Here is a 114,016-nt window from a genome sequence, read left to right on the forward strand (position 1 = left end):
GATCTCCTCGAACCCGCACCAGGTGCCGTTGTGGTCGAACAGCGACGGCCGGCCGTGCCACTCCCCGGCGATGCGTTTCTGCCAGACGGACGGTTCAGTCATTGCTCACCAGGGCCAGGCGTACGGATTCGCTCTGCTCCTCGCCGAGGAGGCGGACCGTCTGCTTCCACACCGGGTCGATCTCCGGGCTGAACAGCAGCTCCCGGTGGGCGGCATCCCGCGCGGCGGTGCCCTCCGCCTTGACGCCGCTCTCCACCAGCGCGGCCCAGTGAGTGAGGTAGCCGTCGACCGCGTCGCCGATCCCTTCGAAAGCTTCGGCGTTCGCCCGGTTCACCAGCATCCACGGCGACATGAGGGCATATTGCCGGGGCGTCAGGTGGGCGGCGGTGAGGCCGTCGCGGGCGCTGACTTCCTGATACAGGGCGGTCAGCGGCTCGTACACGGAATCCAGGTAGTCCAGCGACGTCGCCAGGTCGATCCGGGGGATCAGGTCGAGGTGGAACGCGTAGTTCTCCCCGTTGGCCACCGAGTCCAGCGTGAAGTGCGGCACGCCGGACTCCGGGGCGGTGAACGCGAAGATCATGTGACTGTCCAAACCGATCATCGGTACGACCAGCGACACGTTCACGATTTTCACGACGGTGCCCGTACCCCGCCAGATTCTGATCTTGCCGACCGGGGCCGGGCTCATCGGCGACGTGAGCGCGCGCTCGACGTCGAGCGAGACCGCGAAGCGGGCGAGGATCTTGTCGAGCGTGGTGTCGGAGAGTGCTTCGGGCAGGCTCACTTGTCCTCTTCCTCCGGGTTGGTACCCATCAGGCGGGCGGCGGCGACGGTCGGGTGCTCGCCACGGGCCTTGTGGACCCAGGCGCGGGACAGCTCCGGGCTCTCCCGGCGGGCCGGCGAGGGGATCACCGTGGCGGTGCGTCTCGGCACGTCACCGGTGATGAAATCGTCCTCGTGCAGCAGCCAGCCCTTGTCGGCCAGTTCCTGGCGCCGGCGGCGGTACTCGACGGCGATGATGTCGCTCTTGATGTGCAGTTCGGCGCCGAGGTCGAAGGGCAGCAGCTCGGGCCGCACCTTGTCGACCACCGCCGCGTCCTCGTAGAAGATCCGCATGGTCCGATTGATGGCGTCCTTGTTGGCCCATTTCCCGGTGAAGAAGGTGCGCAGCGCGACCCACTTGACCAGCGTGGTCGTCTCGTCGATCGGGATGTTGGTGTCGTAAATGATCATGTCGCCGATCGGCAGCCGCACATGCAGCTTGATCAGGTTCGGCAGCATCCAGCCGGCCGACGTGGTAACCGGCGGCCGCTTCTTCAGGTCGTTGCCGATCAGCCGGCCGAACTTGCCCCACAGCCCGCTCGGCTTCGGCGGGTGCAGATCCACCGTCGCGAACGCCGACCACTCGTCCGGATGCTCGACCTCGTAGTCCGGCACCTGCGGCATGTCCGGGTTACCGAAACGTCCGGCGTGCACGAACGGCGCGTGCGCGATGTCGCAGCCGTTCTCCAGGATCCGCTCGTAGTTGGCCTTCCACAGGAACTCGCCGGTCACCGTGCGGAACTTGCCGCCGTTCTCCACCAGGTCGTCGAACTCCGGCCACACCGGCATCGGCGGGCGCTCCTCCTCCGGGAGATCGCCCATGAAGACCCAGACAAAACCATATTTCTCCTGCGTGGGGTACGAGTCCACCCGCGCCTTCTTCGGAATGCCCCGTCCCGGCAGGTTCGCCGGGATCTTCACGCAGGCGCCGTCCGGCTCGTACTCCCAACCGTGGTACGGGCACACGATCTTGTCGTCGTTGAGCCACCCGCCGGAGAGCGCGGCCCCCCGGTGCACACACAGATCGCTCAGTGCGACGACCCGTCCCTGCTTGGGCGTCCGGTAGATCACCAGGTACTGCCCGAGGACCGTGATCCGCTCCGGCTTGGTGGTCACCTTGTCGGAGAACTCCACCGCGTACCAGAAGTTCTTGAGCATGGCTGTTACCTCCGCCGGATGCCGGCGATGTCGGGATTCTGGAGGGCCTTGTCGAGCGCGTCACCGGAGGCGCCGCGCAGGTGGATGTCGAGGAACGCCGCGGTGATGTCCACCAGGGCGGCGCGGGTGGCCGCCGGATCGGTGGTGGCCTCGGCGTCGAGGAACGCCCGGGCGGCCGTGTCGTCGACCGGGTGCACGATCCCGAAATGGTTCGCCCCGCCGAAGGTGACCTGCACGTTCGCGCCGGACGCCGCGGGCAGCGCCTCGTCGAAGGTGCGGCTGATCGGATCCCGCCTGGTCGCGGCATCCTCGCCGTACCGGTCCGCGGAGCCGTTGATGACGCCGTCGTTCTCGCCGTTCATCAGCAGCACCGGGCAGTCCACCTGGGCGGGGAGAACCGTGCCGGCCGGCCAGCCGAGCATCGTCGCCACCATGGTGTGGGTGCCGTAGGCGGCGACCGCCCTGACCTCGGGGAAGAACCGGGCGCTCTGCAGGATGACCGTGCCGCCGGCGGAGTGCCCGATCAGCGCCACGTTGTCCAGGTCCAGCAGGCCCTCCACCGGCCCGGTCATCGTCCGCAGGGCGGCGATCACCGCGGGAACCGACGGGGTGGTGGCCCGGGTTCCGTAGGCGTCCGGTTTCGCGGCGGCCAGCTCGACGCCCGGCGTGATGCCCTTCAGGCCGCCGAACAGCTCACCCACCCAGTCGTAGGTGACGGCCACGAAACCGCGCGCCGCGAGTTCGACCGCCAGCCAGCGATAGGCCTCCTGGCCCACGTTCACCCCGGAGACGATCAACACCACGGGGTGCGGGGCGTGTGCGGGATCGGCGGGGAAGACGCCCGACAGCCGTTCCGCGTCCGAGCCGGTCGGCTTCGACGGGTAGAAGACCCGCAGGTGCGCGGTGTCGAACGGCTTGTCCGCGCCGGGGATCGTGGCGGCCCACCAGACCGAACGAACGCTCATCACCCGGCCGCCGATTCCGTGGTCGCCTGCTCCGTGGCCGCCTGCTCTGTGGTCGCCTGCTCTGTGGCCGCCGGTTTTGTGGCCGTCGGCTTCTCGGCCGCCGGTTCCGTCGCCCCGGGGCGCGGCAGCTCGCGGTCGCCGCCCCAGAGGGCGCGGACCAGCTTGTTCGTGGTCTCTTCGCCGAAGAAGCGGACCCCCATCACGTTCGCCGGGTCCCGTTCGGCGATGTTGCGGCGGATCGTCTCGTCGGTCGCGGCCAGTGCCGCTCGCTCCTCCGCCGGCACCGGCTCGGCCTCGTCGACCCAGCGCAGCCAGCGGTCCACGTGCGCGTGCGCCCGGGCCGCCACGATGTCGAGGTTGCGCTGCGAACGCTCGAACGAGAAGCAGTACGCGGTCGGCGACAGGCTCGCCCGGATGAACCCGGCCCGGCTCACGAAGTAGTCGAACTCCGGGTCGCCCCGCAGTTCCAGCCACTCCTCGTTGACCGGTTCGTAGTACTTGTCGTAGTACTCGCCGTCCTCGACCAGGTTGGTCCGCGGCACCGAGTCGAAGTAGAACCAGCCGCCCGGCCACACCAGCAGCGCGATGCCCAGGTGCGGCACCTTGACCTGCGGGCCGAGCCAGGCGGTCAGGTGCAGGTTGGCGAAGCTGGCGCCCGGGTTGCCGATCCACGAGTGGACCAGCCAGTCGATCTCCGGACCGGAGTACGCCTCCAGGGAGCCGCCGGGGCCGTCCGGGTAGCTGCCGTACGTCTGGAGACCCAGGGTGGACGGGTCACGCGTCAACTCGAACCGGGCGTCGATCTTCGCCTTCAAGTCGGCGAGGAGTTGCCGGTAGAAGTTGAACGTGTCGTGCACGTCGATGGCCGGCGAGTTGTCGACCATGTCCTCTACGTGCTGGATCGTCTCGGCCACTATGTGCACCCTTCGCTATCGAATCAATGCGTTGTGTCAAGTCAATGCGTGGATGAAGTCAAGTCAATGCGTCGTTTAGCGGGTCAATGCGTCGACGAGGCGCCATGGGCGGCCGTCGACGAGATCGGTGTTCCGTGAGACCAGGCGATTCGCGGCCTGCGCCGGAGCGACCTCGGCGGCGCCGCTCGCCTCACCGGCCGGGATGTCGGTGCGGACCGGGGTGGAGATGCGGCCGGTGAACGGCCCCTCCCACCTGGTCCAGAGAGTGAAGTCGGGGGTCATCGCGAGGATCGCGGCGGGCTGGTCGATCGGGGTGGCGACGACCAGGTTGAGCCGGTTCTCGGCGGCGCGCTCCGGTAGGCCGAGGGCCAGCTCCCAGTCCTCCTGCGCGTCATAGGGCACCGCCACCACGTCGGTGTCCAGCAACGCGGCCAGCCGGAACGTCTCCGGATAGAGCGCGTCGTCACCGGCGATGATCGCCAGACGGCCCCACTCCAGGTCGATCGGGACGATCCCCGCGCCGGACGCGCCGGTTTCGCTGGGCGTGCCGGACGCGCCGGACGTGCCGGTTTCGCCGGACGTGCCGGTTTCGCTGGGCGTGCCGGTTTCGCTGGGCGTGCCGGTTTCGCTGGGCGTGCCGGTTTCGCTGGACCGGCCGATGTCCCCGGGCCGGCCGTGCAGGCGGGGCTGCCGCGCTACGATGCCGTCCCGAGAGATCAGCAGGCCGGTCGGGACACCGCTCTCCAGCGCGGTGGTGACGACGTGGGCGTCCGTTCCGTCGAGGGCCGCCGCGAGCGCCGCCGGGTCGCCGGCCGATTCCGGCATCACCACCAGCTGGGCGCCCTTGTCGACGGCGTCGCGCAGGAGGGCCGGGTCGCGGACCACCGCGCTGCGCAGCACCGGCGCCCCGGGCGGGCGGCGGCGTCCGGTGGGCGGCTCGCCGATCGGCCCGTACAACTCGGGGCGCCGGGTCGCGAAGATGTCCGTCCCGTCCGGACGCCGCTTGTCGTCGGCCAGCGTGGGGTCGATGTCGGCGACCACCACGGCCTCGCCGGTGCGTGGCGCCTTCGCGACCACTGTGCCGTCCGGTGCGACGATCTGCGACTCGCCGGCCCCGTGCAGCCACTCCGGCGGCACCCCGAGGCGTTCGGCGATCGCGGGCAGCTCGTCACGCGGCAGCAGCGGCCCGACCTTGTTGGCGGCGACCACCCACACCTTGTTCTCCGCGGCGCGGACCGGGATGTGCAGGTCGGCCTCGTCGAGAGCGAAGCTGTTCAGGCTGTTGAGCAGCACCTGCGCGCCGCGCAGGGCCAGTCCGCGGGCGACCTCGTTGATGACGCCCTCCATGCAGGCGTACATCCCGATCCGCCCGAGCGGCGTCTCCATCACCGGCCCGACGGTGGCGCCCGGCTCCAGGAAGTCGTTCTCGGCGCCCATCAGGGTCTGCTTGTCGCAGGTGCCGACGACCTCGCCGGCCGGGTCGAACAGGAAGTTGGTGCCGCCGGTGGTCCCGTCCGGGTGGGCGTGCGTGAGGTTGATCTTGATCCAGATGCCGTGCCGGCGGGCTCGTTCGGCGATGGCGGTCAGGAACTCGCCGCCGGGCCGGGTGGCCCGCTCGTGCGCCTGGGCGCGAGACGCGTACCAGGAGAGATGGTTGCAGAACTCGGGCAGGACCACGAGTTGTGCCCGCTGCTCGGCCGCGGCGTCGATGACCCGCAGACAGGCGGCGAGATTCTCGGTGACGTCCTGGCCGGCCTCGATCTGGGCGGCGGCGACACGAACAGAACCGGGCATCCGGGTTCCCCCTAGCGAAACGGCGTTTCCCAAAACTACACTTGGGTGCCACCTTCGCAACAGGTGTTTCTCTTGATGACAAAGATATTTTGGGGGCGCGCGGTGCTGGTGCATGTCGTACTGATGAGGTTTGCCGATCCCGGGGATGCTGCCAAGGCGAAGTTGCGTTTGGAAGACCTTGGCGATGCCGTTCCGGAAATCCGTTCCCTGGAGGCCCACGTCGACGAGCTCCGCACCGAGGTCTCCTGGGATCTGCACCTGCGCACCACGCACCGCGACACCGACGATCTGCGCGCCTACCAGGCACATCCGGCCCATCTCGAGCTCGGCGCGTGGTTGCGCCCGCTGCTCACCTCACGCGCCGTCGTCGACTACACCCAACCCTGATCCGTACGCGGAAAGCCGCAGCTCGCGCACGATTCCCGCGCTGACGGCCCGGTGGTGAACGGCGACGCGGGTCAGCTGTTCAGGATCTCGTAGATCCGGTCCTCGTCCGCGTCGCCCCGCTCGTCGGCCGGGGGCTCCTTCGGGGTCGGGGCCTTGCCGTAGTCGTCCAGCGCGATCCGGCACGTGCCCCCGGCCTGCCCGCCCACCGCCGGGATGTCGGCGGTCAGCGCGCTGAGCCGGCCCGCCGCGTCGACGCTCGCCGTGAACGGCACCGCCGCGGCCGCGTCCCCCAGCTTCCTGATCTTCTCGGCGGACAGCAGCAGGGTGCCGGTCGCCTTCGTCAGGTCGAGCGTTCCGGAATATCTGCGGTGCCCGGCCCGGGCCACCCCGTTCGACGCTTCGAGGAGTTTCGTGAGCTGGATCGGGTCGTGGTCGCCGCTGTCACCGACCGTGTTCCCGGACTCGGCGAAGTCATCGACCCGGGACGGGTCGAAGGCGATCCAGCCCGACGGCATGTCCAGCACCGGGCCGATCTCGGCCGGGGAGGTGACGACCCGGAACCAGGAGGACTCCGGCAGCAGCAGGACCCGCAGCGAGATGCTGGTCCCGGCCTCGGGGCCGGCTCCGGTGATCGCCATCGACATCGCCTGGCCCGCCCAGTCGACCACCCCTTCGGCCGAGTCGCAGGCGCTGCCCCCGAACGAGAACCGGTAGGCGGGCGTGCCCGGCCCCGGAATCGCCCCGACCAGTTCCTCGCCGGGCCCGAGCACCGGGTCGGCGATGTCGGACGCGTCGACCGGCGGTTCCAGCCAGGTGCAGCCGGCGAGACAGAACGTCGCCGCCGCGACGGCGAACCCGCGGACCAGTTTCATGAACGGCTCCTGGAAAGCGCAGGACTGTTGTCGGTGACCGGTCCGGCGGGTGGGACCGACGACCCCGCCGGACCGGTGCCGGGACCGCGAACCGTGACCCACGCCCGGCGACCGCCCTCTCTTCGGCGCCCGGCACCGGGCCACGGTTCGCGGCGTCTCGGTGTTCCGTCATGCGGGCCCTCGCATGACGGACTTCACCCCGCGGGGTACGCCGACGGCCCGCCCCCGGTCACCGCGGCGCCCGGCCGGAACGCGGCCGGGGCGTGGATGACGCAGGTCTGGACGTATTCGGCGAGCCCCTCGTGGGCGTACTCGCGGCCCCAGCCGGAGCGCTTCACCCCGCCGAACGGGGCGCGCAGGCTCATGCCGGTGCGGTTGTGCGTGTTGACGAACGTGAACCCGGCCTCGAACCGCCGCGCGAACGCGAACGCCCGCTCCTCGTCGGCGCTCCACACCGACGCGCCCAGCCCCAGCTCCCCGGCGTTCGCGGCGGCCAGCACCGACTCCTCGTCGGCATAGCCGAGAACCGGCACCACCGGCGCGAACTGTTCCGCGACGACCAGCGGCGACCCCGGGTCCGGTTCCACGACGAGCGCCGGCCGTACGAAGTAGCCGCTCGCCGGATCCCCGTCGAACCGCCCGAGATCGTGCACGGTTCCGGAGTCGCGCAGGGCGAGCGCGGCCCGCTGGGCGGCACCCGAGATCACCGGGCCCATGGTCACGCCGTCGGCGAGCGGATCGCCGGTGACCAGAACCCGGTCGGCGGCGGCCAGGTAGGCGCCGACGAACGCGGACAGCCGCGACGACGGCACGTAGAGCCGCTTCGCCGCCATGCAGACCTGCCCGCTGGTCGCGAAGGTGGCCATCACGAGCCGGTCCATCGCGTCGTCGGTGAACGGCGCGTCGTCCAGGAAGACGGCCGGATCGTTGCCGCCGAGCTCCAGGACGCTCGGGGTGAGCCGGTCGCCGGCCAGTGTCGCCACCGCCCGCCCGCCGGCCGCGCCGCCGGTGAACGCCACCTTCCGCACCAGTTCGTGCCCGACCAGTGCGGCGCCCGTCTCCGCCCCGCCATGCACCACCCGGACCGGCGCGTCGAAGAGGTCCACCACCCGCGAAATGGTCAGCGGCGCGAGCGGCGACGGTTTCACCACGATCGCGTTCCCGGCCGCCAGCGCCGGCGCGATCTTGAGCATGGCCAGGATGACCGGCGCGTTCCAGGGCGTGACGGCGGCCACGACACCGTACGGTTTCCGCTGCTCGACGATCCTGCCCAGGTCGTCGTCGAGCACGCGGTCCGCGTACGCCGAAGGGGCATGCTCGACCACCCACCGCAGATAGCGGACCGCGAAGCCCAGCTCACCGCGGCAGTCGCCGACCACCTTGCCGGACTCGCGCGCCAGAAGCGTGGCCAGCCCGGGCGTCGCGTCCTCGATCGCGGCGGCGACGCGCGCCAGCGCGGCCAGCCGGTCCGGCAATCCGCGTGCCGCCCATCCGCGCTGGTCCGCGTCCGCTTCGCGGACGATCAGGTCGACCGCTTCCGGCGCCGTTTCCCGAACCACCCCGACGATCTCATCGGTACGGGCGGGATTCTCCCGGGCGATCGTCCCCGCCCCGCTCATCTGGTCACCCCCCGGGCCGGCCGTTGTGTGAGGAGAGCTCGGGTGAGCGGCCGTGGCGATGTGGGGAGGGCTCGGGGAACTGGGCGGGGTCATGCGGCGACCGGGCGCAGGGAGGCGATCATGGAGCTGCGCAGCAGGGACTCGCGGGCGCGGGCCGGGTCGGCGGCGATGGCGCGCAGGCCGTCGAGGTGGGCGGCGCGGGCGTCCGGGTCGGTGGCGCGCAGGCGCTCGTAGTTCTGGTGGGAGACGCTCTGCACGTATTCCAGGGCGATCCGCCGCCGGTCGGTGGCGGCCGCCCAGATCGCCGCGTCGTCGCCGGTCGCGATGGCGGCGGCATAGGCGACGGCGTCGTGGATGCCGGAGTTCATGCCGAGCCCGCCGAGCGGGTTGTTGACGTGCGCCGCGTCGCCGGCGAGCAGGACCCGCCCGGTACGGAAGGACGTGGCGACCCGCTGGTGGACGCGGTACATGCTGGCGTGCGCCACCCGCCACGGCCGGCCCGGGTCGTGGACGCCGCGCAGGCGGGCGCCGAGACGCTCGTACTCCTGCTCGTCGGGCGTCTCGGACGGGGTGGGCAGCAGCACCCGCCAGTGGTCGGGGGTTCGCAGCAACACGCACCACTCGACTGGATCGAATACATAGTTGACGGAGGCAAGGTCGTCGAGCCAGTCAATGAGTTCCTCGTCGACCGATGCGACGAGAAAACGCTCGGGATAGGTGATGCCGTCGAAGGTGACGCCGGTGGCCCGCCGGGTCGACGAGTGCGCGCCGTCCGCCCCGATCAGCCAGTCACCGTGGACGGTGCGGCCGTCGGCGGAGGTGACGGTGACCCCGCTGTCCTGGGCCACTTCGGTTACGTGGAAACCGAACTCGATCCCGAAGTTCTCGTACCGCAGCAGGTGGTCGAGCAGGATCGGGGTGAGCTTCGACTGCTCGCACTGCAACCGGTACGGAAAACGGGTGTCGTCACCGAGAACCGCCAGGTCCAGCATGGCGATCAGTCCCTCGCGCCGGTCCCGGTAGGCGAACGTGGGCGACAGCAGCCCCCGCTCGTGCAGTTCGGCGCCGACGCCGAGATCGTCGAGCATCTCCAGGGTGGGCGGATGGAACGTGGACGCGCGGGACTCGGCGGCCAGCGCGTCCCCGGACTCGAGGACGGTCACGGCGAAGCCGCGCCGCGCCAGGGCCAGGGCCGCGGTGAGACCGACCGGCCCGGCGCCGGCGACCAGGATGCGGTTCACGTCTGCAAACCTTTCGGTACGTAGCGGGCGTCGAGGTCGAGCGCCTCGTCCTGGCCGACCAGCGCGGTGAACGCGGCCCACGGCATCCGGTCGACCGGTTCGGCGGTGCCGTGGTCGGCGATCGCCCGGTAGGTCAGCGACGCCGCCCGCATGGCGGCGAGCAGCGCGGACACCGGGTGCAGGACGAGACGGACACCGGCCGCGGCGAGCTCGGCGTCGGTCAGGGCCGGGCGTTCGCCGCCGGCCTCGCTGCGGTTGACGACGATCGGTACGCCGGGGATCGCGGCACCGATGCGGGCGAGGTCGGCCAGGCTGTCCACACCTTCGGGGAACACCGCGTCGGCACCGGCCTCGGCGTACGCCCGGCAGCGCACGATCGTCTCGTCCAGGCCGAGGATCGAGTACGCGTCGGTGCGGGCGATCACCACGATCTGCGGCGCCTGATCGGCCAGGGCGGTGATCTTCGCGGCCGCCTCGCCGATCGGGATCACCTCCTTGCCGGCCAGGTGCCCACACCGTTTCGGGCTGACCTGATCCTCCAGGTGCAGCCCGGCGATCCCGGCCCGGGCGTACGAGAGCGCGGTCCACACCGCGTGCAGCGGGTTGCCGTACCCGGTGTCGGCGTCGGCGATCAGCGGAATGCCGCCCAGAGCCGGGACCAGGGTGGATGCCCGGTCGGCGATCTGGGTGGCGTGCACGAACCCGAGGTCGGGCCGGCCCAGCATGATCGCCGAGACGGCCGCGCCGGACAGGTGCACGGCCCGGTGGCCGGCCGCCACGGCGAGCGCCGCGGTGACCGGGTCGTAGACGCCGGGCACGTGGGTGACCCGGCCGGACGCGAGAATCGCGCGCAGTGCGGTGGCAGTCATGACTGGATCTTCCTCGCCTGAAAGAAACCGGTCACGACCGGCTGTGCAGCGCGAAGCCGTTCTCCACACCGACCACGCGCGGGTTGGTGAAGAACAGCAGGGTCTCGGCGGTGCCCTCCTCCGAGTAGCCGGAGATCCCCCAGGCCGGACGGGGCGTGAACAGGTGCAGGCTCATGATCGAGGAACCGTTGACCTTCACCTCGCCGGCCCGGACCCGTTTCGCGACGGCCAGGGCGGCCTCCTCGTCGGCGCCGAAGACGTAGCCCTCCAGGCCGTACCGGGTGCCGTTGGCCAGCGCCACCGCCTCGTCGACCGTCTGATAGCCGTGCACCGCGGCGACCGGGCCGAAGATCTCGTCGGTGGTGCGGGCCGGGTCGGCGCCGACCACCAGCGACGGCGCCAGGGTGTTGCCCGGGCCGGTCAGGGCGGATTCGAACAGGGTGCCACGCAGGTCGTCGCGGGCCTTCACCACGGTGGCCCGGTGTCCGGAATGGATCAACGGCCCGTAGTCGGTGGCCTCGTCGGCCGGGTCGCCGGTCCGCAGCCCGTCGATCCGGGCCAGCACCGCGGCGGCGACGGCCTCCTCCCGGCCGGCCGGGACGATCAGGCGGCCCAGCGCCCGGCACCACTGCCCGTTCAGGGTGGTGAGCAGGTCGGCGGCGGCGCGGGCCACGGCGTCCTCGTCGGCGTCCGGTAGGGCGATCAGCGCGTTGTTGCCGCCGAGTTCCAGCTGCACCGGCTTGATGTCGTAGGCGCAGGCGGCCGCGACCGCCCGGCCGCCGCCGAGGCCGCCGGTGAACGAGACGGCCCGGATCCGCGGATCCGAGACGATCTGCGAGCCGACCGCGGCGCCGCCGTGCAGCAGCTGGAACAGCGCGGCCGGGGCGCCGGCCTCGCGCAGGACGGTGTCGATCACCTCGGCCAGGCGCTCGGTGCCGTACGGCGCGTACTCACTCGGTTTGAGGATGGTCGGGCAGCCGGCGGCCAGCGCGTTGGCGACCTTGTGGGCGGCCATCGGGGCCGGTGCGTTCCACGGGACCAGGCAGGCGGCCGGGCCCCAGGGGAGGCGTTCGACCAGCACCTCGCGGCCGTCCTCGCGGGTCGCCGTCGAGGTCAGGATGCCGGCCCGGAGCTGCCCGGCCGCCAGTGCGAACGCCCCGGCCAGGATCATGCCGAGCGGGGTGGTCTGCCGGATCGGGACGCCGGTGGCCCGCGACTCCAGCGCCACGATCTCCGGTGCGGCGGCGCCGACCGCGGCGGCGATCCGGTCCAGGACGTCGGCACGGTCGGCGGCGGGCAGGTCCCAGGAGCCGAGGGCGTCCGCCGCGGCGAGCGCCTCCTTGACCCCGGCCCGGGACGAGCCGAGCGCCGGGCCGGTCACCTCTCCGGTGGCCGGGTTCTCCAGATCCACTCCTACCGGAATCGTGCACGCTCTCCACGTACCGTTGATGAGGTCTTTGGTCATTTGGCCACGCTCGCGAAGAGATCGTTCGCCCGGTTGCTGGTGATCACCGACGCGGCCTCCAGGCGCCCGCGCTCCGGCGGGAACGTCATGACCAGGCCCATCGCCAGGTCACGCAGGGCGCGGCCGACGGTGCCGTTCATTGTCGCGTTGGAGGTGCCGGACGCCTTGAGGGCGCCGATCGCCACGTCGAACGCGGCCTGGCAGATGCTGCCCTTGGCGATGCGCCACTGCGCGTACACCTCGGATTTGGTGGCGATCGGCGGCTCGCACGTCTCCAGCAGCAGCTGGCGGCGCAGCCACAGGTAGGCCCGTTCCAGGTTCTCGGTCATGTCGCCGATGATCACCTGATGCATGGGCGACTCGGCGATCGGACGGCCCGTGTCGGCGAACGTCTTGCGGGTCAGCCGCTCCAGGGTGTCGTCGTAGACGCCCTGCGCCGCGCCCACGTAGACCGCCGTGATGGCCAGCTGGTTGCCGACGAAGCTGCCGCGGCTGCACTGCAACATCTTCACGAACGCCCCCGGTACGGTGAGCGCGTCCTCCTGCGGGATGAACACACCGTCGAGCCGGATGCCGTGGTTGGCGCTGCCGCGCATGCCGAGCCCGTTCCAGAACGGCCGCTCGGTCACCCCCTCGGCGTCGCGCGGAACCAGGAACATGACCAGCCCGTCGGCCGTCTCGTAGCCGTCCAGCCGGGCCGTGACCAGGTAGTAGTCGGCGATGCCGGTGGCGCAGCCGAACGACTTCTCGCCGGTCAGCTCCCAGCCCTTCACGCCATCCTTGACAAAGGGGACGGCGGTCGTGGCGATCGCGATGTTGGCGCCGCTCGACTTGACCGACTCGCTGGCGAAGTTGGCGAGCCAGGTGCCGCCGGACATCAGCCGCAGCACCTTCTCGGCGAACGCCTTCACGACCGGCGTCTCCTCCTCGGAGAACAGCCCGGACTCGATCGCCTCCAGCGGCAGCAGGCCGCGCGACGCCGACGTGTTGTGGAAGAAGAAGGCCAGCGCCGTGGACGGGCAGGCGCTGCCCATCGCGTACGTGGCGGCGGCCAGGTCCCGCAGGGTGCCGCCGAGCCCGCCGTACTCCCGGGGGACGATCAGGCCCATCAGGCCGGCGTCGCGCAGCAGCTCGATGTGCTCGCGCGGGAAGGCGCCGTCGGCGTCGGCCTGGTCGGCCTTGGCCCGCAGCGCCGGCAACACCTGCTCGACGAGGGCGGCCCGGGCCTTCTCCTCGACGGTCATGTCGTCGACGAGCTTCTCGCCGATGAGTCGGTCGGCCATGGTGTCACTCCCTGATGTGGGCGAGGTCGGGCGGGCCGGCGACCTCGAGTTGGCGGGACAGGTGGAGCAGGTCGCCCAGCGGCAGCCCGGACGATCCGGAGCCGGGGGCGACGACGTCGAAGTGCGAGACCCCGCTCTTCATCGCGACCAGTGCGTTGACCAGGGCGAGGCGGTTGTCGCCGGAGAGGCGGACGCGCAGGACGGCCGGGCGGGCCCGGACCGCGGCGTCCTGGAGCACCCGGCGGACCTGCAACGGCGAGGCCGGCACGACCAGCGACTCGGCGCAACCGATCTCGTCGCAGCCGAGTGCGGTGAGGGCGGAGACCTCGGCGAGGACCTCGTCCTCACGGCCGGGGCCGAAGGCGTCGGTCACGTACCCGATGACGGTGGCGCCGGACTCCTTGGCGGCCCGGATGGCCGCCGGCGGGGGCGGGGCGTCGGCGGAGAACTCGAAGCAGTGCCCGTCGGCGCGGACCCGGGCCCCGGCCTTCCGCAGCGCGCCGGCCAGTGGGTCGTCGGCGGCCACGTCGACGGTGAGGTTCACCGAGGACGGCAGCGGGTCGGCGATCTGGCCCCAGTTGCGTGAGTGGAACAGCAGCGGCGAGGTGATCCGGGGCAGGGCCGCGTCGGTCACCGCGCCGACGAAGATGGTGTGGTCGCCGCCCGGGTACGCGTGCGCGACCGTGCAGTCCAGCCATGCCACCGCGTCACTGAGCACCGGGCACCCGTTCGCGGTGGTGGTCCAGTCCAGGCCGGCGAACCGGTTCTTGACGTCGCGCTCCTGCCCGGCGAACCGGCGGCCGATGTCCGCCTGGTCCTTGCCGAGGAAGCTGATCGCGAACTTGCCCGCCTCGCCGAGCAGCGCCCGGCTGGGCAGATGGTTGCCCAGGCAGACCGACACGAGCGGCGGATCGAGGCTGACGGAGGAGAATGAACTGGCGGTCATCCCGTGCACGCCGTGCGGGCCCACCGTGGTCACCACGCAGACGCCACTCGGCCACTGTCCGAGCACGGATCGGAAGGTCGTGCTGTCGACCGGCACTCGTACGCTCCGTTCCTGCGGACTGTTTCGCTCTAGGAAACGTCGTTACGCTGAACGTAACGACGCTCAAGGATCGTGTCAACCGCGGAACGGTACGGCGTTTCGCACCGCGAAATGGCAGGCTAGAGTTCGGCAAAGTTTGTTCCGTACCTGTTCCGTGGGGGTTTCGCAGTGGCAGTGAGTGAGGACGAGGGCCAGTCCCGGTCCATCGCCGCGGTCGAGCGCGCGATGGACGTGCTGCTCTACTTCGGCCGCACCGATCAGCCCGATCTCGGGGTGACCGAGATCGCGACCGCGCTCGGTCTCACCAAGGCGGCCGTGCACCGCATCCTCACCGCGCTGCGCAGCCGAGAGCTGATCACCGTCGACCCGGCCACCCGGCGGTACGCGCTGGGCCACGCCGCAGTCGCCCTCGGCCGGGCGTACCTGGCCCGCACCGACGTTCGCGCGATGGCCGCGCCCGAGCTCAAGCGCCTCTCCGAGCGCACCCACGAGACCGCCACCCTGTCGCTGCGCCGCGGCGACACCCGGCTCTACGTGGACCAGGTCGTCCCCGACCAGGAGCTGCGCCTCGAGGTGAGCCTCGGCATCCCGTTCCCGCTCAACGCCGGCGCCTCGTCCAAGGCGTTCCTGGCGTTCCTGCCGGACTTCGAGGTCGACGCCTACCTCGCCCGGCACCCGCTCGAGGCGGTGACCGACAAGACCATCACCGACCCGGCCAAGCTCCGCAAGGACCTGGCCGCGATCCGCAAGCGGGGGTATTCCACCTCGCTCGGTGAGCGCCAGGCCGGGGCCGCGTCGATCGCCGCCCCGATCTTCGACCACGACGCCCGGGTGGTGGCCGTGATCAGCCTGGCCGGGCCGGCGCTGCGCTTCAAGGCGGACACCGAGGAGGCCGTCGCCGACCTCCTGGCCTCCGCGTCCCGGATCTCCGCGCAGCTGGGTTACCGGCCCTAAAGGTTCGCGAAGGGCTTGGCCACGCCGAGAAGGCCGGCCAGCAGGACCGAACCCCAGATCACCCAGACGTACGGGAGGCAGCCGTTGACACTCTTCTTGACGGTTGCCTCGTCGTCGTCCCCGGCCGTGCCCGCCATCACCCTGCCGAAGAAGGCCGGGCCGAACGGTTTGAGCTGCCGCCGGATGCCCAGCCCCGCCGCGATCGCGAGGGCGTAGAGGATGACCTTGCCGCCCAGCCACTTCGGATTCGTGGTGACCCCGAACGGCTCGGCGGCCACCAGCGTGAAGACGCCCATGCCGAACATGCCGGCCACCACGGCGATCCGGATCGCCCAGTCGGCGCGCTTCACGGTCGGGTGCTTCCCCGGCTCGTGGTGGTCGGTCCACATCAGCCAGACCCAGACGAACGATCCGATCCATACCGGTACGAGCAGCCACCACGGCAGCAACCGGATCCCCCACAGCTCACCGCCGTGCGCGTCCAGTGAGATCAGTGTCAGGCCGCTGGGCAGGAAGAGGATGAGACAGATCTTCGGCCCGAGGTCCAGCCCCAGCATGATCTTCAAGGCGGTGAGCCGGGCGGCCGGGGTCAGCGAGGAGTCGATCACGTACCGGCTGGAGTAGAAGACTCCCAGGTCCCCGCCGAGCCAGAAGACCATGAGCACGATGTGCAGGTAGAGGAACGCTTCGAGCATGGGGTAGATGGAAACACCTTTCCACTGTACGAAACAAGTGCTAGCTTCGCCGCATGCTCGGCCGCTATTACGAAGACTTCACCGTCGGTGACACGTACCGCCACCCGTTCGGCCGCACCATCTCCGAAGCGGACAACACGTGGTTCACGCTCCTGACGCTGAACACCAACCAGAGCCACTTCAACGCCGACTACGCAGCGCGTACGCCGTACCGGAAACTGCTGGTCAACTCCACCCTCACGGTCGCCATCGTGACCGGCCTGTCGGTGCCGGACGTCAGCCAGCACGCCTTCGCCAACCTCGGCTGGGAACAGATCAACATGCCCAGCCCGGTCTTCGTCGGCGACACCATCTACGCCAAGTCCACGGTCCTCGACCTGCGCGAATCAAAATCGCGGCCGTACGCGGGCATCGTCAAGGTCTTCACCACCGGCTTCAACCAGGACGGCGTCGACGTCATCACCTGGACCCGCACCATGCTCACCTACAAGCGCGGCCACGGCCCCTCCTCCGAGGTCTCGTAGATGCGCCTCGACGTGCAGCCCTGGGGCGAGACGATGGCCGAGCTGGTCAGCGCCGCCCGGGCCGCCGAGACCGCCGGCGCCGGCGTCGTCTGGGCCCCCGAGCTGCACCGCAGCGCCTTCGTAACAGCCTCCGCACTCGCCGCCGGAACCGGCAAGGACGCCGGTGGTCACTCTCGCATCGGCATCGGTACGGGCATCGCGCTCGCCTTCGCCCGAAGCGCCATGCTGACCGCGCTCGCCGCCGCCGACCTCGACGAACTGTCCGAAGGCCGGTTCCGGCTCGGCCTCGGCACCGGGGTGGCCCGGCTCAACCAGGACTGGCACGGCGTCTCCTTCGACCGGCCGCTGCCCCGGCTGCGTGACACGGTCGCCATCGTCCGCGCGGTCCTGGCCGGCGGCGACCCGATCGTCCACAAGGGGCTCCGCTCGATCCGGGTGCGCGGCTGGCGGCGGCCCTATCCGGCGGTCCGCCCGCACCTTCCGATCTATCTGGCCGGGGTCGGGCCCGGCATGGTCGCGCTCGCCGGTGAGGTCGCCGACGGGTGGATCGCCCACGAGCTGTGCCCGCCCGCTGAACTGCGTGAACGCATCTGGCCGGCGCTGCGTTCCGGCCTCGCCCGTTCCTTCTCTGCGGGCTTGCCGGCCGCGGGCTCCTCCTCTGCGGGCTCCAGTTCGGCTGCGGCCCGTCTGGTGCCTGGCTTCGACGTGGTCGCCGCCGCCTGCTGCTCGGTCGACAACGACGCGGCCGCCGCCCGCCGGCGCGCCGCCAACGTGGTCGGCTTCTACGCCTCGGTCCGCTCCTACGCCGACATGTTCGGCGCCGCCGGATTCGCCGACGTCTGCGAGGCCGCCTCCGAAGCCCTGCGCTCCGGCCGCCCCGCCGACTCCCTCGGCGACCTGATCCCCGACGCGATGGTCGACGCCTTCACCATCGCCGGAACCCCCGCACACTGCGCCGCCCGGATCCTCGAATACGACGGCCTGGCCGACGCGATCAAGCTCTCCCCGCCCTCCTACGGCCTGCCCGCCGACGAGGTACGGCACGCCCAGAACCGCCTGCTCGAACTCGTCGGGAGCATGTGATGAGGCCACTCGAGGACATCCGCATCGTCGCCGTCGAACAGTACGGCGCCGGCCCGTTCGGCTCGGTCCACCTCGCCGACCTGGGCGCCGACGTCATCAAGATCGAAGAACCGGGCACCGGCGGCGACGTCGGCCGCTACGTGCCGCCCTACCAGCACGGCGAGGACTCGCTGTTCTTCGAGACGTTCAACCGCGGCAAACGCTCGCTCTCCCTCGACCTGGCGTCCCCCGCCGGCCGCGAGGTCTTCGAAGACCTGGTACGCCACTCCGACGCCGTCTACTCCAACCTCCGCGGCGACGTGCCCGCGAAGATCGGCATCACCTACGACCAGCTCAAACACATCAACCCGAGCATCGTCTGCTGCTCGCTGACCGGCTTCGGCATGACCGGCCCGCGCGCCGCCCAGCCCGGCTACGACTACATTCTCCAGGGCCTCGCCGGCTGGATGGAGCTCACCGGCGAACCGGGCGGCCCACCCACCAAGTCCGGCCTGTCCATCGTCGACTACTCCGGCGGTTTCGTCGCCGCCATCGCCCTGCTGGCCGGAGTCCACGCGGCCCGCCGCGACGGCCACGGCATGGACTGCGACCTGAGCCTCTTCGACACCGCGGTCGGCATGCTCACCTACCCCGCGGCCTGGCACCTGAACGCCGGCTTCGAACCCGCCCGGACCCGCTACTCCGCCCACCCGTCCCTGGTCCCGTTCCAGCTGTTCCCCTCGGCCGACGGCTGGGTCGTGGTCGGTTGCGCCAAGGAGAAGTTCTGGCACCGCCTGGTCGCCGTCCTCGAAAGCGCACCTACCCCGGACACCCCCGCCGGACCATCGAATTCCGCCGGTTCGGGTGGCGCCGACCCGAGCGTCTCCGCTGGGTGGAGTTCCGCCGGTTCGGGTGGCGCCGACCCGAGCGTCTCCACTGGGTGGAGTTCCGCCGGTTCGGGTGGCGCCGACCCGAGCGTCTCCACTGGGTGGAGTACCGCCGGTTCGGGTGGCGCCGACCCGAGCGTCTCCACTGGGTGGAGTACCGCCGGTTCGGGTGGCGTCGCGCTGAGCGATCCGCGGTTCGCCACGTTCGCGGATCGGCGCACGCACGCCGACGTGCTGCTTCCGCTGCTGGAGGAGATCTTCGCGACGCGGGCGACCGCCGAGTGGCTGGCCCTGCTCGAACCGGCCGGCATCCCGTGCGGGCCGGTCAACGACGTGGCGGCCGCGTTGCGTGATCCGCACACCCTGGCGCGCGGGCTCGTCGTGGAGACCGAACATCCGCATTACGGCACCGTGCGCCAGGTCGCGTCGCCGGTCCGGGTGGGCGACGCGCCGCCGGCCTACCGCCGCGCTCCGCGCCGGGGAGAAGACCTGGGGTACGTCGCCGAACTCCTCGGCTACTCCGACACCCGCTTGACTGAACTACGTTCCTCCGGCGCCTTCGGCAAGGCCCCCGAGTGACACGCGCGGATCGTTCTGACGGCGTCAATGTTGAGCGAGTCAATGTGGATCCCGTCAATGCGGGAGCGATCAATGTTGACTCGACTGGACTGGATTCAGTCAGGATTGATTCGGCCGTGGTTGATTCGGCCGTGGTTGATTCGGCCGTGGTTGATTCGGCCGTGGTTGATTCGGCTGTGGTTGATTCGGCTGTGGTTGATTCAGTCGGGATTGATTCGGCTGTGGTTGATTCGGGTGGACTTGACCTCGGTGGAGTTGAGCCGGCGGCGGTGGTGCTGGCTCGATGGGTTGCCGGGCTTGACTGCACGGCGCTGCCGGACGCGGTTGTCGAGGCGGCCCGCGAGCATCTGATCGACGCTGTCGGCTGTGCGGTCGCCGGCATCGGACGCGGCGCCGCCGAACCCGCGCTCACCGTCGCGCGCGGGCTCGGCGGCCCGCCCGAGGCCCGGCTGTTCAGCGGGGAGCGGGTCGGCGCGGTCGCGGCCGCGTTCGGGAACGCCGTCGCCGTACACGCGCTCGACTTCGACGACACCCACGCCGGCGGATTGGTGCACGCGAGCGCGGTGACCGTACCGGTGGCTCTTGCCGTGGGAGAACAGACCGGGGCGCGCGGCAGTGAGATGATCACCGCGCTGGTCGCGGGTCTCGAAGTCGTGTGCCGCCTCGGCGCGTCGGCGCCGCACGGATTCCACGCGCGCGGGCTGCACGCCACCTCGATGTGCGGGGTCGTCGGCGCGGCCGTCACCGCCGGGAAGCTGATCGGCCTCGACGAGACGCGGCTGGCGCACGCCATCGGGATCGCGGCCAGCGGGGCCAGCGGACTGCTGGAGTTCCTGCACAGCCCGGCCAGCACCAAGCAACTGCATCCGGGCACCGCCGCCGCGAACGGCATCCTCGCCGCCCGCCTCGCCGCCGCCGGCGCGACCGGTCCGGCCGGGGCGCTCGACGGCGAGTACGGCCTGTTCCGGACCATGACGACCCGCGATCCCGACCCGGCCGTCCTGCTGGGAGAACTCGGTGAGCGGTGGGAGACGACCCGGATCGGGATCAAGCCGTACCCGGCCTGCCAGCTCACGCACGCCTCGATCGACGCGGCCGGCGAGTTCACCGGGAGCGCGCCGCCGGCGCTGACCGTGACACTGCACCCGGACGCCGTACCGATCGTCGGTGGTCCGGAGAAGCGGCGGCCGCGCAGCGCCTACGAGGCCAAGTTCAGCGTCTACTGGTGTGTCGCCGCGATGGTCGTCGACGGCTGGGTGGACCTGGACACGTTCGAGGACCTGGACCGGCCGGAGATCCTGGACCTGGCCGCCCGGATCACCGTGCGGGCCGGCGCCGCCGACGTGGTCGCCGCGGACGCGCCCGGCATGGTCGAGGGCGACGGCCGGACCGCCCGGGTGGAGCGGCCCACCGGCGGTGGAGCGCGCACGAAGGCCGCCGCGAACCTCGGACCCGGCGCGGAGGAGGTCTTCGCCGCCGCCGACGCGCTGACGACAGCGGCTGGCGACAAAGCGGCCGGCGGCCCGAAAGCGGCCGGTGGCCCGAAAGCGGCCACACCGGCTGCCGATGTCGCGGAACTGCTCGACCGGATCGAAGGGTGTCTCCAGTGACCGTGTATCTGCCGGCCGTGCCCGGCTACGACCAGCTCGACGTGCCGATCGGCGACGTGGTCCACGTGACCGAGTACGTCACCGCCGCCGCCCTGGCCGACCCGGCGGCACTCGACGCCGCGCGGAAGACGGTGTTCGGGGAGCACCGCGCGCCGGTGTCGCGGGTTCCGGTCGAGTCGATCGTCGGCTCCGGCGCACCCTACGCCGTCGCGGTCGTCACCCACCCGGGCGGCGGGACGCTGTTCACCGACGGCGACGACGTGATCCGGGTGGCGGGCGGCGTCACCTACCTGCCGAGCGTGCACACCACCGATGGCGACTTCCGCGACCAGTACCGCTGGTGCCTGGAACGGATCGCCGCCCTGCTGGCGGTGGCCGGCTCGGGCACCGGCGCGCTGGTCCGGACGGTCGACTACACGGCGACCGCGACCCGCGCCGAATACCCCCGATGTGGACGGCCCCGCCGGGAGGTCCTCGGCGCCGGGCCGGTCCATCCGGGCGCCGCCGGCATCCTCGTCGACGTCCCGGTCGAGCCGGGCGCCCAGGTGTCGCTCGATGCGCTCGCCGCGTCCCCGCCGCTCGAAGCGCTCAACCCCGGCTGGGCCCGCTACGACACGCTCACCTACAAACCGGCCGTACGGGCGGCGAACACCGTCTACCTGGCCGGGTTCGGGGCGCTCGACCCGGTCAGCCAGCAGGCGATCCACGCCGGCGACCTGGTCGCCCAGGCCGAGTACGTCTACCGCAGCATCGAGACGGTCCTGGCCGAGGCCGGCGGCACCGGCGAGAACGTGGTCCACCTGGTCGAATACCTGACCCCGGACGCGGTCGCCGACTATCCGCGCACGGTCGCCCTGCGGGAGAAGCACTTCCCGAACGCGGTCGTCACCGCGGTCGTCTGCTCGGCCCTGCTGCGCCCGGAGTTCCTGCTGGAGACGGTGCCGACGGCGGTGCTGCCGTGACGCTGCTGACTCCGGAACTGGCGGCGCGGATCGGGGAGGAGCGGGTCTACACCGCGCCGGAACCGCTGGGCCGGGCCGCGATCCGCTACTTCGCGCTGGCCACCGGCGACACCGACCCGGCGCACCTGGCCGGCGACGTGGCCCCGCCGACGCTGATCTGCGAGACCAACCAGTACGCCGGCCTGCCCCGTGACGCCGACGGCTACGCCGGTCACGGGTGGCATCTGGACGTACCGGGCACCCGGTTGGTCCGTGGCGGAAACGCCTACCGTTTCGAGCGCCCGGTCGGCCCGGACGACGTGATCACCGCCCGCTGGAAGCTGGCCGACATGACCGAGCGGGTCACCGGCGGTGGCAAGACGATGCTGATCGTCACCTCGGTCGCCACCTACACCGACCAGGCCGGCCGCGTCCTGGCCGTCAACGAGGAGACGCTGATCTATGTCGCTCGTTAGAGAGCAGAAGATCGAACTGCCCGACATGATCGCGTACGCCGGCGCGACCTGGGACTGGCACAAACTCCACTACGACGCCGACTACCTGCGCGAACGCGGCCTCGACAAGCCGGTCGTCGACGGTCAGGTGTTCGGCGCCCACCTGGCGATCGCCCTGCGTGAATGGTTCGGCCCGGACGCGGTGATCACCGCCCTGTCGTTCCGGTTCAAGAGCCTGGTCTTCGCCGGCGAGACGATCCGCTGCGTCGGCACGGTCGTCCGTGAGGAGGCCGGCACGGTCGAGGTCGACCTGCGCGTCGAGGTCGTCGAGGGTGGCCGGATCGCGGTGGCCCCCGCCTCCGCGACACTGACCCTGCCATGACCGGGGTCGCCATCGCCGGCGCCGCCGAATGCGACCTCGGCGCCACCGGGAAGTCGATCCTGGAGTTGCAGACCCAGGCGGTCACCCGGGCGCTCGACGATGCCGGGCTCACCCTGGCCGATGTGGACGGGATCGCCACCAACGGCATCGCACGCTTCTCGGCCACCCAGCTCGCCGACTGGCTGGGCCTGAAACCGTCCTGGTGCGACTCCACTTTCGCCGGGGGCGCGGTCTTCGAGATGTATGTGGCCCGCGCCGCCCAGGCCATCGCCGCGGGTCAGTGCAGCACCGTGGTGATCTCCTACGCTTCGGACCAGCGCTCGGCCCGCAGCCGCAAACTGACCGCCGTCCACGACGACGGCACCCCCGAGGCCGAGTGGGAGGCCCCCTACCAGCCGCTCTACCCGATCTCCTACTACGCCATGGTCGCCCAGCGCTACCTGCACGTTCACGGCCTGACCCGGGCGGACCTCGCGTCGGTCGCCGTCGCCGCGCGGGCGCGGGCCCAGATCAACCCCAAGGCATGGACGTACGGGAGAGGCGCGCTCACCGTCGACGACGTCCTGGCCGCCCCGCAGATCTCCAGCCCGCTCGGCAGGCTGGACTGCTGCCTGGTCACCGACGGCGGCGGCGCGATCGTCCTGACCTCCCTGGAACGCGCCCGGGACCTGCCGAAACGCCCGGTCGAGGTGCTCGGCTACGGCGAGGCGCTGACCCACACCGGCATGGCGAGCGAACCGGACCTGCTGCGCACCGGGGCGATCGACTCGGGCCGGCGCGCCTTCGCCCGGGCCGGGCTGACCCCGGCCGACATCGACGTGGTGCAGCTGTACGACGCGTTCACCGTCTCGGTGCCGCTCGGCCTCGAGGCGCTCGGATTCGCGGCGCCCGGCGAGGGGCTGGCCGTCACCACGCCGCACAACACCACCGGCGGCGGCCTGGCCTACTGCCATCCCGGCCAGTTCGGGGTGCTGCTGCTGGTCGAGGCGGTCCGGCAACTGCGCGGCGAATGCGGCGACCGGCAGGTGCCGGGCGCGTCGACGGCCCTCGCACACGGCACCGGCGGCATCTTCTCCAGCCACGCCACGGTGATCCTGGGAGCGGACCGGTGAAAATCCAGCACTGTACGACCTGCGGGTCCTATCAGCACTATCCACGCCCGATCTGTGTCACGTGCGGCGGCGACCGGCCGGACGAGGTGGACGCGGCCGGCACCGGAACCGTGGACAGCTTCACCGTCGTCCACCGCGCCGACGAACCGTTCGTGCTCGCGCGGGTCCGCCTCACCGAGGGCCCGGTCGTGCTCACCCACCTCACCGGCATCCCCGACCCGCGATGCGACCAGCCCGTCCGCCTCGTCGAGGGCTCCGAACCACCGGTCTTCACAGGGAGTGACGATGGACTTTGACCTGAACGACGAGCAGCGGATGTTCCGCGACGTGCTCCGGGACTTCGTGGACCGTGAGATCCGGCCGGTGGCGCAGGAGTGGGAGGCGTCCGGACGGTACCCCACCGAGATCGTCGAGACCATGCGTGAGCTGGGCCTGTTCGGTCTCACCGTCCCCGAGGAGTACGGCGGGCTCGGCGCCGACATGGTCAGTTTCGCGCTCACCTTCGAGGAGATCGCCAAGGGCTGGATGGGCATCGCCGGCATCCTCGGCAGCCACTCGCTGTCCTGCTGGCTGATCGCCCGGCACGGCACCGACGACCAGAAGTCGCGCTACCTGCCTGATCTGGCCAGCGGCGTACGGCGTACCGGAATCGCTCTGACCGAACCGGATGCCGGAACCGACCTGCAGGGAATCGCCACGACGGCCGTTCGCGACGGCGACCACTACGTCCTCAACGGTCGCAAGACCTGGATCACCAACGCCCGGTACGCCGACCCGCTGCCCGTTCTCTGCAAGACCGACCCGGCCGCGGCCCCCGCGCACAAGGGCATGTCGGTGATCCTCGTCGAGGCCGGCACCCCCGGTTTCACCGTCGAACGTGACCTGCCGAAACTCGGCTACAAGGGCACCGAGTCGTGCGAGGTGCTGCTGGAGGACGTCCGCGTCCCGGCGACCCAGCTGCTCGGCGGCGTCGAGGGCCGCGGCATGCAGCAGGTGCTCTCCGGCCTGGAGACCGGCCGGATCAACGTGGCCGCCCGCGCCCTCGGCATCGCCCAGGCCGCCTACGACGAGGCCCTCAAGTACGCCGGCCAGCGCAAAGCCTTCGGCAAGGCGATCGGCGACTTCCAGGCGGTCCAGCTGAAAATCGCCGAGATGGCTGCCCAGGTGCAGGCCGCCCGGCTGCTCGTCTACTGGGCCGCGTCCCGGTCCGACGGCGGCCACCGCGTCGACATGGAGGCCGGCATGGCCAAGGCGTTCGCCTCCGAGGCCGCCGTGTTCTGTGCACTCAACTCGATGCAGGTGCACGGCGGCTACGGCTACTCCAAGGAATTCGTGGTGGAACGCCTCTACCGGGACGCCCCGCTCATGATGATCGGCGAGGGCACCAACGACATCCAGCGCGTCGTCATCGCCCGCGCGCTGCTGTCCGGGACGGCGACGATCGGATGAGATCCTTCCTGTACGTCCCCGGCAACCAGCCGAAGATGCTGGCCGCCGCCCTGACCCGGGGCGCCGACGCGCTCATCGTCGACCTGGAGGACGCGGTCCCGCCCGGCGAGAAGCAGGCGGCCCGCCACACGGTCGCCGAGTGGCTGCGGTCGCTGCCGGCCGGCGCGCCGGTCTGGGTACGGGTCAACTCCGGGCCGGACGGGCTCGACGACGCCCGCGCCGTCATCGCCCCCGCACCGCGCGGCGATGCCCATGCCGTCCCCACTCCCGCACTGCGCGGCGATGCCCATGCCGTCCCCACTCCCGCGCTGCGCGGCGACGCCCATGCCGTCCCCACTCCCGCGCTGCGCGGCCTGGTCGTGGCGAAAGCCTCCCTGGACCAGCTCACCGGCCTGGGCGGGCTGCTCGACGAGCACGATCCGGCGGGGGCGGTCGGCCTCGTACCCCTCCTGGAGACCCCGCAGGCGATCCTCGCCGCAGCGGCCATCGCGTCGGCGCCTCGCGTCACCCGGTTGCAGATCGGCGAGGCCGACCTCAGCGCCGAGCTGGGCATCACCCCCGGAGATCAAGATCAAGAGCTTCTTTTCGTACGATCGAGCGTCGTCCTCGCCTCGGCGGCCGCCGGAATCGAGCCACCCGCCGCCGCGGTGACCACCGACTTCCGTGACCTGGACGCGCTGCGCCGCTCGACGCTCGCCTTGAAGCGCCTCGGCTTCCGCGGTCGCGCCTGCATCCACCCGGCCCAGATCCCGGTCGTCCACGACGTCTTCACCCCGACCGCCGAGGAGATCGCCACCGCCCGCGACCTGATCACCCGCTTCGAATCCGCCGGCGGTGGCGTCTGCCTGGACGCCCGCGGCCGCATGGTCGACCTGGCCGTGATCCGGGAAGCCCGCCGAACCCTCTCCCTGGCCCCCGCCGTCCCCTGACGCCCCCGGCCCTGCCCTCCCGGTTTCGCCCCGGCCCGTTTCCAGCCTTGTCCTTGCGGGTTTGCCCCGCCCCGTTCCCAGCCCTGACCTTCCTTCCTGGTCCCAGCCCCGTCCCCAGCCCCAGTCCTGAGTCCGCCCTCGCACTCGCACTCGCACTCGCCCCGCCTCCGCCCGTGCCCCCGCCTCCGCCCTCCCCCCGCCTCCGCCCTTGCCCCGCCTCGCCCCCGCCCTCGCACTCGCACTCGCCCCGCCTCCGCCCGTGCCCCCGCCTCCGCCCTCCCCCCGCCTCCGCCCTTGCCCCGCCTCCGCCCTTGCCCCGCCTCCGCCCTTGCCCCGCCTCGCCCCCGCCCTTGGCCCGCCTCGCCCCCGCCCTTGGCCCTGGCCGGGCCCCGTCCCTGGCCGGGCCCGGGCCTGGCCTTTGGCCTCGCTCCTGGCGGCAGGCATCGTGCGCATGATTACTCACGGTGATCGGGTGCGGGATTTTCAGTTGTGGTGTGGAATATCGGGGCTTTCGGGGCGCCACGAATCCTCCACGAGGACGGCCGAGCGAACGCACCGAGTGATGTCCCGGATCCGCCACACCGCAGGTTGTCCACATCGGCGTCCTGTCCACAGGCACGAAAGCGTGCAGGGCGCGGATCGGCGAACCTGATCGGGTGGATCGCGGAGACATCGGACGAGAGCAGCGCGGCGTCGTGACCCGGGCCCAGGCCTTACGGGCGGGCATGACGCTGGCAGAGATCACGCACCGGGTGCGGTCCGGGCGGTGGCAGCGGCTGTTCGCGGGCGTCTATGCAACCTTCACCGGCCCGGTTTCGAGGGAGGTGTGGCGCTGGGCGGCGGTGCTGCGAGCCGGAGAGGGCGCCGTGCTCTCGCACCGGTCCGCGGCGGAGGAGGTGGGCCTGTGCCGGGCGTCGCAGGGGCCGCTGCACGTCACCGTGCCGGCCGCCCGTCGGGTCACCGCCCCGGGTGGGGTGGTCGTGCACCGCTGCCGGCACGTCCGGGAGCGGCGGCATCCGAGCCGACAGCCACCACAGACCAGGATCGAGGAGACGATCCTCGACCTGGCTGTCGGTGTGCCGCCGGAGGAGGCCATGGGCTGGATCGCGGCCGCCTGCGGGGCGCGGCTGACGACCGCCGACCGTCTTCGCCGGGCCTTGCGGCGGCGTGGCTTTGTTCCCGGCCGTCCGGTGTTGACATCCTTGCTCGACGACGCGGCCGAGGGCTGCGCCTCTGTCTTGGAGTGGCGCTATCTCCGGGAGGTCGAGAGGGCCCACAGCCTGCCCGCCCCGGCGCGGCAGTGGCGCCGCCCGCGTTCCGGCGGCTACTGGTATGACGATCTCTACTACCCGGGCGAGCGGCTCAGGATCGAGCTCGACGGGCAGGCGGCGCACCCGGCGGAGACGCGATGGCGCGACTACCGGCGTGACAACGCGGCGGTTCAGTCGGGCGACACCGTTCTGCGATACAGCACCGGCGACATCTTCGATGACCCATGCCGGGTGGCCGGGCAGGTCGCCGACGTGCTCCAGCGGGGTGGATGGCCCGAACCGGCACAGCCGTGCGGCCCCGGCTGTGGTCTCCTTCCCGCCGACCCCGGTCGCGACTGGATCGTTGAGGGGGCGTCCCTGCCTGTGCTGTGAGATGGTGGCCGCGCGGGGCGCTGACGTGCTCCAGCGGTGGATGGCCTGGCTCGGCGGTGCCGTGCGGGTTGGGCCCTGGCCTTCTTGCCGATCCCGGTCGCGCCCGGACCGTTGAGGGTCTGTGCGCCTCCGGCCAGGGCCGTGGGTCGGCCGGGGTGGTGGGCCGGCCAGGGCCGTGGGTCGGCCGGGGTGGTGGGCCGGGTCTGTGGGTCGGCCGGGGTCGGCTGGACCGGGCATGTAACGCGACCTTGCTGAGGATCAACCGGTGAGCCGGCACACCGCCTTGGTGCCCCCGGCGTCCTGACGCGGGCCGGCCGGCGGCGTGAACGTTGATCGATGGAGATGATCGTTGAAACGCCGGTGCGGGGGATGACCCTAACGGTATGGTGAATCAACCTGATAGATCATTGCGCATGCGTCAGCGCTCCGGAGAGGGTCGGGGAACCCCAACGGAGGTGCTTTGTGGACTTGTCACGAACCCTGACCGGATTCGGTGCCGCGTTGCTCGCCATCGCCCTGCTCGCCAACCCGGCGACAGGCGCGCCAGGCGACACCCCGTCGACTCGCGACTTCGGCAACGGGCCGGAACGCAACGAGATCGCCGCCGTCGACCCGGCCGCCGGATGGTCGGCGCGGACGCTGCTTGCGGAGGAGCCCGCGTCCGCGTGGAGCCTCCGGAGCCGCAAGGGCTACCCACGGCAGAACACTTTGCCGGTGTGGCCGGACAATCCCGAGGACCGGTCGATCAAGCTGGGCCTCATCCCGTACCACGAGATGGCCCCGAAGCTGAACGCGCTGCAGCAGGCCTCGGACCGGGTGTCCGCGGAGATCATCGGGAAGTCGGCCGGAGGCCGCGACCTCTACCTGGTGACGGTGACCGCCCCCGAGTCGGTGGGCGAGGCGGCCCGGCAGGACCGCTGGCGTGAGCTGATCGAGGAGAATCCGGCCGCCGCAAAGCGGGATCGCGCTCTCCAAAAAGGTTACAAAACGCCGGTCTGGATCAACGCGAACATCCACGGCAACGAGTGGGAGGGCACCGACGGCGCGCTGCGTGTCATCGAGCGCCTGGCCACCGCCACCGATGCCGCGACCGAAGACTTCCTGGACCGCAGCCGGGTCTACCTGACCGTCACCAACAACCCGGACGGCCGCATCGCCGGGACCAGGGCGAACGGCGCCGGGTTCGACATCAACCGGGACCACGCGACCGGTTCGCAGCCGGAGTCCCGGGCGGTACGCGACGTGGTCATCGGGACGCAGCCGTTCGTCATGCTCGACGAGCACGGCTACACCGGCACCACGCTGATCGAGCCGGCCACCCCGCCGCACGGGCAGAACTACGAGTACGACCTGTACATCAAGCACGCGCTGCCCAACGCGCTCGGCATGGAGAAGGCGATCCAGCGGCTCGGCTACCCGGAGACGGCCGCCGCCGACATCCCGTTCCGGGACTACACTCCCGGCGACTGGGACGACTGGCCGCCGATCTTCACCCCGATGTACGCGATGTACCAGGGCGCGATCGGCCACACCGTGGAGATCCCGCTGCGGGTCAACAACGCCGACTACACCAACCTGCCGGTCGAAGAGTTGCGGCGCCGCGCCGGCATCAACACCGACGTGGTGGCCGCGACCATCGAGGCGGCGCTCACCTACGCCGACACCAACCGGGCCACCCTGCTCGCCGACCAGATCGAGCAGTTCCGCCGCGGCTGGGCGGGCGAGGCGTCACCGGAGATCCCGGACGGTTTCGTGCCCGGTTTCGGCCCCGAGGACCGGTACTCGACGACGTTCCCGCGCGCCTACGTCATCCCGGCGGGCACCCCGGCGGCCGCCCGCCTCGTCGACCACCTGATCGCCAACGACGTCCGCGTCACCCGCGCCCGCCACGACTTCACCGTGAACGGGAATCGTTACCGGGACGGCACCTACATCGTCGACATGCACCAGCCGAAGCGCGGCCTCGCGAACGTGCTCCTCGAAGCCGGCCGCGACATCTCCGAACTGGTGCCGCAGATGTACGACATCTCCGGCTGGAGCCACGGCCTGCTCTGGGGCGCAGGCGTCGACGCCAGCCTCCGCACCCTGCCGCGCGTCCACACGTCGCCGGTCACCCGGGCCGCGCCCACCGGCTCGGTCGACGCGCCCCGCGGGCGGGACCTCAGCCTGTCGCTGCGCGACGGCAACGATGTGCGCGCGGTCAACGAGCTGCTCACGCGGGGGATCAAACTGCGGCGTACGGACGCGGGCACCGTCGTGGTCCCGGCCGAGGCGCGCTCCGAGGCCACCGCGCTCGCCAAGACCTTGGGCGTACGATTCAGCGCCGCCCCTCGTGGCACCAAGGGTGAGGTGTTCGACCAGCCGGTGATCGCCGCCGCCGTCTCCGCGGACGAACTGTTCGCCCTCCGCGAGATGGGCTTCGGAGTGCGGACGGTGTCGACGGCGGTCCTGAACGCCGGGGCCGACCTCTCCGGCGTGGACACCCTGATCGTCTCGTCCGGCCTGTCGTACACCGCCCTGAACCCCACGGCCCGCGCCACCGTCGATGCCTTCCTGGCCCGTGGCGGCGGCGTGCTCACCCGGGGCGCCACCGGGGCCGCCTTCAACGCCGCCGCGAAGGTCCTGCCGGCGACCGCGGTGGCCGGCCGCAGCGACGCCAACGGCGTGGTCACCGTGACGAACGAGGGCGGAGTCGTGGGCGCGGGCTCCCCGCCGCACTCGTTCGTCTACTCGCCGCTCTGGTTCACCGGCACCGGCTTCACCGTGGAACAGCGCTACGGCGCCGACCCGCTGGTCGCCGGCCACTGGCTGCCCACCGGGGCCGGCGCCAACGGCCCGGCCCAGGCCGCCGGCCAGGCCGCCGTCGTCTCCGGCGCCACACCCGGCGGCGGCAACGCGGTCCTGTTCGGCACCGAGCCGCTGTTCCGGGCCCACCCGAAGGGCCTGTACGCCGGCTACGCCCGAGCCCTGTTCTGGACCGCCGGCTAGCGCATCGATCCGGGCCCGCGGGCGGTTCTCCGCCGTCCGCGGGCTCTGCCGTCCGCGGGCTCTGCCGTAGCGTGCGGGTGTGGCGGGGCTGCTGGAGGACTTTGTCCGGGCGGATCGGGAGCGAGGGCTCGGCACCTACGGGATCCATGTGCACTCGGACGGGCGGCCACCGGTGGAGCATCGGTTCCGGCCGGATGAGCGGGTCGATCTGCGCTCGGTGGCGAAGACGTTCACGGCCGTGGCGCTGGGGATGGCGGAGGCCGAGGGGCGGCTCGGGCTGGACGACCGGCTGCTCGACCACCTGCCGGAGCTGCGGGGGCTCGCGGCGGACGGGTTCGAGGCGGTCACGCTGCGGCAGCTGACGACGATGACCAGCGGGACCGGGCATCAGTGGTTCGCCCATCAGCGGATCGACGCCCCCGACCTGCTGGCCGAGATCGTCGCCGCGCGGATGGAGGCGGCCCCGGGGACGCGGTTCCGGTACACCGGGTCGGGCCCGTACGCGGTCGGACGGGTCATCGCCCGGGTGTCCGGCGCCGACCTGCGGGAGTTCCTGACGCCGCGCCTGTTCCGGCCGCTCGGCCTGCACGATCCGGCCTGGCACGCCTGCCCGCTGGGATTCCCGTTCGGCGAGAGCGGGCTCCACCTCACGACCGGGGAACTGGCCCGGTTCGCCCGGCTGCTGCTGGACGACGGCGAGTGGGCGGGGCGCCGGATCCTGCCGGACGGCTGGGTGGGGCGGATGACCGGGGAGAGCGTCGGCACCGGCGGGATCGGGCACGGGCCCGCCTACGAGCACGGGTACGGGCTGGGCGTCTGGCTGGAGCGGGACGGCGCCTACCGGATGGACGGCGCCTACGGCCAGTACGCGATCGTCGACCCACGGCGGCGGGCGGCCGTCACCGTGACCGCCCATTCCGAGCGGGACGGCGACCTTTTGACCGCGGTGCACGATCTGGTGCTCGCCCGGCTCGACTGATTAGTCTCGGTCACAAGGATCGCTGTTGATTCGCGATCGGGTGCCAGGCATAGTGTGTGCTCGTTCACACATTTGCGCCGTGATGGAGGCCTTCCACAGATGAGAAAGACGGCGTTCCGGGAGGGCGGATTCCGGGAAGGCCTGGAGGAGTCGCTGCCCTGGCTGCCGATCATCGTCGCAGTCGGCCTGTTGCTGTTCATGGTCCTGCTGACCGGGCTCCGGCTGTTGTCGCCGGACCCGGACGACGTCACCGTCGAGGCCGTGCCGGGGTTCACCCTGCCCGCGCCGTTGCGGCCCGCAGCGGTCACCTCGTCGGCCGCGCCCGCACCCTCGGTGACGGGGAGCCGGTCGCCGGCGGTTCGGCCGTCCTTCACCCGGCTCCCGGTGCGGACGCCGTCGACCAGGCCGTCGACCAGGCCGCCGGCCGTCGGGCGCCCGTCGAGCCCCGCGCCCACGCCCACGGTCACCGGCGTGTACCGGGTGATGGCGCCCTACGACCGGGAGTTCATCGGCGAGGTCCTGGTGACCAACTCCGGCGCGGCGCCCGCCGACTGGGTGGTCGAACTGGTCTTCCCGGACGAGGTCGGCGAACTGCGCACGTCGTGGGTCGAGTCCGCGCCGCAGGCCACTCTGAGCCGGTCGGGCGACCGCTACATCTGGCGCTCCGGCGCGCCGGTCGCCGCCGGGTCGAGCGCCCCGCTGCGTTTCCAGTACGCCCACACGGGCACGGGCGGCCAACCCTCCTCCTGCACCGTCAACGGAGCCCCCTGCTTCTACAGTTGACGGGCACGGCCACCGGCCCCGGCTGTCATCCCATCAACTCTCGTCACCCGACCTTGGCAGCCCGTCAACCTGGCCCGTCGTCAGCGTGGATGCCGTCAACGTGGCTCGTCGTCGGCGTGGATGCTGTCAACGTGGCGTGTCGTCAGCGTGGATGCCGTCAACGTGGCTCGTCGTCGGCGTGGATGCTGTCAACGTGGCGTGTCGTCAGCGTGGATGCCGTCAACGTGGCTCGTCGTCGGCGTGGATGCTGTCAACGTGGCGTGTCGTCAGCGTGGATGCCGTCAACGTGGCCTGTCGTCAACGTGGATGCCGTCAACATGGATGCGCGTTCGTGTGGATGCCGTCAACCTGGTTCGTTGTCAACGTGTCGTGCAGGTGGATGCCGTTGTTCATGTGGGGGTGGACGGTTTTGGGGGTGACCGGCCGGTCAACGCCCGGCGGTCGCGGCACGGGGCGTCAATGGGCAGGTGATCGCGGGTGCGCCGCGGGACGGGGTCGATTGCGGTCGGGGACGGCGACGTCCGTACCGGAAATGGTGTGTGATTCCCAGGTCGAGTACATGGCCGCGTAGCGGCCCCCGGCCGTGAGCAGATCGTCGTGCGTGCCCGATTCCACGATGCCGCCGTCGTCGACGACGATCACCCGGTCGGCGCGCCGCGCCGTGGAGAGCCGATGGGCCACCAGGATCGCGGTCCGGCCGTCGAGGAGCCGCTGGATCGCCGCCTCCACCCGCAGTTCGGAGCGCAGATCGAGGCTGGAGGTCGCCTCGTCGAGCACCACCACTCTCGGCTCGGCGACGAAGACCCGGGCCAGCGCGATCAGCTGGCGCTCACCGGACGACACCGACTGGCCGCGCTCGTGCAGGACCGTGTTCAGGCCGCCGGGGGAGCGGTCGACCAGATCCCGCAGGCCGACCGCGTCGACCGCCGCCCACACCACCTCGTCGGGCACCGACGGCCGGGCGAAGGCGATGTTGTCGCGCAGTGTCCCGGCGAACAGGAACGGCTCCTGCGGAACCACGCCGACCTGCCGGTGCAGCGAGTCGAGGGTGACGTCGCGCAGGTCGTGGCCGTCGATGAGGACGGCGCCCGCGTCCGGGTCGTAGAGCCGGGCGACCAGTTTGGCCAGGGTGGACTTGCCGGCGCCGGTCGGGCCGACGCACGCGATCGTCTCGCCGGGGGCGATCCGCAGGCTGACGTCGCGCAGCACCGGGCGGTCCGGGTCGTAGCCGAAGGTGACGCCGCGCAGTTCGATGGCGCCGTCGGCCGGGGGCAACGGGATCGCGCCGGGCGCCTCGCGGACGGCCGGTACGGTCCCGAGCAGCCCGCGGAGCTTGCCGAGCGCGGCGCGCGCCTGCTGGTAGTTGGTGTAGAGCTGGACGAGCTGCTGGACCGGCTGGAAGAACGCGTTCAGGTAGAGCACGAACGCGGTCAGCTCGCCGATGGTGAGGGTGCCGTCGAGCACCATGTGGCCGCCGATCAGCAGCAGCGCGGCCAGCCCGAGCAGGCCGATCACCGAGGTGCCGGGGCCGTAGAGGGCGCTGATCCGTCCGGTGTGGTCGTTCGCGTCACGGTAGTCGCCGACCACCTCGCGGTGCCCGGTGACGCTGCGGTCCTGCTGGTTGTGGGCGGTGATGACGCGTACGCCGTACAGGCTCTCGGAGAGGTGGGTGAAGAGGGCCGCGATGGTGTCGCGCTGCCGCCGGTAGCCGACGTCGGCGGCCCCGCGGAACCAGAGCGTGAGCAGCAGCAGCGGCGGCACCACCAGGACCAGGGTGATCACCGCGAGCGTGGCGTCGTAGTGCACCAGGATCGTGGTGACCACGACCATGGTGAGCCCGTGGATGAGGAACTGGGCGAACCCTTCGGACAGCAGGTGCTGCAACGCCTCCACGTCCGAGGTCATCCGGGTGAGCGTGACCCCGGCCTTCTCGCTGGTGTAGTGGTCCAGGCTCAGCCGCTGCAACTGGGCGAAGACGCGGACCCGCAGGTCACGGGTGGCGTAGGCGGCGAGCCGGCCGCTCTGCCGGATCCGGACGGACGAGGCCACCGCGGTGAGGGCGACCGAGGCGAGGAACGCCACGGCCGCCAGGATCAGGACCGGTACGTCGCGGGCCACGATGCCGTGGTCGATGCCGACCTGGACCAGGTACGGACCGGACTGCAGCAGCAGCGCCTCCACCAGCACCGCGAAGGCGGCCGCCACGAGCAGCGCCGGCCGGCCGGACAGCAGCGACCAGAGGCTGAGCCGGCCGCCGTCGGGGGCCTGGGTGAACGGCTCGTCCGGCGCCGGGTGGACGGGTTCGCGGGCCTCCAGCGCGGTCACCCCGGCGGCCAGTTCCGGTGGGATCCCGGCGAACGCGCCCGGGCCACCCTGCCGCCGGTCGCGGCCGCCCGCGCCGGTGCCGCTGAGGCCACCGACCGGCCCGGATCCGGGCCCGCCGCCCGGCCCGCCGAACCCGCCACCAAACATGCTCATGCCGTCACCTCCGCTTCGCTCCGGCGCCGCCATGAGTTCAAGACTGAGCTGAATGATTCGCTCGCAAGCTCGCTCATGTCGTCACCTCCGCTTCGCTCCGGCGCCGCCATGAGTTTCAAGACTGAGCCCGATGATTCGCTCGCAAGCTCGCTCATGCCGGTACCTCCGAGACGCTCGTGGCCAGAACGCGGCGGTAGCGGGGCTCGTTCGCCAGCAGTTCCGTGTGGGTGCCGGACGCGACGGCGCGACCGTTCTCGATCAGGACGACCCGGTCCGCCAGCCCGATCGTGGCGAGCCGGTGGGCGACGACGATCGTGGTGCGGTCGTGCATCAGGTCGCGCAGCGCCTCGTGGATCTCGTGCTCGACGCGGACGTCGATCGCGCTCGTGGCGTCGTCCAGGATCAGCACCGGCGGGTTGACCAGCAGCGCGCGGGCGATCGCGACCCGCTGCCGCTGCCCGCCGGAGAGGGTGTAGCCGCGTTCGCCGACGACCGTGTCGTACCCCTCGGGGAGCCTCTCGATGAACGCGTGCGCGCCCGCGGCGATCGCGGCGGTCACCACCTGCTCGCGTGTCGCCCCTGGATGTCCGAAAGCGATGTTGTCGTGCAGCGACACGGAGAACAGGAACGGCTCGTCCGGCACGATCCCGACCCGGTCGCGCAGCGTGTCGAGGGGATAGTCGCGGACGTCGGCGCCGTCGATCAGCACCCGCCCCGCCGTCACGTCGTAGAAGCGCGCGGCGAGCCGCGCCACCGTCGACTTGCCGCTGCCGGTCGCGCCGACCAGGGCCACCGTCTCACCCGGCCGGACGTGCAGGTCCAGGCCGTCCAGGGCCACGGTCCCGTCGGGGTACGCGAACCGCGCGCCCTCGAAGCGAACGTCCCCCCGGGGTTCCGGCGCCACCGGGGTCACCGGGTCGAGGACGTCGGCGGGCGTGTCCAGGATCTCGTAGATGCGCTGGGCCGACGCGGCCGCCCGCTGCCCCATCATGATGATCATGCCGAGCATCCGGAACGGCGGCTGGAGCATCAGCACGTAGGAGTTGAACGCCACGATCGTGCCGACGGTCGCGTTCCCGTCGAGCACCATCAGGCCGCCGATCAGCAGGACCATGGCCAGGCCGAGCCGGGGCAGGTTGTCCATCACCGGTAGCCAGCGGCCGCGGATCCGCGAGTCGGTGGTGTAGGCCCAGCGGACCCGGTCGGCGGCCCGGGCCAGCGTGTCGACCTGCCGCTGCTCGGCCGCGAACGCCTTGACGATCCGCACGCCCTGCACGTTCTCGTCGACCACGGTGGCGACGCCGGCCAGCCGGGACTGGATCAGCCAGGAGACCGGGAAGATCGCTTTGCGCATGCGTACGCCGAGGACCGCGATCACCGGCATGGTCAGCATCGCCACCACGGCCAGCGGGGCGTTGATCGACAGCATCAGGGCGAAGGCGACGCCCGCGATCGTGCACTGGACCAGGATCGACGGGCCGAACGCCAGGTACATCTGCACGGCCCGGATGTCGCTGGTGGCCCGGGACATCAGCTCGCCGGACTGGGCGCGGTCGTAGAAGGCGTACGACATCCGCATCAGGTGGGTGAAGACGATGTTGCGCAGGTCGTACTCCATCTCGTACGCGGTGCGCAGCAGATAGAGCCGGGCCAGGAAGTTGATCACGCCCTGCGTGACGGCCAGCACGGCGATCAGGCCGACGTACACGGTCAGGTCGCCGGTGCGGTCCACCAGCGCCTCGTCGATGCCGACCCGGACCAGGTCGGGGATCCACACCTGGACGACGAGGCCGGCGAACGAGCACGTCAGCGACGTGGCGAGCAGGGCGCGGTGGGCGCGGACGATCGGCCAGGCGCGCCGTAGCCAGGTCTTCGACGGATCCGGATGAATGCCGCCTCTGGGGGCGCGGCGTGGTGTCGGCGGCATGTTGCTTAGCCTAGCTAACTATCTGGCCCGAGAAGAAGCCCCCGGTTGCCGGAGGGTTGCGGCCGGGCCGTTCTCCTCAACGGGGCCGTGGCCGTACCCGATGGGCGCGGCATGCTCCGCCGCCTCACCGCCCTCGCGGCCACCGCCACACTGGCCGCGGCCGGTATCGCCACCCCGGCCTCCGCCGCGTACGCCGCCTGCCGCCCGGCCGCGGGCAGCCCACGCTGCGTGGTCTGGACCGGCAAGGTCGTCTGGGTCGCCGACGGTGACACCCTCAAGGTGGACATCGCCGGGGACGGCACCGCCGAGGCCAGGTCGGTGCGGCTCATCGGCGTGCAGGCCATGGAGCAGACCGCCTATTCGCCGCGGCCCGAGCGCCGGCGCGGCGAATGCCACAGCCTGACCGCGACCGCGGCGGTCGAGAGGCTGGTCAAGGCCGGTGGAGGCAGGGTACGGATGACCGCGCAGGTCCCGTCCAGCAGCAGCCGGGACCGTCCGCTGCGGTCGGTGGCCGTGCGGATCGGCGGACAGTGGCGCGACCTCGGGCACGAGCTGGTCCGCGCCGGGCACGCCCTGTGGCTGCCGTTCGCCGACGAGTGGGCGTGGGACGCCGACTACCAGTTCGCGGCCCAGAAGGCGGCGGTCGAGCACCGGCAGATCTACGACACCGCCGGCTGCGGGGTGGGCCCGGCCCAGGACGCCGGCCTCACCGTGTGGGTCAACGGCGACGCCGACGGCCCCGACGAGGCGAACCTCAACGGCGAGTGGATCCGGATCGGCAACCCGTCCGCCCGCGACGTGCCGCTCGGCGGCTGGTGGGTCCGTGACTCCGGACTGCGGCGCTACACCTTCGCGGCCGGCACCGTGGCGCCCGCCGGCGGCGCCGTCTACGTGCACGTCGGCAAGGGGACGGACACCGCCACCCACAAGTACTGGGGCCTGACCGCGCCGGTGTTCTCCAACATCCTTCCGGCGCTGCACGTCAACGGGGACGGTGGCTATCTCTTCGACCCGCAGGGCGACCTGCGGTCCTGGATGATCTACCCCTGCCGTACCGCCTGCGGCAGCCCGCTGACCGGCCGGGTCGCGCTGCGGGTGCGGCCCACCGGATCGGAGCTGGTCGAACTGGTCAACACCGGGAGCGAGCCGGTCGACCTGTTCGGCCACGTGGTGACGGGCAGGTCGTGGGCGTACCGGTTCGAGGAGCGCACCGTGCTCGCGGCGGGGGAGGCGTTCACCGTCCCGCTCGGCGACGGCCGCCACGTCCTCGCCGACGACGGCGGTGTGGTCACGCTGCTGACCGCCGACCAGTGGACGGTCACGTGTGCGGCGTGGGGCTCGGGCCAATGCTGACGATCAGCGCGCCGCCGTACCGCTGATGCAGTGCCCGGACGACCGGCGGCGCGATGTCGCCGGTCAGCCGGACCGCGCACGCCGTGGCCTCCATGTCCACCGTGTAGCCGGTGGCGTGCAGCGACGCGGTGGCGCTCACCTCGGCCCGGATCCGTTCCAGGTCGGCGTGGGTCACCGGGCAGACGACGGTACGGAAGCGCCGGTTCAGCAAGGTCGTGCCCAGGGCCGCCACGGCCGCGGCCCGGTCGGCGCCGGCCGCCACGGCGATCACCAGTGTGCCGTCCGGGTCGGTGCCGAGGCCGACGAAGTGCTCCCGGTCCGCGGTGATCCGCTCGTCCAGCGAGGCCCCCGGCGCACCGGCCACCTCGACCGTGATGCTGGTGCCGCGCTCGACCGTGGTGCCCGGCGTAGGGGCCACCGCGATCACCGTGCGCGGGGCGGCCGTCGAGTCCCACCGGTAGCGCAGGATCGGCTTCACCCCGGCCTGGGCGCTCTGCTCACCGATCGCGTCGGCCTCCGCGCCGATCAGGTCCGGCACGGTGACCCGGGCGGCGCCCACGGCGGCCGGGCCGCTCGCGCAGGAGGCCGGTAACAGGGTGCCCATCAGCAGGATGAGCAGCGGCCCGAGGCCCGCGCGAGGCATGACAACCCTCCACGTTGGATGATCAAAAGCGGGGCACACCATAGAGGAATGCCCCGCCGTCGACCTCCCGGCGTATCGAGAATGTCGGGACTTGGCGCTAGAAGTTCGTTTCCGCGGTCACTGAATCGGGCCCGGCCACCCCGTCGCGCCAGTGCCGCCGGCACAGCACCCGGTACGTCACCTCGGCCGCGTCGGACGTGTCACCGACCGCCACCTGCGCGCCCGAGCGGGCCACCCGGCCGTCCTCGATCCGCGCGTTCTGCCGGCCCGGGCGCCCGCACCAGCAGGTCACCTCCACCTGGAGCGACACGATGTTGTCGGCCAGCTCCAGCAGCCGCCGCGCGCCCGGGAACAGCCGGGACATGAAGTCGGTGGAGATGGCGTAGGCGTCCACGTCCACGCACAGCTCGTCGACCACCCAGGCCAGCTGCTCCACCTGCTCCGGCCGCAGGAACTGGGCCTCGTCGACGATCACGAAACCACCGGCCGGCACCTCGCGGGCGATCAGCGCGGTCAGCTCGGTGCCGTCGGTCACCTCGATGGCGTCCGCCGCCACCCCGAGCCGCGACGACATCACCCCGGCGCCGGCCCGGTCCATGCTGGTGAGCAGGATCCCGGGCCGGCCCGCCTGCCGCCGGTTGTACGCGTTCTGCAGCGCCAGCGTCGACTTGCCGGCGCCCATGCTCCCGTGGAACAGGGTCAGCTCGTGAAAGACCGGTGCCAGGGTCCGGACTCGCGACACCACGGGCGTTGACACTGTGACCGGGACCAATGGTGAGCCTTCCTCGGGATTGCTGCGGGCCGCTACACGCTACCCGACCTCGGCATCCGCACTGGAGGCCCGGCGGAACGGATCACCGTAGGCCCGGATCGCCTGGCGCGCGAACGCCTGCTGCTGGGTCGCCACCCGCTCCGACCGGCCCCGGCCCAGGAAACTGACGAACCAGTGCAGCACCGCGGTCACCCGGTTCTTGAAGCCGACCAGGTAGAACAGGTGCACCGCCACCCACACCACCCAGGCCGGGAAGCCGGACAACCGCAACTTCCAGATGCTCGCCACCGCCGAGAAGCGGGAGATCGTCGCCAGGCTGCCCTTGTCGAAATAGCGGAACGGCTGACCGCTCTCCCGGCCGGCGAGCCGCCGTTTGATCTGGTCGGCCGCGTGCCGGCCGCTCTGGATGGCCACCTGCGCCACCCCGGGCAGCGGCCGCCCGTCCTCGCCGGCCAGGCTCATCATGTCGCCGAGCACGAAGATCTCCGGGTGCGCGGGCAGGGTGGTGTCCGGCTCGACCAGGATCCGGCCGGCCCGGTCGGTCTTCGCCCCGGTCCCCTCCGCCAGCCGGGCGGCCAGCGGCGGGGCCGCCACCCCGGCCGCCCACACCTTCGTCATCGCCGGGATCCGCTCGCGGTGCCCGCCGGACTCCACCTCGATGCCGGTCGCGTCGACCGCCACCACCCTGGTGTCCGTCCGCACCTCGACGCCCAGCTTCGCCAGCTGCCGCTCGGCCTTGGAGGAGAGCTGGTCGCCGAACGTGCTGAGCACCGAGCCGACCGCGTCGACCAGCAGGATCCGCGCCTTGCGGGAGTCGATGTGCCGGAACTGGCCGCGCAGGTTGCGGTGCGCCAGCTCGGCGATCTGGCCGGCCATCTCGGTGCCGGTCGGGCCCGCCCCGACCACCACGAACGTCAGCCACCGCTCGATCGTCTCGGGGTCGGTGTGCAGGTCGGCCACCTCGAACGCGCCGAAGATCCGGGCCCGCAGCTCCAGGGCGTCGTCGACGCTCTTCATGCCCGGCGCGTGGTCGGCGAACTCGTCGTTGCCGAAATACGACTGGGAGGCGCCGGCCGCCACGATCAGCGTGTCGTACCCCACCGTGTAGTCGATGCCCGGCCCGGCCACCGAGACCACCCTCGCCTCGACGTCCACGTCCCGCACCCACCCGAGGCGGACGTCCACGTTCCGCTGGCGGCGCAGCACCTCGCGGATCGGCGGGGCCACCTCGCCCTCCGACAGGATGCCGGTGGCCACCTGGTAGAGCAGCGGCTGGAAGAGGTGGTACGTCGTACCGTTGATCAGGGTGATCTCGACGTCCGCCCGGCGCAGTGCCTTGATCGCGAAGAGGCCGCCGAACCCGGCCCCCACGACTACCACTCGATGACGCATCAGCTCTCCCTCGGCTCAGGGCACCCACTCATCACCTTGGTATGCCCCGGGCGTCAGCGGAAGTACCGCTCAACTCAGGCGCTGTGTTGTTCGTCCCAGCCAGCGGGCGACCACGTCGAGTTCGACCGCCGTGAATCCCTCGGTCAGCTCCGCGTTCAGCTCGGTCACCACCTCGCGGGCCGCGCCGACCGCCTGCCGGCCCAGCGGGGTCAGGGCCAGCCGCACCGCCCGGCCGTCGCCGGAATCCGGCGCCTTGGTCACGAAGCCGCCCTTCTCCAGGCGGCTGACCAGCCCGCTCATCCCGGACGGCGACGCGCCCAGGGCCGCGCCCACGTCGCCGATCAGCGCGTCACCGTGGGCGGCCAGGTGGAACAGCACCCCGGCCCCGGCCGCTCCGATGCCGCTGTCGCCGGACCGGGAGTCGATCCAGCGACGGACCGAGCGCTCGGCCGTCATCAGATCGAACACCAGCCGGTGGGCCATCAGGCCACGTCCGCCATCCGCTTCTGGAACCATGTCAGCAGGTCGGGCCAGAGGGTGTCACGAACGGTGCGCCGCATGAACCCATGGTGACCGACGCGCGGAACGCCCGCGTCGGCCGGGGTCCAGGCACGGCGCTCCACCTGGGCGCCGGTCAGCCGGACGGCGAGCGCGTCGACCTGGCCCGGCGTCGCCCACGGGTCGTCGCTCATCCCGATCACCAGCACCGGCTGCGTCACCGCGGCGGCCCGCTCCGCCGCCCGCATCGCCGGGTCGTCGAACAGATAATCCGGCAGGCGGCCCCAACCGCCCCACTGCCGGACCGCCGCCACCGTGATGTCCTCGCCCAGACCCAGCCGGCGGGCCGGGACATAACCGAACACGGCGCCGAGCGCCGGACCGAGAAGATTCAACACCAGGCGTACGCGCATCCGCTCGACCCGGCCGGGAATCGCCCGGATGGCGGCCACATGCGAGGCGACCAGCGCGAACGCGGTCAACTCCGGTCCACCGTGCCCGAGTGCCAGGGCGTGCCCGCCGATGCTGTGCCCGACCGCGAGCTGCGGCAGCCCCGGGAACCGCTCCCGCACCCAGGCGGTCACCGTCGGCACGTCGTGCTCGATCCAGTCACGCATGCCCAGATGCCGGTGCTCGCGCGGCGACCCGGACCGCCCGGTGCCCCGGTAGTCGTAGGTGACCACGGCGATCCGGTTCTCCACCAGGAACTCCGCGAACGCCCGGTAGAACCCGGCCGGCGTCGCCGTGGCCGGATGCACCACCAGCACCGCCGCGGGCTCGGAGTCCGGCTCCCACAACGTACCGGTGATCTCCCCGATCCTGACGTCGTTATTTCGCATGCGAAATAAAGTAGCAGCTATGGTTCGCGGGAAGCTGAGGAGGAGCGATGGCGGAATCACCGCGGATCGAGTCGGTCTCGTGGGGAGCGATGACGGTCGAGGGCCTGCCGCCCGGCAAGGACTTCAAGCTCTACCCCGGCGGTGGCCGCCCCTGGGACTGGACCGAGACCGGAACCCGGCACAGCCCCGGCATCCAGCCCGCCGACGTCGAGGAACTGCTGGCGAACGGCGCCACCACGGTGGTGCTCTCCCGCGGCATGCAGATGCGGCTCGAGGTCGACCCGGCCACCCTGGAGCTGCTACGGAACCGGGGCGTCACCGTGCACGTGGCCGAGACCGGCGAGGCCGTGCGCCTCTACAACGACCTGGCCGGGTCGCAGCCGGTGGGAGGGCTGTTCCACTCCACGTGCTGAGCGGCGATGATGACGGGCGAGCCATGATCCGAAGGAGCCCTCCGATGACGCACGTCTGCTTCACCCTCCAGGTCGACCCGGCGAGGCTCGACGAATACCGCGCCGCCCACGCCGAGGTCTGGCCGGAGATGCTGCGGGCGCTCGCCGCCACCGGCTGGCGCGACTACCGGCTCTTCCTTCGTCCCGACGGCCTGCTCGTCGGCACCCTCCGGACCGACGACTTCGCCGCGGCCCAGGAGGCGATGGCGAAGACCGAGGTCAACGCCCGCTGGCAGGCGGCCATGGCCGGGTTCTTCCCGTCGCTCGGCGAGGCCCGCCCCGACGAGGGCATGCTCGTCCTCGACCAGGTCTTCCACCTGGAGGAGCAGCTCGACCGGCTCTGACCGGGATCAGCGTCCGGGCTTGTGCTTCGACCGGAGGGCGACCGGCCGCTGCGGTGCGGCCGGCCGGCGCCGGGGCCGCGGCCGGGCGCGCACCAGCTTCACCGACCAGCTGATCCCGGCGATCAGCAGGAACAACCCGATCACGCCGAGGACACCCTGCGTTTCGCCGCGATGCCCGCTGAGCTGCCCGAAGTCCGTCACGAAGTCGGCCGGGTCGGCCGCGCTCACCCGGATCGGCACGGTCGCGCCGACCGGCAGGCACACCTCGAAGCAGGCGACCTCCGCCTCGTGGAGCCGGCCGTCCAGCTCGTACCGGACGTACATGGTGGTGTCGTCGCTCGACCGGTTGCCGCCCTCCCGGGTGATCCGGTCCCGCACGGTGGCCGTGGCGGGCGTCCCGGTCGTCCACAACTCGGCCGCCCAGTCGTCGAGTTCGGACTGGGTGTGCAGCGGCAGCCACGCCAGGGCGGCGCCGGCCACGGCGAGCAGGGCGGCGGCGACAGCGCGCCGTGGGCTGTTCATAGATGCCGCACGATACCGGCAACGGACAGAAAACGCACAGCTCAGGGCTGGAACGGGGCGCCTACCCTGTAGACACAGGACCGGCGGGGCGCCGGCCCGGCAGGCAGAGGAGACGGTGCGGTGAGCGGCTTCATCAAGCGGTTCGTGCTCTCGATGGTCGCGTCGAAGCTTCAGCGGATGTCCCACGGCCGGCACAACCCGGCGGTCGACGGGCTGCTGCGGGAGGTCAACCACCGGATCCAGCGCAGCCAGGGGTACGGCTACCACCACCCGGGCGCCTATGGGCATCACGGCCACTACCGGCATCACGGGCACTACCGTCACCACGGCCACTACCGGCGCCGGCGCTGGTTCTGAGCCGATGTCCGCCGCGCTGCTCGTTCACGGCCTGCGCCGGGAGCGGGCCGTGCTGCCCTGGTGGATCGCCGGCGCCGGGGCGCTGTTCCTGGTCCAGTCGACCCAGAGCCAGGAGCTGTACGGCGACCCCGCCGCCCTGGCCAAGCTGCGCGAGACGGTCGGCGCCAACACCGCGGTGATCGCCATGAGCGGCCCGCCCGAGCTGCTCACCTCGATCGGCGGCGAGATCGTCTTCGAGATCTTCGGGTTCGCGGCCGTCGTCGTCGCGCTGATGAACATGTTCCTGATCGGCCGGCACACCCGCGGCGACGAGGAGACCGGCCGGGCCGAGCTGCTGCGGTCCACCCCGATCGGCCGCCGCACCCCGGTCTTCGCGGCGCTGCGGCTGGCCGTGCTCGCCGACCTGGTCACCGGGGCCGTGGTGTTCGCGGTGCTCGCCGGGACCGGGCTGCCGGTGGGCGGATCCCTGCTGGTGGCGGCCGCGACCGCCGCCCTGGGGTGGCTGTTCGCGGCGCTGACCGTGCTGGCCGCGCAGGTGTTCGAGCACACCCGCGGCGTCTACGCGGCGGTCGGCTCGGTGATCGGCGCGGCGTGGGCGCTGCGGGCGGTCGGCGACACCGGTGCGGTGGCCGTGGCGTGGGCGTCACCGATCGGGTGGGGCCAGCGCACGTGGGCGTTCGGCGCGGACCGCTGGTGGCCGCTGGCGATCACCCTGGGCGTGGCCGCGGTCCTGGTCGTGGCGGCGCTCGCGGCGCTGGACCGGCGCGACGTCGGGGCCGGCCTGCTGCGGTCCCGGCCCGGCCGGCCGCACGCCTCCCGGGCGCTGGGCACCCCGTCGGGGCTGGCCTGGCGCCTGCAACGCGGCCTGATCCTCGGCTGGACGGTGGGGGTGGGGCTGCTCGGGGTGGCGTACGGGTCGATCGCCGACAGCATCGAGCAGTGGGTGGCCGACAACCCGGAGACGGCCGAGTTCCTGCCGGGCGGCGCGGGGGACGTCGTCGACGGGTTCCTGGCGCTCAGCGTGACCCTGTGCGCTCTGCTCGCGGCGGCGGCCGGGGTGGCGGCGGTGCTGCGGGCGCGGGCCGAGGAGCTCGCCGGGCGGGCCGAGCCGGTCCTGGCCACCGCCACGAGCCGCGGCGCCTGGCTGGGCGGCCATCTCGGGGTGGCGCTGGCCGGCAGCGCGCTGGTGCTGCTCGCCGGCGGGGCCGGGGAGGGCCTGGCGTACGGGCTGACCGTCGGCGATCCGGGTCAGGCGCCGCGGATGGCCGGGGCGGCGCTGGCCGTGCTGCCCGCGGTGTGGGCCGTGGTGGCCGTGGCGGTGTTCGGTCTGGGCTGGGCGGCGCGGGCCGCGGCGGCGGCCGCCTGGTCGGTGCTCGCCTACTGCGCGGTGGTGCAGCTGTTCGCCGCCTCGTTCGGGTTGCCGCCGTGGGCCCAGCGGCTGTCCCCGTTCACCCATCTGCCGCGGGCCCCGCTGGAGGCGGTGACGGCCGGTCCGGTGCTGGCGGTCGGCGCTGTCGCGGCCGTGCTGATCGCGGCCGGGTTCGCCGGGTTCCGGCGGCGGGACGTGGGCTACTGAGCCCGGCCGGTCAGGGGTGCCGCCCGGTTGCCGATAGGGAGTAGGTGGGGACGGACACCGAACGGCGGCGCGCCGGGGAGCTCGACGAGTACCACCTCATGGACATGCCGCCGGCCGCCGAGCTGGACGCTGTCGTGCGCGTCGCGGCCGCCGTGGCCGGGGTGCCCAACGCCACCCTGAACCTGCTCGACGACTCCCGCCAGTACCAGCACACCACGGTCGGGTTCACCGGCCAGGACTGCGGCCGCGACGACTCGATGTGCGCGGTGCGGCTGGAGCGGGGCGAGTTCGTGCACGTGCCGGACGCCCGTGAGGAGCCGGACTACCGGGACAACCCGTGGGTCACCGGGGAGCTGGGCCACATCCGCTTCTACGCGTCCGCGCCGCTGATCAGCCCGGGCGGGTACGTGATGGGCACGCTCTGCGTCTTCGACAACGAACCGGGCCGGCTCGACGGCGAGCAGATCGGCCGCCTCACCGACCTGGCCGGGATCATCGTGGCGTTCTTCGAACGGCGCCGGCACGCCCGGCTGTCCGCCGGCCTGCGGACCGACCTCACGGCCCGCGAGGAGTGGACCCGTACGGTGCTGGACAGCATCGACGAGGCGGTGTTCGCGGTCGCCCCGTCCGGGCAGTTGCTCCTCTACAACCGGGCGGCCCGGGAGCTGCACCACCCGGGGATCGACCCGGACGCCGGGCCGGTGCGGATCGCGAGCCGCTATCAGCTGTACGAACCCGACGGCCGCACCCTGCTGCGGGAGGAGGACGTGCCGTTGGTGCGGGTGCTGCGCACCGGGGAGCCGGTGCAGGGCCGGGAGCTGATGGTCAGGACGCCGGGCATGGAGGCCCGGCGGGTACGGGCGAACGCGCGGGCGCTGCGGGGCCCGGACGGCGTCATCATCGGGGCGGCGGTCGCGTTGCAGGACGTCACCGCGGAGCTGACCCGGCTGCGGCTTCTCGAGGAGGCCCGCCGGCGGCTGGCTCTCGCGAACGCCGAGCTGCGCCGGTCGAACGCGGACCTGACCGACTTCGCCGGGGCGGTCAGCCACGACCTGGTGGCCCCGCTCGCGGCGGTCGGCGGCTACCTCGACCTGCTGGACGATCTGCGCGACGAGGACGGCCCGGAACGGGTGACCGCCTGGGTGGAGGAGGCCGCGCGGGCGGTCGGCCGGATGCGGGATCTGATCGACTCCCTGCTCGGCTACGCGCGGGCCGGAAGTGCGCCGGTGCGCACCGTACACGTACCGGTGAAGGAGGTGCTGGACCACGTCCTGACGGACCTGAACGCGGAGATCGTGGCGGCCGGGGCGCGCGTCAGCGTGCCCGGCCCGTTGCCGACGGTGTGCGGCGACCCGGTGCTGATCCGGTTGCTGTTGCAGAACCTGCTCGGCAACGCGCTGAAGCACCGGCGCCCGGACCGGCCGTGCCGGATCGAGGTGAGCGCCGACGGGCCGTCGCTGCGGATCGCCGACAACGGGCCCGGCATCCCGCCGCCGCGGCGCGCCGTGGCGTTCGGCATGTTCTCCCGGCCGGGACACGGGATCGGGCTGCCCAGCTGCAAGCGGATCGTGGACCGGCACGGCGGGACGATCACCCTCGATGACACGCCGGGCGGCGGGCTCACCGTCACCGTCGCCCTGCCCGTCACCGATGGGCCAACGAGTCAGTTCAGCGGGCCCGCTGCCGATTAGACCCACGTGGACCTGGCGGAACGGTTGCCGGAACAGGAGCGGTCGCGTCTCGCCGCGCTGCACGAATACCGGCTGCTCGACTCTCCGGCGGGCAACGAGCTGGAGGCGGTGGTGCGGGTGGCGGCGGCGGTCGCCGGGGTGCCGCACGCCTCGCTCAACCTGATCGACGAGAACCGGCAGTGCCAGCTCACCACGGTCGGCTTCGAGGGCGGCGACTCGGACCGCGCCGACTCGATGTGCGCCATCCGCTTCGAGACCGGCCGGTTCATCTACGTCCGGGACGCCAGTGCCGATCCGGTCTACCGAAACAACCCGTGGGTGACGGGCGCCCGGTCCGGCATGCGCTTCTACGCCTCCGCGCCGCTGGTGACACCGGAGGGGTACGCGCTGGGCTCGCTCTGTGTCTTCGACCTGGTGCCGCGGGACCTGAGCGACGAGCAGATCGCCCGGCTCAAGGACCTGGCCCAGATCGTCCTGGCGCTGTTCGAACGGCGCCGCCAGGCCCGGATCAACGCCGAGCTGGCCACCCTGGCCGAGGAACGGCAGCGGTGGACCGACACCCTGCTGGACACCATCGACGTGGCGGTGGTCGCGGCCGACCCGGCCGGACGGCTCACCCTCTTCAACCGGGCCGCCCGTGAGTGGCACGGCACCGACGCCGACCCGGACGTCGACCCGGACGATTTCCCGAACCGGTACCAGCTGTTCGAGACCGACGGGCACACCCTGCTGCCGGCGGGACGGGTGCCGTTGATCCGGGCGCTGCGCGACGGCGCCGTCAAGGACGCCGAGCTGATCATCAAGCGGTCCGGGGCGGATCCGCTGCACGTCAGCGTCAGCGGCCGGGCGCTGACCGGCGTGGACGGCGCCCGGCTCGGCGCGGTGGTCGCGATGCACGACGTCACCGGCGCCCGGGCGCAGCAGCGCGCCATCGAGGAGGCCCGCCGCGAGCTGGCCGCGGCCAACACCGAGCTGCGCCGCTCCAACGCCGACCTGGCCAACTTCGCCGGGGCGGTCAGCCGCGACCTGGTCGCCCCGCTCGCCGCGGTCGGCGGCTACCTGGAGCTGATCGGCGACGAGGTGGAGGGGCGCCCGCGCAAGTGGGTGGAGGCGGCCACCCGGGCGGTGAGCCGGATGCGGGAACTGATCCGGTCGCTGCTCGACTACGCGCAGGCCGGCAGCGCGCCGGTGCGGCTGGGCGAAGCCGATCTGGCCGACCTCTTCGAACAGGTCCAGGGCGACCTGCGGCCGGCCGCCGAGGCGGCCGGCGCGGTGGTCGAGGCGCCCTGTCCGCTGCCGGTGGCGACCGGCGACCCGGTGCTGATCCGTCAGCTGTTGCAGAACCTGGTCGGCAACTCGATCAAGTACCGGGACCCGCAACGGCCGTGCCGGGTGACGGTCACCGCCGAGCGGGCCGAACCCGGCTGGACGGTCCGGGTCGCCGACAACGGCCTCGGCATCCCCCCGGACCAGCGGGAACGCGTCTTCGACATGTTCACCCGGCTCGGCAACGGCACGGCGGGCGGCCACGGCATCGGCCTCTCCACGTGCTGGCGCATCGTGGAGAGGCACGGCGGGGCCATCCGTGTGGACGAGACCCCCGGCGGTGGCACGACCGTGTCGTTCACCCTGCCCGGGTCAGAACAGGGGTGAACGGCTCTGGTACCCGGTGGACAGGCGCAGCCCGGCGGTGAGCGCCTTGCCGGTGCCGCGGTAGAGCATCAGGTAGCCGGTCGACGACTGCACCGCGGCCAGGTCGGTGAAGCCGTCCCGGTCGAAGTCGCCGATGCCGTACAGGTCGCGCAGTCCGGCGGCCGAGCCGATCCGCAGCGCGGTCTGCAGGCCACCCGACTTCCCGCGGTACAGGTAGATGCCGTTGTTGCTGTTCAGCTTCACGACCAGGTCCGGGAAACCGTCCCGGTCGAAGTCGCCGACGCCGGCGAACTCGCTGCGGGTGTTCCAGTCGCCGTACGCGATCGCCTTCCGCTTGCCGAACTTGGCGCCCTTGACCCCCGGGTAGAGGTAGAGGTTGCCGTTGCTGGTCTGCGCGGCCAGCATGTCGGGGTAGCCGTCCCGGTTGAGGTCGCCGATCGCGGTCAGCTCCCGCAGGTGGCTCAGGTTCTTGTAGAGCTGCTTGCGAGTGCCGAACTTCCCGTTGCTCAGGCCCGGGTAGAAGTACACGGCCCCGGCCCGGTTCCGGGCGATCAGGTCGACGTAGCCGTCCCGGTTCAGGTCCATCCGCAGCAGCGCGTTCGCCGAGGCGTACGAGCCGACCTTCGAGCGGTAGCCCTCGGAGATGTAGACGCCGTTGCCGGGGTAGGCGAACAGGTTGCCGGTCGACGTGGTCCGGGCCATCACGTCCGACCAGCCGTTGCGGTTCCAGTCGGACAGCTTGGCGCCCGGCAGGCGGGCGAAGTCCAGATAGTCGTTGTCGATGTTGATGGTGACGCCGCCCCAGGTCTCCTGGTGGCCGCCCCGGTACTGCTTCATCCGGCGCTTCGGCGCCCAGTACGACGCCGGGACCACCTTGTCGGAGACGGTGACGACCTGGTCCCAGCGGGCGAAGTCGATGTAGTCGGGTCGCACGTACCACGGCCTGTTGTAGACCGCGACCATGTCGGCGATGCCGGACGCGGCACTGCTGTAGTAGCCGGAGAAGTAGCCGTAGTCGTGCAGCCGGTTGGTCCACGCGTTCATGAACGCCAGCACGCCCTCGCGGCACACGGTGTTCTTGCTGTCGTACGACTCCATGTCGTAGATCAGCACGCTCTCCTTGGCGAGCCCGAGCGCGGTGGCCTGCCGGACCGCGTCCTCGGCGGTGGCCCGGCCCTGCGCTGCGGCCTGGGTGTTGTCGATCAGGTTCTTCTTGGTGACCGACGTGCAGCTGGCCTGCGGGCCGACGTACAGCGGGATCAGCCGCCACCCCGCGGTGACCTGCTCGCGGACCCACTCGGCGGTGAGGTTCTTCTGCGTGCAGCCACGGTTGTTGCCGCCGAAGTAGATGCCGGCCGCGCGGTACGGCGACGACTTCAGCCAGGCCGCCATCGTCTCGCTGGACGGGGCCGTACAGGCGTCGAAGCCGTACCCGGTGAAGTCGCCCGGTTGCGGGGCGAGGGCGGTGGCCGCGGTGGCGTTGCCGTTGACGAACGCCAGCGGGGCGACCGACAGTGTCACGACGAGGGCGGTGAGTAATCGCTTCCGGTACCTGACGAGTCGGCGGGGATTCAACCGGTGACGCCCTCGGCTGGGCGCAGCGTTCATAAATGGACCTACTTCGTCATCTCGAAAGGCCCATCGAGACAAGCAGGCATCGGTCGATTCGGATACGTCCGTTCGGTCCAGGATGATCATCTGTTCGGTCATTGCTCACATCGATGAGCTGTTCACCGGATGGTCATGTGCCGTTGGCGACCCGTCTCCCCTCCGCGACCTAGGGTGGGCGGCCAGATGAACGCTGGGTAGCGAGAGGTAGTCCGATGCGTAGCTCGGTACTCGAGGTGAGCACCAGCCCGGACGGCAGTGTGGTCATCCAGCCACATGGATCGGTCGGCCCCGATGTGGCGGTGGAGTTGCGGCAGCTCCTGGTGCACACCGTGCGCCGCGTCCGGCCGTTGCGGCTGATCGTCGACCTGGCCGACGTGCCCGAGCTGGACCCGATCAACCTGGGTTCGGTGGCCGCCGCGTGCGGGCTCGGCGACGACCTCCAGGTCGCCGTCTTCGTCGACAATCCCAACGGGCGGCTCGCCGAGCAGCTCGCGGCGGCCGGTGTGCCCGCTCAGCGGGTCCGGGGACACTGACCTTTTCGGTCACCGGCCATCGGCCGTCCATCCGCCGTTAACCCGCCCCGGCATAGCATCCGCCCATGACCGATGTGCTGCTCCGATCGCGCGCCGACACGGCCCGGCTGGTGGCCGAGTCATTGATCGGTGACAGCGGCAACCGCTGGAAGCACACCGCCGGGGTGGCCCACCGCGCCGCCGAGCTGTCCGCCCGGCTCGGCCTCGATCCCGACGTTCTGGTCGCGGCCGCCTGGCTGCACGACATCGGCTATGCCGAGCCGATCGCGCTGACCGGTTTCCACCCGCTGGACGGCGCCGTGCACCTGAGCGGCGAGGGCTGGCCGGCCCGGATCGCCGGTCTGGTGGCCTACCACTCGGGCGCCCGTTTCGTGGGCGCCGCCCGTGGTCTGGCCGGTCAGCTCGCCGCCTTCCCGGACGAGCGCAGCCTGATGGCCGACGCCCTCACCTACGCCGACCAGACGGTGGGCCCGACCGGTCTGCGGGTCGACCCGGAGGCCCGCTACACGGAGATGCTGCACCGGCAGGGCCCCTGCTCGTGGAACGCGGCCGTCGACGCCGACCGCCGCCCCCACCTGCGGGGCACGGCCGCCCGCGTCGAGCACCTGCTAGCCGCCTAGACCTTTCAGAAAACCTTCGAGCGCTTTCCGGTACGGCGGGAGCGTTCGCAGATCGATGAACTCCTCCGGGCCGTGCTGCCCGTCGCCGCCCGGCCCGAAGATCACCGCGTCCACGCCCACCGCCGAGTAGAACCGGCCGTCGGCCGCCCCGTGCTTGCGCAGCAGCGAGCCGTCGTACCCCGCCTCTTGCGCGGCCGCTCGCAGCAGTCGCACCTCGGCGCTCTCCGGATCGGCGTGGTGCGGCGCGCCCAGCGCCTCGACGGTGACCGTGGCACCGGCCACCGCTGTCAGGTGGGCCGCGATCTCGCCGGCCGACCGGCCGGCCAGATCCTCGTCGGACGGCGGGAACCGGATGTCGAGCAGCGCCGACGCGTCCGCCGGAACCACGTTGGCGGCCTCGTTGGAGGTGTCGATCCGGGCCACGTTGACCGTCGTGGTCCACTCCTCGGCGGCCGGGACCGGATGCCGGTCGAGCAGCCGCCGGATCGCCGCGGTCACCGTGAGCAGCGCGTTCGACCCCAGCCACGGGTAGGCGGCGTGGGCGGTGCGGCCGGTCGCGCTGAGCCGGGCCCGGATGATGCCCTTCGACTCGGTGACGATCCGCAAGCCGCTCTGCTCGCCGATGATCACGAAGCCGGCCCGGACGCCCTGTGCCACCTGGTGCCCGGTGCCGTCGAAACCGCCCACCTCCTCGTCGGTGACCAGCTGCAGGGCCACCGGGTACGGCAGGGTGGGCGCCACCTCCCGGAACACCGTGGCCATCACCAGGGCGGCGGCCTTCATGTCGTGGGCGCCGCGACCGTACAGCCGGTGGCCGTCGGCGCGGGCGGTGAACTGCCCGGTCGCCCCGGGGACCACGTCCAGGTGGGCGTTGAGGATCACCCGGGGCGGGCCCGGGGTGGACACCAGGGCGCTCGGCTTCCCGCGGGACTCGAACCGGCGGACCTCGAACCCCGGGCCGACCACGCCGAGCACCATGTCGAGTGCCCGCCGCAGGTCGGCCGGCCGGTCGGCGGTGGACCGGATCCCGATCAGTTCGGCGAGTTCATCCATCGATGAAAACTACCGCGGAAGCCGTTCTCCCGCCTCGATCGCGACCGGCAGCCGGTTCCCGGCCGGCGGCAGCGGGCAGGTCGCGAACGCGGTGTAGGCGCACGGCAGGTTCGTGGCCCGGTTGAAGTCGAGCACCACCGACCCGTCCTCCTCCGGCGGGGCGATGAACAGGCTGCGGTTCGCGGCGTAGGTGGTCAGCCCCGAGGTGGCGTCGGTGAACAGCGCGAACAGGGATCCCGGCGCGCCGCCGTTGAAGACGGTCAGCGACTGCGGCTCCCCGCCCACCGTGAACTCGACCCGGCCGGGCGACTCGTAGACGTGCTCGACGCCCTCGGCCACCGACCCGACGGTGACCGGCTCCGGCTCGGCGAACGCCGTGAACCGGCCGCCGATCACCCACTTCTCCTCGGCCGGGTAGGCGGGCGTGCCGGTGTAGGCGGTCAGCACCGGGTTGTCCGGATGCCGCGGCCGGATCACGTCGACGCCGCCCCGCCGGGCGACCTCGATCACCGCGCCGCCGTGGCCGACGGTGACACCGGCGTTCTCCGCCAGGGGCGGGAACCGGTGCGTCCCGGTCAGCTCCCGCCCGTCGACGGTGAGCGTCTCGCCGGCGCCGAGCGCCACGGTCACCCCGTCCGGGCCGCTGCTCCACTCACCGGGCGCGCCGTCGAAGCGCTGCGGGGTGGCGTCCAGCCAGTGCAGGCCGGTGATCGCGAGGAAGCCGTGCGGGTCGGCGCGCCGTTTCTCGTGGTCGGCGTGCCATTGGTCCCACTCCTGCTGGAACAAGGTCGTCATGCCATAGGACCTTAATCTCTACTTGTTGCATGGGTTATTGGCCGGGGTCGTGACATCTGCTAACTTCCTCGGCAGGTCATGAGTGCCAGCGCGAAGCCCCGGCTCGCTGGCCGGCAACCCTCCAGTTCGCGACGGGGTGCCCCGGGTGAGGACCGGGCCGGTGTCGTCCGACGCCGGCAAACGGCGAATCCGTGGAGGCGCGGTCATGCCATCTCTGGACATTCTCGGCGACGATCTCAAGGTTGCCCTCCCCTCCGGCGAACTGGTGCGTTTCGCCCACCTCGACTACGCGGCGTCGGCGCCGTGCGTGCGGGCCGCGGCCGACGCGGTCCAGGACCTTCTGCCACGCTACGGCTCGGTGCACCGCGGCACCGGCGTACGCTCCCGCGGCTCCACGCTGGCGTACGAGCTGGCCCGCGACGTGGTCGCCGAGTTCGTGGGCGCCCGCCCCGGCGACGCGGTGATCTTCACCCGGAACACCACCGACGCGCTCAACCTGCTGGCCCGCGCGCTGCCGCCGGGCACCACCACGATCCAGTTCGAGGGCGAGCACCACGCCAACCTGCTGCCCTGGCCGAACCCGCTGCGCCTGCCGCTGCCGGCGTCGTCCGGGGACGCCGTCACCGCGCTGCGGCAGGCGTGCGAGGGCCTGGACGGGCCGGCCGTGCTGACCGTCACCGGCGCGAGCAACGTCACCGGCGAGGTGTGGCCGGTCCGCGAGCTCGCCGAGGTGGCCCGCGCGCACGGCGTACGGGTGATCGTCGACGCCGCCCAGCTGGCCCCGCACGCCCCCGTACGCCTCGACGACCTGGGCGCCGACTACCTGGCGTTCTCCGGCCACAAGCTGTACGCCCCGTTCGGCGCCGGGGTGCTGGCCGGCCGCTCGGACTGGCTGGACGCGGCGGAGCCGTACCTCGCCGGTGGCGGCGCGAGCGCCGTGGTGGGCGACCGTCCCGGCGACCTGACCTGGGCCACCGGCCCGGCCCGGCACGAGGGCGGCACCCCGAACCTGCCCGGCGCGGTGGCGCTGGCCGCGGTCTGCGAGGCGCTGGACGCCGCCGACCGGGCCGCCCTGCACGCCCACGAGCAGGAACTGCTGGCCGGGTTGCGCGACGGTCTCGCCGGTCTGCCGGGAGCCACCGAGGTCAGCGTCTTCGGGCCGGACCACCCCCGGGTCGGGATCGTCTCGCTGGCCCTGGCGGATCACGATCCGGCGGCCGTGGCCCGGCGGCTGGACGCCGAGCACGGCATCGGCGTACGGGCCGGGCAGTTCTGCGCCCACCCGCTGGTCCGCCGGCTCACCCGTGACGGCCGCGCCGGGAGCTGCGGGGACGGCCCGCCCGGACTGCTGCGGATCAGCTTCGGCCTGGGCAGCACCGCCGAGGACACCGACCGGCTGCTCGACGGGCTCCGCGCGGTGCTCGGCACCTGATTCGCAACCGGAAGGGTTCTGAGACCCGGGCACCGGGAAGCCGATCGTTCCCACCGTGGCGACGTGGATGACGCGGCTCCGTGACCGGCTCCCGGCCGGCGGCGGCCTCCGGGACGAGGACTGGGAGGGCCGGCACCGGCTTCTGACGGTGCTGCTCGCCGTCTGCATGGTGCTGCTGACGGTGTTCGGCGTGTTCCGCGCCGAGCACCCCGCCGACCTGCTGATCATCGACGGCCTGTTGCTGCCCGGCCTGGTCGCGGCCGCGCGGTTGCGGAACCGGCGGGCCCGGTCGATCGCCGTGGCGCTCGGCTTCGCGGTGTCGTGCGCCGGGTTCGTATCGCTGTGTCACGGTCTCACCGAGGCGCACTTCACGTTCTTCATCGTGATCGGGGCGCTCGCCCTCTACCGGGACTGGGCGCCGTTCGGTGGCTTCCTGGCCGTCACCGTGGTGCACCACGCCGGCTTCGGGGCGGCCGATGCCGGCCACACCTTCGGCCACGGCCAGGCGCAGGCGAACCCGCTGGTCTGGGCGCTGCTGCACGGCATCGCGGTGCTGGCCGCCGCCGGATTCCACGTGGTCGCCTGGCGGCTGACCGAGACCGAGGAGCGGCGCGCCCAGGACAACCTGGACGAGAGCCAGGCCCAGCTCGGTGTCGCCTTCGACGAGACGCCGGTGCCGATGGCCATGTTCGGCCCGGACGGGCGGATCCTGCGCATCAACCCGGCGTACCGGGACTGGCTGCGCCTGCCCGACCGGCTGCCGGACGGGTTCCGCGTCGCCGACCTGCCGCTCGTCCAGGTCGACGAGAGCGAGCCGAGCCTGATGCGGCTGGCCACCGAGTCCCGCGAGCCGACGAACGTGACCCGGCAGTACCGGCGTACCGACGACGGCTCGCTGATCTGGGTGCAGACCCACGCCACCGGCCTGCGCGACCGCGCCGGCCGGCTGCGGCTGGTCCTGGCACACTGCATCGACGTCACCGCGACCCGCGACCACGAGGCCGAGCTGCGCCACCAGGTGCGGCACGACTCGCTCACCGGCCTGCTGTCCCGCAAGGCGTTCGAGGAGGACCTGGAGCTGCTGCTGGCGAGCAGCGCCGAACCGGTCAGCGTCATCTACCTGGACGTCGACCGCTTCAAGTCGATCAACGACGAGGCCGGGCACGGCACCGGCGACGCCGTGCTGCGCGCCCTGGCCGCACGTCTCACCCAGGTCGTCCCGGACGGCGCCCTGCTCGCCCGGCTCGCCGGCGACGAGTTCATCGCGGCGCTGCCCGGCCCGTCCGGCACCGGCCTGCGGATCGGTAAAGGCATCCTCGCGTCGCTCGCCGGGCCGCTCGCCGTCGGTGGCTCCGAGCTGCCCGTGTCGGTCAGCGTCGGCGTCACCACGGCCTTCGGCGGGGTGTCCGCCGAGGAGGTCGTGCTCGCCGCGGACACCGCCATGTACGCGGCCAAGCGCGCCGGCGGCAACCGGCTCCAGGTGTTCACCGAGCAGCTGCGGGTGCCCGTGCAGGAGCGGATCGCCGCGGAGGGCCGGTTGCGCCGCGCCCTGTCCGGCGACCTCCGGATCACCCTGCCGCTCTGGTTCCAGCCGGTGGTCTCCACCGCCACCGGGCGGATCGCCGGGGCCGAGGCCCTGGTCCGGATGCGCACCCCGGACGGGGAGATCCTCACCCCGTACCACTTCGTCGGCGTGGCCGAGGAGACCGGCCTGATCGTGCCGCTCGGCGAGCACGTGCTCCGTTCCGCCGTCGACCACCTGCTGCACTGGTCGGACCGGCTCGGCTACGTGTCGGTCAACGTCAGCCCGCGGCAGCTCGCCGAGCCGGACTTCGTGCCGATGGTGGCCGGGGTGCTGGCCGGCGCTCCCGGGCTGGACCCGTCCCGGATCGTCCTGGAGATCACCGAGACCGCGCTGCTGGACTCGGCGGTCGACGTCAGTGAGCGGCTCGCCTCGCTCAAGCACCTCGGCGTACGCATCGCCCTGGACGATTTCGGCACCGGATACAGCTCGCTGACCTGGCTCAAGTCGCTGCCCGCCGACATCGTCAAGCTGGACCGCTCGTTCGTGGCCGGTCTCGCCGAGGACCCGCGCAAGGCGTCGATCATCCAGGCCGTGCTGTGGCTGGCCCACTCGCTGGGCATGTCCACGATCGCCGAGGGCGTCGAGGAGCTGTCCGACTGGGAGGCGCTCAAGGCCGCCGGTTGCCCGGCCGTACAGGGCTATCTGTTCAGCAAGCCGCTGCCCGCCCCGGCGTTCGACCGGATGCTTCTGGCATCCCACGAAAGGGCCACCTCGGGTGGAGTTCACTTGAACGAAACCACCGGGACGGTTCTGGCCGGTTAGAGTCCGGCCATCCTGGACAACGTTGATCCCTTCATCGGCACAGCGGCCACCGATCTGCCTCGGGCACACGGTCTCGCCGCTACCTGGTGGTGGCCGAAACCTCAGGTGGGCAACACCCACCCGGGGGCCACCTCCCCCTTCGGCATGGTCTCGGCCTGTGCCTACTCGGGGGCCTACCCGACCGGCTACGGCCGGTACGCCAAGAACACCGAGGGCGTGCCGGAGGACATGTTCGGCCGGATGCAGGCGTCCGGCTTCACCCACTTCCAGCAGTCCGGCACCGGCGCCATCCGCAAGTACTACAACTATGTGCGGGTCACGCCGATGGTGCAGCCGCTCGACGACCTGGGCCAGTCCTGGGCGCTGGAGGACGAGCGCGCCGAAGCCGGCTACTACGCCGCCAACCTCGCGACCGGCATCCGCTCCGAGGTCACCGTCGGCGAGAAGGTGGCGGTGCACCGCTACACCTTCCCCGACCACCACAGCGCCCGGCTCGTCATCGACCTGTCCTGCGGCGGCCTCGCCATCGACCTCGGCCGGACCGTGCCGCTGCGCGCCCAGATCGAGAGCATGGGCCACGGCCGGGCACAGGGCACCGTGGTCATGGAGGGCGTGCCGCTGTCGGTGTACGTCGAGGTGGACAGTCCCGGCTGGCGGCAGATGCTCTGGTACGACCGGCGGCTCATCCCCGGCGGCACCCGGCTCGACTTCGACAGCATCCGGCACACCACGCTGCGCCCGTTCGGCATGCTCTTCATGGGCGCCGCCCGGGCCGGGCAGACCATAGAGGTCCGGCTGGGCTTTTCGCTGCGCGGCTGCGACCAGGCCCGGCGCAACCTGGAACGCGAGTGCGGCGCGGGGCAGAGCGCCTTCGAGACGGTCCGCGCCCGGACCCGCTCCCGCTGGCGCGACCACCTGGGCCGGGTGCAGGTCGAAGGTGGTACGGACGCGCGCCGCACGGTGATGGCGACCGCCCTCTACCACTCGCTGATCAAGCCGTGCATCGCCGAGGACGAGAGCCCGAACTGGCCCGACCCCGGCCCGTACGCGTTCGACGTCTGCACCATGTGGGACATCTACAAGACGCAGATCCCACTGCTGTCGGCGATCGTCCCGGACCGGGCCGGCGACGTGCTGGAGTCGCTGATCCGGGTGTGCGAGGAGGAGGGCAACTTCCCGATCGGCTACCGGATGGCCCGCGGCGCCGACCGGTTCTTCCGGCAGGCCAGCGCGCTCGCGCACACCGCCCTGGCCGACGTGCACGCGCTGCGGCGGCCGGGCATCGACTGGAGCTGGGCGCTCGTGCACATGGTCGACGACCTGCGCCGGCTCTACGGGGAGGACTTCTGGGAGCACGGCGTGGTGCACCCGATCACGCACACCCTCGATCTCTCGTACGCCCATCACTGCACCGCGCAGGTGGCCCGCGCCCTGAACGACCACCGCCTGGCCGATGATCTGGAGCGGCGCAGCCGCGACTGGATCAACGCCTTCGACCCGGCCACCGGCCTGCTGCGCGACTCGGAGTTCTACGAGGGTGGCAAGTGGAACTACTCGTTCCGGCTGCTGCACGACATGGCCGGGCGGATCCGGATGGCCGGCGGCGACACCGCGTTCACCGCGATGCTGGACCGGTTCTTCGGCTACGGCGCCGAGCCGGTCAAGCAGCCCGGCCGCTGCCCGGATCCGATCGAGATGACCGCCGGGTACGCGCTCAACCGTTTCGAGGGCCTGAACAACGAGCCGGACATGGAAGTGCCCTGGGCCTACCACTACGCGGGCCGCCCGGACCGTACCGCCGAGATCGTCAACTCAGGCCTGACGTGGCAGTTCGGCACCGGACCGGGCGGGCTTCCGGGCAACGACGACTCCGGCGGCCTGAGCTCCTGGTACGTCTGGGCGTCACTGGGCCTGTTCCCGGTGGCCGGACAGAACCTCTTCCTGGTCAACGCACCCGCCTTCGCCCGCGCCTCGCTCCAGGTCGAGGGCGGCGAGTTCGTCATCGAGACCAGCGGGCATCGAGATTCACCGATCGGTGTCGACGGCATCGACCGCGACCCGCCACCCCAGTACGTGCAATCCGCGACCCTCAACGGGAGGCCCCTGCACGCCACCCACCTGAACGCGGCCGACGTCCATCACGGCGGACGGCTGCATCTGCGGCTCGGGCCCGAGCCCTCCACCTGGGGGCAACGGATCCGGCCGCCTTCCCTCTCCGATCCGCACCCTAAGGAACGCCGATGAGCCGACCGACCCGCCGCCTCGTGATCGCGGTCCGAGCCGATCCGGTCATCTGTGGACACTCCGGCGAGGCCCGCAACCTCGCCGAAGTGGCCCTCACCCGTGGTTTCGACGATGTACGGCTGCTCACCTGGCCGATCCCCGCCCTGCAATCGGCCGGGCTGCCGCTCAAGCCGCTCGACCGGCTGCTGCCGTACAGCCCCGGCATCACCGTGGAACGGCCCGAGGCGGTGGGCGACTACCGGGTCCCGGACGGCCGCCACCTGGCCGGGCTCACCGGCCGCCTGGTCGAGCTGCTCGCCGAACCGGTGCCCACCGTCTGCCTGTCGATGTACCTGGTACCCCACACCCAGGTGATCAACGACGCGGTCACCGCGGCCCGGGCCGCCGGGTTCGCCCCCGACGTGCACACCATCGCCAAGGCGGTCGGCTCCGACGTCACCAACGTCATCCGCTCCTGCCTGCGCGAGGGCCGGTTCGGGGCGGCCACCGTGCTGCTCACCACCTTCCTGGCCAGCGACGAGGTGGTGGCGGTCTCCGAGTACACCCGCGACGAGATCATCGCCGCGGCCGAGGAGGTCGACGCCCACTGCGGCACCGGCTTCGCCGAACAGTGCCGGGACCGGGTCACCGTCAGCTACCCGCCGATCGACGCGGCCGCCTTCGTGGACCCCGACCCGGTCGCCGTCGACGCCGCCCTGGCCAACCGCGGCCTGAAACGCGGGAAGTACATCCTGTTCCTCTCCCGGGTGGCCCGCGCCAAGGGCATCTACGACCTGGTCATCGCGTACGGCCAGATGCGCTGCCGGGACGACGTGACACTCGTCGTGGCGGGCACCGGGCCGGCCCTCGAACACGTGCGGGCGATGGCCAAGGAGGACGACCGGATCATCTTCCTCACCGATGTGGACGACGACGAGAAGCCGCTGCTCATGGCCGGATGCGCGGCGTACGCCCTGCCCACCAAACCGGAGCCGGACTTCGTCGAGACCTTCGGCATCGCGCTCGCCGAGAAGGCCCTCGCCGGCGGCGGGCCGATCATCACGACCACGACCGGGGGAGTGGGCGAGGCGGTCGGCGACACCGCGGTCATCGTCGAGGCGGGCGACATCGGCGGGCTCGCCGACGCGGTCGACCGGGTGGTGCTCGACATGTCCGCCGAGGAACGCCGGGACCTGGAGGTGCGCGCGCGGGCACACGCCATGACCTTCGACCGCGGCGCCGTCTTCGACCAGCTCTTCCAGATCAAAACCGAATGACCACGGTACGGGGGACGAGCGCGCGCTCGTCCCCCGTACCCCTCGGATCTTGATCTTTGTGGTCGAGGTCCGCGTTTCGCTCCTTTTGCGGTACGCGTGTCGTCGTCCCGTTCGTCACAGGGCCGTTCCGCCCGCCCGGCCCCGCTCGCTGCCCGCTCCAGCCTGTGCCGCCCCCGCCGGGCTGAGATCGGTGGGACACCCCCGCATGTGCCGCCGCTTGCGCCGGGTGGGTGGTTGCGGTCGTGCTCGCCAGGCATCCTGGGCGCTGCTCCCGGCCGTCAGGCCGCTTGCGCCGGGTGGGTGGTTGCGGTTGTGCTCGCCAGGCATCCTGGGCGCTGCTCCCGGCCGTCAGGCCGCTTGCGCCGGGTGGGTGGTTGCGGTTGTGCTCGCCAGGCATCCTGGGCGCTGCTCCCGGCCGTCAGGCCGCTTGCGCCGGGTGGGTGATGGCGCTTGGTGCCGGTCGCGCCACGGGAACCCGCCGGAAGTCACTCACCGTGACCGCAATCTTGGGGTATGTGAGGGTGCGTGGTACATCCATGCTGTTCTGGCTACCTCTATCCTCCACAAGAGCCGGTGAACCGGCTTCATCGCTCACGCGGAGTGCCGGCCGGTCGGGCTTTCGGCGGTGAACGCACACGAAAGCCGCCACGTGGGCGGCCATCGCCCCGATAGGGCACCTAGGCGACCACGACACCGCCACCGTGCGCGCCCACCCGCCCTCGCGAAAGCGCGCCCACCCGCACCGGGCGACCGGCGCAACGGCCGCGAGCGGGCAACCCCGTGCCTGGGAAGCAAGACCGCGACCACCCGCACCGGGCGACCGGCGCAACGGCCAAGGACGGGCAACGATCTCTAGATCTTGTGCTCCGCGGCCAGTCGCTCGAGTTTGGCGTAACCCTCGTTGACGCCGACCTCCATGCCGCTCTGCAACCAGGCGTCCCGGCCCTCGAAGCTGTCCACCAGCGACTGCGCGTGCAGCCGGGTCCGCCCGTCGCCGAGGTCCTCGAACCACAGCGTCTCCAGTGCCACACCCTCCGGCTGGCCCTCGAAGGTGAAGGTCTGCACGATCCGCTCCGGTCCCACCTCGTGGAAGGTGCCGCGGAACGCGTACTCCTCGTCGCCGCGCCTGGCCACATACCGCCAGCTGCCACCGGTCCGCGCGTCCCAGTAGTCGATGGTGTTGGTCAGCGAGTCCGGACCGCTCCACAGCACGAAGATCTCCGGATCGGTGTGCGCCCGGAGCAGCTGCGCCGGGGTGGCCGCGAAGTCCCGGGTGAGCCGGATGATCGGCAGCTTCGGGTCGGCCTCGATGGTGGCCTCCACGATCTTGTTCATTGTTGTCCCTCTCCCTCTCGCTCTGGCTTCTCGTCCGTGCGCATCGCGTCCTTCTCGTCCGTGCGCATCGCGTCCAGCACCGCGTCGAGCCGGCTGAACCGCTGCTCGGCGCGGCTGCGGTAGCGCTCGATCCAGTCGTTCATCCGGTCGAACACCTCCGTCTCCAGGTGCACCGCCCGGGGTTGCGGCCCCGGCGGCCGGGTGACCAGTCCCGCCTCCTCCAGCACGCGCAGGTGTTTGTAGATCGCCTGCAACGACATCCGGTACGGCTCGGCGAGCTGGTTGACCGTCGCGTCCCCGTCGGCCAGCCGGGCCACCATGTCCCGCCTGGTGGGATCGGCGAGCGCCGCGAACACCCGGGACAGTGAATCCGCCGACATCGGTCCCTCGTTTCAACTCTCCGGTTGAAACTCAAGTTAGGCCGCTTCTCCGAGCTTGTCAACTCAATGGTTGAAAGTGCACGTCAGATCGATTTAGCGGGGAAGTGCTAAACCGAACTGTCGTCCCCCGGAAAACATCTTGTAAACACAGTCTCGACAATCGGTTACTGATCTGTGCCCAATCCCGGGCTTCCGGGGCCTAGGATCGATCTCACTCACCCCCCATGCCGTTCACCGGCTCTGGCCGAGCACGCCCGGGGACCATCCGACGGGGAGGAGCGTTCCGTGCACGACGAGATGATGACGCTGATCGACGACTGCATCGCCCGGATGACACTGCTGCGCGACCAGCTGGCCGCCTCCCGCCGCGTCCAGCCCGGCGAACGCCACACCACGGTGCTCGACGCCATCGCCGTGGCGGAGCGCTTCGCCACCGAGGCCACCCGGACGGTGAGCCCGCCGTCGGTCACCCTGTCCCCACCCGCCACCGGCCCGGTGGTCCGCTACTCCACCGCCGGCTAGGCCTCCCTCCCACCGCTCACCCGGGCCTTCGACCATCCCCGGCGGGCGCTGTCTCATCGCCGGTCACGGTCGGCCGTGGGTTCCGGCTGGCCGTGGGAGCTCTCTCAGCGCTCTTGAGGCAGCACTGAGCGCCAGCCGGACAAGACCGACCGCAGCGCACGGCCACCTGAAACCGGCCACACCCGCCGGTCGCCCTGATCAGTGGCCGAGGCCGGCTTGCCAGGCGCCCGGTCTTCCCGCTTCCGGCTCGAGCGCCGGTCCCGCTGGGACGGAGCCAGCGTCACCCCAGGCGCCTGGTCTTCCCATTTCCGGTTCGAGCGCCGGTCCCGCTGGGACGTCGCCAGCGTCACCCCAGGCGCCTGGTCTTCCCGTTTCTGGTTCGAGCGCCGGTTCCGCTGGGACGTCGCCAGCGTCACCACAGGCTGGGCAGGCTTACACGTTCGCGGTGTCGTGTGCGCCTGCCCGGCCTGTGGGCTTGGTCAGTGCACGCGTGGGGGCCAGTCGTGTGTGCGGACCCGTTCGGGCGTAGCACTTCCGGCACGAACCCGGCATCGCGGCCGATGTGCTTGTCCGCTCGTGCGGCCGGCAACGGTGGTCGTCCAGGCCGACGTGCTCGTGTGGTGACCCGGTGACCCGGTGACCCGGCGGCGGGGTCAGGGGCGGGCGGTCGCCTGGTCCAGGACGTCGTCGGCGGGACAACGGCCCCGGTAGACGTACCTCTCAGTGAAATCGGCGACCGCGTCGCGCAGCTCTCGCGAGACGCCCTGCCGGGCCAGACCCGCGTAAGCGGCCAGGAAACAGTCCCGCGCGGCGGCCGCCAGCACCGGATCGGTGAGCGCGTCCCGGGCCGCGCGTTCCCACAGCGCGGGCTCGCCGGCCAGATGCGCGGTCGCGTCGGCGGCCTCCGTGGCGGCCCGCGGATCGTCCAGCAGAATCGACGTCACCGCCGCCACGATCCGCCAGCCGTCGCCCGGTTGGTGGTCGGCCACGTCGAGTTCGAGATGGCCGCGCGCGGCCACCGGCGGCCGCAGCCCCGCCAGGTGCCGCTCCAGGTCGGCGATGGTGATTCGGCCCAGTTCGCGGAGCGTCTGCCGCGGCGAGGTGCCTCCGCTTCCGCTCGCCTCCATCGCGTACGCCGTCCAAGCGGCCCGCGGATCCCCGCCTCCAGGGTGGAGGACCGGCAGGGTACGTCGCGCCGCCTGGCGTACGCTGCGCCAGCCGGTCGGCCGACCGTGCCGCAACGGCGAATTCGCAAAAGCGGCCGCCAGCACCGGAGCGAGCGTGTGAGCCAGCGCCCAGCGGCGCGGCAGCCCGAGCGGTCCACCCCCGTCCAGCCCCGCCTCGAGCCCCACCCTGATCCCAGCGGTCGCCGACCACGCCACCTGCTCGGCGCCGTCCGACCGGGCCACCTGCTCGGCGCCGTCCAACTGCGCGCCGGCCGAGGCCTGTCCCGACATGCTGAGCCGATGGTCCGTGCCGGTCGTGGTCTGTCCGGGCGTGCTGAGTCGATGTTGTCCCGTGCCGGTCGTGGTCTGTCCGGGCGTGCTGAGTCGATGTTGTCCCGTGCCGGTCGTGGTCTGCCCGGGCGTGCTGAGCCAATGTTGCTCCGTGCCGGTCGAGGGCTGCCCCGGCACGCTGAGTCGATGCTGCTCCGCGATTCGCGCCGAGGCGGCCAGGTCGTCACTCATCCGCCGGAGCGCCACCTCGATCCCGGGCGACGGCGGTCCGCTGACGGTCATCACCCGCGGCGACCGGATGTCCAGGAACCCGTGCCGCAGCGACCGCCGCCCGACAGGGGCGCACCCCGGATCCACCGGCAGATCGACGGTGATTCCCACGAACCCGGGCAGCCCCGGTGCGAACGCCCGCGCCGCCACGAACTCCTCGGCCGCCCGCTCACTCAGGCTTCCCATACCGGCCCCGCCTCCACCCCGTCCCAGGAGCGGTGAGCATAGCATTCCTATCTGCCTACTAGGAATATCGTCATCGCGCGTTCCCGGCTCCCACCACGGCGATCATTCTCCTCCGCCCGCCGCATCGAGCGTTTGGCATTGAATGGCTCAGGCATCGAGTGATCCACTTGCCGTCCCGTCGGCCCGCCACTGTCGGCCCGGAACGACGATCGCTGTGTGTTCTCGTTCTCGAAAGCCCAGCCGGCCGGAACTCCGTGTGAGCGAGGGCCCCCGTTCGCCGGCTCGCGGGGAAGACAGAGGTGGCCGAAGAGCCTGTTTCTCGGTTGTGGGTGGCCGCGATGTCGAGTCGCGCATTCGGGTGGCTGCGGCGTCACCCCGACCCGCCGGCAATCTTGGGCGATGGTGGCTGTCGGGCCGATCTTGATTCCTGGCTGTTGTCCGGAGCGACAAAACGTCCAAGATCGCGCTACGTGTGTCAGCGAGGGCTGGCGGTGGGCGATCTGGGACGTTTGCTTACCGGATGGGGTGGTCAAACGTCCAAGGTCGTGCAGCGCGGGGTTGGCAAGCGCGAGCGTGGGCGATCTTGAGCCTTTGACTGCCGGGTGGGGTGGCAAACCGTCCAAGGTTGCGTTGGGTGTGTCGGTGAGCGCGAGCGTGGGCGATCTTGAGCCTTTGGCTGCCGGGTGAGGTGGCAAACCGTCCAAGGTCGCGTTGGGTGTGTCGGCGAGCGCGATCCTGGGCGATTGGCTACCGGTGGTCAACCATCGCCCATGATCTATTTTCGCTGGAAGGCCTTGGGTTGTCGGATACATCCGGATGTCCGCAATGCCGCAAGATCGCGCGCTCGGTGACGATCAGCCCAGGTCTACATCGATGCTTGCGGATGACTCGCGCGGCCGACGGTGACCGGCCGAACCTCGCGGCGAAGACGGGAAACACGCGAACAGGCGACTCGACATCCACCCTCCGGCGACAACCGGGAAAGAGACTCCAGAACCACCCGGATCTTCCACGTGCCTTCACGCGTTCACCACCGCGGTCCCGGTGAGTGACTCCCGGCGGGTTTCCCGTGGCGCGACCGGCATCAAGCGCAACTATCCGTCTGGCGCGAGCGGCGCGACGGCCGGGAGCGGCGCCCCGGATGTCTGGCAACCGCTACCGCCACCACCCGCATGCGGGGAGACCCATGCGGAGCTTCCGTGGGCCCGGCGGTGTGGACCCTGGCTGTCAGGCGGGAGCCGTGAACGAACGCCGGCCGGTCATTCTTTCGGGATGGGTTCCTAGGATGCCTTAGGGGAGGTGGCGGGGAGCCCTTAGCGGGGAATCGGGGGTGGGGCAGGGAAAGCACCGGTGCCGGGCCGATGCCGCGCGGCCATACGGTCAGGCCATGCCATCGAACAGCGTCACCGTTCGTTTCGCCGCCCTGGACGCGCCGGCTCTCATGCTGCTCTATGGGCTGCTCCGCCTGATCGACGGCCTGGACGGCGCCCGCGACCCGGGTGGCCTCGCCTGGACCGTCGGGCACCTGGCGTTCTTCGCCGCCATGGTGCTGTTCGGCGTGCTCGCCGCCGGCCTGCGCAGGCTCGCCCCGCCGGGTGCCGGACCGGTCGCCACGGTGGCCACGGCAATGACTCTGTCCGGTGTGGCCGGCTTCCTCGCGGCGATCGCGGGGGACCTGTCACCCGCCTTCCAGGCGGCCGCTCCGCTGCCCGAACAACTCCAGGTCGCCGGCCCGCTGCTGTTCGCCCTCGGCATGCTCACCCTGCTCGGCCTGATGGTCGCCGCCCGGCGAGCCCCGGCGTGGAGCCCACTGATGTTCGGCGCCGGCATCGTGGCGCTCACCCTGGACGTCGACAACCTTCCGTTGGCCGCCCTGATCCTGCTCGCCGCGCTCGCGCCCTTGGCCCGCCCGGATCGCCGCCGGGCCGGCCTGACCCGCCGCTACGTCTGAGCTCCCGCGCCGTTCGGAGACGTCACCCGCGGCCACGCCCGGTGTCCTGACTCCGGGGAGGCGACCGGAAAACAGGAAGGCGTCGTTCGGCCCCGTACCGCCCGGTCGGCCGGGCGGTGACCGATCATCGTGGCGTGATGCTGTTGCTGCCCGCTGATGTCCTGCGCCCGCGCCGCCCCGATGAGCACTTCGCCGGGGAGGCGCGGGCCGCCCGGGAGGCCGGGATCGAGGTCGCCCTGATCGACCATGACGCGCGGAGCGGCTGGGACGCCGCGGTGGCACGCGTCCCGGCGGGCGCCGCCGCCGTCTACCGGGGATGGATGCTCGACAGCGGACGGTACGCGGCGATGGCCGGGGCGCTGGCCGCCCGTGGGGTGACGCTGCGAACCGGGGCCGCTTCGTACCGGCAGGCCCACGAGCTGCCGGGCTGGTATGCGGCGGCCGCGGGGGACACCCCCGAGTCGGCGTGGACCGACGGTGACGACCGGGAGGCCTTCCGGCGGGCGTGCGCGGCGCTGGGTGGCGGGCCCGCGGTGCTGCGGGACTGGACCAAGTCGATGAAGCACCACTGGGACGAGGCGGCGTTTCTGCCGGACGTGGCGGACGAGACGGCGGCCTGGCGGGTCGCGAGCCGGTTGCGGGAGTTGCGCGGCGACGATTTCGCCGGTGGCTTCGTGGTGCGCCGGTTCGAGTCGTTCACCGGCGCGGAGGTACGCACGTGGTGGGTGGATGGCTCGTGCCGGCTGGTCACGGCTCACCCGGACACCCCAGGGGCGCCGCCGCCCGTGGATGCCGAGATCGGTGTGGCGGCGTCCGCCGTACGATCGCTGGGTTTGCCGTTTGTGACTGCCGACCTGGTCCGGCGTGCCGACGGGCGGTGGCGGATCGTCGAGATCGGCGACGGTCAGGTGAGCGACCGTCCGTCCGGCACCCCGCCGGAAGAGTTGATCGGGGCGCTGTTCGCGGCCTGATTTTCTGTCGTACCCCTCGCTGGGTTCGTGGCCTCGCTCACCCCCGGCGGGCGCGGGTGGGCGTACCTATGAAGGGGGTTTGAGGAGGTTGTCGCGTTTGGTGGCGTATTCGTCGTCGGTGAGCAGGCCGGCGGCGTGAAGTTCGGTGAGGTGGTGCAGCAGGGCCGTGTTGTCGGGGGCGGCGGGGGTGCCGGCGAGCCGCTGCTGGATGAGGTCGGCCAGGTAGGGCGCGGTCGGGCGGTCGGTGCCGAAGGAGACGGTGTGGCCGCCGGTCTCGATGTCGATCCGGGAGCGGAGGAGGCCGCGGTGGGCGGTGACCGAGGTGACGGCCGCGAGGGGGATCCGTTCGCGGCCGGCGCCGGCGCGCATCAGGGTGCCGGTGCTGGCGAGTTCGAGCCGGTCCGGGTAGACGAGGAGGTAGAGGTCGGCGCCGCCGTCGCGGGTGTGGGCGACGGCGAGGGCGCCGCTGGTGTCGACGCTGTTGCGCTGCGCCTTGGCCAGGGCCCGGGTGCAGTGATCCGGGACGGGGTTCACGACAAGCCACCGTAGCCCATCGACGATCATCCATCGGTTGCGTAGGCTTGCCGCCCATGGACGAACGGGTCTTCACCGAGCGCGGTGAGCTGGTCCTGCGCCGCCGGTCCGGGCATTTCGAGCTGATCAGCAACGGTGTCTTCCTGATGGACACCCGGTCGGGGGAGTCGGAGCGGGTGCTGGTGCGGGCCGCCCTGGCCGCCGCGCCGCCCGGCCCGCGGCTGCTGATCGGCGGCCTCGGGGTGGGGTTCTCGCTGGCCGAGGCGGTCCACACGGACGCCGCGGAGATCGTCGTCGTGGAGATTGAACCGGCCGTGGTGCGGTGGCATCACGGGGTGCTCCGGCCGTTCAGCGAGGGGGCGCTCGACGATCCCCGGGTGCGGGTGGTGACCGACGATCTGGCGTCCTGGTTCACCGGGACCAGCGACCGGTTCGACGTGATCTGCCTGGACGTCGACAACGGCCCCGGCTGGACCGTGTTCGACCACAACACGGGGCTGTACCGGGCGGCCGGGCTGGCGATGCTGCGCGACCATCTGCGGCCGGGCGGGGTGCTGGCGGTGTGGAGCGCGTCGGCCGAGCCGGGTTTCGAGGCCACCCTGACCCGGGCGATCGGGCCGGTTCGCACGGTTCGGGTGCCGGTCGGGCGCGGTGAGCCGGATGTCGTCTACGTGGCATCATGCGCGGGTGACGACCGCACTGATCTACGGTGAGTTCGCCGCCCGTGAGGCTGCGGGCGAGTCCCCGGCGTACCAGAACCTCGCCGTCGCCGTCTCCCGCGACGCCCACCTGATCGGCCTGCTGGACACGTTGCCGCCGGCGAAACGGCAGCCGAACCTGCTGTTCGCGGCCGGCCGGTTCCTGGGCGCGCCGGTCACCGACCCGCCGGCGTTCCTGGAGTTCGCGGCGGCCAACTGGGAGCGGGTCGCGCACGAGATCCGCCACCGGGCGACGCAGACCAACGAGCCGGCCCGGTGCGCGGTGCTGCTGCCGCTGCTCGCGGCGCTGCCGCAACCCCTCGCGTTGCTCGAGGTGGGCGCGTCGGCCGGCCTCAATCTCTTCCCCGACCGGTACGCGTACCGTTACGGCGATCACGTCCTCGGCGACGGTGATCCGCTCCTCGACTGTGCCCTGACCGGAACCGATCCGCCGCAAAAGCTGCCCGAGGTGGTCTGGCGGGCCGGACTCGACCTCAACCCCCTCGACGTCACCGACCCGGCCGACGCCGCCTGGTTGCAGGCCCTGATCTGGCCGGAACAGGACGACCGCCGGGAACGGCAGCGCGCCGCCGCCCGTACCGTCGCCGCCGACCCGCCGTTGATGGTCCGCGGCGACCTGGTCGACGACCTGCCGGCGCTGGCCGCGAAGGCGCCGGCCGACGCCACCCTGGTCGTCTTCCACACGTCGGTCCTCTATCAGGTTCCGGCCGATCGGCGCCGGGCCTTCACCGATCTGGTACGCACGATGCGCGCCCACTGGATCTCAGTGGAGAACCCGACCGTTCTCGATCACGCCGGCCTGCCGAATCCACCGGACGAGCGCCTGCACAACGTGCTCGCGCTGGACGGCCGCCCGCTGGCGTGGGCGCGCCCGCACGGCGAGGCCCTCAACTGGTTCGGTGACCGCCCATAGACCCGTGCACAGGAGCCGGCGACCCGGGCCGCCAGGGGAGCAGGACGACACTGGCCGCGACGGCGAGGCCGCAGACCGCCAGGGCGGTCCGTACGTCGGTGAGCGCGGCCAGCAGCCCGCCCAGCGCGATGCCCACCGGCTGGCAGATCCGCGACGAGATCGACCACGCCGAGATCACCCGGGTCATGTAGTGGTCCTCGGTCTGCTCCATCCGGTACGCCGCGAACGCCGGATTGAACACCCCCGTCGCGAACAGGGCGAACGTCTCCACCACGATCATCAGCAGCAGCCCGGGGAGCCCGGCCGGCATGAACGCCAGCAGGCACAGCCACACCGCCCGCCAGACACCCGACCACAGCAGGACCCGGCGCTGGCCGAACCGGCGGGTCAGCGGCGCCAGCGCCAGGGCGCCCAGGACGCCGCCCAGGCAGGGGATGCCCCAGCCGATGCCGTACTGCCAGGCCGGGAAGTCCAGTTCGTCGAGCATCAGGACGGCCAGCAGCGGTGAGGCGGCCATCATGCCGGACCCGAACAGTTGCGCGTTGAGGAACAGGGCCCGCAGGTCACGGTGGGCGAACACGTACCGCCAGCCGGCCCCGATCTCCGCCCACCGGCCGGTGTCCGCCGCGCGCCGCGGCGGCTCCGGTTCGGGGCCGCGCAGGCTGCGGACACCGGCCGCGGACAGCAGGAAACTCACCGCGTCGACGGCCACCGTCCAGCCGACGCCCACCCATGAGGTCAGCGCCCCGCCGATCGGTGGGCCGGCGCTGTAGGCGGTCCAGAACGTGGCCTCCAACCGGCCCGTCGCGGTGGCCCGGTCACCCGGCGCCACCAGCGCTTTCAGGTGGGCGCCGCCGGCCGCCGCGAAGACGATCGCGGCGGTCGCCTGAACCGCCGCGACCACGCCGAGCTGGCCGAAGCTGAGCATGTCGAGCCAGAGCGCCACCGGTACGCTGAGCAGCGCGAACGCGCGCACCAGATCAGCGCCGACCATGACCGGGCGTTTGCGGCGGAACTCCACCCACGGGCCGGCCGGCACCGCCACCGCGGCCGCCGCCAGCCCGGACACCGTGGCCAGCAGCGACACCTGCCAGGCGGGGACCTCCAGCACCAGGATCGCGACCAGGGGAAGCGCGCCGAAGCCGATCCCGGTGCCGATCTCGCTGGCCGCGTACGCGGCCCACAACCGCCGGAAGTCCGAGCCGAGTGCCACCGGCGCACCCTACCGGCGGCCCGCCTCTTTTTGTCGAGCCGGGCCGACCGGTTCGGTGTGCAGCAGCCCGCCGATGAGGGCGATCCCGTCCGGAACGGAGTGCAGCACCAGGGCGGTGTTCTCCTCCGGGCGAGCAACCTCGGGATCCTGCCGGCCGCACAGCCGCAGAAAGCGCACCACCGTGACCACGAACGACCCGTCGTCCACAGTGAGCCGGAGCGTGTCGCCGCGCCGGATCGCCCCGCCCCGCACCCGCCCGGTCACGGCCACCCCACCGGCCGGGTCCGGCCAGGTGTCCTCGATCCGCATCTCGCCCACCGGCCGAATCTAGCGATGCTGTCGCAACCCGGCATCCCGATGCGGCCGCGGTCCATGCCCGCGTGTGGTCCATGCCCGAGTTTCGCTTCCGCCCCTTTCCGGTACGCGTGACTCCGCCCCGTTTTCATCAGGGCCGTCCCGCCCTGCCACGCGATCTCCTGCCCGCTCCCGCCCGTGCCGCCCCGCCGGGCTCAGATCGGTGGCCGGGCGGGCCCGGCCGGTCGCGGCCACCCGCGTGTGCCGCCGCTCCCGGCGCCGGGACGTGTCCGCTTTCCCAGTGACTGTTCACCGTGGTCGAGCGCACCTCCCCACATCCCGCGATCTTGGACGATTGACCACCGAAATCGGCAGGAAAACGTCCAAGATCGCGGCAGGGCGCCCGCGCCGCCTGACGCCGGCGGCCCCAGCGCCGGCGGCCCCAGCGCCGCTGGGCACTGCCCACCACCGCTGTCGCTGCCCGCGATCTTGGTCGTTTCCTCACCGCGATCGGTGGCAGGACGTCCAAGATCGCGGCAGGGTGCCTGCGCCGTCTGGCGCCGCCTGCGCTGGCGCCGCTGGGCGCTGTGCCGGCCGTACCGCCTACCACCGCTGTCGCTGCCCGCGATCTTGGTCGTTTCCCCACCGCGATCGGTGGCAAGACGTCCAAGATCGCGGCAGGGTGCCTGCGCCGTCTGGCGCCGCCTGCGCTGGCGCCGCCTGCGCTGGCGCCGCTGGGCGCTGTGCCGGCCGTACCGCCTACCACCGCTGTCGCTGCCCGCGATCTTGGGTGTTTCCCCACCGCAATTGGTGGCAAGACGTCCAAGATCGCCGATGCGCCTGGCGGGCAACGCGGGGTACACGGAGGGCGCTGTGTGTGCGGCCGGGCAGGCGGTCGGCGGGTGGGCGACTACGGCACGGTGATCGTGTGTGCTCAGGTGATCCGCGCCCGGCCTCGGGCAGCGGCATGCCGGCGCCGTCGGGCTGAGGGCGTCGCGGAAGGGATGGCTGTGTGTGGCGCGGGTGTTATGTCAGGCTGAGGGTGTCGCGGAGGAGCTGGCTGTGTGTGGCGCGGGCGTTATGTCAGGCTGAGGGTGTCGCGGAAGAGCTGGCTGTGCGCGGCGCGGGCGTTATGTCAGGCCGAGGGCGTCGCGGATGATTCGGCCGGTGTTGTCGACGTGCTGGCGGGCGATGCGGGAGGCGGTCTCGCCGTCGCGGGCGCGCAGTGCGGCGACCAGCTGGCGGTGCTGGGTGTTGACGATCTCGTCGTCGGCGGGGGTGAAGACGACCGGCTGGTTGAGGTTCCAGTAGTTGATTTTTGTGCGCCGGTGCAGCTGGGCGACCACCGCATTGGTGGCGCTTTCGGTGACGATGTCGTGGAAGACGTTGTTCAGCTCGTTGAGCCGGAGCCGGGAGACCGAGTCGTCCTCCATCGTGACGATCAGTTCCTCCATCCGGGTGAGCTGCGCCTCGGTGATCCGCTGCGCCGCGAGGTAGGCGGCGTGCGCCTCGACGCCGGCTCGTGCCTCGATCATCTCCAGGATCTCGGCCGGGGTGTGATCGCGCACCACCCAGCCTTTACGCTGGATGACGAGGCCCTCCTGGACCAGCCGGAAGAGCGCCTCGCGCACCGGTGTGCGGCTGACCTCGAGCCAGTCGGCGATGTCCTTCTCCACCAGCCGGTGGTTGGGCCGCAGTTCGGCGGAGAGGATGGCCTCGCGCAACCGCTCGTGGACCACCTCGGCGCGGTCACCTCCGCGGCTCTGGGGCGGCGGTGTGCTCATGAGGGCCCATGGTATACACGTCGGTACACCCTCGTGGCTCCGGGCGGACTTGAAATGTTTCAATGGGCGTGTTTGACTTCTGGTCGACTCACCCACCGTCAGGAAGGGCCCACGTTGACTCCGCACCCGCGCAACGGTCGAGCCCCGTCGGTCAAGGACGTCGCCGCTGCCGCGGGCGTCTCCCTGGGCACCGTCTCCAACGTCCTCAACCGGCCGTCCGTGGTCAGCACCGCCACCCGGGAGCGGGTCGAGCGCGCCATGGCCGAGCTCGGGTTCGTGCGCAACGAGTCGGCCCGCCAGCTGCGCGCCGGGACCAGCCGGGCGCTGGCGTACGTGATGCTCGACGGCGGCAACCCGTTCTTCCACGACGTCGCCGAGGGCATCGAGACCGCCGCCGAGGCCGCCGACCTGTCCCTGTTCGTGTGCAACTCCAACGGCCGCGCCGACCGCGAGGCCAAGCACATCGACCGGCTCGTCCAGCAGCGGGTGCAGGGGATACTGATCACCCCGGTCGACCCGGACGCCGGCCACCTGACCGAGATCGCCCAGCGCGGCATCCCGTTCGTGCTGGTCGACCGGTTCAGCCGGTCCGGCGGGCACTGCTCGGTCGCCGTCGACGACGTGCTCGGCGGCCGGATCGCCGTCGAGCACCTGATCGACCGCGGGCACCGGCGGGTCGCGTTCGTCGGCGGGCCGTCCAGCATCGGGCAGGTCCGCGAGCGGCTCCAGGGGGCGCGCGCCGTGTGGGCCGAGTTCGGCATGCCCGACGAGGACCTGATCCACCTGCCGACCGAGGCGATGACGGTCAACGAGGGCCGCTCCGCGGGGGAGCGGCTCGCCGGGCTGCCCAGCCGCCGCCGCCCGACCGCCGCGTTCTGCGCCAACGACCTGCTCGCGCTCGGCCTGCTCCAGCACGCCGTCACGGCCGGGCTGCGGGTGCCCGACGACCTGGCCATCGTCGGGTTCGACGACATCGACTTCGCGGCCGCCGCGGCCGTCCCGCTCACCTCGGTGCGCCAGCCGCGGCAGGAGCTCGGGCGGACCGCGGCGCGGCTGGTGCTCGACGAGGCCACCAACCCCGATCACGTGCACGAGCAGGCCACCTTCGTGCCGGCGCTGGTGGCCCGGGCGTCCACCGGTACCGTACGGCGGTGATCCACGACCTGTACGAGGTCATCCACCGCCGCCGTGACGTCCGCGGCGAGTTCACCGGAGAGCCCGTCCCCGACGACGTCCTCGACCGCGTCCTGAGCGCCGCGCACGCCGCGCCCAGCGTCGGCCTGTCCCAGCCGTGGGATTTCGTGATCGTGCGCTCCGATGACGTGCGGAAGTCCTTCCACCAGCACGTTCACGCGGAACGGGAAACGTTCGCGGCGAGTTTGACGGCCGAGGCCGCGCGCCGCTTCGCCCGTATCAAGATCGACGGAGTGCTGGAGTCCAGCCTGTCGATCGTGGTCACCTACGACGCCTCGCGCGGTGGGCCGGCGGTCCTCGGGCGGCACGCCATCGCCGACGCCGGGCTCTACTCGTCCTGCCTCGCCATCCAGAACCTGTGGCTGGCGGCCACCGCCGAAGGACTCGGCATCGGGTGGGTGTCGTTCTACCGTGAGGAGTTCCTGCGCGAGCTGCTCGGCATCCCGGACGGGGTGCGGCCGGTGGCGTGGCTCTGCGCGGGGCCGGTCACCCATCTGGAACGCGTCCCCGACCTGGAACGGCACGGGTGGCGGCAGCGGCGGCCGCTCCGCGAGGCCGTGCACGCCGACCGGTGGGGTGGATCGTGAGGCTGCACGTCGGGTGCGCGATGTGGAACCTGAAAGCGTGGCAGTTCCCGCAACCCGCGCTGAGCACCTATGCGAGCTGGTGCACCGCGGTGGAGGGGAACACCACGTTCTACGCCACACCGAGTATGGCGACCGTCTCCGCCTGGGCTTCCCAGACTCCGCCGGACTTTCGGTTCGTGCTCAAGCTGCCGCGGTCGGTGACACACAGCGGCGCTCTTTCGTACAATTCGGATTTGTTGGAGTTCATCCGGGTGATTGAGCCGCTCGGCGCCCGTACCCATGCTCTGTGGGTGCAGTTGCCCGGGTCCTTCGGACCGGGCGATCTCGCGGCTCTCTCGCGCTTTCTGCGGGGTCTTCCCGATCATTTCCGGTACGCCGTAGAGGTTCGCGATCCTGCCTTCTTCCACTCGCCCGGCCCGCTCGAGGAGACGCTGGCCGAGATCGGGGCGGAGTGGGTCCCGTTCGACACGACCGAGTTCTTCCGGACCCCGCCGGGCAGCGACGCCGAACGGGACGCGTGGATGAAGAAGCCCCGCATGCCGCTGCGCACCGCCGCCCTGACCGACCGTCCGATCGTCCGCTACCTGGGCCGTGACTCGGTCGAGCGGACCGTCGCGGGCTGGCGGCGGTGGGTGCCGGTCGTCGCCGGGTGGCTGCGCGAGGGGCGGTCGCCGACGTTCTTCGTCCACACGCCGGACAATGTGGACGCGCCCACGCTGTGCCGCCGCTTCCACGGCGAGGTGCGCGCGCTGGTGCCGGAACTCGCGCCACTGCCGGACATCGTGGAGCCGGAGGCCCCGCTCACCCTGTTCTGAGGGTTCCCGATAGATTGCCGTCCATGATCAAGACTCGGCGGTCCGTGGGCGGCCGCCTCGGGGACGCGGCGCAGTGGGCGCTGATCGGGATGTACCTGCTCGGCTCCTTCGGCATCCTGGTGCTGGCCGTCGTGAACAGCGGCGATGTGGGCGCGCTGCTGGATCCGGGCCTGGACCGTCTCGACGACCCGAAGGTCTCGGTTCCGCTGGGCTGGGACTCGGCCGCCAACCCGCTCGTCTGGATCTTCGGCGTGGCCCGGTTGACCGCCATCCTGATCGTCCCGGTGGCGGCGTTCGGCGTGATCCTCGGCGGACTGTCGGCGGCGGCCGCCCGCCGCGCCGGCGACCGGCGGCGGCTGAACTTCGCCCTGCTGCGGATCGTGGTGTGGGTGGTGCTGTTCGCGGTGGCGTTCAGCCCCTACGGCGAACAGCTGCACATCTGGCTCGCGGACTGACGTGCCGGGGCCCGGCGCGGGTGCGCCGGGCCCCGGGCTCCGGACGGGTCAGGCGTGCGGGCAGGTGGAGCGGTACTCCTCGATGGCAGTGCCGGACGGGGCCGGGCACAGGAACTGGTCGTAGCGGGTGTCGTCGTCGATCCACCGCTTGATCCAGGACAGGCTGTACTTGGCGGCCGTCACGTTCTGCCCCGAGGTCGGGGCGGAGTGGGACGCGTTGTTCAGCTCCAGGTACGCCTTCTCCGGGGCGGTCGTCATGCTCGTGTAGAACGGCTCCGCGTGCGACGACACCGGGGCCACCGTGTCGCTCTCGGCGCCGACGATCAGGGTCGGTACGCGTACCGTCGACCAGCTCTTGGTGCTGTGGTACGGGGTGAGCGGCACCGCGGCCTGCAACGCGGGACGGGTCCGGGCCGCCGCCAGGCTGCCGCCGCCGCCCATCGAGTGGCCCATCACGCCGAGCCGGCTCGCGTCGATGCGGGTGCGTACCGAACTGCTCCCGGTCAGGTAGTCGAGCGCCGCCAGCAGCTGGGTGCCGCGGCTGTCCGGCTGGTCCAGTGTGCTCAGCGTGTCGATGGTGATCACCACGAAGCCCTGTGAGGCCAGTCGCGGACCGAGCCAGGCGACGCTGGACTGGCTCGCCGTGAAGCCGGGGGAGATGGCCACCGCGCCGAACGTGCCGGCGCTGGTGTCGGTCGGGTAGTAGATCGTGCCGCCGCCGAAGCCGGAGACGCTGGACCGCGCCACGGTGACCTGGGCGATGGCGAACGAGCCGCGGGCGGCCTCGATGCTGGCGTTGGTGGGGGCGGGGCCGCGTTCATACGGGTTGGCCGCGAGAGCCGGTGCCGCGGGGACCGTCAGTGCTGCCGCGGTCGCCGCGAATGCGGCTGTGAGCAGGGAAAATGTCCGGCGAAGGGTGGGGACGGGCATGGGAACTCCCTAGAGTGTGGGGCTCATGCATCGATGGATATGAATAGGGTTAACTCACCAGTAACAAGCCGGTAATCCCATCCGGTACCTGCCGCGGTGGTATGCCGCCGGTAAATCGCTTGCCGTGCCCGTGGTGATCCGCGAGGGTGGGCGGCATGACGTACTGAGGCACTTCACCAGCGCATCCCTCGCGGCCCCGGGGCACATCTGACGCCCGGCCGCGCCTCCGTCATGCGAAAGAAGATCTCTTTTGTCTCCAGCGCAGTCCGCCACGTCCGCGTCCGTCACCGTCTTCGCCTCGCCCGGCAGCTGGATCGAGTCCAGCGCCGTCGCCCAGTGCCACCAGGTCGCCACCCTGAACGGCATGATCCACGTTGCCGGCATGCCCGACCTGCACCCCGGCAAGGGCGCCCCGATCGGCGCGGCCATGGCCTCCACCGTGCTCTATCCGTTCCTCGTCGGCTCCGACATCGGCTGCGGCATCGCGGTCTACCCGGTCCGGCTCAAGAAGGCCGTCCCGGAACGCGTCGCGGCCCGGTTCCCCGACCTCGACCAGCCCGTCGACCCGGCCTCGCGGTCCGGCGAGGACATTCCGGCCGGCTACACCGAGCAGCTCGGCACCGTCGGGCGCGGCAACCACTTCGTCGAACTCGCCCGGGTCGACGCCGTCCTCGACGGCGAGCACGCCGCGCGGCTCGGCCTCACCACCGGGGACCTGGTGCTCATCGTGCACAGCGGCTCCCGCGGGCTCGGCGAGCGCATCCTGCGGGCACACACCGAGGTGCACGGCGCCGGAGCGGCCGCCGACCCCGCCGCCTACCTGGCCGCACACGACGACGCGGTCCGGTGGGGACACCTCAACCGGCGGCTCATGGCCGAACGCGTCGCCGACGCCATCGGCGCCCAACTCGGCGAGCCGGTCACCGACGTCTGCCACAACTCGGTCGAGATCCGCGACGGCGTCTACCTGCACCGCAAGGGCGCCGCGCCGGGCGACGGCCACGACGTGCTCATCGCCGGCACCCGCGGCACCCACTCCTACCTGGTCGCCGGGCACGCCGGGCCGGACGCCGGGCACTCCGTCGCACACGGCGCCGGGCGCAAGATGTCCCGGGCCGACGCACTCCGGCGCGGCCGGGCCAAACACACCGTCGAAGAGCTCCGGCGTACGGCGGTGGGGTCCCTCGTCGTCTGCGGTGACCGGCAACTGCTGTTCGAGGAGGCGCCCACCGCGTACAAACGGATCGAGCAGGTGATCGGCGACCTCGTCTCGTACGGCCTGGCCACACCGATCGTCAGCACGCTGCCGGTGGTCACCTACAAGACCGCCGACCTGGCGCCTCGGCGGGGAGGCCGTCGATGAGCGCGCCCCGGCGGGCCGTCCGCCCACGTCCGCGACGCCGCCTGACGCTGGGCGCCAAGGCCGCCCGGCGGGCCGGCTGGCTCGATCCGCGCCGGCGGCCCGGTCGCCGCTTCCGCGGCTGTCCGTTCGGGATCACCCCGATCCGCCGTCCCACCCTGCGCCGCCTGCCGGCGGGCCGCTTCCGTGTCACGGTCGACCTCGGCGGTCGCCCTGATCGACCCGGTTCCGCTTTCCATCGTTCCCATCGGGTACGGCCGGTGGCCGCCGCCCGCGTCAGGCAAGCTGGACCGGGCGGTCAGTCACCCGTTGTCGGCGCGTCCGACGGGAGTCTCCACCCGGTACGCCCGGTCTCGGCCGTTCCCATCGGATCGGCTGGCCAAAGCGGACATTCCCCTCCGGTCGGGCCACTGGATGCGGTGCCCGCCGCCTTCGCGCTCTTCGGGGTGCGAGCGAGCCTGGGCGGCCATTTCCATTCGGTGTGGCGTGCGTCCACCCTCGGCATGCCGACTGAACCATTCCCAACGGGGGGCGCCGGACGGGACCGCCGGACGAATCCGCAGCGTTCCGGCGGCGACGGGCGGGAGACCGGGCGGCGGATGCGACCGGGGACGCCGGTGGAGAGCCGGGCCGGGTTCGGGCGGGTCTTGAGGTGGCTGCGGTGACCGTACATCTGCTGTTGTCCGCCGGACGCGGGCCGCAAGAGTGCGCCTGGGCCGTGGCGCGGCTGGTCCGTCGGCTGGAAGCCGATGCCGGAGGACGGGAGAAGGTCTCCACCCGGCGGGTGGAGACGGTGGCCGGGGAGCGGCCCGGAACGTTCCTGTCGGTGCTGCTGGAGATCAGCGGGGACGCGGCGGTGCGGTTCGCGGGCTCGTGGACCGGGACGCTGTGCTGGCAGGCGCCGAGTCCCTACCGGACCGGGCCCGGGCGCAAGAACTGGTACGTGACCGCCCAGCAGGTGCGGGTCGGGGTGACGCCGACCGTCTTCGACGAGGCGGACGTCGACTTCGTGCCCTGCCGCACCGGAGGGCCGGGCGGCCAGCACCGCAACAAGGCCAGCACTGCGGTTCGGGCCACCCACCGCCCGTCCGGAACCGTCGTGGTGGTCGACACCGAGCGGCAGCTCAGCCTCAACCGGGGGATCGCGCTGCGGCTGCTGCGGGAACGCCTCGAAGCGGGCGACGCGGCGGCCGGCCGGGCGGTGGAAACCGCACGCCGGCGGGTCCACGACGAGCTGGTACGCGGCAACCCGGTGCGGGTGGAACGGCCGGAGCCCGGAGTGGACGGCTCCCGCCGGAGCCCAGCCGCGGGGGCGACTCCCCGTCGAGGGAGGGCGTGACAGGATCTGCGGTCATGCGCGCCTTGATCGTGGGTAACAGCGACGGCATCGGACTCGCCCTGACGCACCGGCTGCTGGCCGAAGGGTGGCAGGTCACCGGGCTGTCGCGGCGGGCCGCGCCGGTCGGTGAACCGGTCGTCGTGGACGTCACCTCGGCCGGCTTCCCGGAGGCGCTGGCCGGGGTGGGAGCCGTCGACCTGTGTGTCTACGCGGCCGGGGTCGGCGAGCTGCTCGGCGGGGACGACTTCGCGGCCCAGACCCGGGCGCTCGAGGTGAACCTGATCGGCGCGGCCCGGACCGTGGAGGCGGTCGTGCCGGGCATGCTGGCCGCCGGGCGGGGCCACGTCATCGGGCTGTCCAGCCTGGCCGACGCGATGATCTCGGCGGATGCTCCCGGTTATGCGGCGTCCAAGGCGGGGCTGACGTCGTACCTGCTCGGGCTCGACGCGGCGCTCCGGCCGCGCGGGGTGGCGGTGACCGCGGTGCGGTTCGGTTTCGTCGACACCAAGATGGCCAAGTCGCCGGTCACCCCGTTCAAGATCTCACCGGAGCGGGCGGTCGACGTCCTCATGCGGTGCGTCCGCACCCGGCCGGCGGTCGTGTCCTACCCCCGTCGGATGGCCGTCGTGACCGGTGCGCTCGGCCCGGTGCTGCGCACCGCGGCCCGGCTGCGCCGCTCCCGCTGAGAACGTCCGCCGGAGTGCCGAAAGTGGACCTGAGGGCCGCGCCGGGATGGGCGGCGGCCCGAACCGGTGCCGTCGCCCACCCCGTGCGGGGCCGTTCACCGGGCACGGCTGGGAGGCGCCCGCGAACCGCGGTCCCGTGCCGTGCCGATCTTCGACCCTCGTAGAGCATGACGTCTGTCGAGCCGGAACAGTTGCCTCCCGGGCCAGGTGTAACGGGGAATTCACATCGAGGGGACGGCCGGTCCGAGTTGTTTCACGTGCCGTAACAACGGGGTCGATTCCACCCGGTCGACGCCGTCGAGGCCGCTGACCCGCTCGGTGAGGTAGCGGTAGAAGGCCGCCATGTCGCGGCAGATCACGGTCGCCATCAGGTTCGTGGCGCCGGTGGTGGCGGCCGCGAAGACCACCTCCTCGTGACCGGCCAGGGCGGCGCCGACCGCCGCCAGCCGGGCCGGGGCCACGGTGAGCCACAGCATCACCGCAGCGCTGAAGCCGAAGACCAGTGGGCGGACCTCGACGTCGTAGTAGAGGGCACCGGATCGGCGCAGCTCACGCATCCGGCGGCGGACCGTCGACTCGGGCCAGCCGGTCGCGGCGGCCAGTTCCGTGTAGCCGGCCCGGCCGTCCCGGCCCAGCGCCTCCAGCAGCGCCTCATCGGCGGGGGTGAGGGCAAGCGGGGAGGGCGGGATGTCCTGCGGCTGAGGGCCGTCGGGCGGGGTGAGGGCGGCGATCTCGGCGGGGGTGAGGGCGTCGTCGCGGAGGTCCGGGCCGACCGCGCCGCCGACGTACTGGTGGATGAGGCAGTGGGCGCTCACCGAGATCAGCCCGGGGGTGCGGGGCAGGCGCTGAAGTAGCAGGGCCTCCCGGTCGGCGTGCGCCGGGATGCGGACCTGGCAGGTGATCTCGGTGCCGCCGGAGAAGAGGCTCACCCAGCCGGTGTCGCCGCGCCGGGCCAGTGCCTCGGCCAGGGGGATGGCGCGGTCGGGGGCGGTGTGCAGGCGCAGGGTCCACATCTCGTAGCCCAGCCGGATCGGGTTGGGGATGCCGACCACCCGGACTCCGGCGTTCTCGCGCAGGCGGCGGTAGCGGCGGGCCACGGTCTGGTCGGAGATGCCGAGCACCGCGCCGATCTCGCGCCATCCGGCGCGGCCGTCGGTCCGCAGCGCGTGCACGATCCGCCGATCCAGCGTGTCGACTTCCATCATCTGATCCTAGCCAGATGTCGAGAAGCGCCAAAATCGGTTCAGGACATGGTACGAACGAGCGGGCGACCCGGATTCTGTGGCGCATGCGTAAATGGTTTCCGCTGGTTGCCGTCTGTCTCGGCACCTTTCTGCTGCTCGTCGACGTCACCATCGTGGTGGTCGCCCTGCCGAGCATCGCCACCCAACTGAACGCCGACCCGCACGACCTGGCCTGGGTTCTCGACGGCTACGCCCTGGCGCTGGCCGCCCTCCTGCTGGGCGCCGGGTCGCTGGCGGATCGCCACGGGCGCCGCGCGACGTACCTCATCGGGTTGTTGATCTTTGCGGTCTCGTCGTTGCTGTGCGCGCTCGCGCCGAACGTGCCCACCCTGGTCGCGGCCCGGGTCCTGCAGGGCGCCGGAGGCGCCGCCATGTACGCCACCACCATCGCCATCCTCAACGTCACCTACCGTGGCCGGGACCGCGGTGTGGCGTTCGGTGTCTGGGGCGCGGTCAACGGCGTGGCCACCGCGGCCGGGCCGCTGGCCGGCGGGCTGCTCACCGAGCACCTCGGCTGGCGCTGGATCTTCCTGGTCAACCTGCCGGTCTGTGTGGCCGCCGTGGTGATCACGCTGCGGCACGTCGCCGAGTCGCGTGCCGGGCGGGCGAGCCGGTTCGACCTGCCGGGCACGGCGACGTTCACGCTGGCCGCGACGGCCGCCACCTACGGGCTGATCCGGGCCTCCGACGACGGCTGGACCGCCCCGTCCGCGCTGCTGCCGATCGCCGCCGGCCTGGCCGGGATGGGCCTGTTCGTGCTGGTGGAGCACCGCTCCGACCATCCCATGCTGGATCTGCGGCTGTTCCGTGACGGCCGGTTCGCCGGGCTGATCGTGGCGGCGTTCCTGTGCCAGGCGGCCGCGTTCGCCTACCTGCCCTACACCACCACCTGGCTGCAACGGGTCCTCGGGTACGGGCCGGTCGACGCCGGGCTGCTCGGCGCGCTGCCGATGAGCGGGGCCGCGCTGCTGGTCGGGGCCTTCGGTGGGCAGGCGCTGCAACGGGCCCGGCCGGGACTGGTGATCGGCGCCGGGCTGCTGGTGATCGCGGCCGGTGACCTGGCCCAGTCGGTGGTCGGCGACGGTTCCGGGGCGGCGGTGCTGATCCCCGGGCTGGTGCTGGTCGGGCTGGGTGTCGGCGCGGTGCTGCCGGTGCTGTCGTCGGCGGTGCTGGCGGCCGTTCCGGCGGAGCGCAGCGGCATGGCCGGTGGGGCGCTGAACACGTTCCGGCAACTGGGCTTCGCGTTCGGGGTGGCGGTCTTCGGCTCGTTCTTCCATGAGCGGAATTCCTATGCCGACGGACTCAGCGGCGCGGTCACCCTGGCGGCCGGGTTCGCCGTGGTCGCGGCCATGACGGTGTTCGCCACTGTGCGGGAGACCACTCGCCGACCGGTGGAAATCGGGTGACATCTTTCGACATCTTTACGGCAGCATGACGGCGTGGTCGATGCGCGTGGTCCGGTTCGGTATCTCTGGTGGCTGGCTCGGCAGGTGAAAGGGCGGGTCGCACTCGGCGCCCTGTTCGGGACACTGTGGTTCGTCAGTCTGGCGGTCACGCCGTACCTCATCTCGCAAGCGATCGACCGCGGCCTCGCGCCGCGCCGCCCCGGCGTGCTGCTCGCCTGGGCCGCGGTGGTGTTGATCGTCGGCGTGACCAGCGCCGGCCTGGGGATCATGCGGCACCGCAGCATGACGAAGCTGCGGCTGGCCGCCGCGCTGCGCACCGCCGACCTGGTGATGACCCACGCCACCCGGCTCGGCGCGGCCCTGCCCCGCCGGGTCACCGCCGGTGAGGTGGTCACCATCGGCATCTCCGACGTGTGGACCGTCGGCCGGGCGATGAACGCGGGCGGTGTCGGGGTGGCCGCGGTCGCCGCGGTCGGCATGATCGCGTTCCTGCTCCAGCGGATCTCCGGGGTGCTCGCCCTGGTCGTGGTGGCCGGCGTGCCGGCGCTGGCGCTGGTCATCGGGCCGCTCCTGCGCCGGGCCCAGCGGGCCGGCGGCCACTACCGCGAGCATCAGGGCCGGCTCAACGGGCGGCTCGTCGACGTGGTCGGCGGCCTGCGCGTGCTCAACGGCCTGGGCGGCAAGGAGGCGCACCAGGCGCGGTACGAACGGGAGTCGGCCGGGCTGCGCGACGTCGGCTACCGGGTCGGCGGCCCGTCGGCCTGGATCGGCGCGCTCGGCGAGGGCCTCCCGGTCGTCTACCTCGCGGTGGTGATCTGGCTGGCCGCCCGGCTCGCGGTCGGCGGTGGGCTGACCCCCGGCCAGCTGGTGGCGGTGTACGGCTACACCGCCGTGCTGGTCATCCCGGTGAGCGTGTTCATCTTCGTCGGGTTCGACGTCACCCGCGGTGTGATCGCGGCCCGCCGGGTCACCGACTTCCTGCGCCTGCCCGCCGACGACCCGGCCGGTGACCCCGCCCCGCAGGGTCCGGCCGTCCTGCACGACCCGGAGTCCGGGGTGTGCGCCGAGCCCGGCCGCCTGACCGCCCTCGCCTCGGACCGCCCCGCCGACTCGGCGGCCGTCCTGGAACGCCTCGGCCGCTACCGGGCCGGTGACGCCACCTGGGGCGGCCGGCCGCTCGCCGGCATCGCCCAGCCGGAGATCCGCGCCCGGATCCTGGTCGCCGAGCACGACGCCCACCTGTTCGCCGGCCCGCTGCGCGAGGTGGTCGCCGGCCCCGGCGAGCCGGACGACGACCGGGTCCGCCGGGCCCTGGACATCGCGGTCGCCCACGACGTCGGCGCCGACCTGGACCGGCCGGTCGACTGGGGCGGCCGCAACCTGTCCGGCGGGCAGCGGCAGCGGGTCCGGCTGGCCCGCGCCGTCTACGCCGACCCGGAGATGCTGCTCGCCGCCGAACCCACCTCGGCCGTCGACGCGCACACCGAGGCCGCGATCGCCGACCGGCTCAGCTCCGCCCGCGCCGGCCGCGGCACCGTCCTGGCCACCACCTCGCCGGTGCTGCTGGACCGCGCCGACACCGTGCACTACCTGGTCGGTGGACGGGTCGCCGCCACCGGCACCCACGCCGAACTGCTCCGAACCGAACCCGGCTACCGGGCGCTGGTCACCCGCGCCTTCGGAGGCGACGAATGAGAACCCTGCTCCCGGTCGCCTCCCGGCGTGACGTGGCCCGCGCCGCCCGGCGCCTGATCCGGGTGGAGGCCAGGGCCGTCGCCGGGTTCCTCGCCGTCGCCTCGCTGGCCGCGGTGGCCGGTCTCGGCGGGCCGGCGCTGCTGGGCCGGGTCATCGACGCGGTGTCCGCGGGCGGCGGCACCGGTCAGGTGGACCGGCTGGCCGGCGCCGTGCTCCTGTGCGCCCTCGCCCAGACCCTGCTCGCCCGGTACGCGCTGGCCGCCGCCTACCGGTTCGGGGAGCGCACCGCCGCCCGGATCCGGGAGACGTTCCTGCGGCGGGTGCTCGGCCTGCCCGCCGCCGTGGTCGAACGGGTGCCCGCCGGTGACCTCGCGGCCCGCGGCAGCACCGATGTGGACAGTGTGGCCAACGCGCTGCGTGACCTGCTGCCGCCGATCTTCGTGGGCGTCGTCCAGATCGTCTTCCTGATCGTGGCGGTGGTGGTGCTCGACCCGCTGCTCGGCGTGGTCGGGGTGATCGGGTTCTCCGGGATCTGGTTCGTGACGCGGTGGTTCCTGCGACGGGCCCGCGACGCGTACCTCACCGAGGGCGAGGCCACCTCCCGGCTCGCCGACGAACTCGCCAACACCACCGGCGGCGCCCGCACCATCGAGGCGTTCGGCCTGCACGCGCGGCGGATCGCGGCCGGCGACGAGGCGATCGCCGAGACCCGGCGCACGAGACTGTTCACACTCGGGCTGCGCAGCGTGTTCTTCCCGCTGGCCGAGTCGTCCTACGCGATCCCGGCGGTCCTCGTCCTCACCCTCGGTGGGCTGATGCACATCGACGGCCGGGTCAGCATCGGCACCGTGGCCGCGGCCGTGCTCTACCTGCGGCAACTGGTCGGCCCGCTGGACGGCATCCTGATCTTTCTCGACCAGTTGCAGGCCGGCGCCGCGTCCTTCGCCCGCATCGAGGGCCTCGGCTCCGTCCCGGCGCCGCCCCCGCCGGACGAGCGGGCGCCCGACAGCGAGCAGATCGAGGTCGACGACGTTCGGTACGCGTACGACCAGGGCCGTGACGTGCTGCACGACGTCGCCCTGACCGTCCGCCCCGGCGAACGGCTCGCCGTCGTCGGCCTCTCCGGCGCCGGCAAGTCCACCCTGGGCCGCCTCATCGCCGGCGTCGACCGGCCCACCTCCGGGACCGTCACGGTCGGCGGCGTGCCGATCGCCGACCTGCCACCGGACGAACTGCGCCGCCACGTCGTCCTGGTCACCCAGGAACACCACGTCTTCCAGGACACGCTGCGCGCCAACCTGATGGTCGCCGCCCCCGACGAACGGCTGCGCGAGGCCCTGCGCACGGTCGGCGCCGACTGGGCCGACGACCTCGACCGCGACCTCGGCGAACACCCCCTCGACGGGGCTCAGGCCCAGCAGCTGGCGCTGGCCCGGGTGGTGCTCGCCGACCCGCACACGGTCATCCTCGACGAGGCCACCGCGCTGCTCGACCCGACCGCGGCCCGGACCGCCGAACGCGCCCTGGCCGCCGTCCTGCACGAACGGACCGTCATCGCGATCGCCCACCGCCTCCAGACCGCCCACGACGCCGACCGGGTCGCCGTCATGGACGACGGCCGCATCATCGAACTGGGCCGCCACGACGACCTGGTCGCCGCCGACGGCCCCTATGCCGCCCTGTGGCGCTCCTGGCACGGCGGAGGCCGAAGAATACCCCGCTAAGACCGAGACCACCGAGCTTCTGAGCCTTGACCCGGGGTGAGTGGCCGCCGTAATCTACCGGTAACTCTGAAACGTTTCACGCCGAACGAAGAGCGGACCTTCATGACCAACCCCGTAGTCTCCGAGCTCATCGCCCGCTCGAACCGCCTCGGTGCGGATCCGCGGACCACCAACTACGCCGGTGGCAACACGTCCGCCAAGGGTGCCGACATCGACCCGGTCACCGGCGTTTCGGTCGACCTGGTGTGGGTGAAGGGCTCCGGCGGCGACCTCGGCACGCTGACCGAGAAGGGCCTGGCCGTCCTGCGCCTCGACCGGCTGCGTGCGCTCACCGGCGTCTACCCGGGCATCGACCGTGAGGACGAGATGGTCGCCGCCTTCGACTACTGCCTGCACGGTAAGGGCGGGGCCGCGCCCAGCATCGACACCGCCATGCACGGCCTGGTCGACGCCCCGCACGTGGACCACCTGCACCCGGACGCCGGCATCGCGATCGCCACCGCCGCCGACGGCCCGGCGCTCACCAAGGAGATCTTCGGTGATCGCGTCCTCTGGGTGGACTGGCGCCGGCCCGGCTTCCAGCTCGGCCTGGACATCGCCGCCGCCCACCAGGCGAACCCGCAGGCCATCGGCGTCATCCTGGGCGGGCACGGGATCACCGCCTGGGGCGCGACGAGCGACGAGTGCGAGGCCAACTCGCAGGAGATCATCAACACCGCCGCGGCCTACATCGCGGAGCACGGCCGCAGCGCGCCCTTCGGCGCGACGGTTCATCAACCCCGTCAAGCGGATGTACGCCGTGAGCGCGCCGCCGCACTGTTCCCGGTGATCCGGGGTCTCGCCTCCACCGACCGCCCCCAGGTCGGGCACTTCACCGACAGCGACGTGGTGCTGGACTTCGTGGGCTCCGAGCGCCTGGCCGAGCTGGCCGCCCTCGGCACCTCCTGCCCCGACCACTTCCTGCGCACCAAGGTGAAGCCGCTGGTCGTGGACACCGCGCCGGATGCGCCGCTGGACGAGGTGATCGCCCGCCTGAGGGAGCTGCACGAGGCGTACCGGGCGGACTACCGCGCCTACTACGAGCGGCACGCCACCGGCGAGAGCCCGGCGATCCGTGGCGCCGACCCGGCGATCGTGCTGGTCCCGGGCGTGGGCATGTTCTCCTTCGGAGCGAACAAGCAGACCGCCCGGGTGGCCGGCGAGTTCTACGTCAACGCGATCAACGTGATGCGCGGCGCCGAGTCGGTGTCAAGGTACGCGCCGATCGACGAGGCCGAGAAGTTCCGGATCGAGTACTGGGCGCTGGAGGAGGCCAAGCTCCAGCGGATGCCGAAGCCGAAGCCGCTGGCCACCCGGATCGCGCTGGTCACCGGTGCGGGTTCGGGCATCGGCCGGGCGATCGCGCTGCGTCTCGCGGCCGAGGGCGCCTGCGTGGTGGTCAGTGACCGGGACACCGGGGCCGCCGCCGAAGTGGCCGCCGAGATCGGTGGGCCGGACGTGGCCGTCGCGGTGAGCCTGGACGTCACCGATGAGGTCGGCGTCGCGAACGCCGTACAGGAAGCGGTCCTGGCCTTCGGTGGGGTTGATCTCGTGGTCAACAACGCGGGACTGTCGCTGTCGAAGTCGCTGCTGGACACCACGGCCCGCGACTGGGATCTCCAGCACGACGTGATGGCGAAGGGCTCGTTCCTGGTGTCGCGGGAGACCGCACGGGTGCTGATCGCGCAGGGCATGGGCGGCGACATCATCTACATCTCCAGCAAGAACTCGATCTTCGCGGGACCCAACAACGTGGCGTACGGTGCGGCCAAGGCCGACCAGGCGCACCAGGTCCGGCTGCTGGCGGCCGAGCTGGGCCCGCACGGCATCCGGGTCAACGGCATCAACCCGGACGGGGTGGTCCGCGGCTCCGGCATCTTCGCCGGTGGCTGGGGCGCCGACCGGGCCGCCGTCTACGGGGTGCCGGAGGAGAAGCTCGGCGAGTTCTACGCGCAGCGGACCCTGCTCAAGCGTGAGGTGCTGCCCGAGCACATCGCCGGCGCGGTCTTCGCGATCACCGGCGGCGACCTGACCCACACCACCGGCCTGCACATCCCCGTCGACGCGGGTGTCGCCGCGGCCTTCCTCCGATGACCTCGGCTTTCGCGGCTGTCGATCTCGGCGCGTCCTCCGGGCGCGTCGTGGTCGGCCGCTTCGGGGACGGCGGCCTCGGCCTCGACGTGGTGCACCGGTTCCCGAACGAGCCGGTGCGCGTCGGCGACACGCTGCACTGGGACATCCTGTCGCTGTACCGCGGAGTGCTCGACGGCCTGAGAGCCGCCGGGCCGGTGCGGAGCATCGGCATCGACTCGTGGGCCGTCGACTACGGGCTGCTCGACGCCGACGGGGCGCTGCTCGGCAACCCGGTCCACTACCGGGACGGCCGCACCGACGGCGTCGCCGAGCGGGTCCGGGAACTGTACGACGTCTGCGGGCTGCAACGACTGCCGTTCAACACGGTCTACCAGCTGCTCGCGGCGGAACCGACCGTGCAGTACGGGATGGCCCGCCGGTTCCTGCTGATCCCCGACCTGCTGGCCTACTGGCTGACCGGGGAGATCGGCGCGGAGTACACCAACGCCTCCACGACCGGGCTGCTCGATGTGCGTACCCGGGACTGGGCCCTTGATCTGATCGGTGAGCTGGGGTTGCGCGCCGAGCTGTTGCCGCCGGTGCGGCATCCCGGGTCGACCATCGGGTATTTCGAGGGCACGCCGGTGGTGGCGGTCGGATCGCACGACACGGCCAGCGCGGTGGTGGCCGTGCCCGCCTCCGGGACCGATTTCGCGTACATCTCCTGTGGCACCTGGTCGCTGGTCGGTCTGGAGCTGGACCAGCCGGTGCTGAGCCCGGAGTCGCGGCAGGCGAACTTCACCAACGAGGGCGGCGTCGACGGGACGATCCGCTACCTCCGCAACGTCATGGGGTTGTGGCCCCTCCAGGAGTGCCTCCGCGAATGGGACTCACCCGGCCTGCCCGAACTGCTGCGGGCGGCGGCCGCCGAACCGGGCCTCGCCCACGTGGTCGACCTCGACGATCCGCTGTTCCTGCCGCCCGGCGACATGGCGGGCCGGTTGCGCAAGGCGGCCGGGCTCCCGGCCGACGCGAGCCGGGCGACGATCGTGCGCTGCATCCTGGACAGCCTGGCGCTCGCGCAACGGCGCGCGCTGCGCCAGGCCCAGGAGCTGGCCGACCGGTCCGTCTCGGTGGTGCACCTGGTCGGCGGCGGCGCGCTCAACGAGCTGCTCTGCCAGTTGACCGCGGACGCCTGCGGGCTGCCGGTGCTGGCCGGGCCGGTCGAGGCCACCGCCATCGGCAACCTGCTGGTGCAGGCCCGCGCCGCGGGTGTGGTCGAGGGCGGACCGGATGCGATGCGGGCACTGGTGCGCGAGACTCAACGCATCGTGCGCTACTCGCCGGGCGGCTCCGAGAAGGACTGGGACGCCGCGGCCGCACGAGTGGGGAGGTGAGAAGTGCGGATCGCGTTCTTCGCCACCTGCCTGGCCGACACCCTCTTCCCGGAGGCGGCCAAGGCCACGGTGCGGCTGCTCGAACGGCTCGGGCACGAGGTGGTGTTCCCGTTCGAACAGACCTGCTGCGGGCAGATGCACATCAACACCGGCTATCAGAAGGAAGCGTTGCCGCTGGTCAAGCGATATGCGCAAACCTTTGATCCGTACGAGGTGATCGTCGTTCCGTCGGGATCCTGCGCCGGGTCGATCCGTCACCAGCACGCCATGGTCGCGTCGTCCTACGGCGACGCCGGGCTCGCCGCCCGCAGCGCGTCCGTGGCGGCCCGCACCTACGAGCTGTCCGAGCTGCTCATCGACGTGCTGAAGGTCGAGGACGTGGGGGCCTACTACCCGCACCGGGTCACCTACCACCCGACCTGCCACTCGCTGCGGATGATCCGGGTCGGCGACAAGCCGCTGCGACTGCTGCGGCAGGTCCGCGGACTCGACCTGGTGGAACTGCCCGCGGCGGAGCAGTGCTGCGGGTTCGGTGGCACGTTCGCGCTCAAGAACGCGGAGACGTCCACCGCCATGCTCGCCGACAAGATGACCAACATCGTGTCCACCGGGGCGGACGTGTGCACGGCCGGCGACACCTCCTGCCTCATGCACATCGGCGGTGGGCTGTCCCGTCTGCGTACCGGGGTGCGGACCGTCCACCTCGCCGAGATCCTGGCCTCGACGGAGTCCTCATGACCACCTTTCTCGGAATGCCGGCCACCGCTCCGCGCGGCGTCGGGCACCTCCGCGGTGACCAGCCGTTCCCCCGTGCCGCACACGACGCCCTCGACAACTCGCAGCTGCGGCGCAACCTGCGGCACGCCACCACCACGATCCGCGGCAAGTCCGGCCGGGTGATCGCCGAACTGCCGGACTGGCAGCGGCTGCGCGACGCCGGATCGGCGATCAAGGCCGACGTGATGTCCCGCCTCCCCTCGTTATTGGTGGAACTCGAGTCCCGCGTCATCGAGGCGGGCGGCGTCGTGCACTGGGCCGCCGACGCCAACGAGGCCAACGAGATCGTCACCGGCCTGGTCCGGCGGACCGGCTCCGAGCGGGTCATCAAGGTCAAATCGATGGCCACCCAGGAGATCGGGCTCAACGAGGCCCTGGAAGACGCCGGGATCACGCCGGTCGAGACCGACCTCGCCGAACTCATCGTGCAGCTCGGCGACGACAAACCCAGCCACATCCTCGTTCCGGCCATCCACCGGAACCGGTCCGAGATCCGGGAGATCTTCCTGCGGGCCATGCCCGGGGTCGACCCCGCGCTGACCGACGACCCACCGGTGCTGGCCGCGGCGGCACGGCGCTACCTGCGGGAGACGTTCCTGTCCACATCCGTGGCGGTCAGCGGGGCCAACTTCGCCATCGCCGAGACCGGCACCCTCGGGGTGGTCGAATCCGAGGGCAACGGGCGGATGTGCCTCACCCTGCCCGACACCCTGATCACCGTGATGGGCATCGAGAAGGTGCTGCCCACCTGGCGTGACCTGGAAGTCTTCCTGCAACTGCTGCCGCGGGCGTCGACCGGGGAGCGGATGAACCCGTACACCACGATGTGGACCGGCGTCACCCCCGGCGACGGTCCGCAGAACTTCCACCTGGTGCTGCTCGACAACGGGCGCAGCGCGGTCCTCGCCGACACCGTGGGGCGGCAGGCACTGCACTGCATCCGCTGCTCGGCCTGCCTCAACGTGTGCCCGGTCTACGAGCGGACCGGCGGGCACGCGTACGGGTCGGTCTACCCGGGGCCGATCGGGGCGGTGCTGTCGCCGCAGCTCACCGGCATCGAGGACAACGCCTCCCTGCCGTACGCGTCGTCGCTCTGCGGGGCCTGCTTCGACGCCTGCCCGGTCAAGATCGATATTCCGTCGATGCTGGTGCACCTGCGCAACAAGGCGCCGCACTCGCCGGCCGAGAGGGCGGCCATGGCGGCCGCCGCCTACACCATGAGCCGGCCACGCCTCTATGCGTCGGCTCAGCGGGCGGCCAAGATGGCCCGGATCGTGGGACGGCGCGGGCGAGGACTGCCGCCGCCGCTGTCCGGTTGGACGGCCGGGCGCGACCTCCCCGAATTCCCGGAACAGACCTTCCGCGATTGGTGGGCCCGGCGATGAGTTCCTCCCGGGAGTTGATTCTGGACCGGATCCGGGCCGCCCTGCGGGACGCGCCCGTCGCCGGTGAGGTGCCGCGGGAGTACCGGCCCGCCGGGACCGGCACCGCGGACCTCGACGTGCTGATCGACCGGCTGGCCGACTACAAGGCCGAGGTCCACCGGGTCAGCGCCGGCGAGGTGGCGGCCACCGCCGCGCGCCTCGCCGGGGTTGGGGGCGCGGTGCTCGTACCCCCTGGTCTGCCTCTGCAATGGCGCCCGGAGGGTGCCTTCGCCGACGACGGCCTCGCGCCGGACCGCATCGCCTCGGCCGGCGCCGTGCTCACCGCGGCGGCCGTCGCCGTCGCCGAGACCGGAACCATCGTCCTGGACGCCTCACCCGACCAGGGACGGCGCATCATCACCCTGCTGCCGGACGTGCACGTCTGCGTGCTCCGCCCGGACCAGGTGGTCGCCTCGGTGCCGGACGCGATCGCCCGCCTCGACCCGCGCCGCCCCCTGACCTGGATCAGCGGCCCCTCGGCGACCAGCGACATCGAACTGAACCGGGTCGAAGGCGTCCACGGCCCCCGCCACCTGCACGTCCTCATCCTCGACTCCTGATCTCGCCGCGGCCGGTGCCGATGGCGAGGGTCTCGATGCGGGACAGGAGGTCCTGGGCGGTGAAGGGCCTGGCCAGGAAGTCGTCGGCGCCCGCGTCGAAGGCCGCCGCGGCGTCCAGTGCGTGGCCCTGTTCGGTGAGCAGCAGGATCGGGATGTCGGCGGTGCACCGGTCGGCGCGGATGGCGCGGCACAACCGGCCGGCGGACATGGCCCCGGCGGTGTGGCCGGGGCCCGTGCCGAGGACGGCGCAGTCGGGCAGGTGGGCGTGGGCCGCGCGCAGGGCGGCCTCGCCGGTGTCGCGGGACGCCACCTCCAGGCCCGCCGATCGGAGCACCGTCTCGACGAGGCGCAGCAGGGTCGGATCGTCGTCGACCACGAGGACGGAAGTCACCACAACCTCCTTGATCGCTACCTAGAGTAAATGCCGTGTCGGCGTCCGGCTGGACGATGGGCCGCCTGCTCCGGTCGGGGATCGCGGTCGCGCTGGCGGCGGTCGCGCTGGTGGGGGTCACCGGGTTTCTGCGTAACGACGAGATCCTCCAGGCGCAGACGGCGGTGCTGCGTTCCGAGCAGGTGCTCGGCCGGATCGGGGAGCTGCGGGCGGTCGTTCAGGCGGAGCCGGTCGCGGAGGACGCGTTACGGCTGCGCGTCGCCGAACTGGGTGAGGTGGCCGGCGCCGATCCGGTGTACCAGCGGTTGTTGCCGCTGGTGGGTGCGCCGGGGCCGGACGTGGCGGGGATGCGGGCCGCCGTCGAGGAGATGCGGCGGCACGAACAGGCGCGGCTCGACCGCGGCCTGCGGGAGCTGGGCGCCGTCTCGCGTACCAACCGGTGGCTGATCGTCTGGGTGTCGGTGGCGGCGGCGCTCGTGGTCCTGATCGGGGGCCGCCTGCTGGTGTGGCGCTGCGGCCGGACCGCCGGGGAGATCGCCGCCGCCGCGCGCCGGGCCCGGCCCGCGCCCGTGGACGGTCCCCGGGAGCTGGCCGAGCTGGCCACCGCCTGGAACGAGTCGCTGGCCGCCGGCGCGGCGGCCCGTGCGGCGGCCCGGACGGAGGCGACCGCGGCGCACGCGGCCGGGTCGGCGTTCGTGGACGCGATGCGGCAGGAGATCCGTACGCCGATGACCGCCCTCACCGGCATGACCGGCCTGCTGCTGGAGACGTCCCTGGACACCCGGCAGCGGGCGCTGGCCGAGACCGCGCACGCCAGCGGGTCGGCGCTGCTCACCGCGGTCGGCGACCGGCTCGACCTGGCCGCGGCCGAGGCCGGTGACCTGGTTCTGGAGCGGCGGCCGTTCGCACTGCGCGACTGTGTCCGGCGGGCGCTGGAGCCGGTCGCCGCCGAGGCCGCGGCGAAGGGCCTGCACCTGGACGGTCGTCTCGCGCCGGGCTGCCCGGAGTGGGCCGGCGGTGACGAGCGGTGGGTACGCCGGATCCTGACGGCGCTGCTGCGCCAGGCCGTCGCCGGGACCGGGCACGGCGACGTCACGGTCACCGTGTCGGAGGCCGGGGGCGCCATCCGGTTCGCGGTGGCCGACACCGGGCTGGGCGTGCCGGCCGAGCGGCACAACGATGCCGGGGTGCTGCTGGCGGGGCGGCTGGCCGAGGCGATGGGCGGCGGGATCACCACGGAGAACCGCCCGGGGGAGGGTGCCACGGTCACCGTCACGGTTCGGCTGGACGAGGTGGAGCAGCCGGAGCGGTGCGGGGACGCGTACGCCGATGTGGAACCCGGACCGAGCGACAGCGAGCCGGACATGATCCGTGCCCGCGCCGAGGTGATCGCCGGGCCGGAGGCCGGGGCGCCGGAACGCCGCCGCCTCGCCGGGATCCTGCACCGTTTCGCCGACCGCCTGCCCGGTGTGCTCGACCGGATGGACCGGGCGGTGGCCGACGGCGACACCCGCAACCTGGCCCGGCTGGCGCACGGCCTCAAGGCGTCGGCGGCCACCCTGGGCGCCAACCGGTTCGCGGCGCTCTGCGCGGACCTGGAGGATCGCGTCCACCACGCGCACGGCGACCCGGCGCCGGTGCTGCGGGACCTGCACGAGCGGGCGCGCGAGGTGGGCGACAGCATGGAGTCGGTCTCCCGGCGGCTCACCCGCGAGCCGAACGTCATGAATGGCCCGGGCACCCGGCGATCGTGAAAGCCCGGCGGAGCCCGGTGCGAACAGCCACAATCAACCGGTGTGAGCAGGAAAACGGGGCGAAACGGTCGGTGGATCGGCGCCTTCCTCGTGATGGCGGGCGCCGTGGCCGCCGGGATCATCCTGGCCGTGCTGCGGACGGACACCGGCGCGCCCGCCCCCACCGTGGTCGCCGTCGCCGACCGCGGCGAGGTCACCCGGGACGTGGCCACCACCGGCACGATCGAGCCCGCCACCACCCGCGGCCTGGCCTTCGGCGTGAACGGCACCGTCGCGTCGGTGTCGGTACGCCCCGGCAACCGGGTCACCAAGGGGCAGGCCCTCGCCGCGCTCGACGGCACCGGCGCGGCCGACGACGTGAGCGACGCCGAGGCCGCCCTGTCCGAGGCGCAGAGCCGGCTCACCGAGGCGAAGAACGTCTCGGTGAGCACCACGGCCGGCGCCACCGACTGCGCCCGGCCGAAGGCGGCAGCCGCCCGGCCGTGCGCCACCCGGGGCTACCCGGACACCGGCGGCGATCCGGTCCTCACCGCCGAACAGCGGGTCTACCAGGCCGCACACCGGGTCGAGGAGGCCGAGCAGGCCCTCAAGGGCACGACTCTCAAGGCGCCGATCGCGGGCACCGTGCTCGCCGTCGAGGGCAGCGTCGGCGACCACGCGCAGAGCGGATCCACCTTCGTCAGCCTGGCCGACACGGACGCCATGCGGGTCCGCGCCGCGTTCCCGGAGGCCGACGCCGCCACCCTCCTGACCGGCCAGCCCGCCACCATCATGCCGGCCGGGTCGGACGGCACGTACGCCGGCGAGGTGGTGCAGGTCGACCCGGTCGGCACCTCGGACGGCACCCTGGTCCGGTACGGCGTGCTGCTGTCCGTCGCCCACCCGCCGAGCGACCTGCTGGTCGGGCAGAGCGCCCAGGTCGAGGTGCGGACCGGCCACGTGGACAACGCGCTGCGGGTGCCGTCGACCGCGGTCCACGACGTGTCCGGCGACTCCGGCACGGTGCTGGTGCGCAGTGGCGGGGGGCTGGTCGAGCGCACCGTGACGCTCGGGTTGCAGGGCGACGAGCACACCGAGATCGTCGGCGGGCTCGCCGAGGGCGACCAGGTCGTACGTTACCGATGATCGCGGAATCCCTGGAACACCGGATCACGAACCGCCCGGAAGGCATGATGACGGTGTGAATGCGCTGCGCCGTCCCACCACGGTGGTGAACGCCCTGCTGGTGCTGCTGATCGTCAGCGCCGGGCTGTGGAGCTGGACCCTGCTGCGGGACGCCTCGAAGACGACCGGGGCGAACGCCTCCGGGGCGCGGACGGTGAACGTCGCCCAGGGCACGGTCACCCGGACCGCGTCCGCGGACGGCACCGTGGCCAGCGCCGCCACCGCCAGCGCCACCTTCACCACGCCCGGAACGGTCACCGCGATCAAGGTGAAGGTCGGCGACAAGGTCGGCGCGGGCGCCCTGCTGGCCCGGGTCGACCCCACCGGCGCCGAACGCGATCTGGAGCTGGCCCGGGCCGGCCTGGCCGCCGCCGAGGACGCCATGGCCCGTGCCGAGGAGGCCGGCACCGACACCGGCCCCGCGGCCGACGCCGTCACCGGGGCCGAACTGGCCGTCGACGAGGCGGAGGCCGCCGTCGCCGGGACCAGGCTGACCGCACCGGCGGCCGGGACGGTGGTCGCGGTCAACGGGTCGCTGGGCGGGCCGAGCGCGACCGGCGAGGACGGGTTCGTCGACCTGGCCGACCTGAACCGGCTCCAGATCACCGCCGCCTATCCGGAGGCCGCCGCCACCGAACTCGCGGAGGGCCAGAGCGCCACCGTCACCTGGAACGCTCTGCACGGCGCCGAGACCACCGGCGAGGTGACCGCGATCGCCCCGGCCGCCACCGGCGAGAGCGGCGTGGCGGCCTACGGCGTGACGGTCAGCCTCCCGGACCCGCCGGCGGGCGCCAAACCCGGCCAGACCGTGAAGGTCGCGGTCGTCACCGGCAACGTGGAGAACGCCGTCACGGTCGACTCGGCGGCCGTCACGAGCACCGGCGACGGGAAGACCGTGACCGTCGTGGACAGCGCCGGCAAGCGGGAGACACGGCAGGTCCGGGTCGGCCTGGAAGGGGACGGCACATGCCAGATCATCGCGGGCCTGGCCCCCGGGGAGCGCGTCGTGCTGCCGGCGACCACCGCCCTGCGCTACGAATGAGGACACCAGTGACCAGCCACGACACCGAAGTCCTGCCGCGACCGCCCGACCTCGGCGGGAAACCCGCCGCCGCCCGGCGACGCTGGTGGAACCGCACCACCGTCGCGCTGCTCGGCGTGGTCCTGCTGGCCGGCGGCTTCCTCGCCGGTGTCCGGGCCCACGAACGCTGGGGCGGCTCGTCCGCCGCCCCGCCGAGCGCGGGCACGCCGAGCGGCGGGGCGGACGGCCGTGCCGCGGCCGCCCCGTCGCCCTCCGTGGGCGGCGCTACCGGGACCGTCCAGCTCGTCGACGGCACCACCCTCTACGTGACGACCGCGAGCGGCGAGACGGTCACCGTCCGGACCGGCGACGACACCACGGTGAAGGTCAGCCGGACCACCGGCCTGGAGACCCTCACCTCGGGACTGCCGGTCACGGTGGAGGGCGTCGCGGACTCCGAGGGCGTCATCACGGCGACGTCGGTCACGGCCGGTTGACCGGATCCCGGCCGGGGGTCCACCAGTTGGCGCGGCCGAGCATGGCCATGGTGGCGGGGACCAGCAGGCCGCGGATGATCGTGGCGTCGATGGCGATCGCCACCGCCAGGCCGAGGCCGGTCATCTTCACCACGGGGCTGGAGGTGAGGACGAAGCTGGCGAAGACGCAGACCATGATCAGCGCAGCCGAGGTGATCACCACGCCGGTGGCGGCCAGACCCTCGCGAACCGAGGTGCGGTTGTCGCCGGTGGCGTCCCAGGATTCGCGAACCGCGGTCAGCAGGAACACCTCGTAGTCCATGGACAGTCCGAAGAGCAGGGCGAACAGCAGCATCGGCACGTAGGACTCGATCGGGACCGGACCCGACAGCCCGACCAGGGTCACGCCCCATCCCCACTGGAAGACCGCGGTCAGCACACCGTAAGCGGCGGCCACCGAGAACAGGTTCATCACGGCGGCCTTGACGGCCACCACCGGCGCGCGGAACGCCGCCAGCACCAGCAACGCGGCCAGGATCACGACCAGACCGATGACGTACGGCATCCGCCCACCCACCCGCTCGGCCAGGGCGGCCTTCATCGCCGTCTGCCCGGTGACGTAGATGTCCAGCCTTCCGGCCTTCACGGCGGCGATGCGTTCGGCCGTCGCCACGGTGGCCGGGTCACCGGGCCCGGTCTCGGGGATCACCCGTACCGTGACGGCCTGCCCGTCCGAGGAGATCCGCGGCGGGTGCACCCGTTCCACGCCGGGCACCTCCGTGAGTGCCTTGACCAGCGCGTCCACCCGCGGATCACGGACCCGCGGTCCCGGCGTCCCGGTGGCGGCCGTCCCGCCCGCGCCGCTCGGCCGCGGGGAAGCGGGCCCGGCGGAGGTGTGGCCGCCGGGCGACGGGGAGGGGGACCGGAGAGTCATGGGGACGGGCGCCGGCGGCGTCAGCTCGGCGATCACGGTGAGCGGGCCGGTGATACCGGGGCCGAACTCGGCGGCCAGGACGTCGTGGCCGATCCGGCCCGCGCTGCCGGGCGGCTGGTCTCCGGCGTCGGTCTGGCCCAGGGTCATGACCGTCACCGGAGCGGCCACGACCAGCAGCAAAACGGTGCTGGCCAGGGCGTACGGCCACGGGCGGCGGGTCACCCGGTCGGAGAGGGCGGCCCACATCGACGGGCGGACCGGCCGCTGGACGTGCGGGCGGCGGCGGATCGGGAGCGCGTCGATCCGGTGGCCCAGCACCATGAGCAGGGCGGGCAGGAGGGTGACCGCGGCGGCCACCGCGACCAGGACGATCAGACCGGCGGTCCAGCCCAGGGTGGCCAGGATCGGGACGCCGGCGACGGCCAGGCCGGCCAGCGCGACGATCACCGTGCCGCCGGCGAAGGCCACCGCGCTTCCGGAGGAGGCGACCGTGGTGACGATCGCCTCGGGGACGGGGACGCCGGTGGTCAGCAGCGAACGGTACCGGGTGATCATGAAGAGGGCGTAGTCGATGCCCACCCCCAGGCCGATCATGGTGGCCAGGGTGGTGGCCACCTCCGGTACGGCGGTCAGGTGACCGGCCAGACCGATCGCGCCGAGGCCGCAGACCAGGGTGAGCAGGGCGGTCAGCAGGGGCAGCCCGGCGGCGACCAGGCCACCGAAGGCGGCGACCAGCACGACCAGCGCCACGCCGATGCCGAGGGCCTCGCTGCGGCGGGTGTCCGCCGCGGGCCGGGCCAGCGTGCCACCGGGGAGCACCTCGTCGGCGGCGGGCGCGGCGGCGGTCAGCACCGCGGCGGTCAGCTCCGCGTCGATGTCGCGGGGGCCCACGTCGAACTGGACCGTGAGATAGCCGGTGTCACGGTCCGCGGTCAGTGAGCCGGCCTCCGTGGTGGGCGCCGTCACCGCGTCCACGTGGTCCAGTTCCTCGATCCGGTCGGCGGCGGCCCGCACCGCCTCCTCGTCCAGCGGACCGTCCGTGGACCGCACGATGATCTGGCCGGTGGCCCCGCCCGTGCCCGGAAAGTGGATCTCCAGCAGGTCGCGCCCGTGCTGGGCGGCGCTGCCCGGCATCGTGGTGTCGTCGTCGACCGGGCGCCCGAAGGTCACCACCATCGCGGCGACCGCCACCGTGACCAGCAACCACGTACTGATCGTCCACCAGGGCCGCCGGACCGCCAGCCGCCCGGCCCCGGTGAACCACCGGTGCACCGGGCCGCCCTCCCGCGCCGCGCTCATCGCGTGCCCTCGCTGCCCGCATCGCGCGTGACGGTGGCCCGGTCGCCCGGCGTGGCCGCGGCCGGGAGTTCGAACCACACGGCGACACCGTCGCCGGTGTCGATGCCGGTGACGCCGCCGTGGGCGCGGACCACCTCGGCCACGATCGCGAGACCCAGGCCGAAGCCACCCGCGTACGTCCGTGCCGCGTCCGCCCGCCAGAACCGCTCGAACGCCCGCCCCGCCGCCTCGGCCGTCATCCCGGGCCCCTGATCGGCGACGGTGACCCGGACACGGTCGCCGTTCGCGCTCACCGTGATCTGCGCCGGGGTGCCGGGCGGGGTGTGTGCGCGGACGTTGCCGAGCAGGTTGGCCAGAACCCGGCGCAAGGTGCCCTCGTCGCCGGCGACCGTCACCGGGGCGATGACCCGCACGGTCAGTGGACGGTCCGGTTCGGCGGCGCGGGCGTGGGTGACCGCGTCGTGGACGAGCACGGCCAGGTCGACCGGTTCGCGCCGGGCCGGCGGCTCGGACTCCAGCCGGGCCAGGTAGAGCAGTCCGTCGACGAGGACACCCATCCGGCTGGATGCCTCCTCGAGGCGGCCCAGCACGTCGGGCCGGGCGGCCAGGTCGACCGCACCGCCGCGGATGAGCTGGAGGTAGCCGCTGATCGAGGTGAGCGGGGTGCGCAGCTCGTGCGACGCGTCCGCCACGAAGGTGCGCATCACGGCCATGCTGGTCTGAATCCGGGTGAGCATGCCGTCGACCGCCACCGAGAGCCGGCCCACCTCGGTCCGGGCCGCGGGGCTGCCCGGTTCCGGGGCGCCGACCCGCCGGTCCAGGTCGCCGTCGGCGATCGCTCCGGCGATGGCGGCGATCTCCTCGAGCGGGCGCAGCCGGCGGATCACCAGCCAGCGGGCCAGTACGGTGAGCAGCGTCAGCACCGTGACGGCGGTGAACGCGGCGGTCGTGGCGAGCCGGGTGACGGCGTCCCGGACCGGGGCCAGCGGCAGGCCGATCAGCATCGTCCCGTTGACGCCCCGAACGACCCGGACCCGGTAGGCGCCGCGCACGGTCTGCGGGCCCGGAACGGCGGGATCGGCGCCGTCCAGCAGCGGTTCGGCCGGCAGCGGGGTGCCGCCGTCCAGGCGGACCGTGAGCCCGTCGGCGCGACGGAACTCGATCAGATAGTCGGTGACGGGCGTTGCCGAGTCCGGGCCTTGTTCGGGTACCGGCGCGGCCCCTTCCCGGACCAGGGCCACCGCCGCGGCGAGCCGGTCGTCGATGCGCTCCAGCAGGTACGCCCGCAGCGCCAGCGCCGCGGTCAGCCAGGTGATCGCCAGCGCCGCCGCGGTCAGCCCGGTCACCCCGGCGACCAGCGAGAACCGAAGAGGCCGGGCGGAGGCGATGGAGGGCCGGTCATCGGCGACCGGGGTGTGCGCGCTCATGGTGCCGTCATCAGAGCACGCTTAATTGAGAGATCGATGAGAGCCGGAGGTCAGCGCTCCCGGCGGTGGCGTGCGATCAGGATGACGGCGATGACCGCGGCGAACACGTCGACCGTGATGATCACACCAGGCCACCCGAAAAGTATCATCACCGGCGGAACCAGGACGAACAGGGCGACGCAGAGGGCGAAGACGATCGGGAACCGGACCTCGGACTCCGGCGCGGCCATCCGCGCGGCGAACTCGGGGTCGGCTTCGAGCTCGCTCTCCAGCTCGGCGAGGGTCCGCCGATCATCATCGCTCAGCATCGATTCCCCTCCAGGCCCGCCTGATACCCGGCTGCCGCGGGTCTAAACCGGCTGGAACAGGGAATTCAGCGGACATGAAAAATCAGCGCGAACCGGAAGAGAAGAAGCCCGAGGACATGCCCCGTCATCCGGCGGCACGTCCCCGGGCCGAGGCGGACCGTGAGCTGGTCCCGCCCGACGAGCCGCTCACCGGAGCCGCGGGACCAGACCCGAGGGGCCGAGGAGGGCGGTGAGCAGGGCGGTCCGTTCGGCCATGCCGTCGGCCGACACCCATTCGGTACGGGCGTGCGCACCGCCGCCGCGGGGCGCCAGCCCGTCCACGGTGGGCCGCCCCAGCGCGCCGGTGGTGTTGGTGTCCGCCGCGCCGTCGGCCGGACGGCCGTCCAGGGTCTGCCCGAGGCCGGCGGCGATGCCCCGGATCCGGTCCAGCAGCTGGGCCCCGGCGTGGTCGGGCCGCCAGGTGGGCCGGTGCGACAGCAGCCGCGCCGACACGGTCGCCCGCTCCCGGACCGGCCGTAGCGCCCGCAGTTCGCCGAGCAGCGCCTCCTCGTCGGCCGGGTCGGAGAACCGCAGCCCCAGGTCGGCGTGCGCCCGGCCGGCCACCACGTTGGTCCGGCCGCCGCCGGCGATCGTCCCGGTGTTCAGCAGCACCGGCCGCCGCTCCGCCACCGTCCGGACGTGGATCAGCTGGTCGACCAGCTCGTCGATGGCGTTGGCCCCGGCGCCCGGGTCCAGTGCGGCGTGCGCCTCCACCCCGGTCACCTCGATCCGGGCCCGGGTGCTGCCCCGGCGGCCCGTCTTCAGGTCGCCGCCCGGGTGCGGCGGCTCCAGGCCGAGCACCACCGCGGCCCGCCCGGCCTCGGCGCGCACCAGGTCTCCGGCGCTGGGCGAGCCGATCTCCTCGTCGGCGACGACGATCACCCGTACCTCGGGATGGTCCTGATCCTTGATCTCGGCCGCCGCCGCGAGAAGCGCGACGAGACCGGCCTTGGTGTCGTAGACGCCGGGGCCGCGCACCACGTCACCCTCCACCGACCAGGGCATGGTGGCGAGCGTGCCGACCGGCCACACGGTGTCGTAGTGGGACAGCAGCAGGATCGGCGGGCCGGCGATGCCGCGGGCGGGCAGGTTCCAGAGCAGGTGGTCGCCGGTCGGGTGCGGCTCGCGGGCGGTCGTGAAACCGGCCCGCCCGGCGTCCGCCTCCAGCGTCCCGGCCAGGGCGGCCAGCGAGCGGGCATCCCCGGTGGGTGACTCGAGGACCGTGTACCGGTGCAGCGCTTCGAGCTCGGGTGACGGCATATGCGAACGCTAAGTTGCCGCTACAGCGTTGTCAACGAGCGATGATGTTGCAAGGATGGCGTTTATACGTTCCCTATCTTTATCCGGAGGTACGGCATGGAGCTGTCGGTGCGGGAGCTCGACGGGCTCGCCGAGTGGACTGCGGCGGCCCGCCTCTACCGGACGGTCTTCGGCTACGAGGAGCCGGAGTACGGGTTGAGCCCCCGCCTGCTGGCCGCCCTCCGGGAGAACTCCGGCTCGGTGATCGGCGCCCTCGGCCCGTCCGGCGGCCTGGTCGGCTTCTGCTTCGGCTTCTCCGCTGTCGACGCCGGCGAGGTCTACCACTACTCGCAGGCCGCCGTCGTCGCTCCCGAGGCTCAGGGCCTCGGCGTCGGCCGCCTGCTCAAACAGGCGCAGGCCGACGTGGCGCGCGGCACGGGGGCGCGCACCATGCGGTGGACCTTCGATCCGTACGCGCTGCGCAACGCCCACTTCAACCTGGCCGTGCTGGGCGCCACCGGGGTGAGGTTCCTGCCCGACTACTACGGTGGCGACACCGACCGGATCCTGGTCAGCTGGGACCTGTGGCACGCCCGCAAGTCCGGCGTCCCCGGCCCGCCCGTGCGGACCCCGGCCGACCCGCGGTTCGCCGCGCCGTCGCTGTCCGACCGGGCCCGGCTGCGCGCGAGCCTCCAGGAACGGTTCGCGTCCGGCGGCCGTCTGGTCGGTGTCGCCCGGGTGCCGGGGGACGCGGACCGGGTCGTCTACACGTTCGAGAATGCCGAACTGTGACGAGCCCGCGTTCCACCCCGTCCGAACGGTTCGACCGCAACGTGCAGCGCCGCTCCGCCCAGGTGCTCAAGCAGCGTGTCCTGGAGCAGCAGCGCACCGAGTTCGAGAAGGCGCTCGCCTGGGCCGCCGAACAGGACGCCATCGAACGGGCCGCCGCCCTGATCGTGTCGGCCCGCCGGCGCTACCTGATCGGGCACGGCAAGTCGCTCAGCTACGCCTCGATGCTGGCGGTCGACCTGAGCGCCGGGCTGTCCGGCGTGCATCTGGTCGACGGCGCCTCGGCCCGGCCGCTCGACGTGCTCAGCGACATCCGGCAGGGCGACCTGCTGATCGCCGTGTCCATGTCCCGCTACCGCCGGGAGACCGTGGACGTGGCGTCGGCGTACGCGCGGCGCGGCGGCGACCTGGTGCTGATCACCGACGCCGACGACACCCCGCTGTCCGCCCACGCCACGGCCGGCATCGTGATCGGCGCCGAGAGCGCGTCGTACGCGAACTCGCCCACCTCGGTCGTGCTCGCCCTGCACCTGCTCGCCACCCTGACCATCGCCAGCTCCAAGGGGGCCGGCCGCCGCCTGCGCGACCGTGACGACCTCGCCGCGGAACTGGGCCTCTACACCGGGGACACGGACGAGACATGATGCGGATCGAGAAGGTGGAGCTGCGCCGGGTCCGGCTGCCGCTGGTGCACCGGTTCCAGACCAGCTCCCACGCCAAACGGGAGCTGGAGCACATCCTCGTCACCCTCACCGGTACGGACGGGGCCGTCGGCTGGGGTGAGATCGCCTCGCCGAGCGGGCCGTTCTACTCCGCCGAGACGGTGGACAGCTGCTGGGCGGTGGCCCGCACGTTCCTGGCGCCGCTCGTGCTGGCCGCGGAGTGGGAGCATCCGTCCGAGCTGGCGGCCGCGATGGCGAAGGTGCGGGGGAACCATTTCGCGCGGGCCGGGTTCGACATGGCGGGCTGGGCACTGTGGTCGCGCGCGATGGGCGTACCCCTCTCGAAAGCTCTCGGGGGTGAGCGGGCGAAGGTCGAAGCCGGTGTGTCGCTCGGCATCGAACCCACCATCGACGACCTGCTCGCCCAGGTCGGGGCCCGGGTGGCCGAGGGGTACCGGCGGGTGAAGCTGAAGATCGCACCGGGCTGGGACGTCGAGCCGGTCCGCGCGGTCCGTGCCGCCTTCCCCTCCGTGCCGGTGCACGTGGACGCCAATGGGGCCTATCTTTTTGATGATTGCGCGATCTTCGAGGAGTTGGACAGGCTCGGCCTGCTGATGATCGAGCAGCCGTTCGCCCCGCGCGCTCTGGTCGACCACGCCGCGCTGCAAGCCGTCCTGAAGACGCCGATCTGCCTGGACGAGTCGGTCGAGGAGGTGGACGACCTGGTCACCGCGCTGCGGCTGGGCGCCGGGCGGATCCTCAACATCAAGGTCTCCCGGATGGGCGGGCTCACCCCCGCGGTCCGCGCCCACGATCTGGCCGTCGCCCACGACGTGCCGGTGTGGTGCGGCGGCATGCACGAGTTCGGGATCGGCCGGGCCGCGAACGTGGCGCTCAGCTCGCTGCCCGGCTTCACCCTGCCGTCGGACGTCTCCGGCTCGGACAAGTACTACGCCCGGGACGTCACCTGCGAGCCGGTCGTCTGCGACGGCGGGTTCGTCGAGGTGCCCTCCGCGCCCGGTCTGGGCTGGGAGGCCGACCTGGACTTCCTCGAATCGCGGACGACCGGCCGGGAGACGGTCAGCCCTTGATGCCGTGGACCGCCGGCACGGTGAGGGTGCGCTTCTTCGGCGTGCCACCCAGCACGATCCTGCGGAGCGCGGTGTTGTTGCCGGTGGTCAGCTCGCCCAGACGGTTGCTGGGGTTCGCCTTCACCTGGATGTAGTAGGTGCCGTTCGGCAGGTTCGTGATGTCGAACGACTGGCCGGGCCGGTCCTGGGTGTAGGTGTCGCCGTTGCCGATGTCCAGCACCTCACGCACCGCCACCACGGTGTTCGCCCCGCACGAGGTCTCCAGCGAGGTGTTCTCCGGCCGCCACTTCGCGCCCGCGATCGTGTAGTCGACCGCGTCCGTGTTGGCCAGGCAGAACGCCTCCTTGCCACTGCGCACCGCCAGCTTCTTGTCACTCTTCAGCAGCGTGTACTGCGCGAAGTCGGTGAAGTGCCAGTGCTTGTGGCCCTCCCGGTCGTCCCACTCCATGGTGCCGGCCGGCCGGGACCCGACCTGCTTGCCGTGTGCGTCGAAGAAGTACTGGTACGCGTCCATCAGATCCGTTCCGGTACGCCGGAAGCCGTCCACCACCAGCGGGGACGTGCCGGCGTTCCAGACCGTGGCGCCGAAGTTCACGTACCACTTGCCGCCCTCCTGCGAGAGGCTGATGCCCCAGGCCGGCAGCGACCGCAGATCCGGCTTCGGGCCGGCCTTCGGCGCCGCCTTGAGGACCGTGGGCCGGCTCGCCGCCGCGCGGAACTCGGGCAGCCGGTCGGAGACCTGACCGTGCGCCTCGTGACCGCCGGCCAGCGACTTGTCCGCATCCGGCTTGACGTCGACGACGTTCAGCGCGACCTTGGCGGTGGCGCTCTTCGCCGGGATGCCGAACATCTTCCGGTACGCCGGGTTCACCGTCGCCGTGGCCGTGTACTTCCCGGCCTTCACGTTCTTCAGCGTGGCCGCCGACCGCGGCTGGTCGGTGATCGCGGCGTTCCAGCCGGCCTGCACACCCCAGACCGCGCCCAGCGTGAACGGATTCTCGCCACCGCACCCCAACGGGTACGGGTTGGTCGCCGGAGCGGTCGGCCGGGTGCGCGCCGACTGGTCCGAGTTCCCGCAGAACCCCGTCCGGTACGTCGCGACCGTCTTCCCCTTGGCGTCGGCGATCGTGATCGTGGTGAAGTCCTTGAGCCCGGTGAAGTCCTTGACCGTCCCGGCCGGAAGCTTCACCCAGGTGCGCTTGCCCTTCTTGACTACGCTGCGGTGCGCGACGATCGGCTTGTCGTAACCGGTCCTCCTGGCCAGGATCACCAGCGGGTCCTTGCCGGCGATCACGTGCAGGCCCAGGTTGAAGGACAGATAGACGTCGTCGCCGTCGACGTACCGCTCCGCCGTGACCGTCCTGCTCGCGGCCACCAGCGTCACCGGAGTCGGGGCGGCCGCCGCCTCGGCCACCCCGGCGCTCGCCAGCACCACGGCACAGGCCGCGATGATCGCGATTGTCCTCTTCATGATCTTTCCTCCCCCTTGAACAGCTTTCGTGGCTATCTCACCCGGAATGCTGTGAAGCCGCTGTGAAGCGGGGAGGTTTGGCGTGAACCGGGGACTCAGCCGCCGAAGGCGGCCTTCACCTCGGCCGGGGTGAGTCCCTGAGCCCGGAACCCCGTGGTCCCCGTCTCCAGCAACTCCCGGGCCGCGTCCCGGACCGCCCCGTAAGCCGCCCAGGCCAGCGCCCCGCCCACCGAGACCCGCCGGACCCCGAGCTTGCCCAGCTCCGGCACGCTGGGCGCACCCGGCAGAACGAGCACGTTCACCGGCGCCCGAACGGCGGCGACCACCCGCTCGATGTCCCCGATGGCCTTCACCCCGGGCGCGAACAGCACGTCGGCCCCCGCGTCCCGGTAGGCCACCAGCCGATCGATCGTGTCGTCGAGATCCCCGGCCCCGTAGAGATGGTTCTCGGCGCGGGCGGTCACCACCACCCCGTGCCGCCGGGCGGCCTCCACCGCGGCCCCGACCCGCTCGACACCGACCGCCAGCGACTCCACCGCCCCGGCCACCGGGTCGTAGTCCTCGATCGACAGCCCCGAAGCCCCGGCCTCCGCCAGCAGATCCACGGTCTCCGCGATCCCCCCGGCGGTCTCCGCGAACAGCCGCTCCGAGTCCACACTCACCGGAACCCCGGCCCCCGCCGTCATCGCCGCGACATGGGCCACCAGCTCATCCCTGGTGACCTGCTGATCCAGCTTCCCCAGGGTGGCCGCCAGCCCCGACGACGTGGTGGCCAGAGCGGGGAACCCGGCCCCCTCCAGCACCCGTGCCGACCCCACGTCGAACGCGTTGGCGATCACGAAGGTCCCGGCCGAGTGGAGTTCCCGAAAATGCTTCCGAAGCGAATCCATGCCCATCACCCTGGCACACCCCCGGATCAGTCGAAGATGGAGATCCGGGTGCGGTGGTGGCGGGGGTTCTCGATCTCGTCGAGGGCCGCCACCGCCAGGTCGGCATAGGAGAGGGTCGAGCCGGTCGCGGTCGCGGTCTCGCCGCCGGTGCGGTAGCGGCCGGTCCGGTGAGCCGCGGCGTCCAGCTGGGCCGGTGGGGTGAGCATCAGCCAGTCGACCGGAGTGTCCGCGGCGCGGAGGTGTTCCAGACCGGCGGTGTGGGCGAGGGCGAACGGGCGGAACTCGGCGGGCAGGACGGCCGGATCGTCGAGGAGCAGCCCGCCGTCGGCGGAACGCAGGTTGACGAACAGGCCGATCAGGACCAGACGCGGTACGCCCGCCGCGGCCAGCCCGGTGAGCAGGGCCTCGTCGGCGGTGACGAACCACTTCTCGTCCAGGTTGCCGAGGGCCGCCAGCTCCTCGGGGCCGGAGGCGGGGGAGACCGCGTTGACCACGGCGTCGTGGCCGCGGACGAGGTCGGCGATGGCGGCGGCGTCCTGGACGTCGCCCTGGACGACGCGGTCGGCGGCGAGGGCGGGATGGCGGGCCGGGTCGCGGACGACCCCGGTCACCCGGTGGCCGCGGCGGTGCGCCTCGGCGGTCATGGCGCGGCCGGCCCGGCCGCCTGCTCCGAAGATGACGATGCTGGTCATGGCGCGGACGCTAATCGACGGGGGTCTGGTTACCGCAACGAAACCGGCGCCTATGGTTGCTGACCGGGCCTTGAACTACGGAATCGTCGGCTGTTCAGGCGTCAAGGCGGCCGGCGCGGCCGGCCGCTCGCGCCGCCCAGCAGGGCCGGGCCGGAGGCCCGCCGCGACATGTGGCCTGGCGGCCACATGTCGCGGTTCCAGCCCGGCGGCGGGCGCGAACGACGAATGGCCCCGGAACCACCGCACAACGGGTGGCATCCAAGGCCATTTAGTCAGATCACACGCTGGTTTTCGCCCGAGTACGGCCAAGGACGTGGCCCGGCCGACGGTCAATCGGCCCGGATGATCATGTCGAGGCCGTCGTCCGGGTGGTAGGTCCAAGACGCGGTGATGCCGTCCCAGCTTTCCTGCTGACGACCGTCAAGCGCGCGGGTGTCCCCGATGTGTGCCTGGACTGCCACGGGCATCTTGAGCGCATCAAAGACGCATTGTTCAGCGTCGTACGGGACACCGGAATAGTCTTCCTCGCCCGTTCCATCGAAGATGAGCGTATGCCCGTCGTCAGCGATATCGGTGCCTTTGCCAGCCGGATCGCAACTTGCCTGAACGTCCTGAAGTGACGAATGCTTTTCCAAGCCGATCGCTGCGGCCGCGCCCTGTCCAGCGTCGCTTTGAGCCACCACAGCGAGCACCACAGCAGCTCCACCGAAGAGTACAAAGCTGGCCACCGCCGCGCTTGCAAAGACCGGCACCTTGCCAAACTTCTTCGGAGCCGAGGTCGGCCCGCCGTACTGTGCTGCCTGAATCGGGTACTCCCCGAGGCCCATGGGCTGAGGCTGCCCTGGAGTGGGCTGGGAATAGGGTGCCTGCTGGTGCTGCGGTGGGTACTGGGGCTGGGTGAAATCGGATGGCGGAGGGTAGAGCGGCTGCTCTGTCATCGAGGGCTCCCCGAGGCCCATGGATTGAGGCTGCCCTGGAGTGGGCTGGGAATAGGGTGCCTGCTGGTGCTGCGGTGGGTACTGGGGCTGGGTGAAATCGGACGGCGGAGGGTAGAGCGACTGCTCTGTCATCGAGGGCTCCGTTGGTTTGAAGTCGTGATTGCGACCACCACCATCGGACGCTGAGCTGCCCGCTTAAGGACTCGCCGCTGGGGGCGGTTCGCCGCAAATCGGTTGAGGCCTGAACTGGAATTCCTGGGCTCGAAGTAGGGCGTCCTCGCCGGACGGGCTGGCTCCCAGGACGACGGAGACGTCGTTCAGTCACGGATAGTGAGGCCTCTGGGCCGGTCCGGGATGGACCCGTCAACGAGACCACCAGAACCGGCGCTACGGTGGGCTTTGTGACGACCGAGTTGAGGCCGGACATGTTCGCTCCCGAGTGCCCCACCCGGCAGGTGCCGGTGCGGATCGGTGACAAGTGGACGGCGATGATCGTGCTCTGTCTGGAGGGCGGGCCGCGCCGGTTCGGCGAGCTGCTCGTTCCGCTGCCGGCGATCACGAATAAGGTGCTGGCCGAGACGCTGCGGGCGATGGAACGCGACGGCCTGGTGACGCGTACCGAGTTCCCGGCGAACCCGCCACACGTGGAGTACGCGCTCACCCCGCTCGGCCGCAGCCTGCTGACCCTGATCGACGCGGCCCGCGACTGGTGCGAGGAGCACCTTCCGGAGCTGACCGAGGCGCGCCGGGCCTACACCAGCTCCTTCAGCGCCGCGTCGAAGATCTCGTGATGCCGGGCCACGTCGGCGGGCGTGGTCTGCGGGCACATCAGCGCCATGTTGTGGAACGGCGTCAGCAGCACACCCCGGTTGGCCAGGTAGACGTGCAGGAAATCCTCCAGTGCGGCGTCCGCGCCACGGGCTGACTCGGTGCCGTTGCGCGGGGCCGGACTGGCGAAACGGTACTCGACGCGGGCGCCGAGGCGGCTCACCGACCAGGGCAGCCCGTACCCCTCGATGATCTTCACCAGGCCGTCGGCGAACGCCGTCGCCGTCTCGATCATGCCGGCGAACGCGGCCTCGGTGAGCACCTCGCTCAGGGTGGCGCGGGTCGCGGCCATCGACAGCGGGTTGCCGGCCAGCGTGCCGCCGACCCCACCCATGTCCACCAGGTCCAGATCGTCTCTCCCGCTGAGCGTTCCGGCCAGCTCCGCGCTCAATCCGTACGCCCCGACGGGCACCCCGCCACCGATCGCCTTCCCGATCGTCACCACGTCGGGTTCCAGCCCCCAGTACGCGGTGGCCCCGCCCGGCCCGGCCGAGAACGTGTGCGTCTCGTCGTTGATCAGGTAGGTGCCGTACCGGCGGGTCAGCTCCCGCACCCCGGCCAGGTAGCCGTCCTCCGGCAGCACGATCCCGATGTTCGTGAGCGCCGGCTCCATCAGCACGGCCGCCACGTCCCCGTACGCCAGTTCCCGCTCCAGCCCCGCCAGATCGTTGAACTCGGCCACCCGGCTGGTCATCGTGACGTCCACCGGCGCGCCCACATTGCCCTCCCGGGAGGCGCCCCGCCCGTCCGGGCCCACCACGATCAGCGACTCGTCCACCGAACCGTGGTAGCAGTAGCTGTTCACCAGGATCTTCGACCGGCCGGTGACCGCGCGCAGCAGCCGGATCGCCCAGCGGTTGGCGTCCGTGGCGGTCAGCGCGAAACTCCAGGCCGGCAGCCCGAAACGGCGGGCCAGCTCGGCGCCGGCGACGGCGGCGTCCTCGGTCGGCATCATGGTGGCCAGGCCGTTGCGGAGACGCGCGGTGACCGCGGCGACCACCGGCTCGGGGGAGTGGCCGGCCATCGCGCCGGTGTCGCCGAGAGCGAAGTCGACGAACTCGTTGCCGTCCACATCGGTGATCCGGCTACCGCGCGCCTTGTCCAGATAGATCGGGAAATTTCCGGCAGCCTTGTTCATCCAGGTCATCGGCACCCGTCCGAACAGGTGGTCGGCGTTCGCGTACGCGGCCCGGGAACCGGCGTGGCGGTCGGCGAAGGTGGCGAGCTCCCGGGCCGTGAGATCAGCGAGGCGGGCGCGGGAGATGGAATCCGTCGACATGGCGCGACGCTACCAGGGAATCGTTACTCCTCCGAGACTCTCAGCACGGTTACCGTCTTTCCTCGGCCGTCGGTCACGTAGAGCCGCTTACCGTCCGGCGACAGGGCGTTGACCCGCGGACTGTCCCCGACCCCGATCGTCGACACCACCTTGCCCGTCGACAGGTCGATCACCGAGAGATTGTCGGACCCCTCGTTCACGATGTAGGCGTGCCGGCTGTCCCCGGAGATCATCACGGCCTGCGGCTCCTTGCCCACCACCACCCGGTGGATCAGCCGCTGGTTCCCGGTGTCGTAGACCTCCACGGTGTCCAGGTCGTAGTTCGTCGCCACCAGCTGCTTCCCGTCCGGGGTGACGGCCAGCGCGTGCGGCGACTTGCCCACCTTGAAGTTCTTCCGCACCAGCCGGTCCGCCACGCTCACCACGGAGATCTGGCTCGACTCGTGGTTGGCGGTGAACGCGGTCTGCCCGTCCGGTGTGAACACGATCCAGTGCGGGTTCGGCGGCACCGAGATCCGCGCCGCCTCGGTCAGCGTCTTGTCGTCGTAGATCTCCACCCGGGCCCCGTTGTGGATCGGCAGCCAGACCTTCCCGTCCGGTGCCACCGCCGGCTCGAACGGCCGCGGCCCGGTCCGGATCGTCTTGACCAGGGTCTTGTTCGCCGTGTCGATCACCGCGAGCCCGTTGCCGGTGAAGTCGTTCTCGAACAGCGACACATACAACCGGCCACCGTCCGCCGACAACGCCAGGAACCGCGGCGTGTTCGGCACCTTCACCGCACTGACCTGCTTCGACTGCACGTCGACGAAGTGCACGTCCTTCGAGTCCTGATCGGCCACGTAGAGCGTCCGGTTGTCCGGCGAGACCGCCACACCCTCCGGCTCCCGCCCCAGCCTGATCTGCTCCAGCACCACCGGCTTCGCCAGACTCGGGGGCGCGGCCGGCTGCTGCGTCCCCGCGGGCTCGGTCGCCGGCCCGGTCGGCGCGGCGCCGGCGGTCTGCCCGGGCGCGCTCTGCGTCGGGGCCGGGTTCTGCGAGGCGGCTTCCGGCTCGTCGCTCTTCAGGACAAACCGCACTCCGGCGTACGTGGCGCCGGCCAGCAGAAGCAGCGCCACCAGAACCCCCGCCACCAGAGCCAGGCGTTTCCGCGGCGGCTTACCCCCTTCTTCACCGTACGGTCCTGAGCCCCCGAACCCCGTCCCGTCCTCGTAGGTCACCCGCGGCGGACCGCCGTGACCGCCACCGCGCACGCCGCCCTGCCCGTGGCCACCGGCTCCCGGCCCACCGCCTTGCCCGTAAACGGTCGTTCCGGGTCCGCCGGCCGGACCGTAGCCGGTGCCGGCCTGTCCACTCGGATAGCCGGCGTCATAGGTGCCGGTCGTCTGGTCGTCCGGATGTGCCGTTCCCGGGGCCTGAGCAGCCCCGGGTTGCGCTTGCGCCCACGGATCGGCCGCCGGTTGCGCCGGTGCCCACGGGTCCGCCGCCGGTTGTGCCTGTGCCCACGGGTCGGACCCCGGCCAGGCGGTCGCCGGCGAGGTCGGCCACCCACCGGCCGGCGACGTCGGCCACCCGGCCGCACCGCCGCCCGCCGGCTCGGCTCCGGCCGGGCCCGAACCGGTGTCCGCCGCGCCGGTTCCGGCTTCCGCTCCCGGACCGGCGGTCGACGCGACCCGGGGGCGGGCCGGTGTGCCCTGCTGATCGGTGCCCGACCATCCGGGTGGCTGAGGCTCCCCGGCGAACCCCCGGGCGGCACCCGCCTCCGCGAACCCACCGCGCTCCGCGGCCGACTCGCCCTGCGCGGACGGAACCAGCCAGGGCCCGTTCTCCTCAGCCGGTTGCCGCTGAGCCGGAATCGAGACCCCGTTCCCGGACGTCCGCCCCGGCCACGGCCCGGCCGGCCCCGCCGAACTCTCCTCCACCGGACCGCGGTCCCCGTCATCGGCCGAACCGGGTTCCGGCCCTTCCGTGCCACGCTCTTCGAGATCCGCGGACGTTTCCTCCTGAGCGCTCCCGACCTCGCCACCCGCGTTCACGGCGGAATCCGCATTCGTTTCGCTCGGATGCGTTCCCTCCGCGGCCGCTGCTGCCGAAGCCCCCGCCGCGACAGCGCCCGCAGTTCCCGCCGCGACAGCGCCTGCGGTTCCCGCCGCGACAGCGCCCCCAGCGACAGCGCCCGCGGTGCCTGCCGCGTCGGTGACAGCCGAGCCCTGGCCAGGTTTCCGCCCCGCCGACGGCCAGAGGCCGTCCGGATCGGACTCCTGTGAACCCCACGAACTGCCCGGTACCGGCCACC

104 protein-coding genes and 1 riboswitch (2 of these 105 only partly in view) are annotated in these 114,016 nt (G+C 72.1%); of the genes, 58 read left to right on the plus strand and 46 right to left on the minus strand.

Annotation, left to right across the window (positions count from 1 at the left end):
* The 6 genes from BJ964_RS22610 to BJ964_RS22635 all read right to left on the minus strand — a co-directional run.
* A protein-coding gene (locus tag BJ964_RS22610; RefSeq protein WP_188122537.1) for a hypothetical protein crosses the window boundary here: on the minus strand, window positions 1-102 show its beginning. 819 nt of this gene lie to the left of the window's left edge; the window shows 102 of its 921 coding nt (coding positions 1-102); the start codon lies at window positions 100-102; the stop codon falls past the left edge of the window.
* A complete protein-coding gene (locus BJ964_RS22615; protein WP_188122538.1) occupies window positions 95-787 on the minus strand; it encodes a hypothetical protein in 693 nt (230 codons plus the stop codon). Before BJ964_RS22615 ends, BJ964_RS22610 begins: the two co-directional genes overlap by 8 nt.
* A complete protein-coding gene (locus tag BJ964_RS22620) occupies window positions 784-1,983 on the minus strand; it encodes an aromatic ring-hydroxylating dioxygenase subunit alpha (RefSeq protein ID WP_188122539.1) in 1,200 nt (399 codons plus the stop codon). Before BJ964_RS22620 ends, BJ964_RS22615 begins: the two co-directional genes overlap by 4 nt.
* Before the next feature lie 5 nt (window positions 1,984-1,988).
* Complete coding sequence (locus tag BJ964_RS22625) at window positions 1,989-2,948, minus strand: alpha/beta hydrolase family protein (protein WP_223149595.1); 960 nt, start codon at window positions 2,946-2,948, stop codon at window positions 1,989-1,991.
* Window positions 2,948-3,862 (minus strand): oxidoreductase, encoded by a 915-nt coding sequence (locus tag BJ964_RS22630; protein ID WP_188122541.1) that lies wholly within the window; start codon window positions 3,860-3,862, stop codon window positions 2,948-2,950. The genes BJ964_RS22625 and BJ964_RS22630 overlap by 1 nt, the downstream gene beginning before the upstream one ends.
* 75 nt (window positions 3,863-3,937) lie before the next feature.
* Window positions 3,938-5,656, minus strand: a complete 1,719-nt coding sequence (locus BJ964_RS22635; RefSeq protein WP_188122542.1) for a nitrilase-related carbon-nitrogen hydrolase — start codon at window positions 5,654-5,656, stop codon at window positions 3,938-3,940.
* A gap of 63 nt (window positions 5,657-5,719) precedes the next feature.
* On the opposite strand from BJ964_RS22635, the gene BJ964_RS22640 reads away from it, so the two are divergent.
* Window positions 5,720-6,043, plus strand: a complete 324-nt coding sequence (locus BJ964_RS22640; protein WP_188122543.1) for a Dabb family protein — start codon at window positions 5,720-5,722, stop codon at window positions 6,041-6,043.
* A 71-nt stretch (window positions 6,044-6,114) separates the two neighbouring features.
* Here the strand turns inward: BJ964_RS22640 and BJ964_RS22645 are convergent, their stop codons facing one another.
* The 7 genes from BJ964_RS22645 to BJ964_RS22675 form a co-directional block, all read right to left on the minus strand.
* Window positions 6,115-6,915, minus strand: coding sequence for a hypothetical protein (locus BJ964_RS22645; protein WP_188122544.1), 801 nt, complete (start codon window positions 6,913-6,915; stop codon window positions 6,115-6,117).
* Between the two features lie 194 nt (window positions 6,916-7,109).
* A complete protein-coding gene (locus BJ964_RS22650; protein WP_188122545.1) occupies window positions 7,110-8,534 on the minus strand; it encodes an aldehyde dehydrogenase family protein in 1,425 nt (474 codons plus the stop codon).
* A gap of 89 nt (window positions 8,535-8,623) precedes the next feature.
* Window positions 8,624-9,775: an FAD-dependent oxidoreductase gene (locus BJ964_RS22655; protein WP_188122546.1), complete on the minus strand. Its 1,152-nt coding sequence runs from the start codon at window positions 9,773-9,775 to the stop codon at window positions 8,624-8,626.
* A complete protein-coding gene (locus tag BJ964_RS22660) occupies window positions 9,772-10,644 on the minus strand; it encodes an isocitrate lyase/PEP mutase family protein (protein WP_188122547.1) in 873 nt (290 codons plus the stop codon). The genes BJ964_RS22655 and BJ964_RS22660 overlap by 4 nt, the downstream gene beginning before the upstream one ends.
* Window positions 10,645-10,675: 31 nt before the next feature.
* Entirely contained in the window at window positions 10,676-12,109 is a 1,434-nt protein-coding gene (locus BJ964_RS22665) for an aldehyde dehydrogenase family protein (protein WP_188122548.1), read from the minus strand.
* Entirely contained in the window at window positions 12,106-13,392 is a 1,287-nt protein-coding gene (locus tag BJ964_RS22670) for an acyl-CoA dehydrogenase family protein (protein ID WP_188122549.1), read from the minus strand. Before BJ964_RS22670 ends, BJ964_RS22665 begins: the two co-directional genes overlap by 4 nt.
* A 4-nt stretch (window positions 13,393-13,396) precedes the next feature.
* A complete protein-coding gene (locus BJ964_RS22675; protein WP_188122550.1) occupies window positions 13,397-14,404 on the minus strand; it encodes a flavin reductase in 1,008 nt (335 codons plus the stop codon).
* Between the two features lie 201 nt (window positions 14,405-14,605).
* Between BJ964_RS22675 and BJ964_RS22680 the strand changes: the two genes are divergently transcribed.
* On the plus strand, window positions 14,606-15,391 hold the full coding sequence (locus BJ964_RS22680; protein ID WP_188122551.1) for an IclR family transcriptional regulator: 786 nt from the start codon (window positions 14,606-14,608) through the stop codon (window positions 15,389-15,391).
* Here the strand turns inward: BJ964_RS22680 and BJ964_RS22685 are convergent.
* Window positions 15,388-16,086 (minus strand): hypothetical protein, encoded by a 699-nt coding sequence (locus tag BJ964_RS22685; RefSeq protein ID WP_188122552.1) that lies wholly within the window; start codon window positions 16,084-16,086, stop codon window positions 15,388-15,390. The two genes, BJ964_RS22680 and BJ964_RS22685, sit on opposite strands and share 4 nt — an antisense overlap.
* A 53-nt stretch (window positions 16,087-16,139) precedes the next feature.
* On the opposite strand from BJ964_RS22685, the gene BJ964_RS22690 reads away from it, so the two are divergent.
* The 3 genes from BJ964_RS22690 to BJ964_RS48090 are packed head-to-tail and all read left to right on the plus strand — an operon-like array spanning window position 16,140 to window position 19,138.
* Complete coding sequence (locus tag BJ964_RS22690) at window positions 16,140-16,610, plus strand: MaoC family dehydratase (RefSeq protein WP_188122553.1); 471 nt, start codon at window positions 16,140-16,142, stop codon at window positions 16,608-16,610.
* The gene (locus BJ964_RS22695; protein WP_188122554.1) at window positions 16,611-17,693 is read left to right on the plus strand and encodes an LLM class flavin-dependent oxidoreductase; all 1,083 of its coding nucleotides are present in this window, start codon (window positions 16,611-16,613) and stop codon (window positions 17,691-17,693) included.
* Window positions 17,693-19,138, plus strand: coding sequence for a CaiB/BaiF CoA transferase family protein (locus tag BJ964_RS48090; protein ID WP_229806929.1), 1,446 nt, complete (start codon window positions 17,693-17,695; stop codon window positions 19,136-19,138). The genes BJ964_RS22695 and BJ964_RS48090 overlap by 1 nt, the downstream gene beginning before the upstream one ends.
* 95 nt (window positions 19,139-19,233) lie before the next feature.
* On the opposite strand, the gene BJ964_RS49550 is transcribed toward BJ964_RS48090, so the two are convergent.
* Window positions 19,234-19,338, minus strand: a complete 105-nt coding sequence (locus BJ964_RS49550; RefSeq protein WP_188127095.1) for a hypothetical protein — start codon at window positions 19,336-19,338, stop codon at window positions 19,234-19,236.
* Between the two features lie 69 nt (window positions 19,339-19,407).
* Here BJ964_RS49550 and BJ964_RS22715 point away from each other — a divergent pair, with 69 nt between their 5' ends.
* The 12 genes from BJ964_RS22715 to BJ964_RS22770 all read left to right on the plus strand — a co-directional run bounded on the left by BJ964_RS22715 (window position 19,408) and on the right by BJ964_RS22770 (window position 32,409).
* A complete protein-coding gene (locus BJ964_RS22715; protein ID WP_229806930.1) occupies window positions 19,408-20,748 on the plus strand; it encodes an MmgE/PrpD family protein in 1,341 nt (446 codons plus the stop codon).
* Window positions 20,745-21,710, plus strand: coding sequence for a RidA family protein (locus BJ964_RS22720; RefSeq protein ID WP_188122556.1), 966 nt, complete (start codon window positions 20,745-20,747; stop codon window positions 21,708-21,710). Before BJ964_RS22715 ends, BJ964_RS22720 begins: the two co-directional genes overlap by 4 nt.
* A complete protein-coding gene (locus BJ964_RS22725; protein ID WP_188122557.1) occupies window positions 21,707-22,165 on the plus strand; it encodes an FAS1-like dehydratase domain-containing protein in 459 nt (152 codons plus the stop codon). Before BJ964_RS22720 ends, BJ964_RS22725 begins: the two co-directional genes overlap by 4 nt.
* Window positions 22,152-22,526 (plus strand): MaoC/PaaZ C-terminal domain-containing protein, encoded by a 375-nt coding sequence (locus BJ964_RS22730; protein WP_188122558.1) that lies wholly within the window; start codon window positions 22,152-22,154, stop codon window positions 22,524-22,526. The genes BJ964_RS22725 and BJ964_RS22730 overlap by 14 nt, the downstream gene beginning before the upstream one ends.
* Window positions 22,523-23,638 carry a thiolase C-terminal domain-containing protein gene (locus BJ964_RS22735; RefSeq protein WP_188122559.1) on the plus strand — a complete coding sequence of 372 codons (1,116 nt, stop codon included), beginning with the start codon at window positions 22,523-22,525 and terminating at the stop codon, window positions 23,636-23,638. The genes BJ964_RS22730 and BJ964_RS22735 overlap by 4 nt, the downstream gene beginning before the upstream one ends.
* On the plus strand, window positions 23,635-23,934 hold the full coding sequence (locus tag BJ964_RS22740; RefSeq protein WP_203832630.1) for a Zn-ribbon domain-containing OB-fold protein: 300 nt from the start codon (window positions 23,635-23,637) through the stop codon (window positions 23,932-23,934). Before BJ964_RS22735 ends, BJ964_RS22740 begins: the two co-directional genes overlap by 4 nt.
* Window positions 23,924-25,087: an acyl-CoA dehydrogenase family protein gene (locus BJ964_RS22745; protein ID WP_188122561.1), complete on the plus strand. Its 1,164-nt coding sequence runs from the start codon at window positions 23,924-23,926 to the stop codon at window positions 25,085-25,087. The genes BJ964_RS22740 and BJ964_RS22745 overlap by 11 nt, the downstream gene beginning before the upstream one ends.
* Window positions 25,084-26,016: an HpcH/HpaI aldolase/citrate lyase family protein gene (locus tag BJ964_RS22750; protein WP_188122562.1), complete on the plus strand. Its 933-nt coding sequence runs from the start codon at window positions 25,084-25,086 to the stop codon at window positions 26,014-26,016. Before BJ964_RS22745 ends, BJ964_RS22750 begins: the two co-directional genes overlap by 4 nt.
* 656 nt (window positions 26,017-26,672) lie before the next feature.
* On the plus strand, window positions 26,673-27,659 hold the full coding sequence (locus BJ964_RS22755; protein ID WP_188122563.1) for a type IV toxin-antitoxin system AbiEi family antitoxin domain-containing protein: 987 nt from the start codon (window positions 26,673-26,675) through the stop codon (window positions 27,657-27,659).
* A 462-nt stretch (window positions 27,660-28,121) separates the two neighbouring features.
* Complete coding sequence (locus tag BJ964_RS22760) at window positions 28,122-30,647, plus strand: M14 family zinc carboxypeptidase (RefSeq protein WP_188122564.1); 2,526 nt, start codon at window positions 28,122-28,124, stop codon at window positions 30,645-30,647.
* Window positions 30,648-30,726: 79 nt separating this feature from the next.
* Window positions 30,727-31,626 (plus strand): serine hydrolase domain-containing protein, encoded by a 900-nt coding sequence (locus BJ964_RS22765; protein ID WP_188122565.1) that lies wholly within the window; start codon window positions 30,727-30,729, stop codon window positions 31,624-31,626.
* A gap of 99 nt (window positions 31,627-31,725) precedes the next feature.
* Complete coding sequence (locus BJ964_RS22770; RefSeq protein WP_188122566.1) at window positions 31,726-32,409, plus strand: cellulose binding domain-containing protein; 684 nt, start codon at window positions 31,726-31,728, stop codon at window positions 32,407-32,409.
* Between the two features lie 456 nt (window positions 32,410-32,865).
* Here BJ964_RS22770 and BJ964_RS22775 read toward each other — a convergent pair whose 3' ends face one another.
* Window positions 32,866-34,887, minus strand: a complete 2,022-nt coding sequence (locus tag BJ964_RS22775) for an ABC transporter ATP-binding protein (protein WP_188122567.1) — start codon at window positions 34,885-34,887, stop codon at window positions 32,866-32,868.
* 151 nt (window positions 34,888-35,038) lie between these two features.
* Window positions 35,039-36,814, minus strand: coding sequence for an ABC transporter ATP-binding protein (locus BJ964_RS22780; protein WP_188122568.1), 1,776 nt, complete (start codon window positions 36,812-36,814; stop codon window positions 35,039-35,041).
* Window positions 36,815-36,859: 45 nt separating this feature from the next.
* On the opposite strand from BJ964_RS22780, the gene BJ964_RS22785 reads away from it, so the two are divergent.
* Entirely contained in the window at window positions 36,860-38,167 is a 1,308-nt protein-coding gene (locus tag BJ964_RS22785; RefSeq protein WP_229806931.1) for a lamin tail domain-containing protein, read from the plus strand.
* Here BJ964_RS22785 and BJ964_RS22790 read toward each other — a convergent pair.
* The 5 genes from BJ964_RS22790 to BJ964_RS22810 form a co-directional block, all read right to left on the minus strand.
* On the minus strand, window positions 38,133-38,810 hold the full coding sequence (locus BJ964_RS22790; RefSeq protein WP_188122569.1) for a PASTA domain-containing protein: 678 nt from the start codon (window positions 38,808-38,810) through the stop codon (window positions 38,133-38,135). The genes BJ964_RS22785 and BJ964_RS22790 overlap by 35 nt on opposite strands.
* Window positions 38,811-38,907: 97 nt before the next feature.
* The gene (locus BJ964_RS22795; RefSeq protein WP_229806932.1) at window positions 38,908-39,555 is read right to left on the minus strand and encodes a thymidine kinase; all 648 of its coding nucleotides are present in this window, start codon (window positions 39,553-39,555) and stop codon (window positions 38,908-38,910) included.
* Window positions 39,556-39,621: 66 nt separating this feature from the next.
* On the minus strand, window positions 39,622-40,974 hold the full coding sequence (locus BJ964_RS22800) for an NAD(P)/FAD-dependent oxidoreductase (RefSeq protein ID WP_188122570.1): 1,353 nt from the start codon (window positions 40,972-40,974) through the stop codon (window positions 39,622-39,624).
* 69 nt (window positions 40,975-41,043) lie between these two features.
* A complete protein-coding gene (locus tag BJ964_RS22805; RefSeq protein WP_203832628.1) occupies window positions 41,044-41,457 on the minus strand; it encodes a MarR family winged helix-turn-helix transcriptional regulator in 414 nt (137 codons plus the stop codon).
* Window positions 41,457-42,311 (minus strand): alpha/beta hydrolase family protein, encoded by an 855-nt coding sequence (locus BJ964_RS22810; RefSeq protein ID WP_188122571.1) that lies wholly within the window; start codon window positions 42,309-42,311, stop codon window positions 41,457-41,459. Before BJ964_RS22810 ends, BJ964_RS22805 begins: the two co-directional genes overlap by 1 nt.
* A gap of 47 nt (window positions 42,312-42,358) precedes the next feature.
* On the opposite strand from BJ964_RS22810, the gene BJ964_RS22815 reads away from it, so the two are divergent.
* Window positions 42,359-42,724 (plus strand): Mth938-like domain-containing protein, encoded by a 366-nt coding sequence (locus BJ964_RS22815; RefSeq protein WP_188122572.1) that lies wholly within the window; start codon window positions 42,359-42,361, stop codon window positions 42,722-42,724.
* Between the two features lie 44 nt (window positions 42,725-42,768).
* Window positions 42,769-43,107: an L-rhamnose mutarotase gene (locus tag BJ964_RS22820; RefSeq protein WP_188122573.1), complete on the plus strand. Its 339-nt coding sequence runs from the start codon at window positions 42,769-42,771 to the stop codon at window positions 43,105-43,107.
* A gap of 6 nt (window positions 43,108-43,113) precedes the next feature.
* Here BJ964_RS22820 and BJ964_RS22825 read toward each other — a convergent pair whose 3' ends face one another.
* A complete protein-coding gene (locus BJ964_RS22825) occupies window positions 43,114-43,629 on the minus strand; it encodes a DUF3592 domain-containing protein (protein ID WP_188122574.1) in 516 nt (171 codons plus the stop codon).
* A gap of 120 nt (window positions 43,630-43,749) precedes the next feature.
* Here BJ964_RS22825 and BJ964_RS22830 point away from each other — a divergent pair, with 120 nt between their 5' ends.
* The 4 genes from BJ964_RS22830 to BJ964_RS22845 are packed head-to-tail and all read left to right on the plus strand — an operon-like array spanning window position 43,750 to window position 48,906.
* Window positions 43,750-43,986 (plus strand): hypothetical protein, encoded by a 237-nt coding sequence (locus tag BJ964_RS22830; protein ID WP_183219840.1) that lies wholly within the window; start codon window positions 43,750-43,752, stop codon window positions 43,984-43,986.
* Between the two features lie 4 nt (window positions 43,987-43,990).
* Window positions 43,991-45,562 carry an ABC transporter permease gene (locus BJ964_RS22835; RefSeq protein WP_188122575.1) on the plus strand — a complete coding sequence of 524 codons (1,572 nt, stop codon included), beginning with the start codon at window positions 43,991-43,993 and terminating at the stop codon, window positions 45,560-45,562.
* A gap of 44 nt (window positions 45,563-45,606) precedes the next feature.
* Complete coding sequence (locus tag BJ964_RS22840) at window positions 45,607-47,253, plus strand: sensor histidine kinase (RefSeq protein WP_229806933.1); 1,647 nt, start codon at window positions 45,607-45,609, stop codon at window positions 47,251-47,253.
* 6 nt (window positions 47,254-47,259) lie between these two features.
* Entirely contained in the window at window positions 47,260-48,906 is a 1,647-nt protein-coding gene (locus BJ964_RS22845) for a sensor histidine kinase (RefSeq protein WP_229806934.1), read from the plus strand.
* Here BJ964_RS22845 and BJ964_RS22850 read toward each other — a convergent pair.
* On the minus strand, window positions 48,892-50,427 hold the full coding sequence (locus BJ964_RS22850) for a glycoside hydrolase domain-containing protein (protein WP_229806935.1): 1,536 nt from the start codon (window positions 50,425-50,427) through the stop codon (window positions 48,892-48,894). The genes BJ964_RS22845 and BJ964_RS22850 overlap by 15 nt on opposite strands.
* A gap of 302 nt (window positions 50,428-50,729) precedes the next feature.
* Between BJ964_RS22850 and BJ964_RS22855 the strand changes: the two genes are divergently transcribed.
* Both BJ964_RS22855 and BJ964_RS22860 read left to right on the plus strand, forming a co-directional pair.
* On the plus strand, window positions 50,730-51,050 hold the full coding sequence (locus tag BJ964_RS22855; RefSeq protein WP_188122576.1) for a hypothetical protein: 321 nt from the start codon (window positions 50,730-50,732) through the stop codon (window positions 51,048-51,050).
* Window positions 51,051-51,115: 65 nt separating this feature from the next.
* The gene (locus BJ964_RS22860) at window positions 51,116-51,670 is read left to right on the plus strand and encodes an HD domain-containing protein (protein ID WP_188122577.1); all 555 of its coding nucleotides are present in this window, start codon (window positions 51,116-51,118) and stop codon (window positions 51,668-51,670) included.
* Here BJ964_RS22860 and BJ964_RS22865 read toward each other — a convergent pair.
* A complete protein-coding gene (locus BJ964_RS22865) occupies window positions 51,659-52,723 on the minus strand; it encodes a M20 family metallopeptidase (protein WP_188122578.1) in 1,065 nt (354 codons plus the stop codon). The genes BJ964_RS22860 and BJ964_RS22865 overlap by 12 nt on opposite strands.
* A gap of 9 nt (window positions 52,724-52,732) precedes the next feature.
* The gene (locus tag BJ964_RS22870; protein WP_188122579.1) at window positions 52,733-53,518 is read right to left on the minus strand and encodes a DUF1684 domain-containing protein; all 786 of its coding nucleotides are present in this window, start codon (window positions 53,516-53,518) and stop codon (window positions 52,733-52,735) included.
* A gap of 74 nt (window positions 53,519-53,592) precedes the next feature.
* A riboswitch (SAM riboswitch) is annotated at window positions 53,593-53,707 on the plus strand.
* Between the two features lie 16 nt (window positions 53,708-53,723).
* Here BJ964_RS22870 and BJ964_RS22875 point away from each other — a divergent pair.
* The 4 genes from BJ964_RS22875 (at window position 53,724) to BJ964_RS22890 (ending at window position 60,797) form a co-directional block, all read left to right on the plus strand.
* Complete coding sequence (locus tag BJ964_RS22875; RefSeq protein ID WP_188122580.1) at window positions 53,724-54,950, plus strand: aminotransferase class V-fold PLP-dependent enzyme; 1,227 nt, start codon at window positions 53,724-53,726, stop codon at window positions 54,948-54,950.
* 67 nt (window positions 54,951-55,017) lie between these two features.
* Window positions 55,018-57,297, plus strand: a complete 2,280-nt coding sequence (locus tag BJ964_RS22880) for a putative bifunctional diguanylate cyclase/phosphodiesterase (RefSeq protein ID WP_188122581.1) — start codon at window positions 55,018-55,020, stop codon at window positions 57,295-57,297.
* A gap of 33 nt (window positions 57,298-57,330) precedes the next feature.
* On the plus strand, window positions 57,331-59,541 hold the full coding sequence (locus BJ964_RS22885; RefSeq protein ID WP_268248021.1) for a glycoside hydrolase domain-containing protein: 2,211 nt from the start codon (window positions 57,331-57,333) through the stop codon (window positions 59,539-59,541).
* A complete protein-coding gene (locus tag BJ964_RS22890) occupies window positions 59,538-60,797 on the plus strand; it encodes a glycosyltransferase (protein ID WP_188122582.1) in 1,260 nt (419 codons plus the stop codon). The genes BJ964_RS22885 and BJ964_RS22890 overlap by 4 nt, the downstream gene beginning before the upstream one ends.
* An 852-nt stretch (window positions 60,798-61,649) precedes the next feature.
* Here the strand turns inward: BJ964_RS22890 and BJ964_RS22895 are convergent.
* Entirely contained in the window at window positions 61,650-62,132 is a 483-nt protein-coding gene (locus tag BJ964_RS22895) for an SRPBCC family protein (RefSeq protein WP_188122583.1), read from the minus strand.
* Window positions 62,129-62,512 (minus strand): ArsR/SmtB family transcription factor, encoded by a 384-nt coding sequence (locus BJ964_RS22900; RefSeq protein WP_188122584.1) that lies wholly within the window; start codon window positions 62,510-62,512, stop codon window positions 62,129-62,131. Before BJ964_RS22900 ends, BJ964_RS22895 begins: the two co-directional genes overlap by 4 nt.
* A 285-nt stretch (window positions 62,513-62,797) precedes the next feature.
* On the opposite strand from BJ964_RS22900, the gene BJ964_RS22905 reads away from it, so the two are divergent.
* A complete protein-coding gene (locus BJ964_RS22905; protein ID WP_188122585.1) occupies window positions 62,798-63,034 on the plus strand; it encodes a hypothetical protein in 237 nt (78 codons plus the stop codon).
* Window positions 63,035-63,687: 653 nt separating this feature from the next.
* On the opposite strand, the gene BJ964_RS22910 is transcribed toward BJ964_RS22905, so the two are convergent.
* Window positions 63,688-64,947 carry a glutamate-cysteine ligase family protein gene (locus BJ964_RS22910; RefSeq protein ID WP_229806936.1) on the minus strand — a complete coding sequence of 420 codons (1,260 nt, stop codon included), beginning with the start codon at window positions 64,945-64,947 and terminating at the stop codon, window positions 63,688-63,690.
* Between the two features lie 1,387 nt (window positions 64,948-66,334).
* Here BJ964_RS22910 and BJ964_RS22915 point away from each other — a divergent pair.
* Both BJ964_RS22915 and BJ964_RS22920 read left to right on the plus strand, forming a co-directional pair.
* The gene (locus tag BJ964_RS22915) at window positions 66,335-66,898 is read left to right on the plus strand and encodes a hypothetical protein (protein WP_188122586.1); all 564 of its coding nucleotides are present in this window, start codon (window positions 66,335-66,337) and stop codon (window positions 66,896-66,898) included.
* Window positions 66,899-67,035: 137 nt separating this feature from the next.
* A complete protein-coding gene (locus BJ964_RS22920) occupies window positions 67,036-67,869 on the plus strand; it encodes an ATP-grasp domain-containing protein (protein ID WP_188127104.1) in 834 nt (277 codons plus the stop codon).
* 66 nt (window positions 67,870-67,935) lie between these two features.
* Here the strand turns inward: BJ964_RS22920 and BJ964_RS22925 are convergent, their stop codons facing one another.
* Complete coding sequence (locus BJ964_RS22925) at window positions 67,936-68,403, minus strand: PH domain-containing protein (protein WP_188122587.1); 468 nt, start codon at window positions 68,401-68,403, stop codon at window positions 67,936-67,938.
* 56 nt (window positions 68,404-68,459) lie between these two features.
* Here BJ964_RS22925 and BJ964_RS22930 point away from each other — a divergent pair, with 56 nt between their 5' ends.
* Both BJ964_RS22930 and BJ964_RS22935 read left to right on the plus strand, forming a co-directional pair.
* Entirely contained in the window at window positions 68,460-69,116 is a 657-nt protein-coding gene (locus tag BJ964_RS22930) for a spermine/spermidine synthase domain-containing protein (RefSeq protein WP_188122588.1), read from the plus strand.
* Window positions 69,091-70,035, plus strand: a complete 945-nt coding sequence (locus BJ964_RS22935) for a DUF2332 domain-containing protein (RefSeq protein WP_229806937.1) — start codon at window positions 69,091-69,093, stop codon at window positions 70,033-70,035. The genes BJ964_RS22930 and BJ964_RS22935 overlap by 26 nt, the downstream gene beginning before the upstream one ends.
* On the opposite strand, the gene BJ964_RS22940 is transcribed toward BJ964_RS22935, so the two are convergent.
* From BJ964_RS22940 to BJ964_RS22950, 3 genes are all read right to left on the minus strand, one after another.
* Window positions 70,010-71,248, minus strand: coding sequence for an MFS transporter (locus BJ964_RS22940; protein WP_188122590.1), 1,239 nt, complete (start codon window positions 71,246-71,248; stop codon window positions 70,010-70,012). The two genes, BJ964_RS22935 and BJ964_RS22940, sit on opposite strands and share 26 nt — an antisense overlap.
* Before the next feature lie 9 nt (window positions 71,249-71,257).
* A complete protein-coding gene (locus BJ964_RS22945; RefSeq protein ID WP_188122591.1) occupies window positions 71,258-71,566 on the minus strand; it encodes a hypothetical protein in 309 nt (102 codons plus the stop codon).
* A gap of 1,106 nt (window positions 71,567-72,672) precedes the next feature.
* On the minus strand, window positions 72,673-73,326 hold the full coding sequence (locus BJ964_RS22950; protein ID WP_188122592.1) for a GntR family transcriptional regulator: 654 nt from the start codon (window positions 73,324-73,326) through the stop codon (window positions 72,673-72,675).
* A 114-nt stretch (window positions 73,327-73,440) separates the two neighbouring features.
* On the opposite strand from BJ964_RS22950, the gene BJ964_RS22955 reads away from it, so the two are divergent.
* Genes BJ964_RS22955 through BJ964_RS22970 form a run of 4 tightly spaced genes read left to right on the plus strand, consistent with a single transcriptional unit; the run spans window position 73,441 to window position 76,377 of the window.
* Window positions 73,441-74,481, plus strand: a complete 1,041-nt coding sequence (locus BJ964_RS22955; RefSeq protein WP_188122593.1) for a LacI family DNA-binding transcriptional regulator — start codon at window positions 73,441-73,443, stop codon at window positions 74,479-74,481.
* Window positions 74,481-75,107, plus strand: coding sequence for a 5,6-dimethylbenzimidazole synthase (gene bluB, locus BJ964_RS22960; RefSeq protein ID WP_407650851.1), 627 nt, complete (start codon window positions 74,481-74,483; stop codon window positions 75,105-75,107). The genes BJ964_RS22955 and bluB overlap by 1 nt, the downstream gene beginning before the upstream one ends.
* On the plus strand, window positions 75,104-75,922 hold the full coding sequence (locus tag BJ964_RS22965; protein ID WP_188122595.1) for a DUF72 domain-containing protein: 819 nt from the start codon (window positions 75,104-75,106) through the stop codon (window positions 75,920-75,922). The genes bluB and BJ964_RS22965 overlap by 4 nt, the downstream gene beginning before the upstream one ends.
* A gap of 23 nt (window positions 75,923-75,945) precedes the next feature.
* Window positions 75,946-76,377 carry a hypothetical protein gene (locus BJ964_RS22970; protein WP_188122596.1) on the plus strand — a complete coding sequence of 144 codons (432 nt, stop codon included), beginning with the start codon at window positions 75,946-75,948 and terminating at the stop codon, window positions 76,375-76,377.
* 48 nt (window positions 76,378-76,425) lie between these two features.
* On the opposite strand, the gene BJ964_RS22975 is transcribed toward BJ964_RS22970, so the two are convergent.
* Window positions 76,426-77,307: a poly(ethylene terephthalate) hydrolase family protein gene (locus tag BJ964_RS22975; protein ID WP_188122597.1), complete on the minus strand. Its 882-nt coding sequence runs from the start codon at window positions 77,305-77,307 to the stop codon at window positions 76,426-76,428.
* Between the two features lie 250 nt (window positions 77,308-77,557).
* Between BJ964_RS22975 and BJ964_RS22980 the strand changes: the two genes are divergently transcribed.
* From BJ964_RS22980 to BJ964_RS22990, 3 genes are all read left to right on the plus strand, one after another.
* Window positions 77,558-78,670: an RNA ligase RtcB family protein gene (locus BJ964_RS22980; protein WP_188122598.1), complete on the plus strand. Its 1,113-nt coding sequence runs from the start codon at window positions 77,558-77,560 to the stop codon at window positions 78,668-78,670.
* Window positions 78,671-79,328: 658 nt separating this feature from the next.
* Window positions 79,329-80,006 carry a peptide chain release factor H gene (prfH, locus tag BJ964_RS22985; RefSeq protein WP_188122599.1) on the plus strand — a complete coding sequence of 226 codons (678 nt, stop codon included), beginning with the start codon at window positions 79,329-79,331 and terminating at the stop codon, window positions 80,004-80,006.
* 14 nt (window positions 80,007-80,020) lie between these two features.
* Window positions 80,021-80,692 (plus strand): SDR family NAD(P)-dependent oxidoreductase, encoded by a 672-nt coding sequence (locus tag BJ964_RS22990; RefSeq protein ID WP_188122600.1) that lies wholly within the window; start codon window positions 80,021-80,023, stop codon window positions 80,690-80,692.
* 221 nt (window positions 80,693-80,913) lie between these two features.
* Here the strand turns inward: BJ964_RS22990 and BJ964_RS22995 are convergent, their stop codons facing one another.
* A complete protein-coding gene (locus tag BJ964_RS22995; protein WP_188122601.1) occupies window positions 80,914-81,894 on the minus strand; it encodes an Lrp/AsnC family transcriptional regulator in 981 nt (326 codons plus the stop codon).
* Window positions 81,895-81,980: 86 nt separating this feature from the next.
* Here BJ964_RS22995 and BJ964_RS23000 point away from each other — a divergent pair, with 86 nt between their 5' ends.
* The 8 genes from BJ964_RS23000 to BJ964_RS23035 all read left to right on the plus strand — a co-directional run bounded on the left by BJ964_RS23000 (window position 81,981) and on the right by BJ964_RS23035 (window position 93,031).
* Window positions 81,981-83,342 carry an MFS transporter gene (locus tag BJ964_RS23000; RefSeq protein WP_188122602.1) on the plus strand — a complete coding sequence of 454 codons (1,362 nt, stop codon included), beginning with the start codon at window positions 81,981-81,983 and terminating at the stop codon, window positions 83,340-83,342.
* A gap of 84 nt (window positions 83,343-83,426) precedes the next feature.
* Entirely contained in the window at window positions 83,427-85,037 is a 1,611-nt protein-coding gene (locus BJ964_RS23005) for an ABC transporter transmembrane domain-containing protein (RefSeq protein WP_229806945.1), read from the plus strand.
* Window positions 85,034-86,761 carry an ABC transporter ATP-binding protein gene (locus BJ964_RS23010; RefSeq protein WP_188122603.1) on the plus strand — a complete coding sequence of 576 codons (1,728 nt, stop codon included), beginning with the start codon at window positions 85,034-85,036 and terminating at the stop codon, window positions 86,759-86,761. The genes BJ964_RS23005 and BJ964_RS23010 overlap by 4 nt, the downstream gene beginning before the upstream one ends.
* A 102-nt stretch (window positions 86,762-86,863) precedes the next feature.
* Window positions 86,864-88,894, plus strand: coding sequence for a bifunctional aldolase/short-chain dehydrogenase (locus BJ964_RS23015; RefSeq protein ID WP_188122604.1), 2,031 nt, complete (start codon window positions 86,864-86,866; stop codon window positions 88,892-88,894).
* Window positions 88,891-90,270 carry a rhamnulokinase gene (locus BJ964_RS23020; RefSeq protein ID WP_188122605.1) on the plus strand — a complete coding sequence of 460 codons (1,380 nt, stop codon included), beginning with the start codon at window positions 88,891-88,893 and terminating at the stop codon, window positions 90,268-90,270. The genes BJ964_RS23015 and BJ964_RS23020 overlap by 4 nt, the downstream gene beginning before the upstream one ends.
* A gap of 3 nt (window positions 90,271-90,273) precedes the next feature.
* Window positions 90,274-91,008 (plus strand): (Fe-S)-binding protein, encoded by a 735-nt coding sequence (locus BJ964_RS23025; protein ID WP_188122606.1) that lies wholly within the window; start codon window positions 90,274-90,276, stop codon window positions 91,006-91,008.
* The gene (locus tag BJ964_RS23030) at window positions 91,005-92,432 is read left to right on the plus strand and encodes a LutB/LldF family L-lactate oxidation iron-sulfur protein (RefSeq protein ID WP_188122607.1); all 1,428 of its coding nucleotides are present in this window, start codon (window positions 91,005-91,007) and stop codon (window positions 92,430-92,432) included. Before BJ964_RS23025 ends, BJ964_RS23030 begins: the two co-directional genes overlap by 4 nt.
* On the plus strand, window positions 92,429-93,031 hold the full coding sequence (locus tag BJ964_RS23035) for a LutC/YkgG family protein (protein ID WP_188122608.1): 603 nt from the start codon (window positions 92,429-92,431) through the stop codon (window positions 93,029-93,031). The genes BJ964_RS23030 and BJ964_RS23035 overlap by 4 nt, the downstream gene beginning before the upstream one ends.
* Here BJ964_RS23035 and BJ964_RS23040 read toward each other — a convergent pair.
* The gene (locus BJ964_RS23040; RefSeq protein ID WP_188122609.1) at window positions 93,015-93,422 is read right to left on the minus strand and encodes a response regulator; all 408 of its coding nucleotides are present in this window, start codon (window positions 93,420-93,422) and stop codon (window positions 93,015-93,017) included. The two genes, BJ964_RS23035 and BJ964_RS23040, sit on opposite strands and share 17 nt — an antisense overlap.
* Window positions 93,423-93,457: 35 nt before the next feature.
* Between BJ964_RS23040 and BJ964_RS23045 the strand changes: the two genes are divergently transcribed.
* From BJ964_RS23045 to BJ964_RS23060, 4 genes are read left to right on the plus strand one after another with little or no spacing between them, the layout of a single operon-like run.
* A complete protein-coding gene (locus tag BJ964_RS23045) occupies window positions 93,458-95,176 on the plus strand; it encodes an Hpt domain-containing protein (RefSeq protein WP_229806938.1) in 1,719 nt (572 codons plus the stop codon).
* Between the two features lie 42 nt (window positions 95,177-95,218).
* A complete protein-coding gene (locus BJ964_RS23050; RefSeq protein ID WP_229806939.1) occupies window positions 95,219-96,301 on the plus strand; it encodes an efflux RND transporter periplasmic adaptor subunit in 1,083 nt (360 codons plus the stop codon).
* Between the two features lie 55 nt (window positions 96,302-96,356).
* Window positions 96,357-97,382, plus strand: coding sequence for an efflux RND transporter periplasmic adaptor subunit (locus BJ964_RS23055; protein WP_229806940.1), 1,026 nt, complete (start codon window positions 96,357-96,359; stop codon window positions 97,380-97,382).
* 8 nt (window positions 97,383-97,390) lie between these two features.
* A complete protein-coding gene (locus BJ964_RS23060) occupies window positions 97,391-97,858 on the plus strand; it encodes a hypothetical protein (RefSeq protein WP_188122610.1) in 468 nt (155 codons plus the stop codon).
* Here BJ964_RS23060 and BJ964_RS23065 read toward each other — a convergent pair.
* The 4 genes from BJ964_RS23065 to BJ964_RS23080 all read right to left on the minus strand — a co-directional run bounded on the left by BJ964_RS23065 (window position 97,845) and on the right by BJ964_RS23080 (window position 103,104).
* Window positions 97,845-100,070 (minus strand): MMPL family transporter, encoded by a 2,226-nt coding sequence (locus BJ964_RS23065; RefSeq protein WP_188122611.1) that lies wholly within the window; start codon window positions 100,068-100,070, stop codon window positions 97,845-97,847. The two genes, BJ964_RS23060 and BJ964_RS23065, sit on opposite strands and share 14 nt — an antisense overlap.
* On the minus strand, window positions 100,067-101,497 hold the full coding sequence (locus BJ964_RS23070; RefSeq protein WP_188122612.1) for a sensor histidine kinase: 1,431 nt from the start codon (window positions 101,495-101,497) through the stop codon (window positions 100,067-100,069). Before BJ964_RS23070 ends, BJ964_RS23065 begins: the two co-directional genes overlap by 4 nt.
* 50 nt (window positions 101,498-101,547) lie before the next feature.
* On the minus strand, window positions 101,548-101,805 hold the full coding sequence (locus tag BJ964_RS23075) for a DUF3040 domain-containing protein (RefSeq protein ID WP_188122613.1): 258 nt from the start codon (window positions 101,803-101,805) through the stop codon (window positions 101,548-101,550).
* Between the two features lie 186 nt (window positions 101,806-101,991).
* Window positions 101,992-103,104, minus strand: a complete 1,113-nt coding sequence (locus tag BJ964_RS23080) for a M20/M25/M40 family metallo-hydrolase (RefSeq protein WP_188122614.1) — start codon at window positions 103,102-103,104, stop codon at window positions 101,992-101,994.
* A 96-nt stretch (window positions 103,105-103,200) separates the two neighbouring features.
* On the opposite strand from BJ964_RS23080, the gene BJ964_RS23085 reads away from it, so the two are divergent.
* From BJ964_RS23085 to menC, 3 genes are read left to right on the plus strand one after another with little or no spacing between them, the layout of a single operon-like run.
* Window positions 103,201-103,875 carry a GNAT family N-acetyltransferase gene (locus BJ964_RS23085; protein ID WP_188122615.1) on the plus strand — a complete coding sequence of 225 codons (675 nt, stop codon included), beginning with the start codon at window positions 103,201-103,203 and terminating at the stop codon, window positions 103,873-103,875.
* Window positions 103,872-104,516: a MurR/RpiR family transcriptional regulator gene (locus BJ964_RS23090; protein WP_188122616.1), complete on the plus strand. Its 645-nt coding sequence runs from the start codon at window positions 103,872-103,874 to the stop codon at window positions 104,514-104,516. Before BJ964_RS23085 ends, BJ964_RS23090 begins: the two co-directional genes overlap by 4 nt.
* Window positions 104,513-105,625, plus strand: coding sequence for an o-succinylbenzoate synthase (gene menC, locus BJ964_RS23095; RefSeq protein WP_203832864.1), 1,113 nt, complete (start codon window positions 104,513-104,515; stop codon window positions 105,623-105,625). Before BJ964_RS23090 ends, menC begins: the two co-directional genes overlap by 4 nt.
* On the opposite strand, the gene BJ964_RS23100 is transcribed toward menC, so the two are convergent.
* The 4 genes from BJ964_RS23100 to BJ964_RS23115 form a co-directional block, all read right to left on the minus strand.
* Window positions 105,615-107,096: a lysyl oxidase family protein gene (locus BJ964_RS23100; RefSeq protein WP_188122617.1), complete on the minus strand. Its 1,482-nt coding sequence runs from the start codon at window positions 107,094-107,096 to the stop codon at window positions 105,615-105,617. The genes menC and BJ964_RS23100 overlap by 11 nt on opposite strands.
* Before the next feature lie 95 nt (window positions 107,097-107,191).
* On the minus strand, window positions 107,192-107,986 hold the full coding sequence (locus BJ964_RS23105; protein ID WP_188122618.1) for an isocitrate lyase/PEP mutase family protein: 795 nt from the start codon (window positions 107,984-107,986) through the stop codon (window positions 107,192-107,194).
* Between the two features lie 26 nt (window positions 107,987-108,012).
* Entirely contained in the window at window positions 108,013-108,678 is a 666-nt protein-coding gene (locus BJ964_RS23110) for an NAD(P)-dependent oxidoreductase (RefSeq protein ID WP_188122619.1), read from the minus strand.
* 329 nt (window positions 108,679-109,007) lie between these two features.
* Complete coding sequence (locus tag BJ964_RS23115; protein WP_188122620.1) at window positions 109,008-109,505, minus strand: hypothetical protein; 498 nt, start codon at window positions 109,503-109,505, stop codon at window positions 109,008-109,010.
* 512 nt (window positions 109,506-110,017) lie between these two features.
* On the opposite strand from BJ964_RS23115, the gene BJ964_RS23120 reads away from it, so the two are divergent.
* The gene (locus BJ964_RS23120; protein ID WP_229806941.1) at window positions 110,018-110,407 is read left to right on the plus strand and encodes a winged helix-turn-helix transcriptional regulator; all 390 of its coding nucleotides are present in this window, start codon (window positions 110,018-110,020) and stop codon (window positions 110,405-110,407) included.
* Here BJ964_RS23120 and BJ964_RS23125 read toward each other — a convergent pair.
* Both BJ964_RS23125 and BJ964_RS23130 read right to left on the minus strand, forming a co-directional pair.
* Window positions 110,368-111,723, minus strand: coding sequence for a transaminase (locus BJ964_RS23125; protein WP_188122621.1), 1,356 nt, complete (start codon window positions 111,721-111,723; stop codon window positions 110,368-110,370). The genes BJ964_RS23120 and BJ964_RS23125 overlap by 40 nt on opposite strands.
* Window positions 111,724-111,746: 23 nt before the next feature.
* Window positions 111,747-114,016, minus strand: partial view of a beta-propeller fold lactonase family protein gene (locus BJ964_RS23130; protein ID WP_188122622.1) — the 3' portion only. The gene runs 2,860 nt beyond the window's last position; 2,270 of the gene's 5,130 nt are visible here — the last part of the coding sequence; its start codon lies beyond the right edge, outside the window; its stop codon occupies window positions 111,747-111,749.

Origin of the sequence: Actinoplanes lobatus (genome assembly GCF_014205215.1) — a bacterium.
Lineage (GTDB): Bacteria > Actinomycetota > Actinomycetes > Mycobacteriales > Micromonosporaceae > Actinoplanes > Actinoplanes lobatus.

What these genes read in the sequence shown, in the direction of transcription:
- BJ964_RS22620 (WP_188122539.1), bottom strand. Translation starts at nt 1,983, where the DNA reads ATGCTCAAGAACTTCTGGTACGCGGTGGAGTTCTCCGACAAGGTGACC.
- BJ964_RS22625 (WP_223149595.1), bottom strand. Translation starts at nt 2,948, where the DNA reads ATGAGCGTTCGTTCGGTCTGGTGGGCCGCCACGATCCCCGGCGCGGAC.
- BJ964_RS22635 (WP_188122542.1), bottom strand. Translation starts at nt 5,656, where the DNA reads ATGCCCGGTTCTGTTCGTGTCGCCGCCGCCCAGATCGAGGCCGGCCAG.
- BJ964_RS22645 (WP_188122544.1), bottom strand. Translation starts at nt 6,915, where the DNA reads ATGAAACTGGTCCGCGGGTTCGCCGTCGCGGCGGCGACGTTCTGTCTC.
- BJ964_RS22650 (WP_188122545.1), bottom strand. Translation starts at nt 8,534, where the DNA reads ATGAGCGGGGCGGGGACGATCGCCCGGGAGAATCCCGCCCGTACCGAT.
- BJ964_RS22660 (WP_188122547.1), bottom strand. Translation starts at nt 10,644, where the DNA reads ATGACTGCCACCGCACTGCGCGCGATTCTCGCGTCCGGCCGGGTCACC.
- BJ964_RS22665 (WP_188122548.1), bottom strand. Translation starts at nt 12,109, where the DNA reads ATGACCAAAGACCTCATCAACGGTACGTGGAGAGCGTGCACGATTCCG.
- BJ964_RS22670 (WP_188122549.1), bottom strand. Translation starts at nt 13,392, where the DNA reads ATGGCCGACCGACTCATCGGCGAGAAGCTCGTCGACGACATGACCGTC.
- BJ964_RS22685 (WP_188122552.1), bottom strand. Translation starts at nt 16,086, where the DNA reads ATGCTCGAAGCGTTCCTCTACCTGCACATCGTGCTCATGGTCTTCTGG.
- BJ964_RS22690 (WP_188122553.1), top strand. Translation starts at nt 16,140, where the DNA reads ATGCTCGGCCGCTATTACGAAGACTTCACCGTCGGTGACACGTACCGC.
- BJ964_RS22695 (WP_188122554.1), top strand. Translation starts at nt 16,611, where the DNA reads ATGCGCCTCGACGTGCAGCCCTGGGGCGAGACGATGGCCGAGCTGGTC.
- BJ964_RS48090 (WP_229806929.1), top strand. Translation starts at nt 17,693, where the DNA reads ATGAGGCCACTCGAGGACATCCGCATCGTCGCCGTCGAACAGTACGGC.
- BJ964_RS22730 (WP_188122558.1), top strand. Translation starts at nt 22,152, where the DNA reads ATGTCGCTCGTTAGAGAGCAGAAGATCGAACTGCCCGACATGATCGCG.
- BJ964_RS22735 (WP_188122559.1), top strand. Translation starts at nt 22,523, where the DNA reads ATGACCGGGGTCGCCATCGCCGGCGCCGCCGAATGCGACCTCGGCGCC.
- BJ964_RS22745 (WP_188122561.1), top strand. Translation starts at nt 23,924, where the DNA reads ATGGACTTTGACCTGAACGACGAGCAGCGGATGTTCCGCGACGTGCTC.
- BJ964_RS22750 (WP_188122562.1), top strand. Translation starts at nt 25,084, where the DNA reads ATGAGATCCTTCCTGTACGTCCCCGGCAACCAGCCGAAGATGCTGGCC.
- BJ964_RS22770 (WP_188122566.1), top strand. Translation starts at nt 31,726, where the DNA reads ATGAGAAAGACGGCGTTCCGGGAGGGCGGATTCCGGGAAGGCCTGGAG.
- BJ964_RS22775 (WP_188122567.1), bottom strand. Translation starts at nt 34,887, where the DNA reads ATGAGCATGTTTGGTGGCGGGTTCGGCGGGCCGGGCGGCGGGCCCGGA.
- BJ964_RS22780 (WP_188122568.1), bottom strand. Translation starts at nt 36,814, where the DNA reads ATGCCGCCGACACCACGCCGCGCCCCCAGAGGCGGCATTCATCCGGAT.
- BJ964_RS22790 (WP_188122569.1), bottom strand. Translation starts at nt 38,810, where the DNA reads ATGCCTCGCGCGGGCCTCGGGCCGCTGCTCATCCTGCTGATGGGCACC.
- BJ964_RS22800 (WP_188122570.1), bottom strand. Translation starts at nt 40,974, where the DNA reads ATGCGTCATCGAGTGGTAGTCGTGGGGGCCGGGTTCGGCGGCCTCTTC.
- BJ964_RS22805 (WP_203832628.1), bottom strand. Translation starts at nt 41,457, where the DNA reads ATGGCCCACCGGCTGGTGTTCGATCTGATGACGGCCGAGCGCTCGGTC.
- BJ964_RS22810 (WP_188122571.1), bottom strand. Translation starts at nt 42,311, where the DNA reads ATGCGAAATAACGACGTCAGGATCGGGGAGATCACCGGTACGTTGTGG.
- BJ964_RS22815 (WP_188122572.1), top strand. Translation starts at nt 42,359, where the DNA reads ATGGCGGAATCACCGCGGATCGAGTCGGTCTCGTGGGGAGCGATGACG.
- BJ964_RS22820 (WP_188122573.1), top strand. Translation starts at nt 42,769, where the DNA reads ATGACGCACGTCTGCTTCACCCTCCAGGTCGACCCGGCGAGGCTCGAC.
- BJ964_RS22825 (WP_188122574.1), bottom strand. Translation starts at nt 43,629, where the DNA reads ATGAACAGCCCACGGCGCGCTGTCGCCGCCGCCCTGCTCGCCGTGGCC.
- BJ964_RS22835 (WP_188122575.1), top strand. Translation starts at nt 43,991, where the DNA reads ATGTCCGCCGCGCTGCTCGTTCACGGCCTGCGCCGGGAGCGGGCCGTG.
- BJ964_RS22855 (WP_188122576.1), top strand. Translation starts at nt 50,730, where the DNA reads ATGCGTAGCTCGGTACTCGAGGTGAGCACCAGCCCGGACGGCAGTGTG.
- BJ964_RS22860 (WP_188122577.1), top strand. Translation starts at nt 51,116, where the DNA reads ATGACCGATGTGCTGCTCCGATCGCGCGCCGACACGGCCCGGCTGGTG.
- BJ964_RS22865 (WP_188122578.1), bottom strand. Translation starts at nt 52,723, where the DNA reads ATGGATGAACTCGCCGAACTGATCGGGATCCGGTCCACCGCCGACCGG.
- BJ964_RS22870 (WP_188122579.1), bottom strand. Translation starts at nt 53,518, where the DNA reads ATGACGACCTTGTTCCAGCAGGAGTGGGACCAATGGCACGCCGACCAC.
- BJ964_RS22875 (WP_188122580.1), top strand. Translation starts at nt 53,724, where the DNA reads ATGCCATCTCTGGACATTCTCGGCGACGATCTCAAGGTTGCCCTCCCC.
- BJ964_RS22880 (WP_188122581.1), top strand. Translation starts at nt 55,018, where the DNA reads ATGACGCGGCTCCGTGACCGGCTCCCGGCCGGCGGCGGCCTCCGGGAC.
- BJ964_RS22890 (WP_188122582.1), top strand. Translation starts at nt 59,538, where the DNA reads ATGAGCCGACCGACCCGCCGCCTCGTGATCGCGGTCCGAGCCGATCCG.
- BJ964_RS22895 (WP_188122583.1), bottom strand. Translation starts at nt 62,132, where the DNA reads ATGAACAAGATCGTGGAGGCCACCATCGAGGCCGACCCGAAGCTGCCG.
- BJ964_RS22900 (WP_188122584.1), bottom strand. Translation starts at nt 62,512, where the DNA reads ATGTCGGCGGATTCACTGTCCCGGGTGTTCGCGGCGCTCGCCGATCCC.
- BJ964_RS22910 (WP_229806936.1), bottom strand. Translation starts at nt 64,947, where the DNA reads ATGGGAAGCCTGAGTGAGCGGGCGGCCGAGGAGTTCGTGGCGGCGCGG.
- BJ964_RS22915 (WP_188122586.1), top strand. Translation starts at nt 66,335, where the DNA reads ATGCCATCGAACAGCGTCACCGTTCGTTTCGCCGCCCTGGACGCGCCG.
- BJ964_RS22920 (WP_188127104.1), top strand. Translation starts at nt 67,036, where the DNA reads ATGCTGTTGCTGCCCGCTGATGTCCTGCGCCCGCGCCGCCCCGATGAG.
- BJ964_RS22930 (WP_188122588.1), top strand. Translation starts at nt 68,460, where the DNA reads ATGGACGAACGGGTCTTCACCGAGCGCGGTGAGCTGGTCCTGCGCCGC.
- BJ964_RS22950 (WP_188122592.1), bottom strand. Translation starts at nt 73,326, where the DNA reads ATGAGCACACCGCCGCCCCAGAGCCGCGGAGGTGACCGCGCCGAGGTG.
- BJ964_RS22970 (WP_188122596.1), top strand. Translation starts at nt 75,946, where the DNA reads ATGATCAAGACTCGGCGGTCCGTGGGCGGCCGCCTCGGGGACGCGGCG.
- BJ964_RS22975 (WP_188122597.1), bottom strand. Translation starts at nt 77,307, where the DNA reads ATGCCCGTCCCCACCCTTCGCCGGACATTTTCCCTGCTCACAGCCGCA.
- BJ964_RS22990 (WP_188122600.1), top strand. Translation starts at nt 80,021, where the DNA reads ATGCGCGCCTTGATCGTGGGTAACAGCGACGGCATCGGACTCGCCCTG.
- BJ964_RS22995 (WP_188122601.1), bottom strand. Translation starts at nt 81,894, where the DNA reads ATGGAAGTCGACACGCTGGATCGGCGGATCGTGCACGCGCTGCGGACC.
- BJ964_RS23000 (WP_188122602.1), top strand. Translation starts at nt 81,981, where the DNA reads ATGCGTAAATGGTTTCCGCTGGTTGCCGTCTGTCTCGGCACCTTTCTG.
- BJ964_RS23010 (WP_188122603.1), top strand. Translation starts at nt 85,034, where the DNA reads ATGAGAACCCTGCTCCCGGTCGCCTCCCGGCGTGACGTGGCCCGCGCC.
- BJ964_RS23015 (WP_188122604.1), top strand. Translation starts at nt 86,864, where the DNA reads ATGACCAACCCCGTAGTCTCCGAGCTCATCGCCCGCTCGAACCGCCTC.
- BJ964_RS23020 (WP_188122605.1), top strand. Translation starts at nt 88,891, where the DNA reads ATGACCTCGGCTTTCGCGGCTGTCGATCTCGGCGCGTCCTCCGGGCGC.
- BJ964_RS23030 (WP_188122607.1), top strand. Translation starts at nt 91,005, where the DNA reads ATGACCACCTTTCTCGGAATGCCGGCCACCGCTCCGCGCGGCGTCGGG.
- BJ964_RS23035 (WP_188122608.1), top strand. Translation starts at nt 92,429, where the DNA reads ATGAGTTCCTCCCGGGAGTTGATTCTGGACCGGATCCGGGCCGCCCTG.
- BJ964_RS23065 (WP_188122611.1), bottom strand. Translation starts at nt 100,070, where the DNA reads ATGAGCGCGGCGCGGGAGGGCGGCCCGGTGCACCGGTGGTTCACCGGG.
- BJ964_RS23070 (WP_188122612.1), bottom strand. Translation starts at nt 101,497, where the DNA reads ATGAGCGCGCACACCCCGGTCGCCGATGACCGGCCCTCCATCGCCTCC.
- BJ964_RS23075 (WP_188122613.1), bottom strand. Translation starts at nt 101,805, where the DNA reads ATGCTGAGCGATGATGATCGGCGGACCCTCGCCGAGCTGGAGAGCGAG.
- BJ964_RS23080 (WP_188122614.1), bottom strand. Translation starts at nt 103,104, where the DNA reads ATGCCGTCACCCGAGCTCGAAGCGCTGCACCGGTACACGGTCCTCGAG.
- BJ964_RS23085 (WP_188122615.1), top strand. Translation starts at nt 103,201, where the DNA reads ATGGAGCTGTCGGTGCGGGAGCTCGACGGGCTCGCCGAGTGGACTGCG.
- menC (WP_203832864.1), top strand. Translation starts at nt 104,513, where the DNA reads ATGATGCGGATCGAGAAGGTGGAGCTGCGCCGGGTCCGGCTGCCGCTG.
- BJ964_RS23100 (WP_188122617.1), bottom strand. Translation starts at nt 107,096, where the DNA reads ATGAAGAGGACAATCGCGATCATCGCGGCCTGTGCCGTGGTGCTGGCG.
- BJ964_RS23105 (WP_188122618.1), bottom strand. Translation starts at nt 107,986, where the DNA reads ATGGATTCGCTTCGGAAGCATTTTCGGGAACTCCACTCGGCCGGGACC.
- BJ964_RS23110 (WP_188122619.1), bottom strand. Translation starts at nt 108,678, where the DNA reads ATGACCAGCATCGTCATCTTCGGAGCAGGCGGCCGGGCCGGCCGCGCC.
- BJ964_RS23115 (WP_188122620.1), bottom strand. Translation starts at nt 109,505, where the DNA reads ATGGGCCTCGGGGAGTACCCGATTCAGGCAGCACAGTACGGCGGGCCG.
- BJ964_RS23125 (WP_188122621.1), bottom strand. Translation starts at nt 111,723, where the DNA reads ATGTCGACGGATTCCATCTCCCGCGCCCGCCTCGCTGATCTCACGGCC.